Genomic DNA, 115343 nt, shown 5'->3' with positions numbered 1-115343 from the left:
GTGAACTGCGTCTGGTGCAGCAGCTCGGAGCCGGGGTCCAGGAGGACGTCCCGCAGCGGCCGGTCGAGGTGCTTGCCGAACTCGGCGCACAGCTCGTCGAAGGCCTGCGCGAAGACGGGGAACGCCGCGTGCAGCTCGCGGCCCATGCCGGGGCGCTGGGAGCCCTGGCCGGAGAAGAGGACGGCGAGGCGTCCCGGCCCGGCCGCCGTCACCGGCTGCTCCCGGCCGTCGGCCAGCGCGCGCAGGCCCTCCAGCAGTTCCTCGCGGTCGCGGCCGGTGACGGCCGCCCGGTGGGTGAACAGGGAGCGGGTCGTGGCCAGGGAGAAGCCCGTGTCGAAGGGGTCGTTGCCGCCCCCGGCGCCGGCCCCGGCCCCGGCCTCGGCCTCCAGCAGCCGGCCTGCCTGGGCGCGGACCGCGTCGGCCGAGCGGGCGGAGAGCACCCAGGGCACGACGGGCAGGGCGGCGCGCGGCCGGTCCTCCGGCTCGTCGGCGGCCGGGGCCTGTTCGAGGATGGTGTGGGCGTTGGTGCCGCTGATCCCGAACGAGGACACCCCGGCGCGGCGCGGCGCGCCCTCGGTCCGCCACTCCCGGGACCGCGTCAGCAGCTCGACGTCGCCGGCCGACCAGTCGACGGCGGTGGTGGGGTTCTCGGCGTGCAGGGTCGGCGGCAGGACGCCGTGGCGCATCGCCATGACCATCTTGATGATCGCCGCGACGCCGGCGGCGGCCTGGGGGTGGCCCATGTTGGACTTGATGGAGCCGAGCCACATGGGCCGGCCCTCCGGCCGGTCCTGCCCGTAGGCGGCGATGACGGCCTGCGCCTCGATGGGGTCGCCGAGCGTGGTGCCGGTGCCGTGCGCCTCGACGACGTCGACCTGCTGGGGGGCGAGCCGGGCGTCGGCGAGCGCCTGCTCGATCACGCGGATCTGGGCGGGGCCGCTGGGCGCGGTCATGCCGTTGGACGCGCCGTCCTGGTTGATGGCGCTGCCGCGCACCACGGCGAGGACCTCGTGCCCGTTGCGCAGCGCGTCCGACAGCCGCTCGACGAGCAGGACGCCCGCGCCCTCGGCCCAGGCGGCACCGGCGGCGTCCTCGGAGAAGGACCGGCAGCGGCCGTCGGGCGACAGGGCGCGCCGCTCGCTGAACTCGATGAACATCTCGGGGCTCGCCATCACGGCGGCGCCGCCGGCGAGGGCGAGCGAGCACTCGCCCTTGCGCAGCGCCTGGATGGCCATGTGCAGGGCGACCAGCGACGAGGAGCACGCGGTGTCCATGGTGACCGCGGGCCCTTCGAGGCCGAGGGTGTAGGCGATCCGCCCGGAGACGATGCTGCCGGATATGGTGCCGCCCACGTAGTCGTGGTGCATCAGGCCGACGAAGACGCCGGTGGGCGTGCCCTTGACGGAGGCCGGGTCGATCCCGGCCCGCTCGAAGGCCTCCCAGGAGGTCTCGAGCAGCATCCGCTGCTGGGGGTCGGTGCCCGCCGCGTCCTTCGGGCTGATGCCGAAGAAGGCGGGGTCGGACTCGGCCGCGTCGTGCAGGAACCCGCCGTGCCGCACGTAGCTCTTGCCGGGGCGGCCGGGCTCGGGGTCGTAGAGGCTGTCGATGTCCCAGCCGCGGTCCACGGGGAAGCCGGACACCACGTCGACGCCGTCGGCGACGATCCGCCACAGGTCCTCGGGCGTCCGGACGCCCCCGGGGTAGCGGCAGCCCATACCGATGATCGCGATCGGTTCGCGCTCCCGCTCCTCCAGCTCGCGCACGCGGCGTCGGGTCCGCTCCAGCTCTGTCGTCGCCCGCTTGAGGTAGTCGCGGAGCTTGTCGGCGGTGCCCGGCTCTTCCATCACTGGACTCCCAGTTCGTTGTCGATCCTCGCGAAAAGCTCTTCGTCGCTGGCGCCGCCGATGTCCTCGGGCGCCGCGGTGCCGGCCGGCCCGCCGTGCGTGTCGTGCCAGGTCCGCAGGAGGGCTTCGAGCCGCGCGGTGATGCGCGCGTGCGAGCCGTCCGCGTCGGGCAGGGCGGCCAGTGCGGCCTCCAGCCGGTCCACTTCGGCGACCATCGCCCGGGCCGCGTCGGCGGGCCCGGGGACGAGTCCGGCCTTGAGGTACGCGGCCAGGGCCTGCGGTGTCGGCTGGTCGAACGCCAGCGTGGCCGGCAGGGCCAGGCCGGTGGCGGCGCCCAGCAGGTTGCGCAGCTCGACGGCGGCGAGCGAGTCGAAGCCCATCTCCTGGAAGGCCCGCCCGGGGGCCAGCGCATCGGCCGACGCGTGTCCGAGCACGGCGGCGACGTGGGTCAGCACCAGCTCCGTCAGCAGCCGGTCCCGCTCCGGGTCCGGCAGGGGCGCAAGCCGTTCCCGCCAGGACGTCGCGCCCGCTCCGGCGCCCGCCGCGGCGGCCCGCCGGGGCGCGCCCCGGACGAGGCCGCGCAGCAGCGCGGGCACCCCGTCGGCGCGGGCCCGCACGGCGGCGGGGTCCAGCCTCGTCGGCACCACGAGCGCGTCCCCGGTGTCCAGGGCCGCGTCGAAGAGTTCCAGGCCCTGGGCGGCGGACAGGGGCGGCAGGCCGGCCCGGTGCATGCGCTCCAGGTCGGACGCCTCCATCCGCTCGGCGAGCCCGCCGGTTTCGGACCACAGGCCCCAGGCCATCGACACGGCGGGCAGCCCGGCGGCCCGGCGGTGGGCGGCGAGCGCGTCCAGGAAGGTGTTGGCGGCGGCGTAGTTGGCCTGGCCGCCGCCGACCAGGAGCCCGGCGGTGGAGGAGAACAGCACGAAGGCCGTGAGCTCCCGGTCCGCGGTGAGCTCGTGCAGGTTCCAGGCCGCGTCGACCTTGGGGCGCAGCACCCGCTCCACCTGCCCGGGGCTCAGTGCGGCGAGCATGCCGTTGTCGACGACGCCGGCCGCGTGCACGACCCCGTGGATCTCGTGCCGGGCGAGGAGGGCGGCGAGCTGTTCGCGGTCGGCCGCGTCGCAGCGGGCCACGGTCACCTCGGCGCCCAGCTCCTCCAGTCCGGCGCGCAGCCCGGCCGTGCCGGGGGCGTCCTCGCCGCGCCGACTCGTCAGCAGCAGCCGGCGGACGCCGTGGGCGGTGACGAGGTGGCGGGCCAGGAGGCCGCCGAGGCCGCCCGTGCCGCCGGTGATCAGCACGGTGGACCCGGGCTGCCACTGCGGCCGGCCGCCCGGCTCGGCCCGGGTGAGCCGGGGCGCCCGCAGCGCGCCGTCCCGTACGGCCACTTCGGGCTCCCCGCACGTCAGGGCCGCGGCCAGGCCGTCGCTCCCGTCGGTGTCGACCAGCAGGAACCGGCCGGGGTTCTCCGCCTCGGCGGCGCGCACCAGTCCGGCGAGCGGCGCGTGCGCGAGATCGCCGGCCCGGGTCACCACGGCGAGCCGCGACCGGTCGAAGCGGCTGTCGGCGAGCCAGTCCTGCAAGGCGGCCAGTACGGGGGTGAGCGTCCCGCGGACGGCCGAGGGCACGTCATCGTTTGCAGCAGAGGGAGCCACGGGCAGCACGACCACGTCCGGCACCGGTCCCTCGAGCGACGCGAGGCCGGGGTGGCAGGGCGCCGCCAGTCCGAGGCCGTCCGTGCCGAGCACGGCCAGGTCCACGGCGGGCGGCCCTGCGGGGGCCGGTACGGGGACGTGGTCGACGCGGAACAGCGACTCCCCCGGCCCGCCCGCCAGTTGCCCGGGCGAGACCGGGCGGGCGACGAGCGTCCGCACGGAGGCGACCGGTGCGCCGGTGCCGTCCGCGATCTCCAGCGACACGGCGTCCTCACCGGCCTTGCCGATGCGGATGCGCAGCTCGGGCGCCCCGGAGGCGTGCAGAGTGACGCCGCTCCAGCTGAAGGGGAGGACGGCCTGGCCAGGGCCGAGGCCGAGGAGGTTGGCGTGGAGGGCGGCGTCGAGCAACGCGGGGTGCATGCCGTACGAGCCGGCCGTCGCCCGTGCGCTCTCCGGCAGGGCGGCCTCGGCGAACAGGTCGTCGCCGCGCCGCCACACCGCTCGCAGTCCCTGGAAGACCTCGCCGTAGCCGTAGCCGGCCGCGGCCAGCGCCGGGTAGAGCTCGCCCGGTTCGACCTCTTCGGCACCCTCCGGCGGCCATGCCGCCATGTCCGCGGGCGGGGCGTCGCCGGCGGTGCCCAGCACTCCGGTGGCGTTGCCGGTCCACGGCGCGTCGGGGGCGTCCGCGGGCCGGGAGTACACGGCCAGCGAGCGCCGGCCGCCGTCGTCCGGGCCGACGGCGACCTGCACCGCCACGGCGCCCCGCTCGGGCAGGACGAGCGGCGCCTGGAGGGTGAGCTCCTCCACCACGCCGCAGCCGGCCCTGTCGCCCGCCTGGACGGCGAGTTCGACGAGGGCGGTGCCGGGCAGCAGGACGGTTCCGTGCACGGCGTGGTGCGCGAGCCAGGGCTGCGCGGACAGCGAGAGGCGGCCGGTGAGGACGACGCCGCCCGAGTCGGGCAGTTCCGTGACCGCACCCAGCAGGGGGTGGTCGGCGGCCAGCTGACCGAGCCCGCTCGCGTCCCCGCCGTTGCCGGCCGATTCCAGCCAGAAGCGGCTGCGGTCGAACGCGTAGGTGGGGAGGTCGACGCGGCGTGCGCCGCGGCCCGCGAACAGTGCGGCCCAGTCGACCGGGACGCCGGCGGTGTGCAACCGGCCGAGGGCGGCGACGAGTTCGCGCTCCTCCGCGCAGTCGCGCCGCATCGTCGCGACGGTCACCGGCTCGCCGTCGGCCACGCAGTCCTGCGCCATCGCCGTCAGCACCGCGTCGGGGCCCAGCTCCAGGTACGTCCCCACGCCCAGGTCGTGCAGCGTGAGCATCGCCGAGGCGAACCGCACGGGGCGGCGGACGTGGTCCACCCAGTAGTCCGGGGAGCACAGTTCCCCGGCCGTGGCCGGGGCGCCGGTCAGCGTCGAGACGATCGGGATCCGCGGCGCTTCGTAGTCCTGCGCCTTGGCGACTTGGGCGAAGGCGGCCAGCATGGGTTCCATCAGCGGCGAGTGGAACGCGTGCGACACCTTGAGCCTGCTGCTCCTGGCGAACCGCGCGGCGATCTCCGCCACGTCGTCCTCGGCACCGGAGATCACCACGGACTCCGGGCCGTTGACGGCTGCGAGGCCGACCGTGCCGGAGAGCAGCGGCTGTACGTCGGCCTCGGCGGCCGCGATCGCCGCCATGGCGCCGCCGGGCGGCAGTTGCCGCATCAGGCCGCCGCGGGCGAGGACCATCGCGACGGCGCCCTCCAGGGAGAGCACGCCGGACACGTGCGCGGCGGCCAGTTCGCCGACGGAGTGCCCCACGAGGAAGTCGGGGCGGACGCCCAGGGACTCCAGGAGCCGGTACAGCGCCACCTCGACGGCGAAGATCGCGGCCTGCGCGTAGTCGGTGCGGCGCAGGGTCCCGGCATCCGTCTCGATCGCCTCGGCCAGCGGCACCTCCAGCTCCGCGTCCATGAGCGCGGCCACCTCGTCGAAGGCGGCGGCGAACACGGGGAAGGCCCGGTACAGCTCGCGGCCCATGCCGAGGCGCTGGGAGCCCTGCCCGGTGAAGAGGAACGCCACCTTTCCGCCGGTGCGGGAACCGTCCCTGCGGGGGCCGGCGGTGACCCGGGCCAGGCCGGCGAGCAACTCCTCGCCGTCCCCGCCGACGACGACCGCGCGGTGTTCCCACCGGGAGCGGGTGGTGGCCAGTGAGTAGCCGATGTCGGCGGGGTCGGCGCCGGGCCGGGCGGAGACCCACTCGTGCAGCCTGCGGCTCTGCCCGGCGAGGGCCTCCGGCGTCCGCGCCGAGAGGATCCAGGGGACGGCCGTGAGCCGCGGAGCGTCCGGGGGCGTCCCGTCCGGGGTTTCGGAGGGCGCCGCTCCGTCCGGGGCGGGCGCGGAGGTGTCCATGGGAGCCTCTTCGAGCACCACGTGCGCGTTGGTCCCGCTGATGCCGAACGACGAGACGGCCGACCGGCGGGGCCGCCCGGTCTCCGGCCAGGCGCGGTGCTCGGTGAGCAGCTCCACCGCCCCGGAGTCCCAGTCGACCTGCGGCGAGGGCTCGTCGACGTGCAGGGTCTTCGGCAGCGCGCCGTGGCGCATCGCCATGACCATCTTGATCACGCCGGCGACGCCCGCGGCGGCCTGGGTGTGGCCGAGGTTCGACTTGACCGATCCGAGCCACAACGGCCGTCCGCCGGCCCGCTCCCGGCCGTACGTCGCCAGCAGGGCCTGGGCCTCGATGGGGTCGCCCAGCGTGGTGCCGGTGCCGTGGGCCTCGACCGTGTCGACGTCCGCCGGGGACAGGCCCGCGTTCGCCAGCGCCTGGCGGATCACGCGTTGCTGGGAGGGGCCGTTCGGCGCCGTGAGGCGGCTGCTGGCGCCGTCGGAGTTGATCGCGCTGCCCTTGACGACGGCGAGGACGCGGTGGCCGTTGCGGCGGGCGTCGGAGAGCCGCTCCAGGAGCAGCATGCCGGCGCCCTCGCCCCAGCCGGTGCCGTCGGCGCCCGCGGCGAACGCCTTGCAGCGGCCGTCGGGGGACAGGCCCCGCTGCTTGCTGAAGTCGATGAACGTCTCGGGCGTCGACATCACCGTGACGCCCCCGGCCAGGGCCAGGGTGCACTCGCCGGACTGCAGCGCCCGGACCGCCCAGTGCAGGGCGACCAGCGAGGACGAGCAGGCGGTGTCGACGGTGACGGCCGGCCCTTCGAGGCCGAAGGCGTAGGCCACCCGGCCCGAGGCGATGCTGGCGGCGCTGCCGTTGGCGAGGTAGCCGTCGAGGTCCTCGGGAACGGACCGGATCCGGGTCGCGTAGTCGTTGTACATGACGCCGGCGAAGACTCCGGTGCGGCTGCCGCGCAGGGCCGACGGCACGATGCCGGCGTCCTCGAACGCCTCGTGGCAGGTCTCCAGCAGCAGCCGCTGCTGGGGGTCGGTGGCCAGCGCCTCGCGCGGGCTGATCCCGAAGAAGTCGTGGTCGAACTCCGCGGCGTCGTGCAGGAATCCGCCCGTGCGGGCGTAGGTCCGGCCGGGGCGCCCGGGTTCGGGGTCGTACAGGGAGTCGGTGTCCCAGCCGCGGTCGGCGGGGAAGCCGGACACGGCGTCGGTGCCCGCGGCCACCAGGTCCCACAGTTCCCCGGGGGTGGTGACGCCGCCGGGGTAGCGGCACGCCATGCCCACGATCGCGACGGGTTCGTGCGCCCGTTGCTCGGACTCGCGCAGCCTGCGCCGCGTCTCGCGCAGATCCGACGTCGTCCGTCGGAGGTAGTCGAGCAGTCGGTCCTCGTTGTTCACCAGCGCAGCCGTCCGATCGGAATCGAAAGAAGCCTTCGGAAAACGCGGGGCTCCCGGGCTCCTCGGTCCGCGCCCCCGCCCATCGGAGGCTAAGGAGCCCCGGACGGCCCGGCCAACCCCTATCCCCCCCAGCCCGGGCAGGGGGTGAGGGGCGCTCAGGGGGCGCTCAGGGGGTACGGCGCGCGCCGGGCGGACTTTGCCTTCAGTGAGGCAACCGAGGGCGGTGGGACGACCTTCCATACTGTTGGAGGGCCGGAACTTGGAGGACCGGCCTACCGTTGACACCCATGTGACACGCTACGTAAGTTTCGTGTCCATATTTTGCTGATGTCCTAGAACGATAGGGTTCGCTGGGCGCGTGATCCGTTTTGGTGACGAAACGTTTACGCGGGATCTATCGGATTCGGCTAGACCATGCGGTGGACTGCATGGGGGCCGGCATCTCGTACACGGGGGCCGGCAAGGGGTTGAAGTTCCGCAGTGCTGTTCGGTGAACCCGGATTCTCGGAATACTGACCGCGGGGGCGATGTATGAATCTGTTCGACCGCCATAAAGAACTGGAAGCCTTGAGAGAGGCGTTCGCCGACTGTGTCGGCGGATCGGGACAGCTCGTGATCATCAGTGGAGGCCCGGGCTCGGGCAAGACGGAACTCCTGCACGAGTTCGCCAATACGGTGGCTGCGGCGGGTGCCCGGCTCCTGATCGCCACCGCTTCCGCCACCGGGCGGAACCAGCAGCTGGGCACCGTGGGGGACCTGCTGCTCAGCGGCGAGGTCGCCGCGGACGTGCTGGACCGGATCAACCGCTGCCGCACGTCCGGCGAGGCCACTCCCCCGCCGTCCGGGCCGGAGAAGGAGAAGTGCGTCGCGCGTGCCGTCCAGGACGTCCCGCGGGCCGTGGTGGAACTCGCCGGCGACCGGCCCGTGGTGATCGGCATCGACGACTGCCACTACATGGACGGCGCTTCGCTCCAGGCCGTCCTGTCGCTGCTGCAGCGCATCCGCGCCAAGCGGGTCCTGGTGGTGTGCACCGGCTGGGAGCAGTACGGGCCGGCCCACCCGCTGGTCCGCGCCGAGCTCCTCCGCCGGCCGCACCGCAGGGTCCGCCTCGCGCCGCTCTCCGAGGAGGGCGTGGGCCGCATGCTCGCCGCCCAGTCGGAGCGGCCGTTACCGCCCGGCGCCCGCTCCCGCTACCACCGCATGACCGCCGGCAACCCCATGCTGGTGCGCGCCCTCCTGGACGACACGACGCGCTTCGGCGCCGACGTCGGCGAGCCGGTCGCGAGCGTCGCCTACCGGCAGGCGGTGCTCGCCTGCCTGGCGCGCACCGAGCCCGGCCACGCGCGGACCGCCGCGGCGCTGGCCGCTCTCGGCGACGCCGCCTCGGCCCGGAGCGCGGCGGCCGTGACGGGCCTGTCCCCGGACGAGGTGCAGCAAGTGGCCGAGCTGCTCTCCCAGACGGGGCTGCTCGACGGATACCGCTTCCGGCACGCGGTCGCGGCGAGCGCGGTGCTCAGCAGCCTCGCCGCGAGCGAGCGCTCGCGCCTGCACGGCGACGTGGCGCAGCTGCGCTACGAGGCGGGCGACCCCCTCGCCGACGTGGCGCGCCACCTCCTGGCCGCCGGCCGGGCCCCCGAGCCCTGGGGGCCCGCGGTGCTGCGGCGCGCGGCCGAACAGGCCCTGGCCGCGGACGACGTCGAGGAGGCCGCGAGCTTCCTCGGGCTCGCCCTGCGGGAGTGCAAGGACCCGCGGGAACGCCAGGCGCTCTCCGCGACCCTGGCCCGGGCCGTGTGGCGGGTCAACCCCGCGGCCGCGGGCCCGCACCTCGCCCCGCTGTACGCGGCGGCGCGCAGCGGCACCCTGGACACCCGCGACACGGCCACCGTCCTGCGCCACATGCTGTGGCAGGGCGACACCGATCTCGCGGCGGAGACGATCAACGCGTTAGGTGGCCTGCGCACGCGGACCGACGCCCGGCTCCTGGCCGAGATGGAGTTCGTCAGGCAGTGGTTCTACGGCATGCCGCGAGCCCTGCAGCGCGGTGACGCCGGCCGGACGAGTCCCCTCGAACCCACCATGGCGGACCACACCAGCAGCCTCTGGGCCAGCGTCGCCCTCATGGCCGGCGGCACCGTCACCGACGAATCCGTGACGCACGTGGCCGAGGCCCTGCAGGCCCACCAGCTCAGCGACCTGCGGCTCGAACTCACCACGATCTCCCTGATGGTCATCGCGCACGCGGACCGGCCCGCGACCGCGGCGGAGGTGTGCGAGTCCCTCCTGGCCGACGCCGGGCGGCGCGAGTCGACCACCTGGCAGGCCGTCCTCGGTGCCGTGCGGGCCGAAATCGCCCTGCTGCAGGGGGACGTGGAGACCGCCTCGGAGAAGGCCGTCGAGTCCCTCGGCCTGCTGCACCCGCAGGGCTGGGGCGTGCTGGCCGGCCTGCCGCTGTCGACGGCCCTGTTCGCGTACACGGCCCGCGGCCGCCACGAGGCCGCGGCGGACCTGCTCCAGCGCAAGGTGCCGGACAGCATGTTCCAGACGCTCTTCGGCGTGCAGTACCTGCGCGCCAGGGGCCATCACTATCTGGCCACCGGGCGGGCCTTCGCCGCGCTCAACGACTTCGAGACCTGCGGCCAGCTCATGCAGGACCGCAGCCCGGAGCTGCAGGCGGGGATCCCCTGGCGGACCGACCTCGCCCAGGCAAACCTGCGCATCGGCAAGCAGCGCGCCGCCAAGGACTGGGCGCAGAAGCAGCTCAGGCTGCGCGGGAACTTCGGCTCCCGGACGCGCGCGATCACCCTGCGCGTCCTGGCCGGGGCGAGCCAGCTGCGCCACCGCACCGCCCTCCTGCGCGAATCGGTCGACCTGCTCCAGGCCTGCGGCGACCGGCTGGAACTCGCCTTCGCCTACGGCGAACTGTCCGCCGCCCACTACGAGCTGGGCGAGTTCGCCCGCGCCCGGCTCCTGGCGCAGCAGGCCGCCCAGGAGGCCGCGGTGTGCCGGATCGCTTCGCCGGTCGGCAACCGCCTGGAGCGGGCCGAGCCGGAGGGCCCCGGCGCCGCACCGGCCCTCAGCGACGCGGAGTGCCGGGTCGCGGCGCTGGCCGCGCTCGGCTACACCAACCGCGAGATCAGCAGCCGCATCCACGTCACCATCAGCACGGTCGAGCAGCACCTGACGCGCGTATACCGCAAGCTGAACGTCGCCAGCCGCACCGAGCTGCCGTCCAAGGTGATCGAGTACCGGATACCGACGCCGTCGGACCCGGCCCGCGCGGGCCGGTCGGCCGCGGTGCGCGGCACCGCCTGAGCAGGGACGGCGCACCTCGCCGAGGCGGGCGGGCCGGGAGTCCCTGGGGACTTCCGGCCCGCCCGCCGTGCTCACTTGTACGTCTCCAGCTCGTCGTCCAGGATGCCGAACAGCTCGTCCGCGGTCGCCGTCTCCAGTCCCGGACCGCTCTCCCGCTCCTCCTCCCGGGGGCCGGCGTCGGTCCACTTCGCCGTGAGGGCCCGCAGCCGGACCGCGACCCTGGCCCGCTGCTCCCCGTCCACGACCGCGGCGTCCAGCAGGGCTTCGAGGCGCATCACTTCGGCCTCGGCGTCCGGCACGGCCCCGTCCGCGTCCCCGACCAGTTCGCCGAAGAGGTGTCCGGCGATGGCGGCGGGGGTCGGGTAGTCGAAGGTCAGGGTCGCCGACAGCCGCAGCCCGGTGTCCGCGCCGATGCGGTTGCGGAGCTCCAGGGCGGACAGCGAGTCCACGCCCAGTTCGCCGAAGCCCCGCTCCGGGTCGACGGCGTCGGCGCGTTCGTGCCCGAGCACGTCGGCGACGTGCCCGCACACCGTCTCCAGCAGCAGCTTCCTGCTCTCCGCGGGCGACAGTTCCGCGAGCCGCTGCGGGAGGGCCACGGTCCGGTGCTGCCCGCCGGCGGCGACGGCGACGGAGGGCGCGGCCTGCGCGGTCCGCCGGGCGGGTGCGCCGGCGAGGGCCCGCACCATCGGCGGCGCGTCCTCGGTGGGCCGCACCCGCATCGGCAGGAGCACGGCGCGGTCCGCGGTCAGGGCCCGGTCGAAGAGGGCCAGCGCCCGGTCGGCCGGCAGCGGCTCGACGCCGTCGCGGGCCAGCCGCCGCAGCTCGGCCTCGCCGAGCGAGCCGGCCATGCCCGAGGCGGTGTCCCACAGGCCCCAGCCCAGGGACAGGGCGGGCAGCCCGGCCGCGCGCCGCCGGGCCGCGAGGGCGTCCAGGAAGGCGTTGGCGGCCGCGTAGTTGGCCTGGCCCGCGGCCCCGAGGGCGGCAGCGGCGGAGGAGAACAGCACGAAGGAGGCGAGACCGAGGTCCCGGGTGAGCTCGTGCAGGTTCCAGGCCGCGTCGGCCTTGGGCCGCAGGACCGCGTCGAGGCGGTCCGGGGTCAGCGACGGCAGGAGGCCGTCGTCCAGCACGCCGGCGGCGTGCACCACGGCCGTGAGCGGGTGCGCCTCCGGTATCGCGGCGAGCAGCGCGGCCAGGGCCTCGCGGTCGGCCGCGTCGCACGCGGCGACGGTCACCGTCGCGCCGAGCTCGCGGAGGTCGCCGAGGTCCCCCGGGTCGCCGCCGCGGCTGCTCAGCACCAGGTGCCGCACGCCGTGTTCCGTGATCAGGTGCCGGGCGAGCAGCCGGCCGAGGCTGCCGGTGCCGCCCGTGACGAGCACGGTGCCGTCCGGGTCCGGCCCGGTGAGGGCGGGCGCGGCGCCGGGCGCCGGGACGGCCGGGGTCAGCGCGGGGACGTACGCCTTGCCCGCGCGCACGGCGAGCTCCGGTTCTCCTGCGGCCACCGCCGCGGGGAGGGCGGCCCGGGAGGCCGGGTCGTCGTCGAGGTCGACGAGCGCGAGCCGGCCGGGGTGTTCGACGGCCACGGACCGCACGAGGCCCCGGACCCCGGCCTGGGCGAGGCCGGGTGCGCCCTCCAGGTCGACCGCTCCCCGGGTGACGACCACCAGCCGCGCGTCGCCGGCCGACTCGTCGGCGAGGCGCTCCTGGAGCGTGGCCAGCATCGTGTGCAGGGTTTCCCGGGCGGCGGCCGGACCGTCTTCGGCCGTGTGCTCCGGAGCGAAGAGCACGGTCCCGGGAAGGGGGCCGGACGCAGCGGGCAGCGGTACCGGCTTCCACGACAGTTCGTACAGGTCTCCCGGCGCCGGGGCGGCCGCGTTCAGCTGTTCCGCGGTCACCGGCCGGATGCGCAGCGAGGACACCGCGGCGACGGGCGAGCCCGCGCCGTCGTACAGGTGCAGGCCCATCTGCTCGGTGCCGTACGGAGTGAGCCGCAGCCGCACCGCCGAGGCGCCCGCCGCGTGGAGCGTCACGCCCTCCCACGCGAACGGCAGGGTCATGACCGTCGGGTCCTGGCCGTCGACCAGGTCGATGGCGTGCAGCGCCGAGTCGAGCAGCGCCGGGTGCAGCCCGAAGCCGGCCGTCTCCGCACCCTCGGGCAGGGCGAGTTCCGCATAGACCTCCTCGCCGAGCCGCCAGGCGGTGCGCAGGCACCGGAACAGGGGGCCGTAGCCGTAGCCCTGCTCGGCGAGGTGGTCGTAGGTGCCCGTCAGGTCGACGGGCACGGCGCCCGCGGGCGGCCAGGCGCCGAGCGCCTCGGGCTCCGCCGCGGGGGCGGGGGCGAGGACGCCGGTGACGTGCCGGGTCCAGGCCTCCCCGGCGCCCTCGGTGCGCGCGTGGACGGTGACCGTCCTGCGCCCGGTCGCGTCGGGGGCCCCGGCGACCATCTGGAGCTGCACCGCGCCCTGCGCGGGCAGCACCAGCGGCCGTTCGACGGTGAGTTCCTCGACCAGGCCGCAGCCCGTCCGGTCCCCGGCCCGGACGGCCAGTTCGACGAAGGCGCTGCCCGGCAGGAGGACCACTCCGGCGACGGCGTGGTCGGCCAGCCAGGGGTGCGTGTCCAGCGACACCCGGCCGGTCAGCGCGACGGCGTCGGCGTCCGCCAGCCGGATCTCCGCACCCAGCAGTGGGTGGTCCGCGGGCGTCTGCCCGACCCCGCCTGCCCCGGCGGGTGCGGCCGGCTCGTCGTCGAGCCACAGCCGCTGCCGCTGGAAGGCGTACGTGGGCAGGTCGATCCGGCGGGCGCCGGGCGCGGCGAAGACCCGCTCCCGGTCGAGGGGCACGCCGCGGACCTGCAGCGTGGCCAGGGCGGTGGCCAGGGCGACCGGCTCCTCCCGGTCGCGGCGCAGCACGGGGACGAACAGCGAACGCTCGGCGTCGTCCACGCACTGGGCGCCCATGGTGGAGAGCACCGCGTCGGGCCCGACCTCGAGGAAGGTCCGGACGCCCGCGGCCTCCAGGGTGCGGATGCCGTCGGCGAACCGGACGGCCTCGCGGGCGTGGCGCACCCAGTACCCGGGCGAGGTCAGCTCCTCGTCCGTGGCCTGCACGCCGGTCAGGTTGGAGACGACGGGCACGGACGGCGGCGCGAACCGCAGGCTCCGCGCCACCTCCTCGAACTCCTCGAGCATCGGCTCCATGCGCGGCGAGTGGAAGGCGTGGCTGACCCGCAGCCGCTTCGTCCTGCGGTCGCCGAAGGCGGCGCCGACGGCGGCCACCGCGTCCTCGTCGCCGGACACCACCACGGCGCGGGGCCCGTTGACGGCGGCGATGCCGACGCCCGTGCCGAGGTGCGCCCGCACCTCCTCCTCCGTCGCGTCGACGGCCAGCATCGCGCCGCCGGCGGGCAGCGCCTCCATGAGCCGTCCCCTGGCCGTGACCAGGCGGGCGGCGTCCTCCAGGGTGAGCACGCCCGCGGCGTGGGCCGCGGTCAGCTCACCGACGGAGTGCCCGGCGAGGAGGTCCGGACGGATCCCCCAGGACTCCAGGAGCCGGAACAGGGCGGTCTCGACGGCGAACAGGGCGCTCTGGGTGTACACCGTCCGGTCGAGCAGGCCGGCTCCGGCACTGTCCGGCCCGGCGAGGACCACGTCGCGCAGCGGGCGGTCGAGGTGGGCGTCGCAGTGGCGGCACGCCTCGTCGAACGCGGCCCGGAACACGGGGTGCTGCGCGTACAGCTCCCGTCCCATCCCGGGGCGCTGGGCGCCCTGCCCGGTGAACAGGAAGGCGACCTTGCCGGCGACGGGCCTGCCGCGCACCACTCCCGGCGCCGTGGTGCCCGCCGCCAGCGCGGCGAGGCCCGTGGCGAGTTCGTCCCGGTCGCGGGCGACCACGGCGGCCCGGTGACCGAGGGCGGCCCGGCCGGTGGCCAGGGAGAAGGCGAGGTCGGGAAGGGGCGCGTCCTGGACGGCCGCCAGGCGCCCGGCCTGGGCCGCGAGGGCTTCCGGGGTGTTCCCGGACAGCAGGACGGGCAGCAGGGGTGCCCCGGCCGCGGGCGCGGCGGCCTCCGCGGAACCGTCACCGTGCTCTGCGGAACCGTCACCGGGCTCCGCGGCCGGGGCCGGCGCCTCGATGATGGTGTGGGCGTTGGTGCCGCTGATGCCGAACGAGGAGACGCCCGCCCGGCGCGGACGGCCGTCGGCCTCCGGCCAGTCCCGCGCCTCCGTCAGCAGTTCGACGCCGCCCGCCGTCCAGTCGACCTGCCGCGAGGGCTCGTCCACGTGGAGCGTGGCGGGCAGGACGCCGTGGCGCATGGCCAGCACCATCTTGATCACCCCGGCCACACCGGCGGCGGCCTGCGTGTGGCCGATGTTCGACTTGACGGAGCCGAGCCACAGCGGCCGGTCCCCGGGGCGGTCCTGGCCGTACGTGGCCAGCAGCGCCTGGGCCTCGATCGGGTCGCCGAGGGTGGTGCCCGTGCCGTGCGCCTCCACCGCGTCGACATCGGCCGCCGACAGACCGGCGTTCGCCAGCGCCTGCCGGATCACCCGCTGCTGCGACGGGCCGTTCGGGGCCGTCAGCCCGTTGGACGCGCCGTCCTGGTTCACCGCCGAGCCCCGTACGACGGCCAGCACCACGTGCCCGTTGCGCCGCGCGTCCGACAGCCGCTCCAGGAGCAGCATGCCGGCGCCCTCGGACAGGGCGGTGCCGTCGGCGCCGTCCGCGAAGGACTTGGCCCGGCCGTCCCCGGCGAGGTTGCGCTGCCTGCTGAAGTCCACGAACGTGTCCACGGTGGACATCACGGACACGCCGCCGGCCAGGGCCAGGGTGCACTCCCCCTGCCGCAGGGCCTGCACCGCCAGGTGCAGGGCGACCAGCGACGAGGAGCACGCAGTGTCCACGGTGAGGGTCGGGCCCTCCAGGCCCAGGGTGTAGGCGACCCGGCCGGAGGCGATGCTGCCGAGGCTGCCGTTGCCGAGGTAGTCGCGTACGGACTCGGGCGCGTTGGTGAGCCTGCTGCCGTAGTCGTGGTACATCACGCCGGTGAAGACGCCGGTGCGGCTGCCCCGTACCGCGTGCGGGTCGATGCCCGCGCGCTCCAATGCCTCCCAGGAGGTCTCCAGCAGCAGCCGCTGCTGCGGGTCGGTCGCGAGGGCCTCGCGCGGCGAGATGCCGAAGAAGTCCGGGTCGAAGCCGGCGGCATCGTGCAGGAATCCGCCCTCGCGGGTGCTGCACCGGCCGGCCTTGCCCGGCTCGGGGTCGTAGAGGCCGTCGAGGTCCCAGCCGCGGTCGGCGGGGAAGGGCGACATGCCGTCCCCGCCGTCGGCCAGCAGGCGCCACAGCTCCTCGGGGGTGGTCACGCCGCCGGGGTAGCGGCAGCTCATGGCCACGATCGCGATCGGCTCGTCGGTCCCGGCGGCCGCCGCGGCGGGCAGGGCCCCGGCCGCGTCCGGGTCGTCGGGGCCGATCAGTTCGGCCTTGAGGTGGCCCACCAGCGCGCCGGAGTCGGGGTAGTCGAAGACGAGGGTCGCGGGCAGCCGGAGGCCGAGCGCGCCGGAGAGGCGGTTGCGCAGTTCGACCGCGGTCAGCGAGTCGAAGCCGATCTCGCGGAAGGCGCGGCGCGGGTCGAGGACCATGTCCGCGTCGTGGCCGAGGACGGCGGCGACGTGGGTGCGGACGAGTTCGAGGAGCAGCGCGTCGCGCTCGGCGGGCGCCGCGGCGGTCAGCCTGTCCTGCAGACCGCCGCCCGCCGTGCTCGCCGCCGCGGTGCGCCGGGCGGGGGCGCGGACCAGTCCGCGGAGCACGGGCGGGAGGGAGTCCGCGCGCCGGAGGGCGGGCAGGTCGAGGCCGACCGGCAGCAGCAGCGGTTCGCCCGCGGTCAGCGCGGTGTCGAAGAGCCCGAGCCCGTCCTCGGTGGCCAGCGGGCGGACCCCGGAGCGCGCCATGCGCTCGACGTCGGCGTCCGTGAGGTGCGCGGTCATGCCGGTGCGCTGCTCCCAGAAGCCCCAGGCCAGGGAGACGGCGGGCAGGCCCCGGGCGGCGCGGTGGTGCGCCAGGCCGTCGAGGAAGGCGTTGGCGGCGGCGTAGCCGGACTGGCCCGCGCCGTCGACGGTGCCGGCCGCCGAGGAGAACAGCACGAAGGCGGCGAGGTCGAGTCCCTGGGTGAGTTCGTGCAGGTGCCAGGCGGCGTCGGCCTTGGGCCGCAGGACGGCGTCGAGCCGTTCGGGGGTGAGCCCGGTGACGAGGCCGTCGTCCAGGGCGCCCGCCAGGTGGACGACCGCGGTCAGCGGGTGTTCGGCGGGGACCGCGGCGAGCAGGCCGGCGAGCCGGTCCCGGTCGGAGGCGTCGCACCGGGCCACGGTCACGTCCGCGTCCAGGCCGGCGAGGTCGTCCGACAGGACGCCGCTGCGGCCGGCGATCAGCAGGTGGCGCACGCCGTGCGCGGTCACCAGGTGACGGGCGATCAGGCCGCCGAGCACGCCGGTGCCCCCGGTGATCAGGACGGTGCCCCCGGGGTCGAGCGCGAGGTCCCCGGCGCCGCGGCCCGCCCGGGCCATCCTGGGCACGTGGGCCCTGCCCTCGCGGAGGGCGAGCTGGGGTTCGCCGGACGTCTCGGCCGCGGCTGCCGCGTCGCCGGGCGTGGCCGCGGCGTCCGCGTCGACCAGGACGAGGCGGCCGGGGTTCTCGGCCTGGGCCGCGCGGACCAGGCCCCAGACGGCGGCCGCGGCCAGGTCTGTGACGTCCTCGGCGCCGACGGCCACGGCACCGCGGGTGAGCACGATCAGCCGGGTGGAGGCGGCGCGTTCGTCGGTGAGCCACCGGCGTACGGTCTCCAGCACCCGGCCGGCCTCCTCGCGCGTGGCGGCGAGGGGGTCGCCGGATCCGCTCACGGGGAGGACGGCGTACGCGGGCACCTCCTCCAGCTCGTCGAGGCCGCCTTCGCCGAGCACGGCGTGGCCGGCGGTGACGGGTCCGGCGGCGGGCAGGGCGGGCCAGTCCAGGCGGTAGAGGTCGTCGGAGCGGCCGGGCGCGGCGAGCGCGCCGGGGTCGACGGTGCGGGCGACCAGGCCGTCGACCGCGGCCACGGGCGCCCCGGTGGCGTCGGCCAGCTGGAGCGTCGTGACGTCGGTGCCGGTGATCCGTACGCGCAGGGCGGTGGCCCCGGCCGCGTACAACGAGACGCCGGTCCAGGAGAAGGGCAGCCGGGCCGCCCCTTCCTCCGGTTCGCCGAGCCCCGCGGCGTGCAGGGCCGCGTCGAACAGGGCGGGGTGGAGGCCGAAGCGCTCCGCCTCCACGGGCAGTTCGATCTCGGCGAAGGTCTCGTCGCCGCGCCGCCAGGCCGCGCGGAGCCCCTGGAAGGCGGGGCCGTAGTGGTAGCCCTGTCCGGCCAGCCGGTCGTAGACGTCGTCGACGGCGACCGGCCGCGCGCCGGCGGGCGGCCAGGCGGCGAGGTCGAACCCGGCGTCCGCGGCGTCGGGTTCGAGCAGGCCGGAGGCGTGCCGGGTCCAGCCGGCGTCGCCGTCCTCCGGGCGGGAGTGCACGGACAGGGGCCGCTGTCCCGCTCCATCGGCGTCGCCGACGCGGACCTGCACCTGGACGGCTCCCCGCGCGGGCAGCAGCAGCGGCGCCTCCAGCGTCAGTTCGCCCACGCGGCCGCAGCCGAGCTCGTCGCCCGCCGCGATCGCGAGCTCCACGAACGCCGTGCCGGGCAGCAGGACCGTCTCCCCGACGGCGTGGTCGGCGAGCCAGGGCGCGGTGGCGGTGGAGAGCCGGCCGGTGAAGAGCATGCCTCCGCCGTCGGCGACGGTGACCGCGGCGCCGAGCAGCGGGTGCCCGGTGGCCGCGAGCCCGGCCGCGGCCACGTCGCCGGCGGCGGTCGAGCGGCCGAGCCAGAACCGCTCGCGCTGGAAGGCGTACGTCGGAACGTCGGCCGGGCGGACGGGCATGCCGTCGAAGGCGGGCCGCCAGTCCACGGGGACGCCGTGCACGAACGCTTCGGCGAGCGACGCCAGCCACCGGGCCGGGCCGCCCTCGTCGCGGCGCAGCGAGCCGAGGCCGGTGATGTCCGCGCCGGCGGCGTCGGCGGTCTCCTCGATGCTGTGCAGGAGCACGGGGTGCGGGCTGCACTCGGCGAAGACGCCGTAGCCGCCGGCGAGCAGCACCCGGGTCGTGGGCTCGAAGAGCACGGTCCGGCGCAGGTTCGTGTACCAGTACCCGGCGTCGAGCCCGGCGGTGTCGAACAGGGCTCCGGTGACGGTGGAGTAGAAGGGCACGTCCGCGGAGCGCGGGCTGACGGGGGCCAGTTCGGTCAGCAGCCGCTCGCGGATCGTCTCGACCTGCGCGGAGTGCGAGGCGTAGTCGACGGGCAGCCGCTTGACGCGGACGTCGTCGGCCTTGAGCAGCTCTTCCAACGCGTCGAGGGCGTCGGTGTCGCCGGAGAGGACCACGGAGGCGGCCCCGTTGACGGCGGCCACCGAGATCCTGCCGTCGTAGGCGGCGAGCCGCTCCCCGATCCGCTCCTCGGGCAGCGCGACCGACAGCATCCCGCCGCGGGCGGAGAGCTCGTCGGCGATGGCCCGGCTGCGCAGGGCCACGACGCGGGCGCCGTCGGCGAGGGAGAGCGCCCCGGCGACGCACGCGGCGGCGATCTCGCCCTGGGAGTGCCCGATGACGGCGGCGGGGCGGATGCCGTACGAGCGCCACAGCTCGGCGAGCGACACCATGACCGCCCACAGGGCGGGCTGGACGACGTCCACGCGCTCCAGCGGCGCCGCGTCGCGCACGGTGTCGAGCAGGTCCCAGTCGGTGAAGGGGGCGAGGGCCTCGGCGCACTCGGCCATCCTGGCGGCGAACACCGGGGAGGCGTCGAGGAGTTCGGCGGCCATGCCGGCCCACTGGGAGCCCTGTCCGGGGAAGACGAAGGCGATCCGGGACTCGCTCGCCCGCCGGCCCTGGACGACGTGGGGCGCGGTGGTGCCGTCGGCGAGGGCGGCGAGCCCCGCGAGCAGGGTCCCGCGGTCGTCGCCGATCACCACGGCGCGGTGGTCCAGGGCCGCCCGCGAGGTCGCCAGCGTGTGGGCGACGTCGGGGAGCGGGGCCGCGGCCGGGCCTTCCCCGGTGCCGCCGGTGAGGTGGGCGAGCAGCTGCCGGGCCTGGGCGGCCGGCCCCTGCTCGCCCTGGCCGGAGAGGACCAGCGGGACGGGCCCGGTGAGCCCGGCCGCCGCTTCGGGCCGTTCGGGCTCGGGGACGCCTTCCAGGATCACGTGGGCGTTGGTGCCGCTGATGCCGAACGAGGAGACGCCCGCCCGGCGGGGGCCGTCGGTGCCGGGCCACTCGCGGGCCTCGGCGAGCAGTTCGACGGCGCCGGAGTCCCAGTCGACCTGGGGCGTGGGCTCGTCGGCGTGCAGCGTCTTCGGCAGCCTGCCGTGGCGCATGGCCATGACCATCTTGATGACGCCGGCGACGCCGGCCGCGGCCTGGGTGTGCCCGATGTTCGACTTGACCGAGCCCAGCCACAGGGGCTGTTCGCGGTCCTGTCCGTACGTGGCGAGCAGGGCCTGCGCCTCGATGGGGTCGCCCAGGGGCGTGCCGGTCCCGTGGGCCTCGACGGCCTGCACCTCGTCGGTGCGCAGCTCGGCGTCGGCCAGGGCCTGGCGGATGACGCGCTGCTGGGACGGGCCGTTGGGCGCGGTGAGCCCGTTGGAGGCGCCGTCCTGGTTGATGGCGCTGCCCTTGACGACGGCGAGGACCGGGTGCCCGTTGCGCCGGGCGTCGGAGAGCCGCTCCAGGAGGAGCATGCCGGCGCCCTCGCCCCAGCCCGTGCCGTCGGCCCCGGCCGCGAAGGACTTGCAGCGGCCGTCCAGGGACAGCCCGCGCTGGCGGCTGAAGTCCACGAACGTGTCGGGGGTCGACATCACCGTCACCCCGCCCGCCAGCGCCAGGGAGCACTCCCCCGTGCGCAGCGCCTGGACCGCGAGGTGCAGGGCGACCAGCGACGACGAGCAGGCCGTGTCCACGGTGATCGCGGGGCCCTCCAGGCCGAGGGTGTACGAGACCCGGCCGGAGGCGACGCTGCCCAGGTTGCCGTTGCCGAGGTACCCCTCGACGCCCTCGGGCACGTCCGTCAGCCAGCTGCCGTAGTCGTGGTACATGACGCCGGCGAAGATGCCGGTCCGGCTGCCCCGGACGGAGTGCGGGTCGATGCCCGCGCGCTCGAAGGCCTCCCAGGAGGTCTCCAGGAGCAGCCGCTGCTGCGGGTCCATCGCGATGGCCTCGCGCGGCGATATCCCGAAGAACGCCGCGTCGAACCCGGCCGCCCCGTGGAGGAATCCGCCCTCGCGCACGTGGGTCTTGCCGGGTGTGTCGGGGTCCGGGTCGTAGAGCCCTTCGACGTCCCAGCCCCGGTCGGCCGGGAAGTCGCCGATGGCGTCGGTGCCCTCGTCGACGAGGCGCCACAGCTGTTCGGGCGAGCCCACGCCGCCGGGGTAGCGGCAGCTCATCGCCACGATCGCCACGGGCTCCGAGGCCGCTGCCGTGATCTCGGCGTTCTGCCGGCGCAGCCGCTCGTTCTCCAGCAGTGACTCGCGCAGCGCCTCGACGATCTGCTCGACGGATGTGTCCACGGTAGGTGTCGCTCCCTGATTACTTGGCGTCGCTGCGGTCGAGTGCGGTCCGCACGAGATCGGCGATGTTCATGCTCTTGATGTCCGCCACGTTCCGGGCGGCCGCGGCGTCGTCCGGGCCCGGGCCGGGGTCCGGGGCGGGGCCGGCGGAGGCGTCCGGTCCGGACAGCTCCAGCAGGGAATCCAGCAGGCCCGCCTCCCGGATCCGGGCCAGCGGGATGCCCGCCAGCAGGTCGCGCAGGCGCGCGTCCCCGGCGTCCCCGGACGGTGCCGCGGTGGGCTCCGGCCGGTCCGGTACGAGCCGGGTGAGCAGGTGGCCCGCCAGCGCCGCCGGGGTGGCGTAGTCGAAGATCATCGTGGAGGGGAGCCGCAGCCCGCTCACCGCGTTGAGCTTGTTGCGCAGTTCCACGGCGGCGAGCGAGTCGAAGCCCAGCTCGGTGAAGGCGCGCCTGGGTTCGACCGATGCCGCGCCGTCGTGGCCGAGCACGGCGGCGACTTCGGCGCGCACCGCCTCCAGGACCGCGTGGTCGTGGTCGGCGGCCGGCAGGGTCTCCAGCCGGCGGGCGAGCGGCGCCCCGCCGGCGTCCGCCGCGCCGCTCTCGCCGCTCGCCTCGCGCCGGGGCGGGGCGGCGACGAGGCCGCGCAGGACGGCGGGTACGTCATCGGGCCGCCGGCGCAGGGCCGCGAGGTCCAGCTTTACGGGCACGAGCGTCGCGGCGCCGGCCAGGAGGGCGGCGTCGAGGAGCGCGAGCCCGTCGGCGGGTTCGAGGGCGCCGATGCCGGCCCGGGCGATGCGCTGCCGGTCCGCCTCGTCGAGCTGCCCGCCCATGCCCCCGGGCTGGTCCCACAGGCCCCAGGCCAGGGAGACGGCGGGCAGGCCGGCGGCCCTGCGGTGGGCGGCGAGCGCGTCGAGGAAGACGTTGGCGGCCGCGTAGTTGCCCTGGCCGGTGGCGTCGAGCGTGCCCGCCGCCGAGGAGAACAGCACGAAGTTCGCCAGGTCCTGCCCCTCGGTCAGCTCGTGCAGGTGCCACGCGGCGTCGGCCTTGGGGGCGAGCACCGTGTCGATCCGCGCGGGCGTCAGCGAGCCGATCAGGCCGTCGTCCAGGACGCCCGCGGTGTGCACGACGCTGCGGACGGGGTGCTCGGCGAGCAGGGCGGCGAGGGCGGCCCGGTCCGCGACGTCGCAGGCGACCACGTGGGCCTCCGCGCCGAGTCCGGCCAGCTCCTCCTGCAGCTCCCGTGCGCCCGGGGCTTCGGGGCCGCGGCGCCCGGCCAGGACCAGGCTGCGGACCCCGTGGCGCCGGACGAGGTGCCGGGCGACCAGCGCGCCGAGGCCTCCGGTGCCGCCGGTGATCAGCGTGGTGCCCCAGTCCGGGGCGGGGGCGTCCCGGTCGCCGGGAGCGCCGTCCGGAGCACCGGCCACGGCCAGTCGCGGCACCAGCACCTCGCCGTCGCGCAGCACGACTTCGGGCTCGCCCGAGTCGAGGGCGGCGGCCAGGGCGGTCAGGGACGGCGGTTCGTCGCCGGTGCCGGCGAGGACGATCCGGCCCGGGTCCTCGGCCTGCGCCGCGCGGACCAGGCCGCGTACGGGGGCCCCGGCGAGTCCGGTCCCGCTCAGCACGACGAGCTTCGCCGCGGCGAACCGCTCGTCCGCCGACCACTCCTGGAGGACGCCGAGCACGCCGTGCAGGGCCGACCGTACGGCCGCGGGCACGTCGCCGGAGTCCGGCCGTACGGGCAGCAGGACCGCGTCGGGCGCGGTGGCGCCGAGCGAGGCGAGGTCCGGGGACGCGGGCAGGCCGAGCCCGAGGTCGTCGGTGCCCAGCACCGCGAACCGGCGGTCGCGGCCGCTCCCGGCGGGCGCCTGCGGCAGCGGCACCTGCTCCACGGCGAACAGCGCGTCGTGGCCCGCGGTCAGACGGCCGGCCGCGACGGGCCGGGTGGCGTAGGACCCGATGGTCGCGAGCGGCCGGCCGGAGGGGTCCGCCAGCTCGATCCGTACGCTCCCGGCCGCCCCGCCGCCCTCGCCGCCGGTGCGGGAGAGCCGGACGCGGGCCGCCGAGGCGCCGGTGGCGTGCAGGGCGACGTCCTCCCAGGCGAAGGGGAGCCGCACCCGGCCGTCGTCCTCCGCGGTCCCGTCGTCGAAGAGCGAGGTGACGTGGAGGGCCGCGTCGAGGAGTGCGGGGTGCAGGCCGTAGGCGGCCGCCTCGGTCCGGGCCGGGGCGGGGAGCGCGAGTTCGGCGAAGAGCTCCTCGCCGCGGCGCCAGACGGCCCGGACGCCGCGGAAGACGGGCCCGTAGGCGAAGCCGCCGGCCTGCAGGCGGTCGTAGAGCCCTGCGGTGTCGACCGGGGCGGCGCCCGGCGGCGGCCACTCGGCGAGGGACTGCGGCTGCGGTCCGCCCCGGTCGGTGAGGAGCGCGGTCGCGTTCCTGGTCCAGCCCGCGCCGGGCGCGGCGCCCTCGGGCCGCGAGAAGATCTCCGCGGTGCCGTCCCGGGCCACCACCTGGAGCTGTACGGCTCCGCGCTGCGGGATGACCAGGGGCGCTTCGAGCGTGAGCTCTTCCAGGACGGGACGCCCCGTCAGGTCGCCGGCGCGGATCGCGAGGTCGACCAGCGCGGCCCCGGGCAGCAGCACGGTGCCGAGCACGGCGTGTTCGGCGAGCACGAGGTGGGTGGCGAGGGAGAGCCGCCCGGTCAGCATGACGCCGTCGGAGGCTGCCATCCGGATCTCCGCGCCGACCAGCGGGTGGTCGAGCGGGGTCTGGCCGAGCCCGCCCGCGTCGCCCTTGCGCGCGGGGGCGTCGAGCCAGAAGCGCCGGTGCTGGAAGGCGTACGTCGGCAGGTCGACCGGCCGCCCGGCGCGGCCGCCGTGGAGCACGGACCAGTCGACGCCGGCGCCGCGCGTGTGGACCCGGGCCAGCGCGCCGAGCAGTTCGCGCACCTCGGGCCGGTCCTTGCGGGAGACCGCCACGAACTCGGCGCCGTCGGTGCAGTCCCGGCCCATCGCGGCGAGCACCGCGTCGGGGCCCAGCTCCAGGAAGGTGGTGACGCCCTGCGCCTCCAGGGCGGCGACGGCGTCCGCGAAGCGCACCGTCTCCCGCACGTGCCGGACCCAGTACTCCGGGGAGCGCAGCTCCTCCCCGGTGGCCGGGCGGCCGGTCAGCGTCGAGACGAGCGGGATGGCCGGGTCGGCGGCCGAGAGCCCGCCCATGACCTCTCCGAACTCCGCCAGCATGGCGTCCATGTGGTGGGAGTGGAAGGCGTGGGAGACCCGCAGCCGCTTGGACCTGTCGAAGCCCTCCGCGAGGGCGAGGACCGCGTCGGCGTCACCGGAGACCACGACCGAGCGCGGCCCGTTGACGGCGGCGATGCTCATCCGCTCGTCCAGCAGGGGCGCCACCTCGTCCTCCGCCGCCCGCACCGCGACCATCGCGCCGCCCTCGGGCAGCGCCTGCATCAGCCGGCCGCGCGCCGAGACGGCAGCCACCGCGTCCTCCAGCGACCAGACACCCGCGACGTGCGCGGCCGCGAACTCGCCGACGGAGTGGCCCGCCAGCCAGTCCGGGCGCAGCCCGAAGGACTCCAGCAGGCGGAACAGCGCCACCTCCGTGGCGAACAGGGCTGCCTGGGTGCAGGCCGTCCGCTCCAGCAGCCCGGCGCGGTCGAAACCCTCGTCGGGGCTGCCGAACAGGACCTCGGCCAGCGGCCGTTCCAGCGACTTGTCCAGCAGGGCGGCGGCCCGGTCGAAGTGCTCGGCGAAGACGGGGAAGGCCTCGTACAGCTCGCGTCCCATGCCGAGCCGCTGCGAGCCCTGGCCGGAGAACAGGAACGCGAGCCCGCCCTCGGTGACCGAGCCGGTGACCAGGCCCGGCGCGGACGTCCCCTGCGCGAGCGCGGCGAGGCCGGCCTCGGCCTCGGCGCGGTCGGCCGCCAGGATCACCGCGCGGTCCCGGTGCGCGGTGCGGGCCGTCGCCAGCGCGAGGGCCAGGTCGGCCACTTCGGCGCCGGTCAGGGGCAGCAGCCGCGCGGCCTGGTCGCGCAGGGCGGCGGTGCCGCGGGCCGAGACGGGCAGCGCCACGAGCGCGGGGGCCGGGGCCTCGCCGGGCCCGTCCGGCCCGGGTGCGGCCTCCTCGGGCTCGGCCTCCTCCGCTGCGGCCTCCTCCAGGATCACGTGGGCGTTGGTGCCGCTGATGCCGAACGAGGACACCCCGGCCCGGCGCGGGCGGCCGTCCTGCTCCCACGGCCGGGCCTCGGTGAGCAGGTCCACCGCGCCGGCCGACCAGTCCACCTGGTCCGAGGGGGCGTCCACATGCAGCGTCCGGGGCAGCACCCCGTGGCGCATCGCCATCACCATCTTGATGACACCGGCGACGCCGGCCGCCGCCTGGGTGTGGCCGATGTTCGACTTGATCGAGCCGAGCCACAGCGGCCGGCCCGCCGGCCGGTCCTGGCCGTACGTGGCGAGCAGGGCCTGGGCCTCGATCGGGTCGCCGAGGGTGGTGCCGGTGCCGTGCGCCTCGACCGCGTCGACGTCGGCGGCGGTCAGCCCCGCGCCGGACAGGGCGGCGCGGATCACCCGCTGCTGGGACGGGCCGTTGGGGGCGGTCAGGCCGTTGGAGGCGCCGTCGGAGTTGATCGCGCTGCCCTTGAGGACGGCCAGGACGCGGTGGCCGTTGCGCCGGGCGTCGGAGAGCCGCTCCACCACCAGGACGCCGACGCCCTCGCCCCAGCCGGTGCCGTCGGCCGCGGCGGCGAAGGACTTGCAGCGGCCGTCGGCGGCCTGGCCGCGCTGCCTGCTGAAGTCCACGAACGTGTCGGGGGTCGACATCACGGTCACCCCGCCGGCCAGCGCCAGGGAGCACTCGCCCTGCCGCAGGGCCTGCGCCGCGAGGTGCAGGGTGACCAGCGAGGACGAGCAGGCCGTGTCGACGGTGACGGCCGGTCCCTCCAGGCCGAGCGCGTAGGCGACCCGGCCGGAGACGACGCTGCCGAGGTTGCCGTTGCCGAAGTACGCGGCGACGTCCTCGGGCACGTCCGTCAGCCGGCTGCCGTAGTCGTGGTACATGACGCCGGCGAACACGCCGGTGCGGGAGCCGCGGACGGCCGCGGGGTCGATGCCGGCCCGTTCCAGCGCCTCCCAGGAGACCTCCAGCAGCAGGCGCTGCTGGGGGTCCATGGCGACGGCCTCGCGCGGGCCGATGCCGAAGAAGTCGGCGTCGAACTCGGCGGCGTCGTAGAGGAATCCGCCCTCGCGGGCGTACGTCTTCCCGGGCGTGCCCGGCTCGGGGTCGTAGAGGGCGTCGGTGTCCCAGCCGCGGTCCTCGGGGAAGGCCGCGATGCCGTCGACGCCGTCGGCGACCAGCTGCCACAGCTCCTCGGGCGAGCGCACGCCGCCGGGGTAGCGGCAGCTCATGCCGACGATGGCGATGGGCTCGTCCGCGGCGGCGGGGAGCTCGGTGGGCTGCGGCGGGGTGTCCGGTGCGGTGCCGAAGAGGGTGTCGCGGATGTGGTCGGCCAGGATCCCCGGGGTGGGGTAGTCGAAGACGAGGGTGGCGGGCAGGCGCAGTCCGGTCGCCGTGTTCAGCCGGTTGCGGAGCTCGACGGCCGACAGCGAGTCGAAGCCGGTCTCGGTGAAGGCCCTGGCCGGGTCGACGGCGGCGGCGCCGTCGTGCCGCAGGACGGCCGCGACCTCGGTGCGGACGAGCTCCAGCAGCGTGCGGTCCCGCTCGGCGGCCGGCAGTGCGGCCAGTGCGCCGCCCGCGGCGGGCAGGGCGGGTGCCTGCGCCGCTGCGGCCCGCCGTGCCAGGGGGCGTATCAGCCCGCTGAGCAGCGGGGGGATGCCGCCGGGCCGGGCCCGTACGGCGGCGGCGTCGACCTCGGCGGGTACGAGCCGGGGTTCGCCGGAGCGGACGGCGGCGTCGAACAGGCGCAGGGACCGCTCGGCGCTCAGCCCGGGCAGCCCGTACTGCGCGATGCGGGCCAGTGCCGTCGCGTCGAGGTGGGCGCCCATCCCGGCGTCGGTCGCCCACAGGCCCCACGACAGTGCGGTGACGGGCAGTCCGAGGGAGGCGCGGTGGTCGGCGAGGGCGTCGAGGAAGGCGTTGGCCGCCGCGTAGTTGCCCTGTCCGGCGCCGTCGAGCACTGCGGCCAGGGAGGAGAAGAGGACGAACGCCTTCAGCTCCCGGCCGCGGGTGAGCTCGTGCAGGTGCCAGGCTCCCTCCGCCTTGGCCCGGAACACCTCGGCGAGCAGCTCGTCGTTGAGCGAGCCGATCACGCCGTCGTGCACGCTGCCCGCGGCGTGGACGATGGAGTCGACGGGGTGGGCGGCGAGGAGCCGCTCGACGGCGGCGCGGTCGCCCGTGTCGCAGGCCACGACGCTCACGTCGGCGCCCAGCGCGGTGAGTTCCGCCTCAAGCGCGGGTGCGGAGCCCCTCCTGCCGGCCAGCACCAGGCTGCGGACGCCATGGGTGCTCACCAGGTGCCGGGCCAGGATGCCGCCGAGGCCGCCCGTGCCGCCGGTGATCAGTACGGTGCCCCAGTCCGGTGCCGCGCCCCGCGCGGGCTGCACGGCGGCCAGCCTGGGGACGCGCAGTTCCCCGCCGGAGAGGGTGAGTTCGGGCTCCCCGGTGGCGAGGGCGGCGCTCAGGTCGGCGTCGGAGGGTGCGGAGTGCGAGCCGTCGTGCTCCACCAGGACGAAGCGGCCCGGGTTCTCCGCCTGGGCCGAGCGCACCAGGCCGCGGACCGGCGCGTGGGCCGGTCCCGCGGAGGTGACGACGACCAGGCGCGCGTCGGCGGAGCGGTCGTCGGACAGCCAGGACTGCAGGGCGCGCAGGGCGTCTCCTGCGGCGGCCCGCCCTGCGGTCGCGCAGTCGCCGTCGTGCTCCCCGGCCCGGTACACGACCGCGTCCGGCACCGGCCCGGACCGTGCCCCGTCCAGCACGTCGCCGAGCGCGGCCGTGCTCAGCGGCGGGGCCTGCGCGGGCCGGGCCGCGGGCACCGTCCGTACCGCGTAGAGCAGTTCGGCGTCCGGCACCGGGCGTGAGGTGAGGCCGCCGATGGTGGCGACGGGGGAGCCGGTCGCGTCGGCGAGCCGGAGGGAGAGCGTGTCCTTGCCGTCGCGGGAGATCCGGGCCCGTACCGCGGCGGCGCCGACCGCGTGCAGGCGGACCTCGCTCCAGGCGAACGGGACGAGCACCTCCGGGCGGGCCTGCTCCCCGAGGTCGGCAGCGTGCAGGGCCGCGTCGAGCAGGGCGGGGTGCAGTCCGAAGCCGGCCGCGTCCGCCGCCGTGGCCGGGTCCAGGGCGACCTCGGCGCAGATGTCGTCGCCGTGCCGCCAGGCCGCGCGCAGGCCCTGGAAGGCCGGGCCGTATCCATAGCCCTGGGCGGCCAGGTCCGTGTACACGCCGTCGAGGCCGATGGGCTCGGCGCCCTCCGGCGGCCAGACGTCCAGGGGAGCCTCGGGCGGCGCGGCGGCGGCGACGAGGACGCCGGTGGCGTGCCGGGTCCACGCGCCGGGCTCCGCTCCGTCGGGCCGGGAGTGGACGGTCAGCGGGTGGCGCCCGGATGCGTCGGGCTCGCCGACGGCGACCTGCACCGCCACTCCCCCGTCGGCGGGCAGCTCCAGCGGGGCGCCGAGGGTCAGCTCCTCCAGGGTGCCCGCGCCGACGTGGTCGCCCGCGCGCAGGGCCAGTTCCACGAACGCCGTGCCGGGGAAGAGCACGCGGCCGGAGATGACGTGGTCGGCCAGCCAGGGGTGCGTACGGAGCGAGAGGCGGCCGGTCAGCACCACCTCGTCGGCACCGACGGCGACGACGGCGCCCAGCAGCGGGTGGCCGGCCGGGAGCTGTCCGAGGCCGGTGGCGTCCGCACCGGACGAGCCCGGCTCCAGCCAGAACCGCTTGCGCTGGAAGCGGTACGTGGGCAGGTCGATCCGCCGGCCGCCGCGGCCGGCGTGGAAGCGCGCCCAGTCGACGTGCACGCCGCGCCCGTGGGCCAGGGCGAGGGCCGATACGGCCTCGTGCTCCTCGGGCCGGTCGCGGCGCAGCAGCGGGGCGAAGGCGAGGCCGGTGCCCTCGGCGCACTCCTCGGCCATCGCGCTGAGCACGCCGTCGGGGCCGAGCTCCAGGAAGGTGCGGACTCCGGCTTCCTCCAGGCCGCGCACGGCGTCGTGGAAGCGCACCTGGGCGCGGGCGTGCTCGACCCAGTGGTCGGAGCTGCACAGTTCGCCGGCGGTGAGGGCGCCGGTGACCGTCGAGACGACGGGGATCCGCGGCTTCGCGTAGGTCAGCACCTGGGCGACGCGGCGGAACTCCGCCAGCATCGGCTCCATCAGCGGCGAGTGGAAGGCGTGGCTGACCTGCAGGCGCTTCGTGCGGTGGCCCCGCTCGGCGAGGGCTTCGGCGATGCGGGCGACCTCGTCACCGTCGCCGGATATCACGACGGACGTGGGGCCGTTGACGGCGGCGATGCCGGTGCGCGGGGTGAGCAGGGGCGTCACGTCGGCTTCGGCGGCCTGCACCGCGACCATGGCGCCGCCGGCAGGGAGTTCCTGCATGAGGCGGCCGCGCGCGGCCACGAGGATCGCCGCGTCCTCCAGCGTCAGCACGCCGGCCACGTGGGCGGCGGCGAGCTCGCCGATCGAGTGCCCGGCGAGGTAGTCGGGCCGCACGCCCCAGCTCTCCAGGAGCCGGAACAGCGCGACCTCGACGGCGAAGAGGGCGGGCTGGGCGTATTCCGTGTCGTGCAGCCGCGCGGCCTCCGGCGTGTCCGCCTCCGCGAACAGCACGTCGCTCAGGGGTGGTTGGAGCTGCATGTCGAGGTAGGCGCAGACCTCGTCGAGCGCGTCGGCGTAGGCCGGGAAGGCCTCGGCAAGGCCGCGTCCCATCGCGAGGCGCTGGCTGCCCTGGCCGGTGAAGAGGAACGCGAGCCCGCCGGGCCCGGCCACGCCGGTGGGGGCGGTGCCGGAGGCGAGGGCCGTGAGGGCCTCCTGCAGTTCGCCGCGGTCGCCGGTGACGATCGCGGCGCGGTGCGGAAGGGCGGCACGCGTGGTGGCCAGGGAGAGGGCGAGGTCGGCCAGGGGCGCCTCGGCGGCGAGGGGCAGCAGCGCGGACGCCTGGGCGCGCAGGGCCTGTTCGCCGCGGGCCGACAGGACGAAGGGCAGCACACCGGGGGCGCTCTCGTCCGCGGGCGCGGGGCCGGCCGGCTCGGCGTCCGCCGCGTCCTTCTCGGGATGCTCGACGATGAGGTGCGCGTTGGTGCCGCTGACGCCGAAGGAGGAGATGCCGGCGCGGCGGGGGCGGCCCGTCCCGGGCCAGGGCCGGCCCTCGGTGAGCAGCTCCACGGCCCCCGACGACCAGTCGATGTGCGGGCTGGGCGCGTCGACGTGCAGGGTGCGCGGCAGGTGGCCGTGGCGCATGGCGAGGACCATCTTGATCACCCCGGCGACGCCGGCGGCGCCCTGGGTGTGGCCCAGGTTCGACTTCACCGAGCCGAGCAGCAGCGGTTCGCCGCCGTTCCGCTCCTGCCCGTAGGTCGCGAGGAGCGCGTGGGCCTCGATGGGGTCGCCGAGCGTGGTGCCGGTGCCGTGCGCGTCGACGGCGTCGACGTCGGCCGCGGTCAGCCCGGAGTTGGCCAGGGCCTGGCGGATGAGGCGCTGCTGGGCGGCGCCGCTGGGCGCGGTGAGGCCGTTGCTGGCGCCGTCCTGGTTGACGGCCGAGCCGCGGACGACGGCGAGCACGCGGTGGCCGTTGCGCCGGGCGTCGGAGAGCCGTTCGAGGACGAGGACGCCGGCGCCCTCGGCGAATCCGGTGCCGTCCGCCGCGGCCGCGAAGGCCTTGCACCGGCCGTCGCGCGCCAGGCCGCGCTGGCGGCTGAACGCGGTGAAGACGCCGGGTCCGCCCATCACGGCGACGCCGCCGGCGAGCGCCAGCGAGGACTCGCCCTGCCGCAGGGACTGGCAGGCCAGGTGGATGGCCACGAGGGAGGCCGAGCAGGCGGTGTCGACGGTGACGGCCGGCCCCTCCGTGCCGAGGACGTAGGCGACGCGGCCGGAGATGACGCTCGGCGCGTTGCCGGTCAGCAGATAGGCGTCGAGGCCGTCGGGCGCGTCGTGCAGGCGCGGGCCGTACTCCTGCACCTCGGCGCCGAAGAACATGCCCGCCGCGCTGCCGCGCAGGCCCGTCGGGTCGATGCCGGCGCGCTCCAGCGCCTCCCACGCGGTCTCCAGCACCAGCCGCTGCTGGGGGTCCATCGCCGGGGCCTCGCGCGGGCTGATCCCGAAGAAGTCGGCGTCGAACCCGGTGGCGGTGTCCAGGAATCCGCCGGTGCGCACATAGCTGCGCCCCGGTGCCTCGGGGTCGTCGTCGAAGAGGTTCTCCAGGTCCCAGCCACGGTCCTCGGGGAAGCCGGACAGCACCTCGCCGCCGTCGGCCAGCAGCCGCCACAGCTCCTCCGGCGAGTCGATCCCGCCCGGGAAGCGGCAGCCGATCCCCACGACGGCGACGGGCTCGTCGGCGGGCCCGGCCGCGGTGACCGCGGCGACCGGCGCGGGCCGGGCCGCGGCGTCGCCCAGGGCCCCGGCCAGCAGCCGCTCGGCGAGGGCGAGAGGGGTCGGGTGCTCGTAGGCGAGCGTGACCGGCAGGTCGAGGCCGGTCTCCGCGCTCAGCCTGCGGTGCAGGTCGACCGCCGCCAGCGAGTCGAAGCCCAGCTCGACGAAGGGGAGCGTGAGGTCCAGGGTTCCGGGGGCGTCGGGCCGGGCCGCCCGCAGTGCCGCCGACGCGTGGGCGTGCACGAGGTCGAGGACCACCCTGCGGTGTTCCGACGGCGCGGTGGTGGCCAGCAGCCGGGCCAGTGCTGAATCGGAACTGGACTCGTTCATCCGCGCATCTCCACTTTCGGCCGAAACCGTTTTCCCGTTGACAGTAGTGAGACCCCGGCAAGGGCCACACCCTTACGCACCCCTAGGACGTGTGCGCCCCGGGGCCGATCGCTCCCCTGCCCGGTGTGCCGGACACCTGCTCGTGGTCGAACTTCCGGCGCACGTAGGACAGGGAATCCAGCAGATCGCCGGAGGTGACGGTGCGGGACCCGCGCGTTTCCACCACGCCGGTCAGCGGCAGCCTGCCGATGTCCGCCCAGCGGAGCCGTCCTTTTCCGTCGATGTAACTCCTGCTGCGCCCCATGTTGTCGGGGTGCAGGCAATAGGGGATGTCGAGATATCCCCTGCGGAATGCCAGCAGCATGGCCTCGCCGAGATCGGACGCCATATTGAGTACGGCGGTCACGAGGGCGGCGGCTTCCGCATACGTCTGCGAATCGGCACCCGCACCGGCGGCGGTGACGGGCCGCCGGGTCCCGGCCGCGGTGGCGGCCGCGAATTCGAGCGCGCCGACGTTCTCCTCGACCGTCGGAATCCGTACGGATTCGGCGACGGTCTTCACGATCAGGCGTTCGGAGCCGGTCGCGGCGGCGAGCTCCGCCGCCTCGCCCAGCAGCCGGTAGGCGCCGTCCGGCGAGGCCGGGTAGACGCCCATGTAGGCGTAGATGACGACGTGCCAGTCGGTGTCGGGCAGCAGTTCCGCGCACAGCCGGCGCAGCGCCGCGACGGCTTCGGCGTCCTGCACCGGGCTCGTCTGCTGGGCGTAGCTGACGGAGATGCTGCGCAGGCCGTGCCGGTGGAAGAACAGGGCTTCCAGCACGCTGATCGCCACCAGCTGGCTCGGCGGGCAGAGCTGTCCGAGCATGCACCCGCCGAACGTCTCCAGGTGCGGCTCCAGGCCGGTCTCGCGCAGCCGGACGAACAGCTCGCAGGAGCGCGACCAGTTGTCCACGGACTCCTGCAGCGGAATGCGCCCGTAGGGCAGGCAGTACGAGACGGGGCCGCCCTCGGAGGCGTCGAGTCCGACGGTCATCAGCGCCCGGAAGATGTCGATGGGGTCCGCCGAGCCGTGCCGGACCTGGACGGGGAAGTCCGGTCCGTGGGAGCCGTCCAGGACCCACCGCGTGGTGGCCGGGTCGTGGTTGACGATCGGGTAGCCGTTGAGCGACTCGCCCTCCAGGAGGGCGAGTCCGGCGGACTCCAGGTCCCGGACGCGGGTGTAGCTGTCCAGGGTGATCGTGCCGACCGTCCGCCCGTTCGCCGCTCTGGTCGCCCGCAGTCCGGCGCGCATCCGCTCGGGTTCGCTCATGCCCATCCTGGGCTGGACGACGAGTTCGCCGCCGGCGCGTGCCCGGCGGACGAACGCGCCGAACCCGGTCACGCCAGCGCCCGCTGCGGGAGCGCGTCGAGCAGCCGCCGGAAGGAGGCGATCCCCTCGGTGCCGTCGTCGAAGACGGCGTCGTACCCGGCGGTGACCAGGGCGCCGAGCTGCTCGGTGCTCTGGGCCCCGGCGATGCCCAGCTTGCCGCCGATGACCGCCGGCACGGAGCTCAGCCCGGGCTGCCGGCGCAGCCGGCTGATCAGCCGCATCCCGTCCCGGTAGCCGTGGCCGTTGACGCTGCTCACCACGAGCAGCGCGGGCCGGCGGGCGAGGCACTCGGAGACGACCAGCTCCTCGGGCACGCAGGGGCCGAGGTTGACGACGCCGAAGCCGAGCTCCTCCAGCAGCAGTTGCAGGAAGACCAGGTTCCAGGTGTGCGAGTCGGAGGTCACGCCCGTGACGACGACGGTGGCGTCCCGCCGGGCGGGGGCCCGGTCCCCGGCGGGATCCGCAGCCCCCGCCCCCCTCGTGGCCGGGGAGCTCACAGCTCCCCCCGGCCGTGCGCGTACGCGCGGGTGTGCTCGATCCGGGAGGCCGACACGACGTCGTCGCCGCGCACGACGATCTCGACCGGGGCCGGCCTGCCCAGGAACATCAGCAGGCTCGCGGTGGGGCCGTAGGCGCCCGCGTTGGGCACGGCGACGACGTCCCCGGGCGCGAGCGCCGGCAGCGGGATGTCACGGCCGAGGATGTCCCCGGGGGTGCACAGCGGGCCGACGAGGCTGGCGACCTGCTCGGCCGGCGCCTGCGGCCCGTGGAGCTCCACGGACACCGGCAGGATCCGCCCGAGACCGGACATCCCGCCGAAGGTGTTGATGCCGCCGTCCAGGATCGCGAAGCGCCGGCCGCGGCTCTCCTTGAGGTTGACCACCCCGGCGAGCAGCGTGCCGCTGTCGCCCACGAGGTACCGCCCGGACTCGAAGGCGATGCGCGGGGCGCCCTCGCGCCACCCGGGGAAGTGCGCGTCCAGCGTCTCGGTCAGGGCGGCGCGCAGCTCGCCGTACACCGGCCGCTCGCCGGTCACGGCGTACGGGGCCGCGAAGCCGCCGCCGATGTCCACGAACCGGAACCGCACGCCCAGCTCTTCCTGCAGCCCGGCGGCCACCCCGATGGTGTGGCGGAACTCGGCGATCAGGCTCGCCTCGTCCTTGGCGTTGCTGAGCGGGAAGAAGTGGGCGCCCGCGACCCGGGTCCCGGGCACGGCCGTGAGCTCGTCCCGGAGGCCGGGCAGCGTCTCGCTGTCGAAGCCGAACTGGGAGGGGACGCCGGTCATCCGGATGCTGGTCGAGGCGCTCGCGGAGGCGCTGTTGACCCGCAGCAGGCAGTCGGCGACGACGCCGAGCCGGCCGGCGGCCTCCCCGATGCGCCGCAGGTCGCCGAGGGACTCGACGGAGAACAGCCGCACGCCTTCCTTGAGCGCCTCGGTCAGTTCACCCTCGGTCTTGCCGGGCCCGGTGTAGAGGACGTCCGCCGTGGAGGCCCCCGCGGCGAGCACGGCGGCGAGCTCGCCGACGGAGCTGATCTCCGCCCGGCAGCCGCGCCCGGTGCCGGCGCACATCTCGCGGACGAGCTCCGGGTGCGGGTTCGCCTTCACGGCGTAGAAGAGGTGGGCCTCCTCGGGCAGGGCGGCGAAGAGGTCGCGCTTCGCCGCGGCGATGCGGTCGAGGTCGTAGACGTAGGCGGGGGTGCCGAAGCGCTCGGCGAGCTCGGTGTAACCGGTCACCGGTCGTTCCCTTCAAACAGCAGTGCGAGCTGCTTGCGCTCGTGCTTTCCGTGCAGGGTCAGGGGCAGGTCCTCGACGACCTTGCAGAGGCCGGGGACCTTGGCGGGCTCCAGCCGGCGGGCCAGCTCGCGCAGGACGGTGTGCGAGGCCACGTCGCCCTCGACGCACACCGCGAGGTCGCGGTCCCCGCTGGGCGGCAGGACGGCGGCGGCGCGGACGCCGGGGACGTCCATCGCGGCGGCCTCGATCTCGGTGGTGCTCATGCGCACGCCCTTGCGCTTGAACACGTCGTCGCGGCGGCCCTCGTAGTAGAGGAAGCCGTCCTCGTCCACGTGCCCGTAGTCGCCGGTGTGCAGCCGCCGGGCACCGGTGACCGGGTTCTCCCGGAACGTGCGGGCGGTGAGCTCCGGCGCCCGCCAGTAGCCGGGCATCACGTGCGGGCCCTCGACCACGATCTCGCCCGTCTCTCCCGTGGGGAGCTCGGCCCCGTCCTCGTCGAGGACGAACACCCTCGTGCCCGGCAGGGGCCGGCCGACCGACTCGCGCTTGCTGTCCTCGAACGCCGGCGGCAGGACGGAGATGCGCTTGCACTCGGTCTGGCCGAACTGGCGTACCACCTCGGCGCCGGGGAACGCCGCGCGCAGGGCGTCGGCCGTCGGCCTCGGCAGCGCGGCCCCGGTGTTGGTGAACATCCGCACCCGGGAGGTCCCCTCCGGCGCGGGCTCGCGCTCGGCCAGCGTCAGGATCATGGTGGCGAGGGACGGCACGATGGGCACCACCGTCGCCCCCGACTCCCGGATGCGCTTGAGCAGCACCAGGTCCGACTCACCGTCGGCGAGCACCAGCTCGGACCGGCCGAGGGCGGCCAGGAGGATCTTGTACAGCCCGTAGTCCCAGGAGATCGGGAAGCGGCAGAACACCACGTCGTCGGGGCGGTAGCCGAGTTCGAGGTGGATCGCGTGCGAGGCGAAGAGCATGGGCCCGTGCGGGCAGACGACCGCCTTCGGCGCGGCGGTGCTGCCGGAGGTGTACACCAGCGCCGCGACGTCCTCGGCGGACACCTCGACCGGGCCCGAGGCCCGCGCTCCCCGCTCGTGCAGGGCGGCGACCCCGCTCCAGAACTCCTCCGTCCCGACGACCGGGGCCGGGGAGAACTCCGCGATCCGCTCCGCGGCCGCGTCGGCCGCGATCACCAGCCGGGGTTCGGCGTTGGCGAGCACCGAGCGGAGGTGGAAGTCCTTCATCCCCGGGTTCAGCGACACGAACACCGCGCCGCGCCGCGAGGTCCCGTAGAACAGGGCGACCAGTTCGCGGGTGCTGGGCACCTGCACGAGCACCCGGTCGCCGTGGCCGATGCCGCGGGCTTCCAGCCAGGCGTCTACCGCGTGGCTGTACGCGGTGAGCTCCCGGTACGTCCAGCGCCCGGCTCCGTCCCCGACCGCCGTGGCGTCGGGGGCGGTGTCCGCCGTGGCCTCGTCCAGCAGCGCGTGGACCAGCGCGGGCGGACGGGTATCCGATGTCGAATTACGGTTCACTGCGCCCCGTATGACCTTTCATGAGAGCCCTCCTGCACGGCCCGGGCGGCCGGCTCAGCCGGCTGCGGGCGCGGCCCGGAGGGCGAGCTTCTTGCGGTCGATCTTCCGGTTCGGGTTCAGCGGGAATTCCGCCAGGTGCACGTACTTCTTCGGGACGATCGCCAGGGGCAGCACGCTCCGCAGCTCGCGGGCCAGCTGCACCTGCGGCACGGCCGATCCGGTGTAGAAGACCACCAGTTCGGAGGTGTGGCCCGCCGCGACCGCCACGGTGACGGCGTCCTCCACGCCGGTGCAGGAGCGCACGGCGGCGTCCACCTCGGCCAGCTCCACGCGCACGCCGTGCACCTGGACCTGGGCGTCCTGCCGCCCCAGGTAGAGCAGTCCGCCGTCGTCCGCCCGGCGGACGCGGTCGCCGGTGCGGTACCAGCGCCGGCCGTCCCGGTGGAAGAAGCGGCCGGTGTCGTCGGAGGGGTCGAGATAGCCGGGCGTCAGCTGGGGCCCGGCGATACAGAGCTCCCCTTCGTCCGTGCGCTCCGCGCCGTCCGGGCCCAGCAGCAGCACGCCGTGCCCGGCGTGCACCGCGCCGATCGGCACGACGCCGTGCAGCCCCCGCCCGGCGGACCACCGGTGGGCGGAGACCGTGATGGTCAGCTCGGTCGGGCCGTAGAGGTTCTCCAGGAACGCGCCCGGCGCCGCCGCCTGCCAGTCCTCGGCGTCCTGGCAGTTCAGCGCCTCCCCCGCGAAGAAGCTCCACCGCAGGGACGGCATCGCCCCCGGCCGCAGCCCGCCCATGCGCCGGATCAGGGCGATGGCGCTGGGCGTGGAGAACCAGACGGTCAGCCCTTCCGCGGCGGCGAACGCCGGCATGTCCCGGAACGCCTGCGGCGGCGGGACGGTCAGGGTCGCGCCGGCCCCCCAGGCACAGAACAGGTCGAACATCCCGCAGTCGAAGTTGAGGTCGAAGTTCTGCGAGAAGACGTCGCCGGGCCCGAAGTCGTAGCGCTCGTCGAGCAGGCCGAAGTAGTGCGCGGTGTTGGCGTGCGTGACCGGCACGCCCTTCGGCCTGCCGGTCGAGCCGGAGGTGAACAGGACGTACGCGACGTCCGACGCCCGCACCGGCTGCGGCGACACCAACGCGGCGGCCGGGTCGTACGGCACGGCCGGCATCGGCTGCCCCCCGGGAGGGAACAGCACCGGCAGCTCGGTGCCGGCCTCCCGCAGCGCCGTGAGCGCGGGCAGCGCGTCGTCGTCCGCGATCAGTGCGCCGACGCCGCTCGCCTCGGTCATCTGCCGGGTGCGCAGCGCGGGGAAGGCGGGCTGCAGCGGGACCGTGGTGATCCCCGTGTACAGGCCGGCGAGGACCGCCGGGTACGCGGAGAGGCCCTTGCCCGCCAGCACGCCGATCGCCCGCGGCCGCTCCGGCAGCCCGGACAGCAGCGAGCCCGCCAGCGCCAGCGCGCGCTCGTGCAGCTCCCGGTAGGTCAGCGCGGCTCCGCCGGCCCGGACCGCGGGGCGGTCCGGCGACAGGGCCAGGCCTCGCAGGAAGCGGCCGGTCAGCGCGGCGTCCGTGGTGTCGTTCATCGTGGTCTCCCCCGGCCCCCGCTACGCGGCGGTGCCGGCCAGCATGCTCTCCACGGTCTTCCAGAGGATGCCGGGGTTCTCGAAGTTCTCCATGGCCAGCGCGCCGTCGAGGAACCGCACGTCATAGGTGCTCTCCAGGTTCCCGAGCAGCTCGACCACGCCCAGGGAGTCCAGCCCCAGGTCGCGCAGGGCGGTGCCGCTCTCCAGGGGCTCGTCCGGTGCCAGGAACGGCAGGAACTTGCGCAGCAGCTGTTCGAACTGGTCGTCCCACATGATGGATCCCATCGTCGGAGGGTGCTCAGGCGGCGCCGGCACGGCGCCGTGGTGTCATCGCCAGCCGCGGATTGGCCGGGATGACCTCGAAGTTGTCCGTCGTGCGGCCGACCCGGCCGAAGAGGCTGTCCGGGCCCGCGACGCAGACCCGCCCGACACCGGCCTCCTTGAGGGCGGTCACGACCGCCGGCCAGTTCAGCGGGCGGGTGAAGCTGTCCAGCAGCATCGTGCGGATGCCGTCGGCCGAGTGCAGGAGAGTGCCGTCCTGGTCGGCGACGACCGGCAGCTCCGGGTCGGCGAAGTCCAGGGTGGACACCACCTCCCGCTCGGCCTTGGCGCGCAGCCCCGCGAAGGCGGCCGAGTGCATGGGCGGCCGCATCGTGTACAGCGACATCCCGCCGACGGCGCGCAGCCGCTCCTGCAACCAGGCGACCCGGCCCTCGGCCAGCGAGAGCATGAAGAAGTCGTCGTCGATGAAGCAGGAGATGTCGTGCCACTCGCCCTGCTCGTCCAGGTCGGCGAGGATCTCGTCGAGCCGCTCGCGCGGGGTGCGCACGAAGGAGAGCGTGACGATGTCGCGGTGCTCGTGCCGGAAGTACTCGTCCATGCAGCGGGCCAGCTCGGCGGTCATCCGTATCGCCTCGGCCACCGGCAGCGCCCCGGAGAAGGCGATCGCCGCCTTCTCGCCGAAGCTCGGCCCGGCGCAGAGGGCGGGCTCGATCCCCAGGTTCTGCCGCGCCCATTCGGCGGAGGCGAGACAGTTCACGAGGAAGGCGACCTGCGCCGCCTCGGAATAGTCCCCGTCGGCCTCGCGGAATTCGTCGACCAGGGAATAGCCGAGCACGTCGTCGGCGACGGCGACGAGTTCGCGGGCGAACGGGTTCACCACCATGAACCGGCCGACGTCGGTGAACGCGGACGGGCCCATGCCGGGAAAGACGACGGCGGTGTTGTGTGTCTGGTCGGCCATGAATGCCACGTCCTCTCTACAGGCTCTTCAGGAATCCGGTCAGCACCTCGGTGAACCGTTCCGGCTCCTCCAGGTGCGGCACGTGACTCGAATTCTCGAAGACCTCCCAGCGCACGTCCGGAATGCGGTCGTGGAACGGCTGCATCGTCACCGCCGTCGCCTCGTCGTAACGGCCGTTGACGAGCAGGGTCGGCGCTTCGATCGCGTCCAGGCCGTCGATGACCGACCAGTCCTTCAGGGTGCCGATCACATGGAATTCGTTCGGCCCGTTCATCGTGTAGTACACGGTCGGGTCGTTGTAGATCTCCATGAAGGAGGAGAGGAAGTCCCGCGGCCACGGCAGGGCCCGGCACACGTGCCGGTCGTAGAAGACGCGCATCGCGGTGAAGTACTCGTCCGAGTCGGTCGTGCCGGCCGCCTCGTGGCGCCGCAGCGTCTCGTCCACGCCCGGCGGGAGTTGCGACCGCAGCACCTCCATCTCGCCGAGCCACAGGGGATACGAGGCGGGCGAGTTGGCGATGACGAGACCGCGCAGGCCGGAGGGGCGGGCCGAGGCGTGCCGGGCGGAGAGCAACCCGCCCCACGACTGGCCGAACAGCACGTAGTCGCCGGCGATACCGAGGCGCTCCAGCAGGTTGTCCAGCTCGGCGAGGAAGAGCTCGGGGGTCCAGAAGTCCGCGCCGCGGTCGGGCAGGTGCGTCGATCCGCCGTTGCCGAGCTGGTCGTAGTGGACGACCGGCCAGCCGGCGTCGGCGAGGGCCGTGAGGCCCAGCAGGTAGTCGTGCGTACTGCCCGGGCCGCCGTGCACGGCGACGACGGCCGGCCGGCCCGCACGGAGTTCACCGGTGATCCGGTACCAGGTCCGGTACTCCCCGAAAGGGACCGTTCCCTTTGCGCTGGGGTCCGAGGACACGGCAAGCACCTCACTCGACGTCGTGCAGGGGGTCGTGACCGACGCTAACCCGCTGCGGCGGCGCGCCAGGACCCCTAACGGCCCCTAGCGCAGGAGGGGTTGCCGCCGCGCCCGCGCCGGTGCCGTCGAACTGGGGCCGGTAGGGGGTGCTCCCGCGCACCGGGGGTGTTTAGCGTGCGAACGGCGGCAGCCCGTTTCCCACGTGCCCGCCCGTACGACGTACCGAGTGCGAGAGGGCACCATGAACCCATCTGCCGAGCAGCACCCCGCATTCCCCATGGCCCGCCGGTGCCCCTTCGGTCCGCCGGAGGAGTACGCCAAGCTCCGCGCGACGGAACCGGTCTCCCGGGCCACCCTCAAGGTCAACGGCAAGCCCGCCTGGCTGATCACCAGGCACGAGCACATCAAGAAGGTGCTCGGCGACTCCCGGGTGAGCGCCAACCTGAAGCTGCCGGGCTATCCGCTGCAGGTCCCCGTGCCGGAGGAGATGCTGCAGGCCGTCCCGCTGACGTTCCTGTCGATGGACCCGCCGGACCACACCGTCCAGCGCCGCATGCTGGCGCCCGAGTTCAGCGTCCGCCGGATGCGGGAGCTGCGGCCCCGGGTCCAGCAGATCGTGGACGAGCGCATCGACGCGATGCTCGCCGCGGGCGGCCCGGTGGACCTGGTGACCGCACTCGCGCTGCCCGTGCCCTCCCTCGTGATCTGCGAGCTGCTCGGCGTCCCCTACGAGGACCACCCCCGGTTCGAGACCTGGGCCGGGCAGATCATGAGCCGCGACATCGGCGAGGAGGAGCGCGGGCGGGCGCACTACGAGCTCGACCGGTACGTCGACGGCCTGGTCACCGCCAAGGAGAGCGAGCCGGGCGACGACATGATCAGCCGGCTGATCGAGAAGAACCGCGCGGAACCGGCGGTCGAGCACGCGGACATCGTCAGCATGGCGCGGCTGATGCTCGTCACGGGCCACGAGACGACCGCGAACATGATCGCCCTCGGCACCCTGGCCCTGCTGGAGCACCCCGAGCAGCTCGCCGCGGTGACGGCGGACTCCGCCCTGCTGCCCCGGGCCGTCGAGGAACTCCTGCGCTACTTCAGCATCTCCGACTCCGGCACCGCGCGCGTGGCCCTGGAGGACATCGAGATCGGCGGCACCGTCATCCGCGCCGGCGAGGGCATCCTGCCGCTCAACAACGCGGCCAACCACGACGAGGCCGTCTTCGCCGACCCCGACACGCTCGACGTCCACCGCGAGGAGGCCCGCAGCCACCTCGCCTTCGGCTACGGCGTCCACCAGTGCATCGGGCAGAACCTCGCGCGCCTCGAACTCGACGTCGTATACGGCACGCTCTTCCGGCGCATCCCCGGCCTCCGCCTCGCCGCCTCCCCGGAGGACCTGCAGTTCAAGGACGACGCCATCGTGTTCGGCGTCTACGAGCTGCCGGTCACCTGGTAACCATCCGCACGACGCACCGAGTTCGAGAGGGCACCATGACGCACTCCGCCGACCGGGCGCGCCACCCGGCGTTCCCGATGAAGCGCACCTGTCCCTTCAGCCCGCCGGAGGAGTACGCCAAGCTCCGCGCGACGGAACCGGTCTCCCGGGCCACCCTCAAGGTCAACGGCAAGCCCGCCTGGCTGGTCACCACCTACGAGCACGTCAAGCAGGTGCTCGGCGACTCCCGAGTGAGCTCGAACCTCAAGCTGCCCGGATACCCGCACCAGTTCCACATCCCCGAGGAGATGCTCCAGTCGGTGCGGCTGATGCTGCTGTCGATGGACCCCCCGGACCACACCGCCCAGCGCCGCATGCTGATCCCCGAGTTCACCGCGCGGCGGATCAAGGCCATGCGCCCGCGGATCCAGGAGATCGTGGACGAGCGCATCGACGCCATGCTCGCCGCGGGCGGCCCGGTGGACCTGGTGACCGCGCTCGCGCTGTCCGTGCCCTCCCTCGTGATCTGCGAGCTGCTCGGCGTCCCCTACGAGGACCACGCGCAGTTCGAGGAGTGGTCGGCGGTGATGATGAACCACGACGCCGCCCCCGAGGAGTACGGAGCGGCGGTCCAGGCGCTGGACGGCTACCTGGACGCGCTGGTCACCAGCAAGGAGGAGCGGCCGGGCGACGACCTGATCAGCCGGTTCATCGAGAAGAACCGGGTGGAGCAGGTCGCCGACCACACCGACGTCGTGACGATGGCGCGGCTGATGCTCGTCGGCGGCCACGAGACCACCGCCAACATGATCGCCCTCGGTGTGCTGGCGCTGCTGGAGCACCCCGGGCAGCTGGACGCGGTCAAGGCCGACCCGGACCTGCTGCCCCGCGCCGTCGAGGAACTCCTGCGCTTCTTCAGCATCTCGGACTCGGGCGCCGCGCGCGTGGCCCTGGAGGACATCGAGGTCGGCGGCACCGTCATCCGCGCCGGCGAGGGCATCCTCCCCCTCAACAACTCCGCGGACCACGACGAATCCGTCTTCCCCGACCCGGACACGCTGAACGTCCACCGCGAGGAGGCCCGCAGCCACCTCGCCTTCGGCTACGGCATCCACCAGTGCATCGGCGCGAACCTCGCCCGCGTGGAGCTGGAGGTCGTCTACGGCACCCTCTTCCGGCGCATCCCCGGCCTGCGCCTGGCCGCGCCCCTGGAAGAGCTCGGGTTCAAGGACGACGCCATGGTCTACGGCGTCTACGAACTGCCCGTCACCTGGTGACCGGCTCCGGAGAGAGGTTCCCCGCCATGCGCGTCAGCGTGGAGACCCCGCGGTGCGTGGGGTCGGGTCAGTGCGTGATGCTCACCCCGGACGTCTTCGACCAGGACGACGACGGGATCGTCGTCCTCCTCCAGGAGGCTCCGCCGGAAGAGGTGCACGAGGACGTCCGCCAGGCCGCCATGACGTGCCCGACCCAGGTCATCAGCGTCGACGAATAGCATGGGGCGCATGCATGCGCGTCTGATCCAGTTCCCGGAGCAAGGCCTTCCAGGCACCCTCGTCCGCTACACGGAGGGCGGGGGCGAGCCCGTGGAGGTGGAGCCGCGCGGCCCGGTGGCGCTGTCCTCCGGCTCCCGGCTCGTCTACGTGATCGACGCGGCCGATGCCGGGGCGGACGACAAGGAGGCCCTCGCGGACGGCCTCGCCGGGCTGCCGTCCGACGCGTTCGTCGTCGCCGACCTGGGCGGCGCGACGGACGGCATGCTCCGGGCCGTCGCGGGGCAGCGGGCGGTCAAGACGCTCGTGCTGTCGGGCGACTTCACCGACGAGGGCGTCGCGGCGCTGGGCACCATGCCGGAGCTGACCGACCTGGTGCTGGAGTCGCCCCGGTTCACCGGGGCGGGGCTGGCCGCACTCGCCGGGTCCGAGACGGCCGGCTCCCTCGACACCCTCGTCCTCAGCGGCACCACGGCGTTCGAGCCCCGGTCGCTGGCCGTCCTGGCGGAGGTGCCGCACCTGGCCTCCCTCGCCTTCGAGGGCGTCCGCGTCGACCACACCCTCGCCGACGCCCTGATCGCGCTCACGCCGCACCTCGCCGAGGTGTCGGTGGCCGAGCGCCCCGGTCACGACCTCGCCCTCGACGTGCTGGAGCGGCTGCTGGCCGCCGGGCTCAGCGTCAACGGCATCTCCGCGCCGCCGGAGAACGCGGTCCTCTTCGCCCGCGCCGCCGCCGAGGCCGCGGACACCGGCGGCTTCGAGGACGAGGAGGAGGGCGAGGAGGACTTCGAGGACGACGAAGGCGAGGAGGACGAGGAGGACGAGGAGCCGCAGGAGCGCGGCGTGCTGCGCGAGATCACCGACGAGGCCGAGCTGGACCGGCTGCTCGCCGGGCCCGTGCCCGTCCTGGTCGACCTCACCGCCCCGTGGTGCGGCCCGTGCTCCCTGCTCACCCCCGTCCTGGAGGACGTGGTCGAGGCCTGCGGCGACGCCCTGACCGGAGTGAAGATCGATGTGGACCGGGCCGACTGGGCGCAGGAGCGGTTCGACGCGATGGGCGTGCCCACCGTGATCCTGCTGCGCAAGGGTAAGGAGAGCTTCCGCTTCAGCGGTATCGCCCCCGCGGCCCGGATCAGCGGTTGGCTGGCCGCGGTGGGGGTCGTCGCCGGCTGAGCGGGCCCGACGCAGTCCGGTGCGGTTCGGCCGCGCTCCGAAGGGGCGCGGGGAGCTGCGCGACCGGCCGCGGTGCGCCTGCAGGTGATGCACCCGGCTGCCGGTGAAGCGCTCGGCTCCCCGGCGGCCGGTCCACCCGCGGTCTGGGCGCGGGCCCCGAAGGCGCTGTAGCGTCCGTCCATGCCTGCCCGATCCGGTGTCGTCGCACCGCCGGGGTGGAGCCGCTGGCTGGTCCCGCCCGCTGCGCTGTCCATCCACCTGGCCATCGGCCAGGCCTACGCCTGGAGCGTGTTCAAACCGCCGCTGGAGTCCTCGCTGGGCCTGTCCGGCACGGCCTCGGCGCTGCCCTTCCAGGTGGCGATCGTGATGCTCGGCCTGTCGGCCGCCTTCGGCGGCACCCTCGTGGAGCGCAACGGCCCCCGCTGGGCGATGTCCGTGTCGGCCGTGTGCTTCTCGTCCGGCTTCCTGGTGGCCGCCCTGGGGGCGGCCACGCGCCAGTACTGGCTCGTCGTGGTGGGCTACGGCCTCATCGGCGGGACCGGGCTGGGCATCGGCTACATCTCGCCGGTCTCCACGCTCATCAAGTGGTTCCCCGACCGCCCGGGCATGGCCACCGGCATCGCCATCATGGGCTTCGGCGGCGGCGCCCTCATCGCCTCGCCGTGGTCGTCCGCGCTGCTGTCGCACTTCGGCACGGACTCCTCCGGCATCGCGCGGACGTTCCTGGTGATGGGGGTGGCGTACGCCGTGTTCATGACGCCCGGCGTGCTGCTCGTACGGGTGCCTCCCGATGCCCGGCGGCCGCCGGGAGGAGCGGCGGACCGCGCGCCGTCCCGGGAGCTCGTCACGAGCGCTCAGGTATCGGCCCGCAACGCCCTGCGCACGCCGCAGTTCTGGTGCCTGTGGGTCGTTCTCTGCGCGAATGTCACGGCGGGCATCGGCATTCTGGAAAAGGCCGCCCCGATGATCACGGACTTCTTCGCGGACTCCTCCTCCCCCGTGGGTGCGGCCGCGGCCGCGGGATTCGTCGGCGTGCTCTCGCTCGCCAATATGCTCGGCCGGATCGTCTGGTCCTCCGCCTCGGACATCACCGGCCGCAAGAACGTCTACCGGCTCTATCTCGGCGCGGGCGCGCTCATGTATCTCGTCATCGCCCTGGCCGGCAGTTCGTCCAAGCCGTTGTTCATCGCCTGCGCCGGTGTGGTGCTGTCCTTCTACGGCGGCGGGTTCGCTACCGTGCCCGCCTACCTCAGGGACCTCTTCGGGACCTACCAGGTCGGTGCGATCCACGGCCGGCTGCTGACGGCGTGGTCCACGGCCGGGATCCTCGGTCCGCTCATCGTCAACTCCGTCGCCGACGCCGGGAAGTCCGCGGGCCGGACGGGGCCCGGCCTCTACACCACGTCCTTCCTCGTCATGATCGGGCTGCTGGCCGTGGGCTTCGCGGCCAACGAGCTCGTCCGGCCCGTGCACCCGCGCCACCACGAGCCGGCCGGCGGCGGGGGCCGGCCGCCGGCGGCCGTACCGGAGAAGGGGGCGGGGCTGTGACACCCGTGCGCAAGGCGGTGCTCGTGCTCAGCTGGCTGTGGGTGGGGGCGCCCTTCGCCTACGGGGTGTACGAACTCGCCTCGAGGCTTCGGCAATTGTTCACCGGGTGAGCCGCCCGGAAAGCAGGAAATCCCCCGGCCGTATTGACGGACGGGGGATTTCTCTGCGTATATTGAATATTTCCCTGCCTTGCGTGAACCAGGGCAGGGGAAGCCTTATGAAGTCATCGTATCCCGGTGGGAGCTGAATTGTCAATCGCGGACATGCGCAACGAGCAAGAATTCATCGATCTGCTCCACGAACGCCTGGCCGAGCTGCGCGCCGGAGCCGAGACGGCGGTGGAGCAGGCCCTCGCGCAGGGCGGCAGCACCTTCCAGGCCCGGCTGGAGCGCGATGTCATGGTGGCCGAGCAGTCCGGGCTCCTCTCCGCCTTCAACGCCGGCGAGCGGGGCCTGTGCTTCGGCCGGCTCGCCTTCCGGGACGGCCGCGACCACCACATCGGCCGCATCGGCATCCGGCGCGACGACGCCGAGCGCACCCCGCTCGTCATCGACTGGCGCGCCGAGGTCGCCCGCCCGTTCTACCTCGCCACCGGGCACACCCCCATGGGGCTGCGCCGCCGGCGGCACATCACCACCGAGGGCCGCCGCGTCACCGCCCTGCACGACGAGATCCTCGACCTCGCCGACACCGAGCGCACCGGGCACGAGGGCTCCGACGCCGACGCCGTGCTGCTCTCCGCCCTCGACGCGGCGCGCACCGGCCGGATGCACGACATCGTGCAGACCATCCAGGCCGAGCAGGACCGCATCATCCGCGCCCCGCACCGCGGCGTCCTCGTCGTCGAGGGCGGGCCCGGCACCGGCAAGACGGTCGTCGCCCTGCACCGCGCCGCCTTCCTGCTCTACGCCCACCGCGAGCAGCTGGCCCGGCGCGCCGTGCTCATCGTCGGCCCCAACCCCGCCTTCCTCGGCTACATCGGGGAGGTGCTGCCCTCGCTCGGCGAGACGGGCGTGCTGCTCGCCACCCCCGGCGAGCTCTTCCCCGGCGTGACCGCGACCGGCACCGACACGCCGCGGGCCGCCGAGGTCAAGGGCGGCGCGGCGATGGCCGGCGCCCTGGCCGCCTACGTCCGCGACCGGCAGACCCTCCCCGGCCCCGTGACCGTCATCGACCACGAGGACGGCGAACTGCACCTGGACGCGGACATCGCCTCCGACGCGCGGCACCACGCGCGCGCCACGAACCTGCCGCACAACCTCGCCCGCCCCTACTTCGCCTTCCACGTCATCGACGCACTCACCCGGCAGCTCGCCGACCGCATAGGCGCGGACCCCTTCGGCGGGCCGAACTTCCTGGGCCCCGACGACATCGCCCAGCTCGGGAAGGCCATCGCCGCCAGCCCTGCGGTGCACGCGGCCATCGAGGAGCTGTGGCCCGCCCTCACGCCCCAGGAGCTGATCGCGGACTACCTCGCCGACCCCGTCCACCTCCCCGAGGCCGATGCCGCGGCCGTCCGGCGCGAGGGCGGCGCCTGGACGCCCGCCGACGTCCCGCTGCTGGACGAGGCCGCCGAGCTGCTCGGCGAGGACGACTCGGCCGCCCGCGCCGCCGCCGAGGCCGAGCGGCAGCGGCAGGTCGCCTACGCCCAGGGGGTGCTCGACATGTCCTACGGCTCCCGCACCCAGGAGTTCGAGGACCGGGAGGACGAGGACTCCGAGGTGCTGGCCGCGCACGACCTCGTCGACGCGGAGCGGCTCGCCGAGCGGCACGAGGAGGAGGACCACCGCAGCGCCGCCGAGCGCGCCGCCGCCGACCGCACGTGGGCCTTCGGCCACATCATCGTGGACGAGGCGCAGGAGCTGTCCCCGATGGCCTGGCGGCTGCTGATGCGGCGGTGCCCCACCCGCTCGATGACCCTGGTCGGCGACCCCGCGCAGACGTCCGAGCCGGGCGGCTGCGGCGCGTGGCGGACGGTCCTCGAACCGTACGTCGGGGACCGCTGGGAGCACGTGCGGCTCGGCGTCAACTACCGGACGCCGGCCGAGGTCATGGAGGTCGCGGCGGGCGTCCTGCGGTCGGCCGACCCGTCCTTCGAACCCCCGCGCTCGATCCGCTCCACGGACGTGCGCCCCTGGGCGCTGCACACCGGCGACCTGCCGCGCGCGGTCGCCGAGGCCGTCGCCGAGGAGCTCCCGCACGAGGGCCGCCTGGCGGTCATCGCACCGCGCCCGCACCACGCGGCGCTCGCCACGGCCCTCCCGGACGCCGCCCACGGTCCGTCCCCGGACCTGACGCGGCCGGTGGTCCTCCTGGATCCGCGGCAGGCAAAGGGCCTGGAGTTCGACGCGGTCATCGTGGCGGAACCGGCGGAATTCGGCCTGAGCGACCTGTACGTGGCCCTTACCCGGGCGACGCAGCACCTGGGGATCGTGCACACGGGCACGCTTCCGGAGGGCTTGGAGGGCGCCCTGCTCGCCCGCTGACGCGACGGGGACGACGCGCCGTTGCGGCGGACCCGGGTGCCCCGCGCCCTGAACCCCGCCGCGACGGCGAGCAACGCCCACGCGGCGGACCGGCGGTGCCGAGCGGCGATCAGCCCTGCCCGCCTGCGCCCCCGTCACTCCGCCCACGACGGATCGCACTCAGCGACTCGGACGCGTGGGACTGACCTGCAGCACCACAGAGCCCCCACGCTCGTCACCCGACAGGGCGGCGCGCGTGGGGCCTTCGCTGGTTCCAGGCACCTTCGACCTGCGCTTACCGAGAGACGGGTGACTCTTCGCTGCTCGACCTCCCCGCGTCGGGCGTACCGTGGCGGCAAGGCATCAACCACGGCTCCAGGCAGGGGAGTATGTCGAAGGAACTCGGGGAGAACGTCAAGAAGCACCGGCGCACAGCGGGACTCACTCAGGAGGCCTTGGCCCTTGCCGCTGGAGTCGCGCCGTCCACAGTGGCCAAACTGGAGCAGGGCGGAAACGTCCGCATCGAGACTCTGCATCTGCTCGCCCGCGCCTTGCATGTGAAGACGTCACAGTTGATGGCGTCCGACACTCCCGCTCCCGTCCGAGAAGAGGACCCGACAAAGGTCGGCCTCGTTGAACTGCGAAATGCTCTCACCCCCGCTATCGGCTTCGCAGCCCCAGTGATGGACACTCCCGAGCAAGAGCCGGGTCTACCGGCCCTCCTTGATGTGGTACGACGAGGGTCTGCAGCCTACGACTCGGACAAGTTTGGATCTGTGGCAACCACACTGCCTCAGATCATCAGTGATTCTAATTCGGCCGTGTCCTACTATGATCACGGTAGCGAACACGATAAGGCGCTTTCAGTGCGCGCCGAAGCCTACTTGCTAGGTGGCCGATACCTGACGCAGGTTCGGCAATACGACCTTGCCTACCACGCCCTGTCCGGATCCATCCGTGACGCACAAGAGGTAAACGATACGAACACGGCAGCGTACGCAATCGTCATCATGTCGTGGCTGCTGCTACGACAAGGTCGCTTCGATGACGCGGAAAACTTGGCCGTCGAAACAGCAGACCATATCGAGCCCCGCATTTCGAAGGCTACTCCCGAACATCTGGCAGTCTGGGGCTGGTTGGCACTCCAAGCCGCAGCCGCAGCCGTGCGGAACAACCGAGAAGATCACGCGACAGACGCCCGACGCATTGCCGCCTCTGCCGCATCTGCGCTCGGAACAAAGTCCGCTGATGCGCGACACCGGTACGGCCGATTCGACCTCAAGGTTGCCACGATGAAGGGGCTTGAAGACGAGCTGATCAAAGAAGGTGGTGACCCGTACCGCGTGATCGAGGAATCGACAGGACAGGCGCCGCTGTCTGACAGGTCGATGAAGGCCACCGGAGTCCCTGAAACCGACAAAGAATGGAACCGGCACCGCCTGACCGTAGCAACCGCTTATTCGAAAATCGGAGATCATGAGAACGCGATGGAGCGGTTGACGGCCATTGAGTACGTGAACGGCGAATGGCTTCGGCATCAGCGGACCGCCACGGATGTAATGGAACGCATCGCCAGGAAGCGCAAGAGGACCCTCACCGGCGAAATGCGTCGGATGATGTCACTGCTGGGGGTCACGGCCTGACTGCCGCGTTCCGCAGTAGTTGGGCTCCTGCCGAGCGGGCCTCTGCTGCCCTGCGTATGGGTCGCCAACACCGGGGTGGCAAGCTGCTACGAAACGCTCGTGACGCTCAACATCCCTGAGTCCTACCGTCGTTCAGACCTACTCAACGGACTCAGGGAGTCAGCGTGGTCATCAACCCGCAGACCGGAGCAGGGTGCCCCATGCAGCGCAACGTGAGGCGTACTGACGCTGACAGGGCGCGCCGGAGGACGGCCGTGAGTGCATCGCCCTGGCTGCTGACCTGAGGGAAGCCCCGCCGTACCGGCACAGGGGCAGGCACCAGCCCCCGTCCGGTCATTCAAGTGACGGACACCGCCCGATGCGGTGAGGCGACCGGGCGGCTGTACCAACGCACGGCGGTACGGGGATGGTCTCCGTACCGGCACACTGCGTCTATGGAGTCAGCGTCATGGCTTGGTGGTTGACGATGCTTGACGAAGGTAACCCGCAGGACGACAGCAACAGCGGCAACAAGCACGGCGGGGGCGGTTCCGACGAGGGCGGCAACACGAACGATGGCAAGGACCCGGCGGACGGTAAGTAGCTTGAACGCGCACAGCATGGAGGAGGCGGGTCCACAGGGGCTCGCCTCCGCGCTCATGGAAGCCGGAGCGCTCAAAAGCGATTGGTTGCCTGCCTTCGAGGCAGTGCCCCGTCACCTGTTTGTGCCTGATGTGATCTGGCCCGGTCGTGCTGGGATGAATCGGCAGAGTGACCGCGTGATCCGCCGCGAGGAACCTGAAGCATGGTGGCAGGCCGTTTACCGTGACGCGCCGATCACGACTCAATGGGACGACGGAACGTACACCGGCCCCGGCAGGGGCAAGACCCCGTCGAGCTCCAATTCCATGCCCACCATGGTCTTTTCGATGCTGGATGCACTGAGCGTCGAGCAGGGCCAGAGGGTGTTGGAGATCGGCACCGGTACCGGCTGGAACGCCGCGCTGCTGTCTCACCGGATCGGCGCGGAGAACGTCGTCACCGTGGAGGTGGACGCGGACAGCGCATTCAAGGCGCGCAGCCGTCTTGAGGCGAACGGATACAAGCCGGTGTCGGTCATCGGGGACGGAGCGCAGGGCTACGCCAGTGAGGCCCCGTACGACCGCGTCATTGCCACATGCTCCATCGGCAGTGTCCCCCACCAATGGATCACGCAGACGAAACCAGGCGGTCTCATCGTCGCGCCGTGGGGGCCGACGTACGGCGGAGAGGCAGTGGTTCGCCTCGAAGTCGCCGACGACGGTTCGGCTTCGGGGCGGTTCGTCGGCTCGTCTGCGTTCATGCGTCTGCGTGATCAGCGCACGCGGCGGGAGCACGTCCGCGAATACCTCAAGGGTCGGCAGTGGCCGGCGGATGGCGTTCGCAGCACGACCGCTCTTTCCCCGGAAGACGTTGGAGACTGGGCCGTCATGTTCGCCATCGGGGTGCAGGTCCCCGGCGCGTTCCCGTGGATGGAGTCCTACCCGGACGGGTCGTACACGCTGTGGCTCCGGGACACGGCGGTCACGTCGTGGGCCACGGCCGACTACGAGCAGGGTCGGGGAGAGTTCGAGGTCTACCAGTCAGGACCCCGGCGACTCTGGGACGAGGTGGAGGCCGCGTACCGCTGGTGGGCCGACCAGGGACGGCCGGGGTTCAACCGCTTCGGACTGACCGTGGACGGCGACGGCGAACGGGTCTGGCTGGACTCGCCGGGCAACGTCGTACCCGTCAGCGTGACCTCATAGCGAACCAGCAGGAACAGCCCCGCCCGTGCGCCTCCCGACGCGCCGGCGGGGCCTCCGCATGCGTCCGCGCCCTGCAGCGCATTCTCGCGCTCACCGCCGCGATCCGGCACAACGACCACACCGGCCGGCCGATCATGCGCGCCCTGACCGCCTACGACCACCAAACCCCCTGGGATCGTCATCCAGCCGGCAGGTGCGCGCTGACGGTGGGATTACGGACCGCGGGGCGTGATCGAGTTCCGCCGCCGCGAGTGGCGAGGCGGCGGCTCCGGTACTGCCGGTGCCGAGACGGACGAGGCACCGGGCGCCGAGCCTCCGCCCCGCCGAACCTCAGGCGCCCTCGGCCGGAGCCTCGTTCCAAGCCCCCGTGACCGCCGCGACGACCACCGAGCCGATGACGATCAGACGGTGGGTCAGTGCGTCGAGCTGCTGTCGCTGGGCGGGCGGGAGGTGCCATTCCTCCCACCATGCGACCTGCTCCTGCGTGCGCGGCGCGGGCGACTCCGACGCCCACGCCTCGCGCAGGTGCGCGGCGAGCGGTGCCACGGCGCGGGCGTGCTCGGCGTAGGCGGAGATCAGCGCCGTCATGTGACTGGTCGGCAGGTGGGCGTACCACTGGTTGCGGACGTTCTCGGCGAGGGCCGCGACGTCCTCGAGCCACAGCACGTGCTGGGTGATCCACCCCTGCGGGTCGGTGCTGCGGGGCATGTCCGGCAGCAGGCGCGGCTCGACCGCGTCGCGGTGGGCGAGGAAGGCCCGGCCGAGGGCCAGCTCCTCGTCGTGGGGGATCCAGACGCGCTCGCCCAGGGCGACCGCGGCGGCATCGACAGCATCAACAGGATGGGTCATTTGATCACTTTACGGGTCTGAACGGAGCACTCCGCACCAGCCCGCCCGGGCGTACACGGCCTTCGGGTGGACGGGAGCGGCTGCTGGGCGACGGGCGCAAGCGAGTGTATGCGCCGGGCGCGCGCCCGGCCGACGGGGCATCATGGCCGCATGACGAGCCTCGGCCTTCCCGAGTCCATCCGTGCCTGTCTGTTCGACCTGGACGGGGTGCTCACCCGGACGGCGACCGTGCACGCGGCCGCCTGGAAGGAGATGTTCGACGCGTTCCTCGAAGCGCGGGACGGGGAGGGCTTCCGCCCGTTCGACGCGGTGGAGGACTACGACCGGTACGTGGACGGCATGCCCCGGGCCGACGGCGTGCGTTCCTTCCTCGCGTCGCGGGGTATCCGCCTGCCCGAAGGAGGTCCGGACGACCCGCCGGAGCGGGACACCGTCCAGGGCCTCGGGACCAGGAAGAACGCGATCGTCCTCGAGAAGATCAAGGAGATGGGCGTGGAGGCCTTCGAGGGCTCGGTGCGCTACGTGCACGCCGCCCGCGCGGCCGGCCTGCGGCGGGCCGTCGTCTCCTCCAGCGCCAATTGCCACGACGTGCTCGTGGCGGCGGGCATCGACGACCTGTTCGAGGTGCGGATCGACGGGGTGGTCGCCGCCGAGCGGAAGCTGCCCGGCAAGCCCCGCCCGGACACGTTCCTGGAGGCGGCGCGGGAGCTCGGGGTGTCCCCGGCCCAGGCGGCCGTCTACGAGGACGCGCTGGCGGGCATGGAGGCGGGCCGGGCGGGCGACTTCGGCTACGTCGTCGGCGTCGACCGCGTGGGCCAGGCCGAGGCCCTGCGCAGCCACGGCGCGGACGTGGTCGTCCAGGACCTGGAGCAGCTGCTGGGAGAGGCGGGCGAGCACACGTGATCACCCATCCGGCCTATGCCGTCGAGCCGTGGTGCCTGCGCGAGACCGAGCTGAACCTGGAGGTGCTGCCGCAGAGCGAGTCCGTCTTCGCCCTGGCCAACGGCCACATCGGCTGGCGCGGCAATCTGGACGAGGGCGAGCCGCACGGCCTGCCGGGCTCGTATCTGAACGGCGTGTACGAGCTGCGCCCGCTGCCGTACGCGGAGGCCGGTTACGGCTATCCGGAGTCGGGGCAGACGGTCATCGACGTCACCAACGGCAAGGTGGTCCGGCTGCTCGTCGACGACGAGCCCTTCGACCTGCGCTACGGCCGGCTCCTGCACCACGAGCGGGTGCTGGACTTCCGCACCGGTCTGCTGCACCGCACCGTGGAATGGACGTCGCCCTCCGGCCGGACGGTGCGGGTGCGCTCGACGCGGCTGGTGTCCTTCACCCAGCGGGCGGTCGCGGCCGTCGCCTACGAGGTCGAGCCGGTCGACGGCGAGGCGCGGATCGTCCTGCAGTCGGAGCTGGTGGCCAACGAGCAGCTGCCCCGCGTCGGCGGGGACCCCCGGGTGGCGGCGGTGCTGGAGTCGCCGCTCGTCCCGGAGGAGCACTCGGCCGAGGAGGGCGTGCTGCGCCTGGTGCACCGGACCCAGCGCAGCGGGCTGCGGGTCGCGACGGCCGCCGTGCACGCCGTGGACGGCCCCGAGGAGACGAAGTCGTACTCCAAGAGCAGCGCCGACCTCAGCCGGTACACCGTCACCACGGTGCTGCGGCCGGGGCAGCGGCTGCGGCTGGAGAAGACCGTCGCCTACGGCTGGTCGAGCACCCGCTCGCTGCCGGCGATGCGCGACCAGGTGGACGCGGCCCTGGCGGGCGCCACGAGCACCGGCTGGCGGGGGCTGTGCGCCGAGCAGGAGCAGTACCTGCAGGAGTTCTGGGAGCGGGCGGACGTCGAGGTCGACGGCGACGCCGAGATCCAGCAGGCCGTGCGGTTCGCCCTGTTCCACGTGCTGCAGGCGGGGGCGCGCGCGGAGTGCCGGGCCATCGCCGCGAAGGGGCTGACGGGCCCGGGCTACGACGGCCACAGCTTCTGGGACACCGAGACCTTCGTCCTGCCGGTGCTCACGTGCACCGCGCCCCTGGCGGCGGCGCAGCCGCTGCGGTGGCGCCACGCCACCCTGCCGGCCGCGCTCAACCGGGCCCAGCAGCTGGGGCTGAACGGCGCGGCGTTCCCCTGGCGGACCCTCAACGGCGACGAGTGCTCGGCCTACTGGCCGGCGGGCACGGCGGCGTTCCACGTCAACGCCGACATCGCGGACGCCGTGGTGCGCTACCAGCTGGCCACGGGCGACACCACCTTCGAGCGGGAGGTCGGCCTGGAGCTGCTGGTCCACACGGCGCGGCTGTGGCGCTCCCTGGGCCACCACGACCACCAGGGGCAGTTCCACATCGACGGGGTGACGGGCCCGGACGAGTACAGCGCCGTCGCCGACGACAACGTCTACACGAACCTGATGGCACAGCAGAACCTGCGGGCCGCGGCGGACGCGGCCGAGCGCCACCCGGACCTCGCAGCGGGCTTCGGCGTGGACGACGAGGAGACGGCGGCCTGGCGGGACGCGGCGGCGCGGATGAACCTGCCGTACAACGAGGTGCTCGGCGTCCACGAGCAGTCCAACGGCTTCACGGGCCACCAGACGTGGGACTTCGCCGGGACCGCTCCCGACCAGTACCCGCTGATGCTGCACTTCCCCTACTTCGACATCTACCGCAAGCAGGTGATCAAGCAGGCGGACCTGGTCATGGCCATGTACCTGCGCGGGGACGCCTTCACCGACGAGCAGAAGGCCAACAACTTCGCCTACTACGAGCCGCTCACGGTGCGCGACTCCTCGCTGTCCGCGTGCGTCCAGGCCGTCATGGCGGCCGAGGTGGGGCAGCTGCGGCTGGCGTACGACTACCTCGGCGAGGCCGCGATGATGGACCTGTCCGACCTGGAGAGCAACACGCGCGACGGCCTGCACATCGCCTCGCTGGCGGGCACGTGGATCGCCCTGGTCGCGGGCTTCGGCGGGCTGCGCCACTGTGACGGGTCGGTCGGCTTCGCCCCGCGGCTCCCCGAGCAGCTGGGCCAGCTGGCGTTCACGGTGCAGGTGCTGCAGCGCCGGCTGCACGTCGAGATCACCGGGCAGACCGCGACGTACGAGCTGGTGGACGGCGACGCCCTGGAAGTCACGCACTACGGGGAGCCGATGACGCTGAAGCAGGGCGCGATCGTGAGCCGGAAGGTGCCGCACGTCCCGGACACGCCCCCTCCGGCGCAGCCCGCGGGGCGGCAGCCGGCGCACCGTGGCTGGGCGGCGGGGCGGCAGGAGAGCGGGGCGGCGGAGGTGTGAGCGCCCGGCTCGAATGCCCCACTACCGGCCCCGCCCCCGCGTTCGGACAATGATCTGCATGTCCGATGACTGCGTGTCCGAAGCCCGCGCGTCCGATGTCCCCGCATCCGGTGCCCCGGCATCCGGTGCCCCCGCGCCCGGCGAGGAGGGCAACCCCCTGCGCCGGCTCTCCCTCGGTGAACTGCGGCGCCGTACGAGCGCGAAGTGGCGCACCTATCCGCCGGACGTCCTGCCGCTGTGGGTGGCCGAGATGGATGCGATGCCGGCCGGCGCGGTGACGCGGGCCCTGACCGGTGCGCTCGCCCTGGGCGACACGGGATACCCCTCCGGTTCGGGGTACGCCGAGGCCCTGGACTCCTTCGCCAGGAAGCGCTGGGGCTGGGACGGCGTGGTGCCGGAGCGGACGGCGACCGTCGCGGACGTGATGCGCGGCTCGGTCGAGATGCTGAAGCTGGTGACCGGGCCGGGCGACGCGGTCGTCGTCAGCCCTCCCGTGTACCCGCCGTTCTTCGGGTTCGTGGAGCACGAGGACCGGCGCGTGGTCGAGGCGCCGCTGGGCGCGGACGGGCGGCTGCGCACGAGCGCCCTGGAGGCCGCGTTCCGGCGGGCGACGGCGGGCGGGCGGCGTGCCGCGTACCTGCTGTGCAACCCGCACAACCCGACCGGCACGGTGCACACCCGCGCCGAGCTGACGGCGGTGGCGGAGCTCGCGAACGCCTACGGGATACGCGTCGTCGCCGACGAGATCCACGCCCCGCTGGTGCTGCCCGGCGCGGAGTACGTGCCGTATCTGTCGGTGCCCGGTGCGGAGGACGCCTTCTGCCTGCTGTCCGCCTCCAAGGCCTGGAACCTGGCGGGCCTCAAGGCGGCCGTGGCCGTCGCGGGCCCGGCCGCGGCGGACGACCTGGCCCGGCTGCCCCAGATCGTCGGCCACGGCCCCAGCCACTTCGGGGTCGTGGCGCACACCGCGGTGCTGCGGGACGGCGGCGACTGGCTCGACGCCGTCCTGACGGCGCTGGACGGGAACCGGCGGCTGCTGGGCGAACTGCTGGAGCAGTACCTGCCGGACGTCCGGTACCTGCGCCCGGAGGGCACGTACCTGGCGTGGCTGGACTGCCGGGCGCTCGGGCTGGGCGACGACCCTGCGGCCGTCTTCCTGGAGCGCGGCCGGGTCGCGCTGAGCAGCGGCCTCCCCTTCGGCACCGGCGGGGCGGGCCACGTGCGGCTGAACTTCGCCGCCTCGCCCGAGGTGCTCACCGACGCGGTGCGCCGGATGGCGGTGGCCGCGGGGCGGTGAGGCGCGGGCTCCGGGGCGGGCGCGCAGCCGGGGCCGGCGGAAGAAGATCTTGACAACCCCAGTGTCGTAACTGAAATAGTTACACCGCCGCCCGGAGAACCGCCCGACGAACCGAGGAGGATGCGATGGCCGCGAACAGCAGGCTCACCGTGGCCGTCCACGTGCTGACCTGGATGGCACTCGTGAAGGGCCGCGGCCGGGACGTGGTGACGTCGGATCAGATCGCCGACAGCGTCAACACCAACCCGGTGGTCATCCGGCGGAGCCTGGGCGAGCTGCGCAGGGCCGGCCTGGTGGAGGCCCTGCACGGGGCCGGCGCGGGCTGGCGGCTGCTGCACGAGGCGGACGCCATCACCCTGCTGGACGTCTACCGGGCGGTGGAGACCGAGCCCTTGTTCGCCCTCCACCGGGCGGAGCCCAACCAGAAGTGCCCGATCGGCGCGGGCATCCGGCCGGCCCTGGAAGAGGTCTACGACGGGGCCGAGGCGGCCGTGCGCGGCGCCCTCGGCGGCACCTCGATCGCCGACGTCCTGCGGGGCACGCTGGCCGGCCGGGCCGGCTGAGGGCCGGAGCACCGGCCGCACACGAACGGACCAGGGAGACCCATGCGCGCGATCCAGTACGGCAACCACGGCGGCTACGACGAACTCCGGCTGGTCGACCTGCCGGTGCCCGAGCCGGAGCCGGGGCAGGCCCTGGTCCGCATCACCTACGGCACGGTCAGCCCGCTGGACGACACCGTCCGCGCGGGGCGGATGTCGCCGGACCTGCACAAGCCGCTGCCGATCGTCCCCGGCGGAGCGGCCGTCGGCGTGGTGGCCGACCCGGGCACGTCGGGGCTGGCCGCGGGCGCCCGGGTGGCCGTCACCGGGCAGGGCCGCGGCCTGAGCGTGGACGGCACATGGCGCGAGTACGTCGCGGAGCACCCCGGCGCCCTGTCGCCCGTGCCCGACGGGGTGACGGACCGGCAGATGGCCGCGCTGCAGGCGGGCGCCGGGCACGTCACCGCCTACCTCGCCCTGACCGAGCTGGCCCGGATCCGGCCGGGGCAGAGCGTGCTCGCCCCGGGCATCGGCGGGGCGGTGGGCATGGGCACCGCCCAGGTGGCCGCCGAGCTGGGGGCGTCCCTGGTGATCTCCACGGCCGGCAGCACAGCCAAGGCCGAGCAGGCCCGCGCGGCCGGCTTCGACCACGTCGTGGACCTCTCCCGCGAGACCCTGCGCGCGGGCGTCGCGCGCCTGACCGGCGGCAAGGGCGTGGACGTGGTCGTCGACGGCGTCGCCGGGCCCCTGCTGGGCGACGCCCTCGCCTGCCTGTCCCGGGGCGGGAACTACGTCTCCGTGGGCTACGCCGGAGGCACGCGCGGCACCGTCGACGTGACGGACCTGATCTGGCGGACCACGCGGGTCCACGGCTACATGTTCGACATGTTCCCGCCCGCGACGGCGGCCGCGGCACGTCGCACGGTGACCGGCTGGCTGGCCGAGGGCCGCTTCGACCCCGTCGTCGCCCGGGAGTTCCCCCTGGAGGAGGCCGCCCGGGCGCAGCGTCACCTCATCGAGGACCGCCCGTTCGGACGCGTCCTGCTGAAGGTCGCCGGAGACGGCCGGTAGGGCCGGGGCGCGGCCCCTCACTCACGGACGACGTTCTCCGCCTGGGGCCCCTTGGGGCCCTGGGTGACGTCGTAGGAGACGCGGTCATCCTCGTGCAGTTCCTTGAAGCCCTGCGTCTGGATGGCCGAGAAGTGGACGAACACGTCGGGGCCGCCGTCGTCCTGCTGGATGAAGCCGAAGCCCTTGTCCGCGTTGAACCACTTCACCTTGCCTGTTGCCATGTGATTCCAGTCCTTCGTCCTTCTCGCACGGCGCGGCGGGCTCCACCCGCCGGCCGCGGCCGGTCACGGCCGGCCCGGTCCCTCACCTTTCCCCTCCCGACGGGCGGAGATGCCCTCCGTTTCCCTCTCTTCACCCCTTCGGAGGGAAAGCCGCCGCTTCCCGTCTCCCGTCCGCGTTTGCCCCATTTGGCGGCGCAGTCCCGCTATATTCGACGACCGGGAGCGACGGGCGGCGACGGCCGGCGCTCCGGGTGTCCGTGACCGCAGCGGCGGAAAGGACCAAGTGATCGGCTCGTACGCGTACGCATCACTGCCGGAAGCGACCGCGCGCCATCCCCTGGCCCCGGCGCGCGGCCTGTACAGCAGCGACTCCTGGCTGGAGCTGCTGCACGGGCACGGCCACCGTTACCGCTGGCTGCTGATGTGCGCGCGGGAGCGCGCGGCGGCCCTGACCCCGCTCACCGACGGCCCGTCGGTGCAGACCGCGCGCTACCACCCGGGCTTCCTCCTCCACGGGCGGCTCCCGGCCGAGCGCTGCGTCGTCGCCGGGCCCCGCACGGGCTACCTCAACGAACTGCGCTACGGGCCGGAGCGGCTGCCGGCCGACGAGGTCGCCGAGGGCCTGCTGGCCCCCGGGGAGCGGGAGCCGGCGCCCGGGGCCGCCCTCCTGCCGTACCTGCCGAGCGGGCCGGCGGCGGCCTTCGAGACGGCGGGCCACCCGGCCGGCCTGATCGCCTGGGACGCCTGGCTCGACGTTCCCGGCACCGGCTTCGACGGCTACCTCGCCGGGCTGGAGAAGACCCACCGCAATCAGGTGAAGGACGACCTGCGGCGGTACACCATGGCGGGCGTCGCCTTCTCCACCCGCCCGCTGACCGGCCCCGACGACGACACGGGCGACCTGCTGGCGCTGCACGAGCGCATGTACGGCTCCGTCTACGACCGGCCCGGCTCGCGCTTCTCCCGCTATCTGGCCCGCTGCGCCGAGCTCCCCGGCGCCTACGTCGTGCGGGCCCGGCTCGCGGGCCGCACGGTCGGCTGCCACCTGGTCTTCCACTACCGCGACGTGCTGTGGGTGCGGCTGATCGGCGTCGACGAGTCCCGCCCCGGCACGCGCGGCTGCTATTTCGGCCTGATGTTCTACGAACCGCTCCGGCTCGCCCACGAGCTGGGAGCCCGTGCCGTGCACCTCGGCATCGGCACCTCCCGGGCCAAGTCGCGGCGCGGCGCGCGGCTGGAGCCCCTGTGGACGGTGGCCGTCACCACCGGCGGCCGGGTTCGCGACCGGGCGCGTGAGGGGCTCGCCGCGCGGGCCCTGGACCTGCCGGACCCCGCGCCCGAGGGGGACGGCCCCGCGCCGGACTCGCCGTCCGCGTGGGTCCGGCCGTCGTGGGCGGGGTGACGGGGGGCCGTGCACTGCGGATGCGGCGGTATTCGGTGGCGCAGGCGAGGGCCCCCGGCGTAACGTCGCGGGATGGCCGAACTCGTTGATCTGTCGGAGCTCAGCGTCCGGTACGGCGGGGCCCCCGGGCTTCATGGCCACCTCGCGCGGCCCCCGGGGGAGGAACCCCGGCCGGGCGTGGTCGTCCTCTTCGAAGCGGCGGGCGCCGATGCGGTCAACCGCCGGCTCAACGAGCGGATGGCCGAGGCGGGTTACCTGGCGCTGATGCCCGATCTCTACCGCGGCCGGTCCCCCTACCGCTGCCTGGTGCCGGCGATGCGGTCGCTGATGTCCGGCCGCGGCCCGGTGTACGGGGACATCGAGGCCGCCCGGCAGCGGCTGCTGGCCGACCCCGGCTGTACGGGCAAGGTCGGCGTCATCGGGTTCTGCATGGGCGGCGGCTTCGCGCTCGTCCTGGCGGGCCGGGGCGGGTACGACGCGGCCTCGGCCAACTACGGGCGGCCGCCGGACGACCTGGAGACGGCGATGCGGGGCGCGTGCCCGGTGATCGCCAGTTACGGTGCGAAGGACCGGGCTTTCCGGGGCTACGCGGACCCGCTCCGGAATGCGCTGGAGCGTGCGGGCGTCCCCCACGACGTCGAGGTCTACCCGGATGCCGGGCACTCGTTCTTCAACCACGCCGACAACGTGCCGCTCCTGATGCGGCCGGTGATGCGCGCGGTCATGGGCATCGGCCCGGAGCCGGCGTCGGCCGCGGACGCGTGGCGGCGCATCGAGGCGTTCTTCGCGGAGCACCTGGCCGCGGACTGACGCGGACCGGCCGGCGGCGGAGGGCCGGCGGGCGACCGGATGCCGGCGCCCCGCCCGGGCCCGGCCAGGGCGCGCTCCTGGCCGGGCCGGACCTACGGCTTCGTGCAGCGAGGGTCCAGCGTGGCTCAGTGCCCGGCGCCGGCTGCCTTCCCGAGGGTCCCCGACGTGTTGCAGGCGATGTCGGTGCCGACCGAGTTGACGCCGTCCTTCTTGGCCTGGCCGCCCTGGTACTCGTAGTACAGGTAGGTGTAGAACTCGATGCGGCGGCTCGGGCCGCAGGCCGAGTCCGCGGCGACGTTGTAGGTCAGGGTCACGGTGCGGCTGGCGCCGGGGAGGATCGGCACGGCGTAGTTCATCGAGCCGCTCTGCTTGCCCGTGACGTTGCAGCTGGTCACGTCGCCGGTGCAGGAGGCGAACGCGTACTTCAGCGCGGGGTCCTGCGACGTGCTCCACGTCGGCTGTATGGACTGGTACACGAACTGGGTGTTCGTGGACTGGTCGTTGGTGAACTTGAGGGTGATGCTCACCGTGGAGCCGGGCGTCGCGGACGCCTTGTCGACGGTGACGGTCATCGGAGGGGTGTCGGCGGCGGAGGCCGGCTGGGCCAGGCCCAGCAGGGCGACGACGGAGGCGAGAGTGGCGGACAGCCCGAGGCGTCCGAACAGTGATCTGCGCATGGCCCGGGAGAGTAGACAGGCACTTCGCGTCCTGACTGCACCGCAGGTAGAGGACCGGCCACGCGCGAGAAGGCCGCTGAGGCCTCCGGAGCAGGTGTGGGCTGGGAGGCACTGGTTCCGCAGGTGCAGGAGTTGGCCGGGAAGTACTGTCGGGGCGGGTGTGACGGGGCGTTCGAATGGCCGAGGTGCCGCATCGGAGAACCCTCTATCGGCCAGAGCGGCCTTGCCGGAGGCACGCGCCGGGGGCACGGCCTGCAAGGGCCCCGCGGGGAGGCCGTGATCCAGCACTTACGATGCTGAATCATGGAACTCAGACACCTCGAACACTTCGTCGCCGTCGCGGAGGAGCAGCACTTCACGCACGCGGCGGAACGGCTGCGGGTGGCGCAGTCGGGGGTGTCGGCCTCGGTGCGGGCCCTGGAACGGGAGCTGGGCGCCGAGCTGTTCCTGCGCACGACGCGGCGCGTGGGACTGACGGACGCCGGGCGGGCGCTGCTGGTGGAAGCGCGGCGGACGCTGGCGTGCGCGGCGGCGGCCCGGGAGGCCGTCGCGGCGGTGCAGGGGCTGATGGGCGGCACGCTCTCGGTGGGGACCGAGCAGTGCATGGGCACCGTGGACGCCGCCGCGCTGCTGGCCTCCTTCCACGCGCTGCACCCGCAGGTGGAGGTGCACATGGAGCAGGCGGGCTCGGGCCGGCTGCTGGAGCAGGTGCGGCGCGGCGAGCTCGACGTGGCGTTCGTCGTGCACGACGGCTTCCACGAGGGGGTGCGGCTGCGGCCGGTCGCGGAGGAGCCGCTGATGCTGCTGTGCCGGGCGGACCACCCGCTGGCCGGCCTCAGCGGGCCGGTCCCCCTGGCGCGGCTGGCCGGGGAGGTGTTCGTGGACCTCCACCCGGACTGGGGCGCCCGCCGGGCCGCCGACCTCGCGTTCGCCGACGCGGGCGTGGCCCGGAAGGTCGCGCTGCAGGTCAACGACGTCTATACGCTGCTCGACCTCGTCTCGCGCGGCCTGGGCGCGGCGGTCGTGCCGCGCCCGGTGACGGTCAAGGAGCAGGCGCGCGGGCTCAGTGCGGTGCCGCTGGAGGGGCCGACGCTGTGGAAGGTGGCCGTGGCCGTGCCGGCGGCGGGCAAGCCGACCGCGGCCGCCCGTGCGCTGCTGGCCATGACTGATCAGGAGAACTGTTGACTGATCAGGAGAACTGCTGAATGTGATCGGTCAGGGATGTTGGACACGGTCCGGTTTCCCGCGCAGAGTGGGGGACGGTCCGACCACAAGATCCGACCACCGAGAAAGGCAGCACCCCCATGGCGCAAGAAGTACGCGGTGTCATCGCACGAGGCAAGGGCGATCCCGTGCGGGTCGAGACGATCCTCGTCCCGGACCCGGGCCCGGGCGAGGCCGTCGTGAAGATCCAGGCGTGCGGGGTGTGCCACACCGACCTGCACTACCGGGAAGGCGGGATCAACGACGAATTCCCGTTCCTCCTCGGCCACGAGGCCGCCGGTGTGGTCGAGTCGGTCGGTGCCGGAGTGACCGAAGTGGCTCCGGGCGACTTCGTGATCCTCAACTGGCGCGCGGTCTGCGGCCAGTGCCGGGCGTGTCTGCGCGGCCGCCCCTGGTACTGCTTCAACACGCACAACGCCAAGCAGAGGATGACGCTGACGGACGGCACGGAGCTCTCGCCCGCGCTGGGCATCGGGGCGTTCGCGGAGAAGACGCTGGTGGCCGCCGGGCAGTGCACCAAGGTCGACCCCGCCGCGGCGCCCGCGGCCGCCGGCCTGCTGGGCTGCGGCGTGATGGCCGGCCTGGGCGCGGCCATCAACACCGGCCAGGTGGGCCGGGGCGACTCGGTCGCGGTCATCGGCTGCGGCGGCGTGGGCAACGCGGCGGTCGCCGGGGCCCGGCTGGCCGGCGCCGCGAAGATCATCGCGGTGGACCTCTCCGACGCCAAGCTGGAGCAGGCCAAGGCCCTGGGCGCCACGCACACCGTCAACTCCACCTCCGTGGACGCCGTCGAGGCGATCCGGTCGCTGACCGGGGGCTTCGGCGCCGACGTCGTCATCGACGCGGTCGGCCGCCCGGAGACGTACCGCCAGGCCTTCTACGCGCGTGACCTGGCCGGCACCGTGGTGCTGGTGGGCGTGCCCACGCCGGAGATGAAGCTGGAGCTGCCGCTGCTGGACGTCTTCGGGCGCGGCGGCGCCCTGAAGTCCTCGTGGTACGGCGACTGCCTGCCCTCCCGCGACTTCCCCATGCTGATCGACCTCTACCTGCAGGGCCGCCTCGACCTCGACGCGTTCGTCAGCGAGACGATCGCGCTGGACGGGGTGGAGGAGGCGTTCCACCGGATGGAGAAGGGCGAGGTGCTGCGCTCGGTGGTGCTGATGCCGACGGCGGAGGCCTCGTCCCACGCGACGCCGACGGCCGCGCCGGGGACCGTGTGATGGCCCGCATCGAACACCTCGTCACGTCCGGCATGTTCGCCCTGGACGGCGGCGTCTGGGAGGTCGACAACAACGTCTGGATCGTGGGCGACGACCGGGAGGCCGTCGTCATCGACGCGGCCCACGACGCCGAGGCGATCGCAGGGGCGGTCGGCGACCGCCGGCTCGTCGCGATCCTGTGCACCCACGCGCACAACGACCACATCGACGCGGCGCCGGAGCTCGCGGCGCGCACGGGCGCTCCGGTCCTGCTCCACCCGGACGACCGGATGCTGTGGGACCAGACCCACCCGGACACCGCGCCCGACGGGGACCTGACGGACGGCCAGGTGCTGTCCGTGGCGGGCGTCGAGCTGAAGGTGCTGCACACCCCCGGCCACAGCCCCGGCGGCGTCTGCCTGTACGCGCCGGCGCTGGGCACGGTCTTCACCGGCGACACCCTCTTCCACGGCGGGCCGGGCGCGACGGGCCGGTCCTTCTCGGACTTCCCCACCATCATCGACTCGATCCGCAAGCGCCTGCTGTCGCTGCCGCCGGACACGGTGGTGCGCACGGGCCACGGGGAGAGCACGACGGTCGACGGCGAGGCCCCGGCCCTGCCGGAGTGGATCGCGCGCGGGCACTGACACGGGACGCCCGACCGGTCTGCGGGCGGGTCTCCCGGAGTAGGTCCAAAGCCCGATGACATCGCACGGGTCGGCCGATTACGGTCTATCCCGGGCATCGGGGCGCCTTCACCATCCGGGTGGAACGCGGCCGGTGTCCGGGAGATGCCTGTGGAGGCATTGCATCGTGTCAGTCGAGTTGAATCACACCATCGTTCACTCCCGGGACAAGCGCGAGTCCGCCGCGTTCCTCGCGAACATCCTGGGCCTTGAGGTCGCGCCCGACATGGGGCCCTTCGCCCCCGTGGTCACGGGCAACGGCGTCACGCTGGACTTCGCCACCAGCGACCAGCCGGAGATCGTCCCACAGCACTACGCGTTCCTGGTCCCGGAGGAGTCCTTCGACGGCATCTTCGCCCGGATCAAGGAAGCAGGCGTGCCGTACTGGGCCGACCCGTACCGCACCCGGCCCAACGAGATCAATCACCACGACGGCGGACGGGGCGTCTACTTCCCCGACCCGTCCGGTCACTACCTCGAGGTGCTCACCCGCCCGTACGGCAGCGGCGCGTAGCACCGGGTGGAACGAAGGGGCCCCGGGCCGGGGAACGGCCCGGGGCCCCTTCGCGTCAGCGCAGGGCGTACCCGCCGTCCGGGTAGAGCACCGAGCCCGTCATGAAGGTGTTCGTGAAGAGGAAGAGCACCGCCTCGGCGATCTCGCGCTCCGTCCCGGGCCTGTGCAGCAGGCTGTCCCTGCCGTACTGCGCGAAGCTCGCCTCGCGCACCTCCGCCGGGCGCTGCGCCCACAGGTTGCCGTCGACCGTTCCGGGCGAGACGACGTTGACGCGCACGGGCGCGAGCTCCACGGCGAGCCCGCGTCCGAGCCCCTCGATCGCCGCGTTGCAGGCCACGTAGGCGGGTGCCGCGGCCGGGGGGCGTACGCTCGCGGCGCCGGACATCAGTACGACGGAGGCGTTCTCCGTCAGCCTGGGCGCCGCGTACTTGACGGCGTGGTACTGACCCCAGAACTTCGACACGAACGGGCTCTCGGCGTCGCCGTCGCTCAACTCGAGCATGGGGCCCACCCGGTAGGAGGCGGCCGGGGTGAAGAGGTGGTCGATCCGCTCGATGCCGTCGAAGAAGCGGGCCAGGGACTCCTTGTCGGTGGTGTCCACCGCTCCCCAGCCCGCCCGGTCCCCGAGCGACTGCGCGGCCGCGGCGAGCTTGTCCTCGTTCCGCCCGCCGAGCACGACGCGCGCGCCGGCCGCGACCGCGCGCCGCGCGACCTCCAGGCCGATGCCCGACCCGCCGCCGACGATGACGACGTCACGGCCGGCCAGCGGAGCGGCGGCGGGAGGCGTTGTTGCAGGGTCGCAGGCGGGGTCGGAGGCAGGAACGGGGGAATGCGAGCTGGTCATGCGGGCGCCTTCCGGTGGTCGCGGACTCTCCTGTCCCGAACCGCCAACCATGATCGTTTCATTCCCTTGCCGGGGATCCTCGGCTGCACCGAACGGGTGCAGTGCCGGCCCCGCGCGTTTGCACGGAGACGGAGCGGGGACCTCGTGACGGTGCCGGAGGGAACCAGTGAAGGCGAGGCACCGTGGCCGCACCGCAGACCACCTCCCCCGTGACCCTGCACGTCAACGGCGTCGCGCACCAAGTGGAACTCGACCACCGGACGACCGTGCTCGACGCCCTGCGCGAGCACCTGGGGCTCACCGGGGCCAAGAAGGGGTGCGACCACGCGCAGTGCGGGGCGTGCACGGTGCTCGTCGACGGACGGCGGGCCAACAGCTGTCTGCTGCTGGCCGTCGCCCACGACGGCGCGGAGATCACCACGGTGGAGGGGCTGGCCGGAGGGGACGCGCTGCACCCGCTCCAGGAGGCGTTCCTCGAACGCGACGGCTTCCAGTGCGGCTACTGCACGCCGGGCCAGCTCTGCTCCGCGGTGGGAATGATCGCCGAGGCGGGCGAGGGCGCGCCCTCCCACGTGACGCCCCTCGCGGCGGCGCGGCCCGGAACTCCCGTCCCCCTCTCCCCCGACGAGATCCGCGAGCGGATGAGCGGCAATCTGTGCCGCTGCGGCGCGTACGTGAACATCGTCGCCGCGATCGGGGACGTGGCGCAGTGAAAGCCTTCGCCTATACGCGCGCCGACGACGTGGACGGGGCGATCGCCGCCCTCGCGGCCTCCCCCGGCGCCGTGTTCCTCGGAGGCGGCACCAACCTGGTCGACCTGATGAAGCTGGGCGTCGCCTCCCCCGCGCTGCTGGTGGACGTCAGCCGCCTGCCGCTCACCGAGATCGAGGGGACGCCGGACGGAGGGCTGCGCATCGGGGCCAACGTCCGCAACAGCGACCTCGCCGCCCACCCGGCCGTGCGGACGCGCTACCCCGCTCTGTCCCAGGCGGTGCTGGCAGGCGCTTCCGGGCAGATCCGCAACACGGCCACCACGGGCGGCAACCTCCTCCAGCGCACCCGCTGCCTGTACTTCCAGGACGTGGGCAAGCCGTGCAACAAGCGGGTGCCGGGGAGCGGCTGCCCGGCCCGCGAAGGGGTGCACCGCGATCTCGCGGTGCTGGGCCACTCGCCGCAGTGCGTCGCCACGCACCCCTCCGACATGGCCGTGGCCCTGGCGGCGCTCGACGCGGTCGTCCACCTGCGCGGGCCCGGCGGCGAACGCACGGTCCCGCTCTGCGACTTCCACCGGCTGCCCGGGGACGATCCCGCGCGTGACACGGTCATCGGCCCGGCCGAACTCGTCGTCGCGGTGGAGCTGCCGGCGCCGCCGCCCGGCCGGTCCGCCTACCGCAAGGCACGCGACCGGGCCTCGTACGCCTTCGCGCTCGCCTCCGTCGCGGCGTCCCTCGACGTCCGCGCGGGCCGGGTGGAAGACGTGCGCCTGGCCTTCGGTGGCCTGGCCCACAAGCCCTGGCGGGCGCGCGTAGCGGAGGACGCGCTGCGCGGCGCCCCCGCCACCGAGGAGTCCTTCGCGGAGGCCGCCGGGGCCGAGCTGGCGGCCGCCGAGCCGCTGCGCGACAACGCCTTCAAGGTGCGACTGGCCCGCAACCTGGCCGTCCGGGTGCTCGCCGGGCTCGCCGCGCCGGGCGAGGAGGGGACCGTCTCATGAGCAGCACCCCCGGCCCCGTCCGCCTCGAAGGCCGCGAGAAGGTCACCGGGTCCGCCCGTTACGCCGCCGAGCACACCCCGCCCGGCACCGCGTACGGCTGGCCCGTGCCCGCGACGGTCCCCCTCGGCCGGGTCCTGTCGGTCGACACCTCGGAGGCCATGGCCGAGCCCGGCGCCCTGGCCGTGCTGACGCACGAGAACGCGCCGCGCCTGAAGGACGCGGAGGACCGCACCCTGCTCCTGCTCCAGGACGACCGGGTGCCGCACCGCGGCTGGTACGTGGCACTGGCCGTGGCCGAGACACTGGAGGCGGCGCGGGCCATGGCCGCCGCGGTGCGGGTCGCGTACGCGCCCGAGGAGCACGACGCCGTGCTGACCCCGGACCATCCGCGCCTGTTCGTCCCCGAGGTGGTCAATGCAGGCCTCCCGGCCTGCCGCGAGCGCGGTGACTTCGACGGCGCCTACGAGCGCGCGCCCGTCCGCATCGACGCCACGTACACACTGCCCGGCTTGCACAACCACCCGATGGAGCCGCACGCCTCGACCGCACGCTGGGAGGACGGCCGGCTCTTCGCCCACGACTCCTGCCAGGGCACGACGGCCGTCCGGGAGACCCTGGCCGCCCTGTTCGGCATGGACGAGGAGCGGATCACGGTCGTCGCCGAGCACGTGGGCGGCGGCTTCGGCTGCAAGGGCACGCCACGCCCGCAGATCGTCCTCGCCGCGATGGCCGCCCGGCACACCGGCAGGCCGGTGAAGACCGTGCTGCCGCGCGCGCAGCTCGCGGCCGTGGTCGGCCACCGGCCGCCGCTCGTCCAGCGTCTGCGGCTCGGCGCGGGCGAGGACGGGGTGATCACGGCGCTCGCGCACGAGGTCACGACCCAAACGTCCACCGTCCGCGAGTTCGTGGAGCAGGCGGCGGCCCCTTCGCGCGCGATGTACGTGTCCCCCAACAGCCGCACCACGCACCAGGTCGCCGCGCTGGACGTCCCGAGCCCGTCGTGGATGCGGGCGCCGGGCGAAGCCTCGGGGATGTTCGCGCTGGAGTGCGCGATGGACGAACTCGCCGGCGCCGCCGGGGTGGACCCGGTCGAACTGAGGGTCCGCAACGACACCGCGACCGAACCGGACAGCGGAAAGCCGTACAGCAGCCGGCACCTGGTGGAGTGCCTGCGCGAGGGGGCCCGCCGCTTCGGGTGGGACGCCCGCGACCCGCGGCCCCGCTCGCGCACCGAGGGCCGCCTGCTGATCGGCTCCGGGGTGGCGTCGTCCCTCTACCCCGTCTACGTCATGCCCTCCACGGCGCAGGCGCAGGTCACCGGGGCGGGCCGCTACCTGGTGCGGGTCAACGCCACCGACATCGGCACGGGAGCGCGGACCGTCCTCGCACAGATCGCGGCCGAGGCGCTGGGCGTCGCGCCGGACCTGGTCGCCGTCGAGATCGGCAGCACGGCGCTGCCGGCGGCCTCGCTCGCCGGGGGCTCCGCCGGCACCGCCTCGTGGGGATGGGCCGTGCACAAGGCCTGCCGCACGCTCAACGGGATGATCGACGAGCGCGGGGGCACGCTGCCGCCGGACGGCCTGACCGCCACGGCCGACACCAAGGACGACATCGCGTCCGACCCGCCGCACGCGAAGGCCGCCTTCGGCGCGCAGTTCGCGGAGGTGGCGGTCGACACCGACACCGGGGAGGTGCGCGTCCGCCGGCTGCTGGGCGTCTTCGCCGCCGGACGCATCCTCAACGCCCGCACCGGGCGCAGCCAGTTCATCGGGGCCATGACCATGGGCATGGGCATGGCCCTCATGGAGGGCAGCACGATGGACGCCCGCTTCGGCGACTTCGCCGAGCGGGACTTCGCGTCGTACCACGTGCCGACGTGCGCGGACGCCCGCGGCATCGAGGCCCACTGGATCGACGAGCACGACCCGTCGCTCAACCCCATGGGGAGCAAGGGCATCGGGGAGATCGGCATCGTCGGCACCGCCGCGGCGATCGCGAACGCGGTGCACCACGCGACGGGGGTACGGGTCCGCGACCTGCCCGTACTGCCGGAGAAGCTCCTGGCCGGCCTGGAACGGGCCCGCTAGGGGCGGCTAGCCGGCGGCCGCCCGGGCCGGGAAGTGCCGTGCGAGTGCGTCGACGACGGCCTGTGCGGCCGGGGAGACCCAGCGCCTGCGGTGCCGCGCCACCTGGACGGGCACGTCCGGGAACGGGGGCCCGGCCACCACGGCCAGGCGGCCTTCGCGCAGGGCGTCCGCGGCGGTGGCCCGCGGCAGGAGCGTCAGTCCGAGCCCCGCCGCCACGCAGGACCGGGGCGGCTTCGATGCTCCCGAAGCGGGTCAGCCGCATGCGCGCGCCGGGGACGGAGAGGAGGCGGTCGGCCAGGCGGTCGCTGTAGGAGCAGCCCTGCTCGTGGAGGGAGAAGGTCTCGCGCGCCAGGTCCTCCCAGGTGACCGGCGCGGCCCGGCGGGCGAGGGGGTGCCCGGGAGCGCAGAGCAGCACCAGCGGCTCGTGGGCGACCCGGCCACCGGGGCGGCCGCGGCCGCGCTCGGCGGTTACCTGCGGGCGATCGGCGAGGTCACCGAGGCCACCACGATCCGCGTCCGCCAGGGCGAGGACATGGGACGCCCCAGCGATCTGCTCGTCGCGGTCGACCCGGCGGACGCGCGGGTGCGGGTGACGGGGCAGGCGGTGCCGGTGGTCGGCTGAGGACGGGGGCGGGGGCGCCCGTCACTTGTCGGCGTGGCCGCCGAGGTAGAACAGCAGCCAGATGAAACCGGCGAAGAGGTGGGTGACGAAGACGTAGATGAGGACCCGGAAGGCGACTTGCCGCTCCGCCCGCTTCTCGCTCATGGCGGGCCTCCTCCTGGTGTCACCGACCGCCGCCGTACCGGCGAGAGTCTACTCCTCGGACGCGGCCATCGTTTCACGGAGGGTGATCGGGGTGTCCGGCACGTGGTGGCGCGGAGCGCCTCAGGGGGCGAGGTCGCGGCGGGCGACGAGGCCGAACGCCAGGAGGATGCCCGCGGCGCCGACGCCGGCGAGGACGCCGAACTGTCCCCAGGGCACGGTGCCGTGGGCCAGGGCGTCGCCCGGCGTGTAGTAGTGGAAGGGGCTGACGAAGCGCAGCGGCGCGGCCTTCGACCAGGCCATGGCCACGAAGTTGACCGCGAACCCGACCGCGCCGACGGCGATCGTCACCCCCATGACACGCGTCCTGCTCCGGCCCGCCGCCGAGACGGCCAGGGCGGGGCCCGCCAGGCACAGCGCGAAGCCGAATCCCAGCAGCCCGGCCGCGTAGACCCCGCTCTGGGGGACGGCGTCGCCCAGGTCGGGCAGGAGCGCCACGCCGGCGGACACGGCGAGGGTCGCGGCCGCGTTGAGCAGCAGGGAGACGAGGACGAGCGCGGCGGTCCGCTCGGCCAGCAGCCGCGCCCGCGAGACGGGGCGGACCATCAGCAGCTCGATGGTGCCCGCCTCCACGTCCGCGGCGACCGCGGCGGCGGCCAGCGAGCCGACGGCCGTCAGCTGCATGGCGATCCAGAAGGGGTGGGTGAGCCCGGCGCCCAGCAGGCCGGGGTAGCTCGCGATCGACACGTCGCCGTTCGATCCGCTGAACGCCTTGAAGGCGTCCGGGAGCTTCCGCCCGCTCGCGCCGAAGATCTGGTCCGGCGTCACGGTCGTCGTGATCACCACGATGAGGGCCTCGAAGGCGGCGATGCCCACGGCCAGGGCGGTGATCATCCGGCGGCGGCGGTGCAGGGCCAGCCGCAGCAGGGGGAAGCCGCCGGTCACGGGAGCGTCCCCTCGTCCGGATCGCTCCGGCTGCCCCGGCCGTCCCGCCCGTCCCGGCCGCTTCGTTCGTCCCTGTCGCTCCGTTCGCTCCTGCCACCCCGGTCGTTCCGGTAGAGGTCGAGGAACGCCTCGTCCAGCCCGGCCTCCTCGACCGTGAGGTCGCGCACCGGCAGCGCCAGCAGCTCCCGCAGGACGGCGACCGTCCGGTCCGGCGGGATCATCAGCACGGCCTGGTCGCCGTGCCAGTCGGGCGACCAGCGGTCGGCGCCGCCGAGCGGCCGCCGGCCGAGGCCGTCGGCGAAGGTCAGGCGCACCTTGCGGGCCCGGGCCTCGCGCAGGGCGGCGACCGCCCCGACGGTCACCAGCCGGCCGGCCCGGACGATCGCCACCCGCTCGCACGTGCGCTGGACCTCCGGGAGCACGTGGCTGGAGAGCAGGACGGTGCGCCCGGCCGCGCGGACCTCCGCCAGCAGGGCGTAGAAGGCCTCCTGGACGAGGGGGTCGAGCCCTTCGGTGGGCTCGTCGAGGATCACCAGCTCGGGTTCGTGCTGCAGGGCCTGGACCAGGCCCAGCTTCTGCTTCATGCCGCGCGAGTAGGCGCGGACGGGGCGGTCCAGGTCCGGGCCGGAGAGGTCCAGGCGCGCGCAGAGCTCGTCCTGGAGGCGGGCGGGGGCGCCCTGCAGCGCCGCCAGCAGCCGCAGCGTCTCGCGGCCGGTGAGCTCGGGGTAGAGCCGCAGCTCCCCGGGGAGGTAGCCGAGGAACGGGGCGAGCCTCAGGTGCTCGGTGAAGGGGTCGCGGCCGAGCACCCGGACCCGGCCCTCGGTGGGGCGCAGCAGCCCCACGAGGCAGCGCATCGTGGTGGTCTTGCCCGCCCCGTTGGGCCCCAGGAAGCCGAAGACCTCGCCCTCGCCGACGCCGATGTCGAGTCCCTCGACGCCGGTCGTGCGGCCGTAGCGCTTGGTCAGCGAGACGATGTCGATGACGTTCCGCGTGCGCTCACCCAAGGCCGCCTCCCGGACGGTCGCCGGCGGGTCTCCCTCCCTCCCAGCTTCGGTCAGCCCGTGCCGGGCCGCCACGGCTCGCGGAAGCGCCGGCGGGCCGTGACGGGGGCCGGGCCGCCGGGAGCGGTCCCGGCCCCGTGCCGGACGGCGTCGCATGGGCGAAGCTGGAAGGAGACCGGAGGGAGAGGCGGGCGGAGGGGCCGAGCACAGAGGAGCCGACGATGCCGCACACAGCCGAATGGAACGTCCACCTCGACCTGGTCGAGGAGGACGGCAGGACGAGGGCCCGCGCCACGCTCGACACCGGGGCGACGACCGTCACGGGCAGCGGGACCGCCACGTGCGCGCCGGGCGACAAGGACATCCCGGCGATCGGGGACGAGTTCGCGGCCGGCCGGGCCCTGCGCGACCTGGGCGAACAGCTCCTGCACGCCGCGGAGCACGACGTCGCCGCGGTGGGCGCGGCCCCCGAGCCCAGGCGGTCGCCGATGTACGGGTGGCCGCTGTGAGGCCGTGAGGCGGGCGCCCGCCGGGGTCAGACCCCGACCGTCTCCTCCATCTCCTCCTCGGCCGCGGGCCCGGTCCGGGCGGCCGGGCGGGCCCTGCGCGCCTCGACGGCCCACGCGACGGCGGTCACGGCGGCGCCCAGGACCAGCCACAGCGCCAGCGTCGCGACGTGGCGGCCGAGTCCGGTGCTGTCGAAGTAGACGAGGCTGCGCGTGCCCTCGACGAAGCCGGCACCGTTCCAGAAGGAGTGCAGCGCGGCGAAGAAGCCGTTCTGCAGCTCGGGCCGGTACACGCCGCCCGCGCTGGTGAAGTTGAGCATCACGAACAGCACCATCATGCCCAGCGTCGTCCAGCGCTTGAGGAAGGTGTGCAGGCCGACGCCGACGAGCAGGATGCCCGCCGAGTAGGCCCAGGCCATCCCCCACAGCCCCCACAGGCCGTGGTCGACGAGGTGGAAGACGGGCCCGGCCAGCGCGGCGCCGATCACGCCGACCACGAACGACGTCGCCACCGCCAGCGCGGCGCGCAGCCTCATGGGCAGCGCGCCGCCCGCGGCGCCCAGCACGGCGACGGAGGCGTACGAGCCGATGCTGACCGCGACCAGCAGGAAGAAGATGCCCTGGCCGGTCGGGTCGCCCTCGGCGGGCGGCGCTACGTCCGTGACCTTCAGGGGGGCGCCGGTGCGGGCGGCGACGGGCGCGAAGACCTTCTGCACGGCCATGGCGGTGGTGTCGGACCCGGCGGAGGCGACGAGCAGTTCGGGCGCGTGCCGGTCCGGTATGTACGCGCCGGAGACGTCGCGGTGGCGGAGCGCGCGGACGGCCTCGTCGCGGTCGGCGACGGTGCGGACGGCGAGCCGGTCCCCCGCCTTGTCGGCGATGCCCCGCGCCAGGGTCCCCGCGCCCGGGCCGGACTCCACGACGGCGACGGGCAGTTCGTGGGGCGTGGGCTGGGCGAACGCGCCCAGGTAGGCGAGGCCCATCCCGATGCACATCAGCAAGGGGGTGAGCAGGTGGCTCAGTACGTGGCGCAGCGCGCCACGGGTGGCGGGTCCCATCGTGTCCTTCCCCTGCCGGACCGACCGGCAAAGTAGTTGGCTTTTACAACTTTCCCTTTAAGTTGTACTATACAACCAGACCTCGAAAGGAAGCCGCCGTGCCCGACCGTGACGCCTCCGTGGAGACCATCCAGCGCGAGCTGACCGCCTTCGCCCGCCGCGCCCGGTCCGCGGCGGCCCGCATGCACCCCGAGCTCTCCCTGGTCTCCTTCACCCTCCTCGCCCACCTGGAGGACCGCGGCGGGTGCCGCGCCACGGACCTGGCCGCGCACTACCTGCTGGACAAGTCCACCGTCAGCCGGCAGATCGCGGCCCTGGAGCGGCTCGGCCTCGTCGAGCGGCGGCCCGCCCCCGAGGACCAGCGCGCCCAGGTGCTGCACCTGACCGCCCGCGGCGCCGCGACCCTCGCGCAGGTCACCGCCAACCGCCGGGCGGCCTTCCGGGAGCGCCTCGCCGACTGGGACGAGGCCGACCTGGACCGCTTCGCCGGCTATCTGCTGCGCTACAACGCCTCCGCGAGACCGCTCGACTGAGACACCGCACCCGGCCGGAGCGCCACACCCACTCCCCGAATCCGGGGTGGTTGGTCACTCGATGGGCTGTTTTGCCGCCATTGCGGGTGAGTCGCCCTCCCCGGAGCCGTTATGCAGGCCTGACGGATACGACCGGCCTGCAGGCCCGGACGGAAGGGTGTGGGGACCGTGCAGCCACGCGGAGACGACCGTGACCGGGGCGGCCCCCCGCCGTCCGTGGCCGCGTCGCCGGGAGAGGAGCTGCGCCGGCTGCGGCAGGAGCGGGGCATGTCCCTGGCCGGGCTGTCGCGCGTCGTCCACTACACCAAGGGCTATCTGAGCCGGGTCGAGACCGGCGAGAAGCCGATGACGCCCGAGGTGGCCCGGCGGTGCGAAGAGGCCCTCGGCGCCGGCGGGGTGCTGTCGGGCCTGGTGCCGGAGCCGGCCGAGGGGCGGCGCTCCGCGCGCAACGGGCTCCTGGAGGTGTGCCCGTACCGGGGCCTGGCCGCGTTCGACGCCGCGGACGCGAGCTGGTTCTTCGGCCGGGACCGGGCGACGGCCGCCCTCGTCCGTCAGCTGACCGAGCGTCTGGACGGCTCCGGGCCGACCGCCGTGGTCGCCGCGTCGGGCACCGGCAAGACGTCCTTGCTGCACGCCGGGCTGGTGCCCGAGCTGCGCCGGGGCGTCCTGCCCGTGCCCGGGTCGAACCGCTGGCCCGTGGTCACGATGCGCCCCGGGGAACGCCCCCTCGACGAGCTGCTGGGCCGGGTGGCGGACGCCGCCGCGGCGGATCCCGACCACCTGACCAGGGCGCTGGCCCGCGGCGGGGCGGGGGCGCTGGCCCGCGCCGTCCACGCCGCGCTGAACCGCCGTCCGCGGGGCGCCGGGAGAGCGGGAGCAGCGGGCGCGGAGGGGACGGAGCCGGCCCGGGTGGTGCTAGTCGTCGACCAGTTCGAGGAGGTCTTCACGCTGTGCCCGGACGCCCGGCAGCGCGCGGATTTCGTCCGCGCGCTGCACGCCCTGGCCACGGGCCCCGCTCCCGCCGACGGCCGGGAGGGTTCCGCGGCGCTGGTGGTGCTGGGCATGCGGGCCGACTTCTACGGCAGGTGCCTGGCGTTCCCGGAGCTGGCGGCGGCGCTGCGCTCGGGCCAGCTCCCCCTGGAGCCCCTGCGGGCGCAGGAGCTGCGCGACGCCGTGGTGCGGCCGGCCCACGCGGTGGGCCTGGAGCTGGAGCCGGGCCTGGCCGAGCTGATCCTGCGCGACCTGGGCGCCGGGGACGAGGGCGGGGAGCGGGAGGGCGGCGGGTACGAGCCCGGTGCGCTGCCGCTGCTCTCCCACGCCCTGCTGGCGACCTGGCAGCGGCGCAGCGGCAGGCTCCTGACCGTGGCGGGCTACCAGCAGGCGGGCGGGATCGCGGGGGCGGTCGCGGCGACGGCGGAGCGGGCGTACGGGCGTCTGTCGCCCGGCTGCCGGGAGGCCGCCCGGGCGGTCCTGCTGCAGCTGGTGCGGGTGGACCAGGACGGGCGGTCGGCGCGCCGGCGGGTGTCGCGCGAGCGGCTGTCGCAGGACCTCGGGGCGCAGGCCGGGGCGGCGCCGGAGGTGGTGGAGGCCTTCACGCGGGCGCGCCTGCTCACCGTCGACGCCGACCAGGTCACGCTGGCCCACGAGGCCGTGCTGCGGGCGTGGCCGCGGCTGCAGACGTGGATCGAGGCGGACGCGGCGGCCCTGCACGGCTGGCAGCAGCTGAGCGCCGCGGCCGGGCAGTGGGAGGCCGAGGGGCGCGACCCCGCGCTGCTGCCGCGGGGCAGCAGGCTGGCCGCCGCGCACGAGATCGCGAGCCATCCCCTGGCGGCGGTGGGCGGGGTCGAGCGGGCGTTCCTGGATGCGGCGACGGCGCTGGCCGCCGCCGAGCAGGAGACGGAGCGGCGCCGGGCCCGGCGGCTGTACCGGCTGCTGGTGTCCATGGCCGTCCTCCTCGTCCTGGCGCTGGCCGGCGGGGTGGCGGCGGTGCACCAGGGCCTGCGGGCGGAGGCCGAGCGGCACGCGGCACGCTCGGAGGAGCTGGCCTTCCGCGCCGTCTCGGGCAGTGCGCCCCGGCCCGAGGTGGCCATGCTGCTGGCCACCGGAGCCTGGCGCGACGCCCACACCCCGGCCGCCGCCAGCGCCGTGCTGAGCACGCAGGCGCAGCCGTACGCCGGGCGGCTGGCCGGGCACCGCAAGCGCGCCCACGCCGTGGCCTGGCTGCCGGGCGGGAAGCGGCTGCTGTCTGCGGGCGCGGACGCCACCGTCCGGGAGTGGGACGTGCGGACGCGCCGGCAGGTGGGGGCGGCGCGGAGCGGGGCGGCGGTGCGCGCCCTGGCCGCGGCTCGGCAGCGGAACCTGGCCGCCTGGGGGGACGAGGCGGGCGTCGTCACCCTGCGGGAGGGCACGGTCGGGCGGACCGTGACGCTGCCTCCGCAGAGCAGGCACCGCGGGCCCGTCCGGGGAGCGGCCCTGTCGGACCGCGGGGACCTGCTGGTGACGGCGGGCGAGGACGGCACGGTGCGCCTGACGCGCCTGGGCGGCGGCCCGGCCCGCACCGAGGTGCGGGACGCCGGGCTGGGATGGCTGTACGCGGCCGCGGTCAGCGCGGACGGCGAACAGGTCGCAGCGGCCGGCTTCGACGGGCGGGTGTGGGTGCTCGACGTGGACAGCGGGCGGTCAAAGGTGGTCGGCAGCCGGGACTTCGGCCGCGTACGGGCCCTCGCCTTCTCGCCGGACGGCCGCCGCCTGGCCACCGGGGAGTGGCTCAACCGCATCGGCCTGTGGGACACCCGCACCGGCAAGCGCGAGGCCGCCCTCGAAGGGCCCTCCGACTCCGTCTTCGGCGTGGCCTTCTCCCCCGACGGCACCCGGCTCGCCGCGGCCAGCCAGGACGACACCGCCGGCATCTGGGACCTCTCCGAGCACCGCCGCATCGCGCAACTCGCCAGCCACATCGGCCCCGTCTACGCCATCGCCTACTCCTCCGACGGCCGCACCCTCGCGACGTCCGGGGAGGACGGCTCGGTGCGCCTGTGGACCCCGCAGGCCGCCGTCACCACCCCGCTGCCGGGATCGGCCTGGCAGGACGGGGCCCTCAGTCCCGACCGCTCCCTCCTCGCCGTCGCGGGTCAGGACGGCACGCTGCGCCTGCTGCGCACCGCCGACCGCAGCCTGCGCACGGTGCGGGCAGGGAAGGACCCGGTGCGCGCGGTGGCGTTCAGCCACGACGGGTCGCTGGTCGCCACGGGCGACGAACACGGCACCGCCACCGTGTGGCGCACCGCCGATCTCCGCCGACCGCTCCACCGCTGGCGGGCGCACGGCCGGGCCCTCACCTCGCTCGCCTTCCGCCCCGGCGACGCCGGAGCGCTCGCCACCGCCTCCGAGGACCACAGCGCGAAGCTGTGGCGGTTCGCGGGGGACGCCGCCCTGCCGGAGCGGACGCTGCTCGGCCACGACGACGGCGTCTACCGCGTGCTCTTCCTCGGCCGGGACACCCTCGCCACCGGCAGCCTCGACAACACCGTCCGCATCTGGCGCTACTCCGACGGCCGTGCGCTGCGCAGCCTGACGGAACACGAGGACACCGTCTTCGGCCTGGCCCGCAGCCGCGACGGCGTCCTCGCCACGGCGAGCCGCGACCACACCGTCAAACTCTGGGACCCCGAGGGCCGCACGAGCCTGCGCACCCTGGCCGGGCACACCGGGCCCGTCACGTCCGCGGCCTTCAACCCCGCCGGCACCCGGCTGGTGACCACCGGCCGCGACAACACCGTACGGATCTGGGACCCGCGCGACGGCCGCCTGCTGCTGACCCTGACCGGCCACACCGGCCGGGTCCGGGCCGCGGCCTTCCTCGGCGACGACGGCCCGGTGGTGTCGGTGGCGGAGGACGGGACGGTGCGCTGGTGGAACCTGGACGTGCCGGAGGTCCTCGCCCGCACCTGCAAGGCCCTGGGCAGCGCCACGGACCGGCCGCTGTGGCAGCGCCTGCTGCCGGACGTGCCCTACGCGCCGGGCTGCCCCTGATCGCCGGCCGTTCCTGATCCCGGCCGTTCCTGATCCCCGGCTGCTCTTGATCCCCGGCCGCTCCTGAGCGCCCGCTTTCCCTTCCACCGGCGGCACTTCACCCACATGCGCATCACGGCCGGTGGGGCGCGGGTTGCCCGCCGCCTTGTCCGCCGAGGCAACAGGAAACCCCTGTTCCGCACCACTGCCCCGCTCCGAGACTCGAAGTACCGGGACAACAAGGGTGAAACCACCCCCGGTGACACAGCCTCAGCCGAGACAAGGAGCCCCCGTGAACAACCGTCGCCTCCGCAACCGCACCCTCGTCCTTCCCACCGCCGTCGTACTCCTCGCCCTCACCCTCACCGGTGCCACGGCCGCCCTCGCCGAGGGCGCACCCACCGCCGTCACCATGGCCCCGGCCGCATGGGCCACACCGGAACCGGACGGCGCCGGGACGGCCGAGCGGCAGAAGATCGTCGACCGCGCCCTCGACGCCCTGACCACCCCGAAGCGCTTCCGCCTCGAGCGCGGCGGGCCCGTGCACCTGAGCCGGCCGGGGCACCCGGACCGGGACACCAACTACCTCGGCAAGGGCAACAGCAACGCCAACATGAACGAGTACAACGGCTACGCCAGGAACCCGAACCACCGCCAGTGGTGCGGCTTCTTCGCCGCCAGGATGTGGGCGAACCGCGGGGTGCCCGCCGACCCCGGCAGCAGCCGGGGCTGGCGCAGCGGCACCGGCGACCGGTGGCACCCGTACGCGGCCGACCGGCTGCCGCAGCCCGGCGACGTCCTCATGTGGGCCGGCCGGAACCACGCGGGGCACGTCGCCGTCGTGGTCGGCGTCTCCGGCACCCGGGTCACGACCGTCGAGGGCAACACCGGCTACCACAACGACAGCATCGCCCGGCAGCGCTACGAGTGGACGGGCGCCGGCCCGGTGCTGAGGGACCGGACCAAGGTCATCCAGGGCTTCGCCTCCCGGTTCTGACCCCGCCGCCCCACCACCCCCGTCTCCCCACCCCGTCACCCCTCACTGCCCCCGGAAGGACACTCCCATGGACACCCGCTCCTCCCCCCTCGCCCGTCTCCGCAACGCCGGTGGGCTGCTCCTGGCCGCACTCACCCTCGCCGGAGGCGCCGTCGCCACCACGACCACGACGACCGTCACCGTCACGGCCACCACGACCGCCACCGGCGGCACGGACGGAGCCGACCCGTGCCGGGCCTTCCAGGCCGGCGCCTGCCCCCACCGGAACTGACACGCCGGTCACCCTCCCCCGGCTGCGCACAGCAGGGCCGTCGCCCCACGGGCGGCCCTGCCTCCGCACGCCGGCCGGAAGCCCGGTGCGCCGCGACGGCCCCGGCTCGCGCCGTTGCCGCCCGTCCCCCGGATGGGTGATCATGCACGTCATGCACAGTGACCTGTTCGCCCAGCAGAACATGGCCAAGCCGGCCGCCGCGCCCGGCATGGCCGTCCACAACGCCAAGTCCATCGTCTACGCCGTCGACGGCGAGTGCTTCGCGCGCCAGGGGTCCATGGTCGCCTTCCGCGGCGACCTGCAGTTCGAGAAGCTCGGCCAGGGCGTGGGCAAGTTCCTCAAGCGCGCCGTCACCGGCGAGGGCCTGTCGCTCATGGCCGTGCGGGGCCGCGGCGAGGTGTGGTTCGCGCACGAGGCCGCCAACTGCTTCATCGTCGACATCGCCCCCGGCGAGAGCCTCACCGTCAACGGCCGCAACGTCCTGTGCTTCGACCCGACCCTCTCCTACGAGATCCAGACCGTGAAGGGCGCGGGCATGACGGGCGGCGGGCTCTTCAACTCCGTCTTCAGCGGCCACGGGAAGCTCGGCGTCATATGCGAGGGCAACCCCATCGTCATCCCCGTCTCCGCGCAGGCCCCGGTCCACGTGGACACCGACGCGGTCGTCGGCTGGTCCGCCTCCCTGCGCACCTCGCTGCACCGCTCCCAGAGCCTCGGCTCCATGCTGCGCGGCGGCTCCGGCGAGGCCGTCCAGCTCAAGCTGGAGGGAGAGGGCTTCGTGATCGTCCGGCCGAGCGAGGCCAAGCCGCAGCAGCAGAACGGCTGACCCCGGTGCTCGGTCGCATGGCCTCCGTCGTACTGCCCGCGGCCGGGCGGCTGACGGTGACGACCGACGACGCCGCCGGTGCCGGGCCCGCGCCCGGCAGCATCGTCGCGGCGAACCACACCTCGCTCGCCGACCCGGCGGTCGTGCTCGCCGCCCTCCACCGGCTCGGGGTCGCCCCCGTCGCCCTGGCCGCCGCCGGCCTGTGGCGGATCCCGGTGCTCGGGCGCCTGCTCACCCGGGAGGGGTACGTCCCTGTCCACCGCGGCGACCCGCGGGCGGTACGGGCCCTCGACGGGGCCGGAGCCGCGCTCGCGAGCGGCCGCACCGTGCTCATCTACGGCGAGGGCGCCATACCCCGCCGCAGGGACTCCGGCGAGGCGGCACCCCGCCCCTTCCGCGGCGGGCTCGCCCACCTCGCCCTCGCCACCGGGGCCCCCGTCGTGCCGCTGGGGCAGGCGGGAGCGCGCCGCATCTGCTCCGGCAGCCGGACCCGGCAGCTCGCGGGTGTGCTCACCGCGCCCGTGCGCCGGCCGCCGCTGCACGTCCACATCGGCGCCCCACTCCGGCTGACCGGCGACCGGGCGGCGGCCACGGCGCGCGCCCACGAAGCGGTGACCGGCGCCTGGCGCACGGCTGTCGCACGCCTGGGAGAACCGGCGGGCCCGGCGGCCTGAAGCCACCGGGCCCGCCGTTCGCGCCTTACCGTCTGGCCTGGGGATCGTCGCAGGCCCGGCCGTTGCCGCCCTTCCCTTCCGGAACGATCTCCGAGGCCCAGCCCTCGGGAGGTTCCTGGTACGGGCTGCAGGTCCCGCACGAGGCACACGTCCACCTGCCGTGTACCCCCAGGACGACGGATCCGCAGCCGCTACAGGTGTTGGTGGTGTAGTAGGGCTCGCCGGGTGCGGCGTGTGAGCGCCATGCCTGCTCTTCCATGTCACCCAGACTGCCATGAACACTGTGAGCACGAGGACTTCCCGTCAGGACCGTTGATGGTCGACGCGCCACATTCGGGACAGTTCATGACCCCCCTTCCTGCCTGCGGCGCATGCCGGGCAGCATCAAATGCCGGTGGACCAGCCGTAGTTGCCTTCACCATCGGTCAGCCGGGCCGAAGGCACCAGACACCGTGCCCGAAGTGTGATAAGCGCGATGAGCGGGGGCGCGGCCTCCGGTGGCGCGGGCCCCCGGGGCGCCGCGCGCCGGGTGGTGCGAGGCTTGCCGCATGCAGCAGACACCGCAGCCCTCCCGCGTCCTCGTCGTGGACGACGACCCGACCGTCGCCGAAGTCGTCGCCGGCTACCTCGACCGCGCCGGCTTCACCGTCGACCGGGCCGCCGACGGCCCCCGCGCGCTGGAGCTGGCCGCGGCGGTCCGGCCCGACCTCGTCGTCCTCGACCTGATGCTCCCGGGCATGGACGGGCTGGAGGTGTGCCGCCGGCTCCGCGCGGACGGCCCGGTCCCGGTGATCATGCTCACCGCGCGCGGCGACGAGGAGGACCGGATCCTCGGCCTGGAGGTGGGCGCGGACGACTACGTCACCAAGCCGTTCAGCCCCCGGGAGCTGGTGCTGCGCGTCGCGTCCGTCCTGCGCCGCGCGGACGCGCGCTCCGCGGGCCCCCGCCCGGCGCCCCTGCTGCGGGCGGGCGGCCTCGTGCTCGATCAGGCCGCCCGGCGCGCCACCAAGGACGGCGCCGAGCTCGCCCTCACCCTGCGCGAGTTCGACCTGTTGTCCTTCCTGCTGCGCCACCCGGGGCGGGCGTGCTCCCGGGAGGAGCTGATGCAGGAGGTGTGGGGCTGGGAGTTCGGCGACCTGTCGACGGTGACCGTGCACGTGCGCCGGCTGCGCGGCAAGGTCGAGGACGACCCGGCGCGGCCGAGGCTGATCCGGACGGTCTGGGGCGTCGGCTACCGCTTCGAGGCGGACGGCGTGCGGCCTCCGGAGGGGCCGGACGCCCGCAGCGAAGGGGCCGGCCGTGCGTGACGTCCTCCTGATCGCCCTCTACTCGTTCCTCGGCGCGGCGGCCGCCGGGCTGCTGGGCGCGCTCGCCCTGCGGGCCCTGCGCCACCGCTCGGTGGCGGTCTCGCTGACGGTGGTGGCCGTCGTCTCCGTCGTCGCGATGCTGGCCGGGACGCTCGCCGTGGCCCGGGCGATGTTCCTCTCCTCGCACGACCTGACCGTGGTCACGACGGTCTGCGCGACGGCCGCCGTGGTCTCCCTCGCCACCGCCCTGCTGCTGGGCCGCTGGGTGGTGGCGCACAGCAACGCCCTGACGCGCGCCGCACGCTCCTTCGGCGACGAGGGCAGCTTCGCGGCCCCGGGCGGCGGCGCCACGGCCGAGCTCGCCGCGCTGGGGCGCGAGCTCGCCGCGACGAGCGAGAAGCTCGCGCGCTCGCGGGAGCGGGAGCAGGCGCTGGAGACCTCGCGGCGCGAGCTGGTGGCCTGGATCTCGCACGACCTGCGGACTCCGCTGGCCGGGCTGCGGGCGATGTCCGAGGCCCTGGAGGACGGCGTGGCGGAGGACCCGCCGCGCTACCTGCGCCGGATGCGCACGGAGGTGGAGCGCCTCGACGCCATGGTCGGCGACCTCTTCGAGCTCTCCCGCATCCACGCGGGCGCGCTGCCGCTGCACCCGAGCCGGATGTCGGTGTACGACCTGGTGGACGATGCCCTCGCCGGGGTGGGGCCCCTGGCCCGCGAGCACGGTGTCCGGCTGACCGGCGACGGCGTCGAGGCGGTGCCGGTCGAGGTCGACGGCAAGGAGATGACCCGCGTCCTGGGCAACCTCCTCGTCAACGCCATCCGCCGCACTCCCGCCGACGGCACGGTCGCGGTCGCCGCGCACCGGGAGGCGGACACGGTCGTGCTGTCCGTGACGGACGGCTGCGGCGGCATCCCGGAGGAGGACCTCCCCCGGGTCTTCGACACGGGCTGGCGCGGCACCGAGGCCCGTACGCCGCCGGGCGGCGCGGGGCTGGGCCTGGCCATCGTCCGCGGCATCGTGGAGGCGCACGCGGGCCGCGCGGCCGTGCACAACGTGCCCGGCGGCTGCCGCTTCGAGGTGGTCCTGCCGGCGGCCCGCTAGCCCGGGCCCCGGCCGCCCCACCGGCGCGCGTCCGCAAGGCGGTTGACGAAGATCAACTTGTGTAGTGGACTCGCACGCGTGCCCTCGCCTCGAATGACCCGGCTCGCGCAGCGCATACGCTCCGCAGCACCCGCCGACGCGGTCACGGCGGGCTTCCTCGCCGTGCTCATCGGCATCACCAGCTCCGTGGCCATCGTCGTCACCGCGGCGGAAGCGGCCGGGGCCACCCCGGCGCAGCTCACGTCCTGGATGTTCGCCCTGGGCATCGGCATGGGGGTCACCTGCGCGGGGCTCTCGCTGCGCCACCGGGCGCCGGTGGTCACGGCCTGGTCCACGCCCGGTGCTGCCCTGCTGGCGACCGGCCTGCACGGGGTGTCGATGGCCGAGGCCGTCGGCGCGTTCCTCCTCTCGGCGGTCCTGGTGATCGTCAGCGGTGCGACCGGCTGGTTCGAGCGCGTCATGGACAGGATCCCGGTGCCCTTGGCGTCGGCCCTCCTGGCGGGCGTGCTCGTGCAGTTCGGCACGGGCCTGTTCACGAAGATGCAGCAGGACTTCGCCGTGGTGTTCCCGATGTTCGCGGTCTACCTGGCCTGCAAGCGGTGGCTGCCCCGGTACGCGGTCATCGGCGCGCTGGCCGTCGGGGTCGTGGCGAGCGCGTTCCGGGGCTCGTGGCACCTGCAGGGCCTGCACGTGGCGCTCGCCGAACCGGTCTTCGTGCGCCCGGAGTTCTCCTGGCAGGTGCTGATCGGCGTCGGCCTGCCGCTGTTCGTGGTGACGATGGCGTCGCAGAACCTGCCGGGCGTGGCGGTGCTGCGCGGCGCGGGCTACCGTACGCCGGTCTCGCCGCTGCTCACCTGGACCGGGATCGTCAACGCGGTGCTGGCCCCGTTCGGCTGCTTCGGGCTGAACCTGGCCGCGATCACCGCGGCGATCTGCACCGGCGAGGAGGCCCACCGCGACCCCCGCAGGCGCTACCTGGCCTCGGTGTGGGCCGGCCTGTTCTACATCACGGTCGGTCTCTTCGGAGGCGTCGTGGGCTGGCTGCTGACCGCCATGCCCGCCTCCCTCGTCATGGGCATCGCCGGGCTCGGTCTCCTCGGCACGATCGGCGGCTCCCTCACGGCCGCGCTCGCGGACGCGCGCATGCGCGAGGCGGCCGTCGTCACCTTCCTGGCCACCGCGTCGGGGATGACCCTGGCCGGCATCGGCTCGACGTTCTGGGGCCTGCTGGCCGGCGTGCTGGCGACCGTGGTGCTGAACGGGCGCCGCCGCGAGCCCGCGGCGGCGCGGGAGCGGGAGACGGCGGACGAGCCCGCCGTGCCGGTGAACGCCGCGAAGGAGACGGCGGCGCGCTGAGGAGCCGCCGCGGCCGCCCCCGTCAGGCGGTGGGGGCTCCGGCCACGCGGCGCTCGCCGCCGTTGCGCTCCTGCCAGAACCGGTAGACGGCGGTGGCCTCGTCGCGGGGCTCGTGGCGCATCGGGAGCCGCCGCTCGCTCCAGTCCTTGCCGAACTCCGCGTAGAAGGTGTTCAGCTCGAAGTACTTGCGGTCGTCGACGTAGTGGGGCTCGTAGTCGTCGCGCTGCGTGAGGAAGACGACCTCGTCGGGGCTGCAGTAGTAGAGCGAGCCCAGGCACATCGGGCAGGGGTGGGCGAGCACGTAGATCGTGGTCCCGGTCAGGTGCTCGGTGCCGAGCCTGGTGCAGGCCTCGCGGATGGCGAGGATCTCGGCGTGCGCGGTCGGGTCGGAGGTCTGGGCGACGAGGTTGGGGCTCTCGGCGAGGATCTCGCCGTCCTTGACGATGACGGTCGCGAAGGGGCGGCCGCCCTCCTCGACGTTCTTGCGGGCGATGTCGATGGTGCGCCGGATGAAGTCCATGGTGCGGGTGCTCCTGGGGAGGGGTGCGGGCCCCGCGCCCGGCGGACGGCCGGGCGCGGGGCATCCTGTCGGATGCGATGCGGTACGGGCGGCGGTGCGTCAGAAGGGCTTCGTCGGCAGGTACTTGCCGTCGAGGGTGATCACGGCGCGCTCGCCGCCCTCGGGGTCGGCGACCTTCTTCACGTCCAGCTTGAAGTTGATCGCGCTGATGATGCCGTCGCCGAACTCCTCGTGGACCAGGGCCTTGAGGGTGGTGCCGTAGACCTGGAGCATCTCGTAGAAGCGGTAGATGGTCGGGTCGGTCGGGATGCCGCCGGGGATGGAGCCGCGGGTCGGTACGGTCTGCAGCAGCATCGCGGCGTCGTCGTCGAGGCCGAGCAGCCCGGCGACGGCCTTGGCCGCACCGGCCGGGAGGGCGTGCTGGCCGAGGACGGCGGCGGTGACGAAGGCGACGGACAGGCCGGCGGCGTCGGCCAGCTCCTGCCAGGTGAGGTCCTTGCGGGTCTTGGCCTCGACCGCGGCGATCGCGATCTGCTGACGGGCCTGGGGGTCGAACTGGGCGTGGACGGTCATGGGACTTCCTTCACTGGTGATGTGGCTGGTGATGTGACTGCTGATGTGTGGGACTGGTGATGTGGCCGCGATACGGCTTGTGCGGCCGTGATGCGGCGCGGTGATGCGGCTGACGGCCGAACCGGCGGCGGAACGGTCAGGCGGCCTGGAGGGCTGCGAAACGGCCGTTCGCCGCGTCGAGTTCCTCGACGGTGCCGGTGCCGATGTCGAAGACCCAGCCGTGCAGGCGCACCGCGCCGCGGTCGAGGGCCCGGGCGACGGAGGGGTACGTCGCCAGGTTCGCCAGCTGGGCCAGGACGTTGGCGCGCACCATCGCGGCGACCTTGTCCTCCGCGGAGGTGGTGCGGCACCTGGCGCGGGCGGCGTCGGCGTGCCGCAGCCAGTCGGCCAGGGCCGGCAGGGCCGAGAGGTCCCGGCCCTCGGCGAGTGCGGTCATCGCGCCGCAGGCGGAGTGCCCGCAGACGATGACGTCGGCCACGCCGAGGACGTCCACGGCGTACTCGACGCCGGCCGCCACGGCGTCGGCGCCGGGTGCGTGGGCGGGCACGAGGTTGCCCGCGGTGCGGATGACGAACAGCTCGCCCGGCTCGCGCTGGGTGATCAGTTCGGGGACGACGCGGGCGTCGGAGCAGCCGATGAACAGCGCACCGGGCCGGTGCGTGGTGGCGAGCCGCTCGAAGAGCTCCGCGCGGGCGGGGAAGACGTTCTGCCGGAAGCGCTGGACTCCTTGGGCAAGGTGGTGCATGGGTCACTCCCTTGGTGGATGCCGGTGGGGGCCGACGTCATCCACTGTGCATGACCTGCACCTATAACGTCCAAGAGATGTAAACCATGACTTCCATAGGGCTCATCTATACCTATGGCAGCAGCTGCTCCGTCCAGACCGTCTTGCCCTCGCGTCCGTACCGCGTGCCCCAGCGCTCGGTGAGCTGGGCGACGAGGAAGAGGCCGCGGCCGCCTTCGTCGGTCGTCCGGGCCCGGCGCAGGTGGGGGGCGGTGTTGCTGGTGTCGGAGACCTCGCAGATGAGGCGGGGCCCGCGGATGAGCCGCAGGGTGACGGGCCCGCCGGCGTAGCGGTAGGCGTTGGTCACGAGCTCGCTGACGATGAGCTCGGTGGTGAACACCAGCTCGTCCAGCTCCCAGGCGCCGAGCTGCTCGGCCATCAGCGCGCGGGCCTGCCCGGCGGCGCGGGCGTCCGACGGCAGCGTCCAGGTGGCCACGCAGTGCTCCGGGAGCACGCGGGTGCGGGCGAGGAGGAGGGCGACGTCGTCCCCGGGCTCGGCCGGCAGGAGGGCGTCCACGACGGCCTCCGCCGTCTCCTCCACCGAGCGGTCCGGGCGCGCGAGTTCGCGCGAGAGGCGGTCGAGCGCCGCGTCGATGTCGAGGTCGTGGCTGTGGATGAGGCCGTTGGTGAAGAGGGCCAGGAGGCTGCCCGCGGGCAGTTCGATCTCGGTCGCCTCGAAGGGCAGCCCGCCGAGGCCGAGCGGCGGCCCGCCGGGCAGGTCCGGGATGCTCGCCTCCCCGCCGGGGGCCACCAGGACGGGCGGCGGGTGGCCGGCGCGCGCCAGGGAGCAGATGCGGGAGACCGGGTCGTAGACGGCGTAGAGGCAGCTCGCGCCGGTCACCTGGTCCAGGGGGAAGTCCCGGTTGTTGCTCTCCTGTTCGGCGGCGAGGCGGTACACGAGGTCGTCGAGGTGGGAGAGGACCTCGTCGGGGTCGAGGTCGAGTTCGGCCAGGGTGTGGACGGCGGTGCGCAGGCGCCCCATCGTGGCCGCGGCGTCGATGCCGTGGCCGATCACGTCGCCGACCACGAGGGCGACGCGCGCCCCGGACAGGGGGATGACGTCGAACCAGTCCCCGCCGACGCCTTCCACGGCGCCCGCCGGGATGTACTGGTGCGCCACCTCGGCGGCCGGCAGCTCGGGCAGGTCGCCGGGCAGCAGGCGGCGCTGCAGGGCCAGGGCGGCCTGGTGCTGGCGGGTGTAGCGGCGGGCGTTGTCGATGCACACGGCGGCGCGGGCGGCGAACTCGCCCACGAGGGTGAGGTCGTCCTCCTCGAACGGGTCGGGGGAGCGGGAGCGCCACAGGCTGACGAGGCCGAGGACGAGGCCGCGGGCGGCGAGCGGCAGCATCATGACGGAGTGGGCGCCCAGGGCCCGGGCGTGGGGGGCGCGTTCCTGCGCCACGACGGCGAGGTCCTCGGGGGTGCGGAGCTCCGGCACGAGGACCGGGCTCTTGTCGGCCAGGCACCTGCCCTGGGGGGTCTCCGGGCCGAAGCGGATGAGGCCGCCGAGCGGGTTGAGGGCCTCCTCGGCGCCCGGGGTGTCGGACCTGACGGCCGTCCGGCGCACGGGCCCGAAGCCGTCCTGCGAGGGCTCCTCGCCGCGGCTGACGGGTTCGAGGAGGTCGACGGTGACGGCGTCGGCGAGCTCGGGGACGAGGACGTCGGCCAGCTCGCGGGCGGTGGCGGCCACGTCCAGCGTGGTGCCGATGCGGGCGCCCGCTTCGTTGAGCAGGGCCAGCCGGAGCCTGGCCCGGTGCCGTTCGGTGACGTCTTCGACCAACTGGGTGACGCCGAGGATGTCCCCGGCCGAATCCTCCATGCGGAACGCGGAGACGGAGACGTACCGGACCTTGGAGGGGTCGGTGAGCAGCCTGCACGGCTGCTCCGTGAAGATCATCGGCCGCCCGGTCTCCAGCACCTCGCGCAGGCGGCGCTCCACCGTCTCGGTGTCCGCCGCGACCAGGAAGTCGCCCGTGCGGCGGCCCCGCGCCTGCTCGGTGGTGATGCCCCCGATCCCGGCCACGGCCCGGTTGATCCGCAGGATGCTCAGGTCCGGGGCGTGGACGGCCAGCCCCACGGGGGCGGTCCGGAACAGCCCGTCCAGCACGGAGCGGTCCGTCTCCCACTGGATCACGTCCCCGGCGGGGGCGCCGACCAGGAACCACTCGGGGGTGACCCCTTCACGGACGATGCAGCGGGCGCGGACGCCCACGAGGATGCGGCGGCCGTCGCGGTGCACGACGGGGACGATGCCGAACCAGCCGGAGTCCTGCAGGCAGGCGGCGGCCGCCGCCACGACCCCGTCCCGGTCGCCCGGCTCCACCAGCGCCTCCAGCCCGGGCCGCCCGATCACGTCGGCCGCCGGGTGGCCCAGCAGGGCCTCGGCACGGTCCCCCCAGCCCACCACGGTCCCCCGGTGGTCCAGCACGACCGACGCCGAGTTGCCGACCGAGAAGGGGTCCTCGGGGCTCTCGTGGAAGGGCGTCATCGGTTCGTCCGTCACACCGTCCTCCTTCCGCCGGACGTGCCGTGGCTGCCGCCTTCTGCTTCCACAGTGATGGGTGAGGGGCGTCGGCGCTTGCCGACCCTGCGGGCCCGTGGCCGCCTCAGACGATGCGCCGGCGCCTGCGCCTGCCACGGTGCCTGCCCGGCGTGCGGCGCGGCGTGGCGGGGCCGGTCAGTATGCGTTCCTCGTAGCGGCCCAGGGCGAGGATTCCGCACAGCAGCAGAGGGGGGAGGGCGAGAGCGAAGACGACCACGGGAGGCTCCTGCCGGGAGGAGGGACTCATAGGTCGCGTTGCCGCACAGGGGCGGCGCAAACCTGGCCAAGTGGCGCACATGGGTGGCCCGCACTCCCCCATGTGGAGCAGGAGCATCCGTGGGGCGTACGGGGCCGGACGGGCCGACCCTGCACCCCGGCGACGTCCCTGCCCTTACATGCCCGGACCTCTAGGCGTCCGCAGCCTCCGCGCCGTCCGGGCCCCTACGCTTCCGGGGCCTTCGCCCCGCCCACGGCCCCCGGCGGCAGCGACTCGGTGATCCGCTGCCGCATCGGGCGCCGGCGCAGGGCGTCGAGCGCCTCGGTGACGAGCCTGCTGAGCGGATACGAGAGCTCCGCCTCGAATTCCGCGGCCGCGGCGGCCGTGGCCGCCCACTCGGCGTCCAGCACCGGCAGCAGCGACTCGGCCCGGGTGGTCAGGCGCACGACGCGCTGCCGTGCGTCCTGCCCCGGCGCGAGGACGACGAGCCCCTCCTCGGCCATCCGGGCCACCGTCTGGCTCGCGGCCGAGTGGGTCACGCCGACGGCTCGCGCGAGGTCGCGGATGGTGCCCGGCCCCGAGGCCGCCAGCGCGCGGACGACAGGGGTGAAGCGCGGGCGGAACCCTTCCAGGCCGAGGTCCGCGTAGACGGCGCCGACGTCGCCGTCGAGCAGCTCCAGGAGGTGGCGCAGCCGGGTGCCGAGCAGCTCGGGGCCGGGCACGCCCCCGGCGTCCGGGGTCTCGGGGGTCTCGGGGGTCTCCGGGGCATCCGGAGTATCCGGGGAAGACGTCACATGGCGTAATGTAACAGCGCTGTTGTATTTACCGAGAGGGCGGGAGGGCGACGCACATGGGCGCGGACGCGGACGGGCTGTACCCGCCGGTCGAGCCGTACGAGAGCGGCCTGCTCGACGTCGGCGACGGCAACCTCGTGTACTGGGAGGCCTGCGGCAACCCGGAGGGCAAGCCCGCACTCGTGGTCCACGGCGGCCCCGGGTCGGGCTGCGGCACCGGTGTGCGCCGGTACTTCGACCCGGACCGCTACCGGGTCGTCCTGTTCGACCAGCGCGGCTGCGGCCGCAGCACCCCGCACGCGAGCGACCCCGCGACGGACATGCGGCACAACACCACCGCGCACCTGATCGCCGACATGGAGCTGCTGCGCACGCGCCTCGGCATCGACCGCTGGCTGCTGTACGGCGGCTCGTGGGGGTCGACGCTGCTCCTGGCCTACGCGGAGACGTACCCGGAGCGGGTCTCGGAGGTCGTCGTCTCCGGCGTCACGACGACCCGCCGCTCGGAGATCGACTGGCTCTACCGCGGCGCGGGCCGGTTCTTCCCCGAGCAGTGGGAACGCTTCCTGGCCGGGGCCGCCGGCACACCGCGCGACGGCGACGTCGTGGCCGCCTACGCACGTCTGACGGAGCATCCCGAGGCCGCCGTGCGGGAGAAGGCCACGGCCGACTGGTGCGCCTGGGAGGACGCGGTCCTCTCCGGCGAGACGGACGGGGCCACGGCGCCCTACACCGGCCGGGCGGCCGCCGACCGGCTGGCCCTGGTGCGCATCTGCGCGCACTACTTCTCCCACGGCGCCTGGCTGGAGGAGGGTGCGCTGCTGCGCGACGCGGGCCGCCTGGCCGGGATCCCGGGCGTTCTCGTCCACGGCCGCCTGGACCTGGCCGGCCCGCTCGGCACCGCGTGGGAACTCGCCCGCGCCTGGCCCGGATCACGGCTGGTCGCCGTCGACGGGGCGGGGCACCTGGGGACCGCCGCGACGCGCCGTCACGTGCTCGGCGCCCTGGACGCGTTCGCCCGGCGCGGCGGGCCCGCGCCCGCACGGGGCCGGGCGCGCTAGGCCGCCCCGAAGAGCCGCTCCAGGACGGCGGCGACCCCGTCCTCCTCGTTGGTCCCCGTGTGCCGCCGCACCGAGGCGAGCACCGCCGGGTGGGCGTTGCCCATGGCGTAGCCGGTGCCCGCCCAGGTCAGGATGGTGAGGTCGTTGGGCATGTCCCCGAAGGCGACGACCTCCGCGGCGGGGATGCCCCGCCCGGCACACAGCTCCGCCAGCGTGCCGGCCTTGGTGACGCCCGGCGCGCTGATCTCCAGCAGCCCGCGGCCGCCCGAGTGCGTGAACTGCGCCTCGGTGCCCGCCGCTTGCTCCGCGGCGGCGAGCAGCAGGTCCGCGTCGAGCCGCGCCGACCAGGCCAGCAGCTTGGCGATGGGGACGTCCGCCGTCCACAGGTCCGCGAGGGACGCCACGGGCGACTCCGCCCCGGCGTCCTCGGGCAGGCGCAGCCCGTACGCCGGCTCGTACAGCACGTTCCGGCCGGTCTCGACGGCGAACCCCACGTCCGGCACGACGGCCGACAGCGCGGCGACGACCTTGCGGGCGACGTCGACGGGCAGGGCGCGGGAGGCGGTGACGGTACGTGCCGCGAGGTCGTACACGAGCGCGCCGTTGCTGCACACGGCCGTGCCGGCGAGGCCCGTCACGGCGGAGAGCCGGTCGACGAAGCGGGGCGGGCGGGCGGTGACGAAGACGACTTCGGCGCCTGACCCGGTCGCCGTGCGCAGGGCGCGGAGGGTGCGCGGGGAGAGGGTCTTGTCGTTGCGCAGGAGGGTGCCGTCGAGGTCCGTGGCGATCATGCGAGGGCGCGTCATCGCCCCACGCTACCCGAGGGATCCGGCGCCGCAAGAGACAAGGCGGGCGTGAACCCGCAGATCAGCGGCCCGCGTTCGGAGGCCCTGCCTCCGCCCCCGCTCCCGCGCCGGGGCGGCGTCCGGCGGGCAGGGCGCAGGCCGCCGTGCCGCCGGGCATGCGGTGCCGGTTGTTCGCGACCGTCCGGTACAGGCCGTGCGCGGCCCAGCGCACGGGCGGCAGGGTGAGCACCGCCCCGGGGACGGCCCATCCGCCGCGCGCACTGAGCAGGAGCTTGGCGACGGCCTGGGCGCCGCCGTGGACCGTGCCGCCGGGAGCGATCCACAGCAGCTCGTGCTCGGCCCGCTCCTGCGTGACACCCAGCGCGCCCAGGTCCGCGAACTGCCATGCGACGACGTCGCAGCGCGGCCGTACGTACTTCTCGGCCCATCGCACCGAGGTCGTGCAGAAGCCGCAGTCGCCGTCGTAGACGAGCACAGGTCGGGTTCCCATGGGGCCATCATGCCGCGCCGGGCGCCGGGCCCCGTGGCGGGGTCCGGCGAGGGCTCCTGCCCGGCGGTTCAGCCGTCGAGCGCGATGCCGTGCTTCGCCTTCTCCATCGACTCCTCCGACGCGTTCCCGCTCGCGTTCTCCTGCGCGAGCGCCTGGTTGAGGGCGACGAACGGCCGCATGCGCGACTCGTAGCGGGCGAAGGCGGCGTCGTGACCGCCGTCCCCCTGCCGGCCGAGTTCGGAGGCCAGGACGTAGGCGCCCACGAGCGCCAGGCTCGTGCCCTGGCCGGAGAGGGGCGATGCGCAGTAACCGGCGTCGCCCGCCAGGGCCACGCGGCCGGTGGTCCAGCGGTCCATGTGGATCTGGGCCATCTCGTCGAAGTAGAAGTCCGGGGCCTCGCGCATGGCCTGCAGGAGCCGCGGCGTCTCCCAGCCCACGTGCGCCAGCCGCTCGGCCATGAGCTCCTTCTGCTGCCCGGTGTCGCGGTAGTCGTACGCGACGGGGTCCGACTTGAAGCCGAGCGTGGCCCTGATCTCGCTGTTGTCCCGCACCGGGTAGACGCAGTAGGTCGCGCCGCCCGCCGCGGACTCCTCGTTGAGCCATATCTCCCAGTTGTCGAGGCCGAGGAAGTTGGGGGCGCTGAAGACCGTGATGTAGGCGCCCAGGCGCTGGATGAACCGCTCCTCCGGGCCGAAGGCCAGCTGCCGCACGCGCGAGTGCAGGCCGTCCGCGCCCACGACGAGGTCGAAGGTCCTCTCCGGCCCCTGCTCGAAGGCGACCCGCACACCGTCCGGCCCCTCGTCGAGAGCGGCCACGGAGTCCCCGTGGAGGAACTCCACGCCCTCGCCGAGCGCCTGCCGGTGCAGCAGCCCGGTGAGATCCTCGCGCAGCAGCTCGATGTCCGCGCTGTCGAGGCGGCCGCCGCTCAGGGTCATCTCCTCGGAGCGCCACACCTCCTCGCCCCCGCCGTCGAGCATCGCCATGCCGCGCAGCCGGGTGCGGACGCCGCGCGCCTCCTCCAGGATCCCGGTCCGGTCGAGGACGTCGAGGGCGACGCCGCGGACGTCGATGGCCTGACCGCCCGGGCGGACGGCGGGGGCCCGCTCGACGACGGTCGCGGCGAGGCCGTTGCGGCGGAGCCAGTAGGCGAGGGTGAGCCCGGCGACACTGGCACCGGAGATGAGGACGGTCTTCATGGCTGGGCACCTTCTCGAATGCGCTGCTTACGCTGTACGCGACTGAATGTACGCCGTAAGCGCAGCACTGACAAGCACCTTCCGGGCCCCTGCACTAGTACAGAGACCCTTTCGCGACCACGCTCCCTGCTAGGCTCTGTACTAGTACAGCAAGAAGGAGAAGGAGGCCGTCTTGGCCGGCACATCGGTTCCCCCCTACCTCCGCATCGCCGCCGAACTGCGGCGGCGCATCGCGGACGGCGAGCTCGCCCCCGGCGACCGCGTCCCGTCCACGCGGCAGATCGCCGAGGACTTCGGCGTCGCCCTCGCCACGGCCACGAAGGTGCTGACCACCCTGCGCCAGGAGGGGCTCGTACGGGCCTTGCCCCGCGTGGGCACCGTGGTCGCGGGCCCGGATCGGCCCCGTACCGAGCGGCCCCGTACCGAGCGGCCCGGGCGGACCCCGCGGGCGGCAGCCGCCGCACCCGCCGCGCAGGGCGCCCCCGCACCGGCACCGGCACCGGCACCGGCCGGCACCGAACACGAGCTGACCCGGGCCCGCATCGTGCGGGCGGCCGTCGCCATCGCCGACGCCGAAGGGCTGGCCTCGCTCTCCATGCGCGGCGTCGCCGGCCGCCTGGGGGTCGCCGCCATGTCGCCCTACCGCTACATCACCAGCAAGGACGACCTGGTGCTCCTCATGGCCGACGCGGTGCTCGCGGAGCTCTCCTACCCCGACGACGCACCCGCCGGCTGGCGGCAGCGCCTGGAGCTGGGGGCCCGCGCACTGTGGGCGGTGCACCGCAGACACCCCTGGCTCGCACACATCGGGCCCCTCACCCGCCCCCTCGCCGTGCCCAGGCTCATCGGCTACTCCGAGTGGATGCTCGGCGCGCTCGACGGCCACGGCCTGGATCCGGCGACGATGCTCGACCTGAACGTCCTGCTCTACAGCTACGTCCAGGGCACCGCCGTCCACCTGGAGCGGGAGGCCCAGGCCGCAAGCGAGTCCGGGCTGTCCGGGGAGGAGTGGATGGACTCCCAGGCCGCGGCCTACGACGCCCTGACCTCCTCCGGCCGGTATCCCGTCTTCGCCAAGGTGATCGGGGCGTTCGCCGAGGGCGACGGCTACGACCTGCGCCTCGACGAGGTCTTCGAGCTCGGCCTCACCTCGATGCTGGACGGCCTGACCACGCTGGTCGAGGGCCCGGGGGCGAGGCCGGGGCGGGAGGCCTGAACGGCCCACGGACAGCGCAATCGGCACCCGGACCGGCGGCCCCGCCGACAGTTGTACGCGTGAAGCTGCAGCCCGGTGCCGCCCTCCCGACGGCCATGGTGGCGCTGACCGTGACGACGGGGATGGTCGAGGCGGTCAGCTTCCTCGCGCTCGGCCCCGTCTTCACGGCCGTCCAGACGGGCAACACGCTCTTCCTCGGCTTCGCGGTCGTCGGATCCGGCGAGTTCTCCGCCGCCGCGTCGGGGGCGTCGCTCCTCGGGTTCGCCGTCGGCGCCGCCCTGGGGGCGCGGCTGAGCTCCCACGCGGACGCCCGCGGGCGCCGGTGGTTCGCGCCGGCCCTGGTCGCGGAGTCCGTACTGCTGGCCGTCGCGGGACTGACGGGCTGGAGCATCGAACGGTTCGGCCATCCCCTGACGTTCCGTCAGTACCTGGTGACGGCCCTGGTCGCCCTGGCGATGGGGATGCGCAACGTCACGACCCTGCGGGCGAGCGTGCCGGACATGCCGACCACCGTCATCACCCGCACCATGACCGCCCTCATCGGCACCTCCCCCTTCGGCCTCGACTCCAGGATCCCCTCCGGCACCGGCTACGAGCTCCGCCGCACGGCGTCGGTCGCCGCGATGTTCGCCGGCGGCCTGCTGGGCGCGTGGATGCTCCACGAGTCCGTACGCCCGCCCGCCGTCCTCCTGGTGACGTCCGCCTGCGTCCTGACCGTCGCCCTCGCCCTCACCTGCACCCCGCGCCACCGCATCCCGGACCCGTAGTACTGCAGAGCTACCCCGCGGGTGTACTCCCGCGGGGGACGCCGGCCACGGGCCGTGGCCCATAGCTTCCGTGCCGGAAGCACCACCCAGATCCGGCACGGAAGGAACCGTCCTTCATGGCGTCCCCCACGCAAGCTCCCCGGCACTGCGGCAGTCCCCCGTGGTCCGCCCTGCGCGGCGCGCCGCCGCACGCGCGCGACCGGGCCGTCGACGGCCTGCGGGCCTTCGCCGTCCTCGGTGTCGTGGGCGGTCACTGGCTGGTGACGGCCCTGGTCGCCGACGGAGGGTCTGTGCACGGCGCGAGCCCGCTCACCCATCTGCCCGGACTCGCCCCCGCCTCCTGGCTGTTCCAGACCCTGGCCGTGTTCTTCCTGGTGAGCGGGCAGGTGGGCGTCATGAGTCACGCGTCGGCCCGCGCGCGGGGCATGACGTACGGGCAGTGGCTGCGCGGCCGGCTCGTCCGCCTGTTCCGTCCGGTCGTCGCCGTCCTGGCGGTGTGGGCCGTCGTGACGGGCGTGCTGCTGGCGTCGGGCACCGGAACCGGGACCGTGCTGACCCTCCTCAAGCTGGTGTGGTCGCCGCTGTGGTTCCTGCTGGTCCTCGCGGCGCTGACGGCGGCGACTCCGCTGGTCGCGAAGGTGTCCCCGTGGTGGCCGTTCGCCGTCGTCCTGTGCACCGACGTGATCCGGTTCGGCCTGGACGGGCCCGCGTGGCCGGGATGGGTGAACGTGGCGGCGGGCTGGCTCGTCCCGTACTGCCTGGGCGCCGCATGGGCCCGGGGACGCCTCCGGAGCCGCGCGACCGGCCTGGCGCTGCTGGCCGGGGGCGTGCTCGCCACCGCGCTGCTCGTGACGTGCGCCGGCTATCCGGCGGCCATGGTCGGGGTGCCCGGCGCGCAGGTCTCCAACCTCAGCCCGCCGACGCTGGCCGCCGTCACGTTCGGCCTCGCCCAGTGCGGCGCCGCCCTCCTGCTCCTCGGCCCGCTGCGCCGGGTGCTGCAGCGCCCGGCGGCCTGGACGGCGGTGGCGCTGGTCAACCTCTTCGCGATGACGGTCTTCCTCTGGCACCAGACCTCGATGATGGCGGTCACCGGGGCCGGGCTGCTCGTGGGCGCGCCCCTGCCCGGTCTGCACACCGTCCCCGACGGGCCCGGCTGGGTGCTGGCCCGGCTCGCGTGGCTGCCGGTGTTCGGGGTGGCGCTGCTGGGGTGCTGGGCGCTGTTCCGCCGCTTCGAGCACGGGCGTCCCCGGAGCCGCGGGTACACGCGGGTCGTGCGCGAGCACCGGCCCGGTCCGGCCGCGACGCTGCGGCGTCCGTAGGCGTTCGCAGGAAATCCCTAGAATGGATCACGTGAGCGCCGGTGGCGCGGGGGGCACGGGGGACCGAATGCGCGTGGAAAAGCGGCTGTCGAGGGCACTGACGGCAGGGCCGCGCGCCGTGTACGAGGACCTGTGGACGGTGGCGCGCGACCCGCTGCCGCGCGGGAGGCACCTGGGCCGGCTGCCGCACATCCACACGATCGTGCTCGTGATCCTCCTGGGCATGCTCAACGCCAACGAGGCCGAGCACGGCAGGTACGGGCCGGACTCGGAGATCGGCTTCCTGATCGTCGCGCTCCAGTCGGCGGCCGTCGCCGTCGCCATGGTGCGCCCGGTGCCCGCCTGGTGGTTCTCGACGGGCCTGCTCTTCGCATCCGCACTGGTCGGGGAGGGCTCGTTCGACCACAACAGGCTGTGGCCCTGGAACGTGGCCGGAATCGCCCTGCACTCCCTCGTCCTGCTCCTCCTCGCGCTGCGGATCCGCCCGCAGAGCGCGGCCGTGGCACTGGCGGTCACCGTGCTGACGGGAATGGCCGACACGGCCCTGGCGACGCAGGACCACAACCTGGCCGTCACCCGGGGCTCCATGGTCTTCGTCGCGGCGGTGGTGACCGGGGCGGCGCGGCGCTCCGGCCGGCTGGCCAAGGACCGGCTGGCCGAGCAGGAGGTGCTCACCGCCGAGGAGCGGGCCCGGCGCACCCTGCTGGAGGAGCGCAACCGCATAGCCCGCGAGCTGCACGACGTCGTCGCCCACCACATGTCGGTGATCTCCATCCAGGCGCAGGTCGCCCCGCACCTGGTCACGGACCCGCCGCAGGAGCTCAGGGAGAACCTCGCGGGCATCCGCCAGAACGCCGTCGAGGCGCTGGCCGAACTGCGGCGCGTCCTGGGCGTGCTGCGCTCGGAGGACGCCCTGGCCGACGGGGTGCGGCACGCTCCCCAGCCCACCCTCGACCGGCTGGACGAGCTGCTCGGCAACGTCCGCAGCGCCGGCCTCGCCGTCACCTCCTCGGTCACCGGCGAGCCGCGCCCGCTGCCACCGGGGGTGGAGCTGTCGGCGTTCCGCATCGTCCAGGAGGCCCTCAGCAACGCGATGCGGCACGCGCCCGGGGCGTCGGTGCGGGTGGAGACCGCGTACGGGGCGCGCCGGATCACCGTACGGGTCGTCAACTCCGCACCGGACGGGCCCGCTCCGCGCTCGCCGGGTGCCGGGCACGGGGTGCTGGGGATGCGCGAGCGGGCCGCCATGCTGGGCGGCGACCTGGTCGTGGGCCCCACCCCCGACGGCGGCTACGAAGTGACCGCCGTCCTCCCCTGCGACCTCTCCGGCCTTCCCGAATTCCCCGCCCCTTCCGACCTTGCCGAGGACGCCCGGTGACGACCATTCGCGTACTGATAGCCGACGACCAGATGATGGTCCGCCAGGGCTTCACAGTGCTGCTGAACGCCGAACCCGGCATCGAGGTGGTCGGCCAGGCCGTGGACGGCCTCGACGCCGTCGCAAAGACCGCCGAACTCGCCCCCGACGTCGTCCTGATGGACATCCGGATGCCGGAGCTCGGCGGCATCGAGGCGACCCGCCGCATCACCGCCCCGGCGGAGGCCACCACCAAGGTGCTCGTCCTGACCACGTTCGATCTCGACGAGTACGTGTACGAGGCGCTGCGCGCGGGCGCGTCCGGATTCCTGCTGAAGGACGCCTCGGCCGAGGACCTCGCCCGGGCCGTCCGGGTGGTCGCGGCCGGGGACGCACTGCTCTCCCCCAACATCACCAAGCGGCTGATCTCCGAGTTCTCCCGGATGACCGGGGCTCCCCGCGCGCCGCTGAAGGAGCGCGTGGGGAGCCTGACGGAACGTGAGACGGAGGTGCTGTCCCTGGTGGCCCAGGGCCTGTCGAACGCGGAGATCGCCGCGCGGCTGGTCGTGGCCGAGCAGACCGTCAAGACGCACGTGAGCAGGATCCTGGTCAAGCTGGGGCTGCGGGACCGGACCCAGGCCGCGGTCTTCGCGTACGAGACGGGTCTGGTCAGACCGGCCGGCTACTGACGCGGGCCGGCGGACCGGGGGACGGTGGGCCGGGCGCGTGGGTCAGGGGGCGGCGGTCCGGCGGGGGCACTGCTTCCAGGCGAAGTGGTAGAGCGTGCTGATGCTGCCGTCGGTCGAGTCCATCGCCAGGAGGCTCGTGGTGCGCGTGGGGTCCGAGGTGCCGGCGTCCACCCGGAGTTCGGTGTTGATGTTCAGGTAGCGGATGGCCCCGCAGGGCGCGTAGACCAGCGACTCGATCTCCGTGAGGTCGGACGTCTGCCAGTTGTCGTGGAGCGGGCCCGTGAAGTGGTGGTTCACGTACGTGGTCTGCGACATGCCCTGGAAGTAGTAGTTGGCCCGTTCCAGGCCGGTCGCGCCCTTCTCCAGGTGGGCGAAGCCCCGGTAGTCCGCCTCGGCGACCGCGTACGTGAAGCCCGAGGGGACGCGGACGTTCAGGCTGAGCTGGCAGTTCTTGCGGAAGTCGGTCGGCTTGGCGCCGACGCCCACCTGAGCCTGGTAGTTGCTGTATGTCACAGTAAAGGCGGTATTGTCGGGGCTGACGGTCACGTTGGCCGTGCCGGCCGGACAGCCCGAGCCGTTGACGCCCACCACATCGATCACGATCTTGTCAGGCGGAGGGTCCCCGTCCGCAGCGGCCGACGACGGCACCATCGAAGCGGCGAGCAGGGCGACTGCCGCGCTGCCGATCACCACAGGTCTCAACATGGAGATACCTCCCCCTGGTCCAGGAATCACGGACGAACACCTCTGCCCGAAGACGGCCGGTCAGGGGCACTCCTTCCACGTGAAGTGGTAGAGCGTGCTCACGCTGCCGTCGGTGGAGTCCATCTCCATGAAGCTGGTGCTGTTCGACGGGTCCGAGCTGCCCGCGCTCACCCGGAGCTCGGTGTTCACGTTGAGCAGCCGCTGTGCGCCGCAGGGGGCGTAGACGACTTCCGACGCGGCCGTCACGTCCGTCGTCTGCCAGTTGTCACTGAGCGGACCGGCGAAGCGGTGGGAGACAGAGGTCGTGTGGGACATGCCCTGGAAGTAGTAGCTGGCCCGCTCCAGGCCCACGGCGCCGCTCTCCAGGTGCGCGAAGCCGCGGTAGTCCGCCTTGGCGATCGCGTACGTGAAGCCCTGCGGAACGTGGATGTTCAGGCCGAGCTGGCAGTTCTTGCGGAAGTCGGTCGGCTTGGCGCCGACGCCCACCTGGGCGAGGTACTTGCTGTAGGTCACCGTGAAGGCCGTGTTGTCCGACGCGACCGCCACGGCGGCCGTCCCCGCCGGGCAGCCGGAGCCGTTGACCGCCATGACGTCGATGACGACCCTGTCCGGCGGCGGCACCCCGTCCGCGGCGGCCGACGAGGGTGCGAACGATGCGGCGGCCACCAGCGCCACGGCCGCTCCGGCGGTCATCACCGGTCTGAACATGGGATTCCCCTTTCCTTCCCCCGTGCGGACTCGCTGTGCGCGCGGCCCATGCCACCACCGGGGAGGGGTCGTGCATAGGCCAGGTTGAGCCGACCCTGAGGACCGGTCGGCCGCCTCCTGGGCACCGGTGGCACCAGTGGCACCGGTGGCCCTGACGGCACCACCGGCAGCATCAGCAGAAGGGAACGGGGGCGTCCTAGGGACGTTCGAAGGAGTGCATGCGGCCGACGGCCGTGAAGCCCCGGCGCGCGTACCAGTGGCGCGGCCAGTCCTCGGCTTCGGCGATCAGGAAGCGCGTGCCGCAGCCCGCGGCGACCGACATGCGCAGGGCGGCCGTGAGGACGGCGTCTCCGTGGCCGCGCCCGAGGTGGTCCTCCGACGTGACCAGGTCCTCGATCTGGGCCGTGCCCGAGGCGCGGTCCATGTACAGGTCGGCCCAGGACGCGACCTCGCCGTTCTCCGCGCGCGAGCCGATGAAGTGCACGGCGTCGGCTCCGCGCCGCCGGGACTCGCGGCGCTCGACGAGGTGGCGCACGACCTCCTCGCCGGCGTCCGGGAGGAAGTCGTGCCAGCTCCGGGTCAGTGGCCCCCGGAGGTCGTCCAGGCCCACGACGCCCGCCTCGCGACCGGCGCCCGGAGCGGGCGCGGGGCCGGAGTGCAGCATGATCAGGCAGACCGAGTGCTGGTAGCCGGCCCGCACCAGGGGCTCCGCGCAGGCCGCCCCGGTCGCGTCGTCGAGGACCGAGATCAGGCGGTACGGAAGGTCCCCCAGCGCTTCGTCCGCGAGGGCGGGCAGCGCGGCGGGGTCCACCGCGCCGTCGACGACGACCTGGTTGTTCCCCCGGGAGTGGGCGAAGGTGTCGTCGCGCACGGCGAAGCCGCCCGGGAGGGGGAGGGTGCGCCCGGCCTGGCGGCGGGCGAATTCCGAGACGAAGGCGTGGATGCGCCGCAGTTCGAAGTCCGGCATGGGCCGAGCGTAGGCGGCGGCCCGTGCGGGGCGCGCGGCATTTACGGGGCGGCGGCCGTCACGTGGCCGCGGCGCACGACGGGTGGCCCCATCCGCGCTCGCCCTTGGAGATCTTCTCGCCGACCGCGTACGGCTGGCCGCACGGGCAGCGGCCCGCGAACTTCGCCTTGATCGTCGCCGTTCCTGAGGAGCGCGGCTTGCGGCTCTTCGGCGGGCCCGAGCGCCGGGGCGCCGAGGCCTCGCGCGGCGCCGGCACGGGCATGCCCTCGGCTCCCTGCGCGGTGCCGGCCGGCTGCTGGAGGGACGCCGCGTCGCTCGCCGCCTGGTCGGCGATCGCGTTCAGGGGGTCGCCGTTCTCCTGGTGGGCCGGTACGTACCGGAATTCGACGGAGCGGCCCGCAAGGAGGGCGTCGATGCGCACGACGAGGTCGCGGTTGGCCACCGGCGAGCCGGACGAGGTCTTCCAGCCGTTGCGCTTCCAGCCGGGCAGCCACTTGGTGACGGCGTTCATCGCGTACTGCGAGTCCATCCGCACCTGCATCGGCACGGCCGGGTCCGTGGCCTCCAGGAGCCGTTCGAGGGCGGTCAGCTCCGCGATGTTGTTGGTCGCCTTGCCGAGGGGGCCGGCCTCCCAGCGCTCGGGGGTGCCCGTCGCATCGGCGACGACCCAGGCCCAGCCCGCGGGGCCGGGGTTGCCCTTCGATGCCCCGTCACAGGCGGCGATGATCTGTTCAGACATCCCTCGATCATGCCAGGGTTCCCGGCCCCGCCGTACGCGTCCGGCGGAAGGGCCCCGACCCGACCCGCGGCGCGGCCCCGCCCCGTCCGGCGACCCGTTCGGCGGCACGGCCCCGAGCCGTCCGGCCGCCGGCCCCGGCGGACGCTCTGCGGTACTCGGACACCGATTACCGGACATTCCCCTGGCGCGCCCCGCCCGGTGGTCCCCTGCTCCCACCCGCAGCGGACCACCGCAGGTCACTCCGGGTGCCGTTCAGATGCCGGGCACCTTCGGTTCACCAAGCGGTCCATAGGAGTTGTCCATATTGGGAGCGTTAATGACCGAAAATATCCATCATTTTTGACTGAGCGCATGGTCATGCCCAAATGTCTGCCAAATGTTGTCAATGAAGCCTCACAGCGGTGGCCTCTTACGGAATAGTGATTTCCGTTTGTTGCTCGCCGGTGCCGCGGTGAGCCAGATCGGCGCTCAGGTGACCTTGGTGGCCCTGCCCCTGGTCGCCGTGGTCGTGCTCGACGCCTCCCCCATGGAGGCCGGCCTGCTGACCGCCGCCGAGACCGCGGCGTTCCTGCTGGTCGGCCTGCCGGCCGGAGCGTGGGTGGACCGGATGCGCCGGCTGCCGGTCCTCATCCGCGCCGACGTCGTCCGCGCGGCGGCGATGGCGAGCCTGCCGCTCGCCGCCTGGGCCGGGGCCCTGACCATGGCGCACCTCTACGTGGTCGCCCTCGTCACCGGCGTGGCCACCGTCTTCTTCGACATCGCGCACCAGAGCTACCTCCCGTCCCTCCTGCCGCGTGAACAGCTGGTCGCGGGCAACGGCGCCCTGGAAACGGCGCGTTCGTCCGCCCAGGTCGCGGGCCCCGGGCTGGGCGGCGCCCTGGTACAGCTCCTCGGGGCGCCCTTCGCCCTGCTGGCCGACGCGATCGGCTACGTGTTGTCCGCCGCCTTCCTGCGCGGCATCCGGGCCCCCGAAGCGCAGCCCGCACCCGCGCCGGGCGTCCCGCTGCGCGCCCAGATCGCGGAGGGCCTCGCCTTCGTCCTCCGGCATCCGGTCCTGCGCATGATCGCCTGTGCGACGGCGCTCGCGAACTTCTTCACCGCGATGCTCATGGCGGTCCAGACGGTGTTCCTGGTGCGGGTGCTGGACCTGCCGCCGGGCGTCCTGGGGCTGATGATGTCCGCCTCGGCCGTCGGCGGCCTCGCCGGTGCCCTGTGCGCCGGGGTGCTCGCCCGCGCGGTCGGCCAGGCGAGAATCATCTGGCTGTCGACCGTCGTCACCGGCCCGTTCGCCCTGCTCTGGCCGCTGGCCGGGCGGGGCGCCTCCGCCGCGTGGTTCGCCGTCGCCTCCGCGGCCGTCTTCTTCGGCGCCGTCGTCTACAACGTCGCACAGGTCAGCTTCCGGCAACTGCTGTGCCCCGACGCGCTGCTCGGCCGGATGAACGCCACGCTGCGCTTCATGGTGTGGGGCACCATGCCCCTCGGCGCGCTCGTCGGCGGAGCCGTCGCCGAGGCGGCCGGAGCGCGCGCCGCCGTGTGGGTGTGCGCCGCCGGGATCCTGCTGGTGCCCGTGCCGCTCCTGGCGTCGCCGCTGCGCCGCCTGCGCGACCTGCCGACGGCGCCCGCGGTCACCGGCTGACACGGCACGCGCCCCGCCCCGCGGCGGGCGAACGACCGCGGAACCCGGTCCCGGCCTCCGACGGTACGAGCCGCACCGGCGCACCGGCCGCTCGGACCGCGCCCGACAGCCGCCCTGACCGGCGGCACCGTCCGGGCCGCCCCGAACAGGGCCCGGCCGAGCGGACCCGACCGTACGAACCGGCCTGACCGGCCGGGCCACCACGATCACCGGCCCGTCCCGACACCCGACCCGACCCGACCCGATCCGACTCGCGACCCGCGCCGACCGGCCGGGCCACCCCGATCACGGACCCGTCCCGACCGTACGAGCCACCCGGCCGGCCGGGCCACCCCGATCGCCGATCCGTCCCGACATCCGCACCACCGGCCCGGGCCGACTTCGACACCGGTGCCGACACCGGCACCGGCACCGGCCGTACGAACCGGCCCGATCGCCCGCGCCACCCCGATCACCGACCCGCCCCGACCAACCGACCCGTCCCGACTCCCCGGCCGCCGCGGCCGTACGAAGCGTCCCGACTGCCCTACCGGCCGCGGCCGTTCGGACCGTCCGAGCCGCCCGTCCGTCCCGGCCGACCGCGCCACCCCGGCCGTACCCGCCACAACCGCAGCTCGCTCGCAGTTCGCAGCTCGGTGCATGTCATCGCTCCTCTCGTCCCACGAGCCGTTGCGCCCCTCGGCGCACGGGAGGTCATCGTGCAACCCGGCAACATCACCTCGTCCTATCTCGCCCGCTACCGGCGCCTCACCGAGGGTGCCGCCGAGCCCGGCGGCGCACCGCTGCCCGTGACCGGCGCGCAGCGGCGGTTCCTGCTCGCCCGGCAGCTCGACCCTGCCGGGCGGCCGGTGCTGGTCCCGTTGTTCTTCGCCTTCCCCGCGGGGGCCGTCGACACCGAGCGGTTGCGGGCGGCCGCGGGGCACCTGGCCGCCCTGCACCCGGCGCTGCGCACCCGCCCGCTGGTGCGGCGCGGGGTGCCGCTCCAGGTGCCCGGCGACCCCGTCGGACAGGTGGACCGGGTCCGGCCGCGGGCCGGGGAGAGCGCTCACGACGCCCTGCTGCGCACGCTGGCCGAATGGCCCGTGGACGGCCCGCCGTTGCGGTTCGTCCTGGCGGACGACGGCGGTCCGCAGGAGATCCTCGCCGTGGTCATCGACCACACGGCCTGCGACGAGCAGTCCCTGGGGCTGATCACGGCGGGCCTCTCCGAGGCCTACCGCGACGGGCTCGGGCCGCAGGACGTGCCCTCGGGCGTGGCGGCCGACGGCACGGCCGCCTACGCGGACGCCGTGCACCGTCAACTCGCCGCCGAGGAGAGGGCGTCGCAGCCGGAGGCCCTCGCCTACTGGGCCGAGCGCCTGGCGAACCTCCGCGGCGGCGCGAGCGCCCCGGTGCACGCGCCGGCCCGCCCCGCCCCGGGTGCGAACCCCGGCACCGGCACCGCCCTGCGCCGGATCCCGGTCCCCGGCGACGGCGCGCGTTCCACGGCCTTCCCCGTCCTCCTCGACGCCTGTTCCGGGGCGGCCCGCACGCTCCACGGCCCGGACTCCGTACCGGTCCTGGGCTACCCGTGGGGCGGCAGGCCCCCCGGCGCGGCGCCGGTCCTCGGGTGCTTCCTCAACACCGTCGCGCACCCGGCGGACGACACCGGCCTCGCGGACCGGGCCTCGTCCTGGTGGGACGACCTCGACCGCGCCGACACCCCCTTCGACGAGGTGGTCCACGCGGCCCGCCGGGCCGGGGCACCGTGGTCCGGCCGGCTGGACGGCCTCCTCACCTTCGAGGATCTCGGCCGACGGCCACCGCTGCGGCTCGGCGACGCCACGGGGCGGGAGACGCACATCGACGGCCGCCCCGTACAGGCCCCCTTCGCCGTCTCCGTCTCCTACGGCTCCGACCTGCTGGTCCGCATGGCCTGGGACCGGTCGGCCGTTCCGGACCACCGTGCGGAAGAGGCCTTCGACCACTTGACCGACGCGCTCGCTGCGCTCGCCACGCGCACCGCGCATCCCGCTCCTGTGGGCTGAGCCCGCCGCAGGCCGTCCTGCCCCGCGCCGCACCGCCCGACCGGCACGCGGCGCCCGGGGCGGCCCTCCACCGGCCGCACGGGCCCACCCGGCCCCCGGCCCGCATACCTCCCGAACCGGAAAGGTTGACCATGTTCGGACTCTCCACATCCCAGGAGATCGTCTGGCTGCACGAGCAGATGCTGCCCGGCAGTCGCGCCTACAACTTCACCGCCACCGTGGACCTGCGCGGCACCCTCGACGAGGCCGCGCTCCGGGAGGGACTGGCGGCCGCGCTGGACCGGCACCCCGGTCTGCGCCTGGAGCTCGTCGACTCCCCCGGCGGCCTGCCCGGCCAGCGCGTGCGCGAGAACTGCGCACTCCGGCTGCGGACGGTCGACCTCAGCGGCGAGGCCGACCCCGAGGAGACGTTCGCGACGCTGCTGCGCACCGAGGCCGAGACGCCCCTCGACGTGCACGAGGCGCCGCTGCTGCGCTGGTGCCTCGTCCGGCTCGGTGCGGACCACCACCGTCTCGTCCACGTCGAGCACCATCTCGTCCACGACGGGCACTCGTTCGCGATCCTGCTGCACGACGTGTTCACCGTCTACCGGGCCCGCGTGCTGGGCGAGCAGGCGGTCCTGCCGCCGGCCGCCTCCTACACCGACCACGTCGAGGCCGCCGACAGCCCCGAGCGGGCGGCCCGGCGCGAGGCGGGCCTGGCGTACTGGCGGCGCGAGCTGGGCGACGCGTCGTTCGACCTGCCGCTGCCCGGTCTCGCCCGGCCCGGGGTCCGGCGCCGGCACGCGGGCGGCCAGCTACGGCAGGCCGTCGACGCCGCGCTCGCCGAGCGCCTGCGCGCCCACAGCCGCACCCAGGGCCACACCCCCTTCTCCACGCTCCTCGCGCTCTTCGCCGAACTCCTGCGCCGCCACAGCGGCCGCGCCGACCTCGTCGTCGGCACCGCGGTCGGCAACCGCCCCGAGGGCTTCGAGTCGGCCACCGGCATGTTCGTGAACACGATCCCGCTGCGGCTGCGCCTGGACCCGGCGGCCGGGGCGGACGAGGCGGTGGACGAGGTCACGGACAGCCTCATCCGGGCCCTGCCGTACCAGGACGTCCCGGTGCAGGTGCTCACCCGAGACCTCGGCCTGCACACGTCCGGCGCGGACAACCCGCTCTTCAGCGTCATGTTCAGCGCCCACGACGCGGCGCTGCCGGAGGTCGAGGTGCCGGGCCTGGAGGTGTCGCTGTTCGAGGGCTTCAACACCGGCACCACCCGCTTCGACCTCGACCTGGTGCTGCTGCCCGACGACCGGCGCACGGTCGGGCCGCGGCAGGGCGCGGCCGGCATGACGCTGGTCTGGGACTACGACCGGGACCTGTTCGACGAGGACGCCGCGCAGCTGCTGGCGGACCGTTTCCTCGATCTCGTACGGGCCTATCTGGAGGCTCCGGAGGCGCCTCTCGCGGCGCTCGGCGCCCGGCCGGCCCCCGTACCGGCGCAGGCTCACGAGTCCGGGGCCGCGGACGGCCCCGACGCCGTCCTCGACCCCGTCACCCGTCACGACCCCGGCCTCCCCGCCCTCGTCAGCGGCGCCCGGAAGATCACCTACGGCGAACTCGACCGGCTCGTCGACGAGCTGGCCGCGCGCCTGCGCGCGGCGGGCGTCACCGCCGGTCAGCCGGTCGCGGCCGTCCTGCCGCGCGGCGTGGACACCGTCGTGACCCTGCTCGCGTGCCTGCGCATCCGCGCGGTCTACTGCCCGCTGTCCCCCAACGACCCGGCGAGCCGCCTGGAGACGCTGCTGCAGCGCCTGTCCCCGGCCCTGGTCCTGGCCGACCGCGAGAGCGCCCTCGCGCTGCCCGCGGCGGGCCTGCCGGTCCCGGTCGCGCTGCTCGACGCCGACGGGGCCTTCCCCGCCGCCGCGCCGGCCGCGCGCGTCGAGGGGGCCGCGTACGTCATCCACACGTCCGGTTCCACGGGCCTGCCCAAGGCCGTGGCCGTCGGCCGGGCCGCGCTCGCCCACCACGCGACGGCGGTGGCCGGGCGCTTCGGGCTGCGCAGCGACGACAAGGTGCTGCTCTTCGCCCAGCCCTCGTTCGACGTGGCGCTGGAGGAGGTGCTGCCGTCCCTGCTGGCCGGTGCGTCCCTGGTCGTGCCGCAGCGGGAGGTCCCGACGGCGGCCGAGCTGATCGCCGTCCTGGCGGCCCGCCGGGTCACGGTTGCCAACCTGCCGACGAGTTACCTCCTGGCCGTACGGGAGGAGCTGTGCGAGGCGCTCCGCGACGGGATGTGGGAGCCGCGGCTGCTGGTCGTCGGCGGCGAGCGGCTGCCGGCCGCGGCGCTGCGGGACGTCCTCGCCGCGACGGACGCGACGGTCCTCAACGCCTACGGGGTGACCGAGGCGACCATCACCTCCACGGTCCACGAGGTGACCCGCGAGGGGGCCGAAGGGACCGGCGAGGTGCCGCTGGGGACCGCTCTGCCGGGCGTCGGGGTGCACGTCCTGGACGCGGGTCTGCAGCCGCTGCCCGTGGGCGCGGTCGGCGAACTCGCCGTCTCCGGCGCCGGTCTCGCCGAGGGCTACCTCGGCGGTGGCGAGGCCGCGGCGGCGACCACTGCCCGGTTCGTCGCCGTGCCCGCGCTCGGCGGGGCGCGCGCCTACCTGACCGGCGACCTCGGCTACCGGGACCGCGACGGCCTGCTGTGGTTCCTCGGCCGCCGCGACAACCAGGTCAAGCTGCGCGGCTACCGCATCGAGCTGGAGGAGATCGAGGCGGTGGCCTCCGAGGTGTTCGGCGGGCGCTCGTGCGCGGTCGTCCTCGGCCGGGACGCGTCCGGCGGCCCCTGCCTGACCGGCTTCGTCGACGGCGGCGAGGAGCCCGACCAGGCCCTGCTGCACAAGGCGCTGTCCGAGCGACTGCCCGCCGCGCTCGTCCCCGCGCGCTGGATCCGGCCGGCGGCGGCCATGCCGGCGCTGCCCGGCGGCAAGCCGGACCGCGCGGCGCTGGCCCGGCTCGCCGCCGAGGCGGGAACGGCCGCCGACCCGGCGGCTCCGCAGGAGGAGGACGGCACCGACCCGGCCGTCGCCCTGCTGGCCGAGGGGTGGCGGGAGGTGCTGGGGCACGACCGGTTCTCGCCGTCGTCCCACTTCTTCCAGGTCGGCGGGCATTCCCTGCTGGCCGCCCACCTCGCCGCCTGGCTGGAGACCCGGCTCGGCACGCGCCCGCCGCTGCGCGTCCTCTTCCAGCACCCCGTCCTCGCCGACCAGGCCCGAGCCCTGACGGAGACCTCCCGATGAGTGCCACCACCCCCTCCTCCGTCCTGGAGACGGAGCACCGCGAGATCGCCGACGCGTTCACCGCGTTCGTCCGCCGTGAGCTGGTCCCGCTGGCGGCCGAGCTGCCGGAGAACGGGGACATGCCGCCGGCCGACCTGCGCACGTACGTCCGCCGCCGCTCCGCGAAGCTGGGCTTCTACGCCGGCGACCACCCCGAGGAACTGGGCGGCTCCGGCATGCCGTTCAGCGCCGTGGTGCTGCTGCACCACGCGGCCGGCCGCAGCGGCTGCCCGCTGGCCCCGTACGCGCTCGCAGGCTCGGACGGGCCGAGCCCGCTGCTGCGCCAGGGCACCGAGAAGCAGATCGAGCAGTACCTGAAGCCGCTGGTGCGCGGCGAGGCGACGCGCTGCCTCGCGCTGACCGAGCCGAACGCCGGGTCCGACGCCTTCCACCTCACCACCACCGCCGCGCGGGACGCGGACGGCGGCTGGGTGCTGTCGGGGCGCAAGACGTTCGTCAGCAACGCCGGTCACGCGGACTTCGTCATCGTCGTGGCCCGGGCCGTGGACGCCGACGGCGGCGAGGGCGGTCCCACGGCGTTCGTCATGGGCATGGACCAGCCGCGCCTGCGCATCGGCCAGCGCTACCAGGGCATGTCCGGCGAGGAGCTGTACGAGCTGGTGCTGGACGAGGTGCGGCTGCCCGCCGACGCCGTCATCGGCGGCGAGGCGGGCGTCGGCGCGGCACTCGGCAACGGCATCGACAGCCTCTCCCGCGGCCGGCTCGTGGTGGCGGCCATGTGCAACGGCATCGCCGAGCACGCGCTGGACCTCGGGGTCGAGTATGCCCGCGAGCGGCGGGCCTTCGGGGAGCGCATCGGCGCGTACCAGCACGTCCAGGAGCACCTCGTGAGCAGCCGGGCGGAGGTGGAGGCGGCCAAGCTGCTGACGCTGGCGTGCGCGCGGCTTGTGGACGAGGGCGTGGAGGCCCCGGAGAACGCGGCGCTCGCCAAGCTGACGTCCTCCGAGACCGCGGTCCGGGTCGTGGACCGGTCCCTGCAGGTGCACGGGGCGACGGGCTGGGTGCGGGGCCACCCGCTGGAGTTCCTGTACCGGTACGTCCGGATGATGACGATCATCGAGGGGACCTCCGAGATCCAGAAGGTGATCGTCGCCCGGGCCATGGGGCTGGGCTGACCGCTTCCGTCCCCCTTCTCCCTTCCGACGTCATCCACGGAGGAATCATGACTTCTTCACCTGTCACCGCCCCGGCCGCCGACCCTGCCACCACCCTGTCCGTCGCCCACGGAGGCACCGCCACCGCGCACGGCTGGGACGACGTCCTGGCCCGGTACGCCGGCCGGGTCTCCCGGGACCCGGACGCCCCCGCCGTCGAGGACGGCGAACTGACCTGGACCTACGCCGAACTCGACGCGCTCGCCGAGCTGACGGCCGACGCGCTGCGCGACCGCGTGCGCCCCGGCGACCTCGTGGGCGTCTGCCTCGACCGCTCCGTCGCCCTGGTCGCCACGGCCGTCGCCCTCGCCCGGCTCGGGGCCGTCTACCTCCCGCTCGGGCCGCGCCCCGGCGAACGGCGGCTGGCCGCCGTGGCGGACGGACTCCGCGTCACCTGCCTCATCGGCGCGCCCGGCGCGCTGCCCGAGGCGTACGACGGCGCCGAGCGGCTGGCCCTGCCGCTGCCCGCGGCGGGCGCGAACGCGCACGGGGAGCCGGTCGCGGCGTTCCCCGCCGCACGCGCCGGCTCCGGCCGCCCCGCCGTTCCCGGCGGCACCTTCTACGCGGTGCTCACCTCGGGGTCGACCGGGACGCCCAAGGCCGTGGCGGTGGACTCCGCCGCACTGGCCGCCCGCCTGCGCTGGTACGCCGCGCGCACCGGCGCCCGCCCGGGCGACCGGCACAGCCTGCTGGTCGGCGTCTCCTTCGACCCGCACGTCCTGGAGCTGTGGGCCGCCCTGACCTCCGGCGCGGTGCTCGCCGTCCCCCCGGACGACGTCCGCTGGGACCCGGACGTCCTCACCGCCTGGTGGCGGCGCGCGGGCGTGACCGTGGCCATCCTGCCCACCCCCCTGGCGGAGATCGTCCTCGAACGCCCCTGGCCGGACCTGCCCGCGCTGCGCCACCTGAGCATCGGCGGCGACCGGCTGCGCCGCCGGCCCGGACCGGACGTCACCGCGCGCGTGGACAACGCCTACGGTCCGGCCGAGGCCACGGTCGTGGCGACCGCGCACGCCCTGGAAGCGGACGGGGAATCCCCCGGCACGCCCCCGCCGATCGGCACGCCCCTCGACGGCACCGTCGTGTGCGTCACGGACCCCGCCGGGCACGTCGTGCCGCGCGGCGAGGCGGGCGAGCTGCGGATCGGCGGCGCGGGCCTCGCGACCGGCTACCTGGACGAGGCCCTGACCGCGCGCCGCTTCGTCGCCCCGCCGCCGGAGGTGACCGGGGCCGACCGCGTCTACCGCACCGGCGACCGGGTGCTGATGCGGCCCGACGGCGTGCTGGAGTTCCTCGGCCGCCTGGACGACCAGGTCAAGGTCCGCGGCGCGCGGATCGAACCGGCCGAGACCGAGGCCGCCTTCGAGGACGACCCGCGCGTCCTGCGGGCCGTCGTCGCGGCCGAGCCCTCCCCCGCGGGCGACGTCCGGCTGATCGCGTTCGTCCGGCTCGCACCCGGCGCCGAGGCCCCTCCGGCGGCGGAGCTGCTGGAGACGGCCCGCGGACGCCTGCCCGAGCAGGCGGTGCCGTCGGCGCTGCGCTACGTGGAGACGTTCCCGCTCGACGCCAACGGCAAGGTGGACCGGGCGGCGCTGCTGGCCGGCGCGGCTCCTGCGGCGGCACCGGATGCGGCTGCGGCGGGAGGCTCGGGCACCGGTACGGAGACGGAGCGGATCGTCGTCGAGCTGTGCCGCGGCGTCCTCAACCGCCCCGAGACCGGGCCGGACGACAACTTCCTGGAGTCCGGCGGCGATTCGCTGACGGCGGCCCGGCTGCTGACCGGCCTGGAGGAACGATTCGGCGTCCGGCTGCGGGCGCCCCAGCTGCTGCGCCGGCCCGACCTGCGCAGCCTGGCGGCACTGGTGGACTCCCGCCGGGAGAAGGTGCCCGCCCAGCACAGTGCCGTTACCGCAACCCCGGACGGCGAACCGGGCCGCGGCACGGAGAACCCTGGCGGGCTCGCAGGCTCCCAGCAGGAGCACCCGCCTGCGACGGCGAACCCCGGCCCGGACAACCCCGTTCCCGCGGCGCCGGGCACCATCCCCGGCCACGGCACGGACGCCCCGGCCGTACCCGCGAGCCCCTCGCCGGGCAGCCCCCTGCCCGCCGCCCCCGGTGGCGTCCTGGGCCGCGTTCTCGCGCACGCCGCCGCGGACCCGGCCGCCCTCGCCGTGACGGACGGCGAACTCACCCTCACCTACGGGGAGCTGACCGCGGCCGCCGGCCGGCTGGCCGGCGCCCTGCGGGCCCGCGGCGTCGGGCAGGGCACTCCGGTCGGCCTGCTGCTGCCGCACTCGGTGGGCGTCGTCGTCGCGGAGCTCGCGGTCTGGTGGGCGGGCGGCCACTACGTACCGCTGGACGCCGCGTACCCGCGCCCCCGTACCGAGGCGATGCTCGCCGACGCCGGCGTCTCCCTGGTCGTCGGCGAGAAGGACCTGCTCGAAGCGGCCGGCGTACCGGCCGTCCGGGCGCTGGTCCTGACCGCGGGCGGGCTCGCCGGGAGCTGTGCCGCGGAGCACTCCGAGGACGACCTGCCGGAGCCGGCCGCGTACGACCCCGGCGCGACCGCATACGTGATGTACACCTCGGGCTCGACGGGCCGTCCGAAGGGCGTCGCGATCACCCACCGGGGCGTGGCGGAACTGACCGCCGACCCGGACTACCTGACGGTGGGCCGGCGGGACCGGGTCCTCCTCCACGCGGCGCTGACCTTCGACGGCTCGCCGTTCGAGACGTGGGTGGCCCTCGCCAACGGCGCGGCCGTGGCCGTCTCCACGGCGGGCCGGCAGTCGCTGGAGAGCCTGGTGCGGGACGTGGAGCGGCTGGGCGTCACCGTGGCGTTCCTGACCACCGCGCTCTTCCACCACCTGGCCGCGCGCCGCTCGCCGGTCTTCGCCGTGCTGCGCTCGGTGATCGTGGGCGGCGAGGCGCTGTCGGCGCGGCACGCGCGCTCGGTCCTGCGGGCGCACCCCTGGCTGGAGCTGGTCAACGGCTACGGGCCGACCGAGACGACCAGCTTCGCCACCGCCCACCGCGTGCGGGACGCCGACTGCGACGCCCCGCCGCCGATCGGCCGCCCGCTGGCCGGGGCGACGGTCCACGTCCTGGACGAGCGCGGCGACGCGGTGCCCGCTGGCACCCGCGGCGAGCTGTGGGTCGGCGGGCCGCGCCTGGCCGCGGGCTACCTCGGGCAGCCCGCGCTGACCGCGGAGCGCTTCGTGGAGCACCCATCGGCGGGGCGGGTCTACCGCACGGGCGACGTCGTGTCGGCCCGGCCCGACGGGACGCTGGACTTCCACGGCCGGGTCGACGACCAGGTCAAGGTCCGGGGCTTCCGGATCGAGCCCGGCGAGATCGAGCACGCCCTGCGCGACCACCCGCGCGTGGCGGACGCCGCCGTCACCGTCGTGCGCCCCGGCGCCGACGACGCCCGGCTCGTGGCGTTCGTCGTGCCGGACGGCGAGGGGCAGCCCTCCGTCGCGGCGCTGCGCGACCACGTGACCGGGCGGCTGCCCGCGCACCTGCTGCCCAACGCGTGGTCCGTGGTCGACGCGCTGCCGCTGACGGGCAACGGCAAGGTGGACCGCCGGGCCCTCGCCGGGCGGCCGCTGCCCGGCCTCCCGTCGGCCGCCGGGGAGCAGGGGCCCGCGCCCGTACGGCCGGAGCTGACGCCCGTGCAGCGGGCGGTGGCCGACGCCTGGGCCCGCGCGCTGGAGTGCGAAGTCGGCACGCCGGACGCCGACTTCCTCGCCCTGGGCGGGCATTCGCTGCTCGCGCTGGGCGTCGTCGACGACCTGCGCGAGGACCTGGGCGTGGAGCTGACGCTCGCCGCGTTCTTCTCGGCGCCCACCGTGGCCGGGCAGGCCGGACTCATCGAGGAGGCACTGGTGGAGATGTACGGCACGGAGCCGGCGACCGGCGAGAACGGGGCGTCCCGGTGAGCGGCACGGCTTCGGAGACCTCCCGGCAGGAGGCGCTGCTGCGGCTGGCC

General features: G+C 74.5%; 80 protein-coding genes and 3 pseudogenes (2 of these 83 only partly in view). 48 read left to right on the top strand and 35 right to left on the bottom strand.

Features of this window, described 5'->3' with window-relative positions; genetic code table 11:
- Positions 1 to 1847, bottom strand: partial view of a type I polyketide synthase gene (locus AS857_RS03945; protein ID WP_476718229.1) — the start only. The gene continues 2905 nt to the left of window position 1, outside the view; only the first 1847 of its 4752 coding nucleotides appear in the window; its start codon is at positions 1845 to 1847; its stop codon lies beyond the left edge, outside the window.
- Positions 1844 to 7270: a type I polyketide synthase gene (locus AS857_RS03940; RefSeq protein ID WP_058041684.1), complete on the bottom strand. Its 5427-nt coding sequence runs from the start codon at positions 7268 to 7270 to the stop codon at positions 1844 to 1846. Before AS857_RS03940 ends, AS857_RS03945 begins: the two co-directional genes overlap by 4 nt.
- A gap of 531 nt (positions 7271 to 7801) precedes the next feature.
- Between AS857_RS03940 and AS857_RS03935 the strand changes: the two genes are divergently transcribed.
- Positions 7802 to 10582 (top strand): helix-turn-helix transcriptional regulator, encoded by a 2781-nt coding sequence (locus AS857_RS03935; RefSeq protein ID WP_058041683.1) that lies wholly within the window; start codon positions 7802 to 7804, stop codon positions 10580 to 10582.
- A gap of 71 nt (positions 10583 to 10653) precedes the next feature.
- Here AS857_RS03935 and AS857_RS03930 read toward each other — a convergent pair whose 3' ends face one another.
- From AS857_RS03930 to AS857_RS03885, 10 genes are all read right to left on the bottom strand, one after another.
- Entirely contained in the window at positions 10654 to 21198 is a 10545-nt protein-coding gene (locus tag AS857_RS03930; RefSeq protein ID WP_058041682.1) for a type I polyketide synthase, read from the bottom strand.
- A 19-nt stretch (positions 21199 to 21217) separates the two neighbouring features.
- Positions 21218 to 32074: a type I polyketide synthase gene (locus tag AS857_RS03925; RefSeq protein ID WP_058041681.1), complete on the bottom strand. Its 10857-nt coding sequence runs from the start codon at positions 32072 to 32074 to the stop codon at positions 21218 to 21220.
- 82 nt (positions 32075 to 32156) lie between these two features.
- Positions 32157 to 33455, bottom strand: a complete 1299-nt coding sequence (locus AS857_RS03920; protein WP_058041680.1) for a methylaspartate mutase — start codon at positions 33453 to 33455, stop codon at positions 32157 to 32159.
- Positions 33452 to 33940: a cobalamin B12-binding domain-containing protein gene (locus tag AS857_RS03915; protein WP_058041679.1), complete on the bottom strand. Its 489-nt coding sequence runs from the start codon at positions 33938 to 33940 to the stop codon at positions 33452 to 33454. The genes AS857_RS03920 and AS857_RS03915 overlap by 4 nt, the downstream gene beginning before the upstream one ends.
- Positions 33937 to 35178 (bottom strand): type III PLP-dependent enzyme domain-containing protein, encoded by a 1242-nt coding sequence (locus AS857_RS03910; protein ID WP_058041678.1) that lies wholly within the window; start codon positions 35176 to 35178, stop codon positions 33937 to 33939. Before AS857_RS03910 ends, AS857_RS03915 begins: the two co-directional genes overlap by 4 nt.
- Positions 35175 to 36713, bottom strand: a complete 1539-nt coding sequence (locus AS857_RS03905; RefSeq protein WP_058041677.1) for an AMP-binding protein — start codon at positions 36711 to 36713, stop codon at positions 35175 to 35177. The genes AS857_RS03910 and AS857_RS03905 overlap by 4 nt, the downstream gene beginning before the upstream one ends.
- Positions 36714 to 36767: 54 nt before the next feature.
- Entirely contained in the window at positions 36768 to 38294 is a 1527-nt protein-coding gene (locus tag AS857_RS03900; protein ID WP_058041676.1) for an AMP-binding protein, read from the bottom strand.
- A gap of 21 nt (positions 38295 to 38315) precedes the next feature.
- The gene (locus AS857_RS03895) at positions 38316 to 38567 is read right to left on the bottom strand and encodes an acyl carrier protein (protein WP_058042090.1); all 252 of its coding nucleotides are present in this window, start codon (positions 38565 to 38567) and stop codon (positions 38316 to 38318) included.
- Between the two features lie 25 nt (positions 38568 to 38592).
- Entirely contained in the window at positions 38593 to 39537 is a 945-nt protein-coding gene (locus tag AS857_RS03890; protein WP_058041675.1) for an ACP S-malonyltransferase, read from the bottom strand.
- Between the two features lie 16 nt (positions 39538 to 39553).
- Complete coding sequence (locus AS857_RS03885) at positions 39554 to 40450, bottom strand: proline iminopeptidase-family hydrolase (protein WP_058041674.1); 897 nt, start codon at positions 40448 to 40450, stop codon at positions 39554 to 39556.
- Positions 40451 to 40691: 241 nt separating this feature from the next.
- On the opposite strand from AS857_RS03885, the gene AS857_RS03880 reads away from it, so the two are divergent.
- The 10 genes and pseudogenes from AS857_RS03880 to AS857_RS40965 form a co-directional block, all read left to right on the top strand.
- Positions 40692 to 41906, top strand: a complete 1215-nt coding sequence (locus tag AS857_RS03880) for a cytochrome P450 (RefSeq protein ID WP_058041673.1) — start codon at positions 40692 to 40694, stop codon at positions 41904 to 41906.
- A 35-nt stretch (positions 41907 to 41941) separates the two neighbouring features.
- Positions 41942 to 43162, top strand: a complete 1221-nt coding sequence (locus AS857_RS03875) for a cytochrome P450 (protein ID WP_058041672.1) — start codon at positions 41942 to 41944, stop codon at positions 43160 to 43162.
- A 26-nt stretch (positions 43163 to 43188) separates the two neighbouring features.
- Complete coding sequence (locus AS857_RS03870) at positions 43189 to 43380, top strand: ferredoxin (RefSeq protein ID WP_058041671.1); 192 nt, start codon at positions 43189 to 43191, stop codon at positions 43378 to 43380.
- A 10-nt stretch (positions 43381 to 43390) separates the two neighbouring features.
- Positions 43391 to 44551 (top strand): thioredoxin family protein, encoded by a 1161-nt coding sequence (locus tag AS857_RS39790; protein WP_160330176.1) that lies wholly within the window; start codon positions 43391 to 43393, stop codon positions 44549 to 44551.
- Between the two features lie 180 nt (positions 44552 to 44731).
- Positions 44732 to 46099 (top strand): L-lactate MFS transporter, encoded by a 1368-nt coding sequence (locus AS857_RS03860; RefSeq protein WP_058041669.1) that lies wholly within the window; start codon positions 44732 to 44734, stop codon positions 46097 to 46099.
- Complete coding sequence (locus AS857_RS42250; protein WP_420823907.1) at positions 46096 to 46209, top strand: MFS transporter small subunit; 114 nt, start codon at positions 46096 to 46098, stop codon at positions 46207 to 46209. Before AS857_RS03860 ends, AS857_RS42250 begins: the two co-directional genes overlap by 4 nt.
- A gap of 153 nt (positions 46210 to 46362) precedes the next feature.
- Positions 46363 to 48585 carry a HelD family protein gene (locus AS857_RS03855; RefSeq protein WP_058041668.1) on the top strand — a complete coding sequence of 741 codons (2223 nt, stop codon included), beginning with the start codon at positions 46363 to 46365 and terminating at the stop codon, positions 48583 to 48585.
- A 368-nt stretch (positions 48586 to 48953) separates the two neighbouring features.
- On the top strand, positions 48954 to 50207 hold the full coding sequence (locus AS857_RS03850) for a helix-turn-helix domain-containing protein (protein ID WP_058041667.1): 1254 nt from the start codon (positions 48954 to 48956) through the stop codon (positions 50205 to 50207).
- A gap of 599 nt (positions 50208 to 50806) precedes the next feature.
- Entirely contained in the window at positions 50807 to 51973 is a 1167-nt protein-coding gene (locus AS857_RS03845; RefSeq protein WP_173864723.1) for a methyltransferase domain-containing protein, read from the top strand.
- Positions 51974 to 52035: 62 nt separating this feature from the next.
- Positions 52036 to 52134, top strand: a pseudogene (locus AS857_RS40965) (IS982 family transposase); the annotation flags it as partial.
- A gap of 169 nt (positions 52135 to 52303) precedes the next feature.
- Here AS857_RS40965 and AS857_RS03840 read toward each other — a convergent pair.
- The gene (locus AS857_RS03840; RefSeq protein WP_058041666.1) at positions 52304 to 52822 is read right to left on the bottom strand and encodes a hypothetical protein; all 519 of its coding nucleotides are present in this window, start codon (positions 52820 to 52822) and stop codon (positions 52304 to 52306) included.
- 150 nt (positions 52823 to 52972) lie between these two features.
- Between AS857_RS03840 and AS857_RS03835 the strand changes: the two genes are divergently transcribed.
- The 5 genes from AS857_RS03835 (at position 52973) to AS857_RS03815 (ending at position 59016) form a co-directional block, all read left to right on the top strand.
- Positions 52973 to 53725 (top strand): HAD family hydrolase, encoded by a 753-nt coding sequence (locus AS857_RS03835; protein WP_058041665.1) that lies wholly within the window; start codon positions 52973 to 52975, stop codon positions 53723 to 53725.
- Positions 53722 to 56106: a glycoside hydrolase family 65 protein gene (locus tag AS857_RS03830; RefSeq protein ID WP_058041664.1), complete on the top strand. Its 2385-nt coding sequence runs from the start codon at positions 53722 to 53724 to the stop codon at positions 56104 to 56106. Before AS857_RS03835 ends, AS857_RS03830 begins: the two co-directional genes overlap by 4 nt.
- A gap of 58 nt (positions 56107 to 56164) precedes the next feature.
- Complete coding sequence (locus AS857_RS03825; protein WP_079110043.1) at positions 56165 to 57403, top strand: MalY/PatB family protein; 1239 nt, start codon at positions 56165 to 56167, stop codon at positions 57401 to 57403.
- Between the two features lie 125 nt (positions 57404 to 57528).
- Entirely contained in the window at positions 57529 to 57966 is a 438-nt protein-coding gene (locus AS857_RS03820) for an Rrf2 family transcriptional regulator (protein ID WP_058041663.1), read from the top strand.
- Positions 57967 to 58008: 42 nt separating this feature from the next.
- Positions 58009 to 59016: a quinone oxidoreductase family protein gene (locus tag AS857_RS03815; RefSeq protein ID WP_058041662.1), complete on the top strand. Its 1008-nt coding sequence runs from the start codon at positions 58009 to 58011 to the stop codon at positions 59014 to 59016.
- A 17-nt stretch (positions 59017 to 59033) separates the two neighbouring features.
- Here AS857_RS03815 and AS857_RS03810 read toward each other — a convergent pair whose 3' ends face one another.
- On the bottom strand, positions 59034 to 59237 hold the full coding sequence (locus AS857_RS03810; RefSeq protein ID WP_058041661.1) for a cold-shock protein: 204 nt from the start codon (positions 59235 to 59237) through the stop codon (positions 59034 to 59036).
- 283 nt (positions 59238 to 59520) lie between these two features.
- Here AS857_RS03810 and AS857_RS03805 point away from each other — a divergent pair, with 283 nt between their 5' ends.
- Positions 59521 to 60639, top strand: a complete 1119-nt coding sequence (locus AS857_RS03805) for a GNAT family N-acetyltransferase (RefSeq protein ID WP_058041660.1) — start codon at positions 59521 to 59523, stop codon at positions 60637 to 60639.
- Positions 60640 to 60711: 72 nt separating this feature from the next.
- Complete coding sequence (locus AS857_RS03800; RefSeq protein WP_058041659.1) at positions 60712 to 61449, top strand: dienelactone hydrolase family protein; 738 nt, start codon at positions 60712 to 60714, stop codon at positions 61447 to 61449.
- A gap of 125 nt (positions 61450 to 61574) precedes the next feature.
- Here AS857_RS03800 and AS857_RS03795 read toward each other — a convergent pair whose 3' ends face one another.
- Positions 61575 to 62126 (bottom strand): cupredoxin domain-containing protein, encoded by a 552-nt coding sequence (locus AS857_RS03795; RefSeq protein ID WP_058041658.1) that lies wholly within the window; start codon positions 62124 to 62126, stop codon positions 61575 to 61577.
- A 303-nt stretch (positions 62127 to 62429) separates the two neighbouring features.
- On the opposite strand from AS857_RS03795, the gene AS857_RS03790 reads away from it, so the two are divergent.
- From AS857_RS03790 to AS857_RS03775, 4 genes are all read left to right on the top strand, one after another.
- The gene (locus AS857_RS03790) at positions 62430 to 63311 is read left to right on the top strand and encodes a LysR family transcriptional regulator (RefSeq protein ID WP_058041657.1); all 882 of its coding nucleotides are present in this window, start codon (positions 62430 to 62432) and stop codon (positions 63309 to 63311) included.
- A 119-nt stretch (positions 63312 to 63430) separates the two neighbouring features.
- Complete coding sequence (locus AS857_RS03785; RefSeq protein WP_058041656.1) at positions 63431 to 64570, top strand: S-(hydroxymethyl)mycothiol dehydrogenase; 1140 nt, start codon at positions 63431 to 63433, stop codon at positions 64568 to 64570.
- Positions 64567 to 65196: an MBL fold metallo-hydrolase gene (locus tag AS857_RS03780; RefSeq protein ID WP_058041655.1), complete on the top strand. Its 630-nt coding sequence runs from the start codon at positions 64567 to 64569 to the stop codon at positions 65194 to 65196. The genes AS857_RS03785 and AS857_RS03780 overlap by 4 nt, the downstream gene beginning before the upstream one ends.
- A 166-nt stretch (positions 65197 to 65362) precedes the next feature.
- On the top strand, positions 65363 to 65749 hold the full coding sequence (locus tag AS857_RS03775) for a VOC family protein (protein WP_058041654.1): 387 nt from the start codon (positions 65363 to 65365) through the stop codon (positions 65747 to 65749).
- Positions 65750 to 65804: 55 nt separating this feature from the next.
- Here the strand turns inward: AS857_RS03775 and AS857_RS03770 are convergent, their stop codons facing one another.
- Positions 65805 to 66593, bottom strand: a complete 789-nt coding sequence (locus AS857_RS03770; protein ID WP_079110041.1) for an SDR family oxidoreductase — start codon at positions 66591 to 66593, stop codon at positions 65805 to 65807.
- Between the two features lie 182 nt (positions 66594 to 66775).
- On the opposite strand from AS857_RS03770, the gene AS857_RS03765 reads away from it, so the two are divergent.
- From AS857_RS03765 to AS857_RS03755, 3 genes are read left to right on the top strand one after another with little or no spacing between them, the layout of a single operon-like run.
- A complete protein-coding gene (locus tag AS857_RS03765) occupies positions 66776 to 67306 on the top strand; it encodes a 2Fe-2S iron-sulfur cluster-binding protein (protein ID WP_058041653.1) in 531 nt (176 codons plus the stop codon).
- Positions 67303 to 68304 carry an FAD binding domain-containing protein gene (locus tag AS857_RS03760; RefSeq protein WP_058041652.1) on the top strand — a complete coding sequence of 334 codons (1002 nt, stop codon included), beginning with the start codon at positions 67303 to 67305 and terminating at the stop codon, positions 68302 to 68304. Before AS857_RS03765 ends, AS857_RS03760 begins: the two co-directional genes overlap by 4 nt.
- Positions 68301 to 70391 carry a xanthine dehydrogenase family protein molybdopterin-binding subunit gene (locus AS857_RS03755; RefSeq protein ID WP_058041651.1) on the top strand — a complete coding sequence of 697 codons (2091 nt, stop codon included), beginning with the start codon at positions 68301 to 68303 and terminating at the stop codon, positions 70389 to 70391. Before AS857_RS03760 ends, AS857_RS03755 begins: the two co-directional genes overlap by 4 nt.
- 6 nt (positions 70392 to 70397) lie before the next feature.
- Here the strand turns inward: AS857_RS03755 and AS857_RS42245 are convergent, their stop codons facing one another.
- Positions 70398 to 70607, bottom strand: a complete 210-nt coding sequence (locus AS857_RS42245; RefSeq protein WP_058041650.1) for a LysR substrate-binding domain-containing protein — start codon at positions 70605 to 70607, stop codon at positions 70398 to 70400.
- Between the two features lie 73 nt (positions 70608 to 70680).
- Positions 70681 to 70806, bottom strand: a pseudogene (locus AS857_RS42240) (LysR substrate-binding domain-containing protein); the annotation flags it as partial.
- Positions 70807 to 70812: 6 nt separating this feature from the next.
- Between AS857_RS42240 and AS857_RS40955 the strand changes: the two are divergent.
- Positions 70813 to 71013 (top strand): annotated as a pseudogene (locus AS857_RS40955) (PhzF family phenazine biosynthesis protein); the annotation flags it as partial.
- Positions 71014 to 71034: 21 nt separating this feature from the next.
- Here the strand turns inward: AS857_RS40955 and AS857_RS40950 are convergent.
- The 3 genes from AS857_RS40950 to AS857_RS03735 all read right to left on the bottom strand — a co-directional run bounded on the left by AS857_RS40950 (position 71035) and on the right by AS857_RS03735 (position 73103).
- Positions 71035 to 71157: a DUF6126 family protein gene (locus AS857_RS40950; RefSeq protein WP_240976559.1), complete on the bottom strand. Its 123-nt coding sequence runs from the start codon at positions 71155 to 71157 to the stop codon at positions 71035 to 71037.
- Between the two features lie 120 nt (positions 71158 to 71277).
- Positions 71278 to 72099, bottom strand: a complete 822-nt coding sequence (locus AS857_RS03740; RefSeq protein ID WP_058041648.1) for an ABC transporter permease subunit — start codon at positions 72097 to 72099, stop codon at positions 71278 to 71280.
- Positions 72096 to 73103: an ABC transporter ATP-binding protein gene (locus AS857_RS03735; RefSeq protein ID WP_058041647.1), complete on the bottom strand. Its 1008-nt coding sequence runs from the start codon at positions 73101 to 73103 to the stop codon at positions 72096 to 72098. Before AS857_RS03735 ends, AS857_RS03740 begins: the two co-directional genes overlap by 4 nt.
- 218 nt (positions 73104 to 73321) lie before the next feature.
- Here AS857_RS03735 and AS857_RS03730 point away from each other — a divergent pair, with 218 nt between their 5' ends.
- A complete protein-coding gene (locus AS857_RS03730) occupies positions 73322 to 73609 on the top strand; it encodes a DUF1876 domain-containing protein (protein WP_058041646.1) in 288 nt (95 codons plus the stop codon).
- A gap of 26 nt (positions 73610 to 73635) precedes the next feature.
- On the opposite strand, the gene AS857_RS03725 is transcribed toward AS857_RS03730, so the two are convergent.
- Positions 73636 to 74664, bottom strand: a complete 1029-nt coding sequence (locus AS857_RS03725) for an ABC-2 transporter permease (protein ID WP_058041645.1) — start codon at positions 74662 to 74664, stop codon at positions 73636 to 73638.
- A gap of 98 nt (positions 74665 to 74762) precedes the next feature.
- On the opposite strand from AS857_RS03725, the gene AS857_RS03720 reads away from it, so the two are divergent.
- The 9 genes from AS857_RS03720 to AS857_RS03680 all read left to right on the top strand — a co-directional run bounded on the left by AS857_RS03720 (position 74763) and on the right by AS857_RS03680 (position 85741).
- A complete protein-coding gene (locus AS857_RS03720; RefSeq protein ID WP_058041644.1) occupies positions 74763 to 75197 on the top strand; it encodes a MarR family winged helix-turn-helix transcriptional regulator in 435 nt (144 codons plus the stop codon).
- 168 nt (positions 75198 to 75365) lie between these two features.
- On the top strand, positions 75366 to 79229 hold the full coding sequence (locus AS857_RS03715; RefSeq protein ID WP_144440708.1) for an nSTAND1 domain-containing NTPase: 3864 nt from the start codon (positions 75366 to 75368) through the stop codon (positions 79227 to 79229).
- Positions 79230 to 79500: 271 nt separating this feature from the next.
- Complete coding sequence (locus tag AS857_RS03710; RefSeq protein ID WP_058041642.1) at positions 79501 to 80205, top strand: CHAP domain-containing protein; 705 nt, start codon at positions 79501 to 79503, stop codon at positions 80203 to 80205.
- Positions 80206 to 80272: 67 nt separating this feature from the next.
- Complete coding sequence (locus AS857_RS03705; protein WP_058041641.1) at positions 80273 to 80476, top strand: hypothetical protein; 204 nt, start codon at positions 80273 to 80275, stop codon at positions 80474 to 80476.
- A gap of 151 nt (positions 80477 to 80627) precedes the next feature.
- On the top strand, positions 80628 to 81302 hold the full coding sequence (locus AS857_RS03700; protein ID WP_058042086.1) for an AIM24 family protein: 675 nt from the start codon (positions 80628 to 80630) through the stop codon (positions 81300 to 81302).
- A gap of 5 nt (positions 81303 to 81307) precedes the next feature.
- Entirely contained in the window at positions 81308 to 81976 is a 669-nt protein-coding gene (locus AS857_RS03695) for a lysophospholipid acyltransferase family protein (protein ID WP_058041640.1), read from the top strand.
- Between the two features lie 548 nt (positions 81977 to 82524).
- A complete protein-coding gene (locus AS857_RS03690) occupies positions 82525 to 83283 on the top strand; it encodes a response regulator transcription factor (RefSeq protein ID WP_058041639.1) in 759 nt (252 codons plus the stop codon).
- On the top strand, positions 83276 to 84385 hold the full coding sequence (locus tag AS857_RS03685; protein WP_058041638.1) for a sensor histidine kinase: 1110 nt from the start codon (positions 83276 to 83278) through the stop codon (positions 84383 to 84385). Before AS857_RS03690 ends, AS857_RS03685 begins: the two co-directional genes overlap by 8 nt.
- Before the next feature lie 78 nt (positions 84386 to 84463).
- Complete coding sequence (locus tag AS857_RS03680) at positions 84464 to 85741, top strand: benzoate/H(+) symporter BenE family transporter (protein WP_275477344.1); 1278 nt, start codon at positions 84464 to 84466, stop codon at positions 85739 to 85741.
- A gap of 22 nt (positions 85742 to 85763) precedes the next feature.
- On the opposite strand, the gene AS857_RS03675 is transcribed toward AS857_RS03680, so the two are convergent.
- From AS857_RS03675 to AS857_RS03655, 6 genes are all read right to left on the bottom strand, one after another.
- Positions 85764 to 86261, bottom strand: a complete 498-nt coding sequence (locus AS857_RS03675) for a nucleoside deaminase (RefSeq protein WP_058041637.1) — start codon at positions 86259 to 86261, stop codon at positions 85764 to 85766.
- 99 nt (positions 86262 to 86360) lie between these two features.
- Positions 86361 to 86834, bottom strand: a complete 474-nt coding sequence (cynS, locus tag AS857_RS03670; protein ID WP_058041636.1) for a cyanase — start codon at positions 86832 to 86834, stop codon at positions 86361 to 86363.
- Between the two features lie 136 nt (positions 86835 to 86970).
- Positions 86971 to 87579 carry a carbonic anhydrase gene (locus AS857_RS03665; RefSeq protein WP_058041635.1) on the bottom strand — a complete coding sequence of 203 codons (609 nt, stop codon included), beginning with the start codon at positions 87577 to 87579 and terminating at the stop codon, positions 86971 to 86973.
- Positions 87580 to 87691: 112 nt separating this feature from the next.
- Complete coding sequence (locus AS857_RS03660; protein WP_058042084.1) at positions 87692 to 90106, bottom strand: SpoIIE family protein phosphatase; 2415 nt, start codon at positions 90104 to 90106, stop codon at positions 87692 to 87694.
- Between the two features lie 118 nt (positions 90107 to 90224).
- Entirely contained in the window at positions 90225 to 90377 is a 153-nt protein-coding gene (locus tag AS857_RS39785) for a hypothetical protein (RefSeq protein ID WP_160330175.1), read from the bottom strand.
- Positions 90378 to 90601: 224 nt separating this feature from the next.
- Entirely contained in the window at positions 90602 to 91171 is a 570-nt protein-coding gene (locus AS857_RS03655; RefSeq protein WP_245699572.1) for a MarR family winged helix-turn-helix transcriptional regulator, read from the bottom strand.
- Between the two features lie 56 nt (positions 91172 to 91227).
- Between AS857_RS03655 and pip the strand changes: the two genes are divergently transcribed.
- Positions 91228 to 92232, top strand: a complete 1005-nt coding sequence (gene pip / locus AS857_RS03650; protein ID WP_058041633.1) for a prolyl aminopeptidase — start codon at positions 91228 to 91230, stop codon at positions 92230 to 92232.
- Here the strand turns inward: pip and AS857_RS03645 are convergent.
- The 3 genes from AS857_RS03645 to AS857_RS03635 form a co-directional block, all read right to left on the bottom strand.
- Entirely contained in the window at positions 92229 to 93023 is a 795-nt protein-coding gene (locus AS857_RS03645) for an HAD family hydrolase (RefSeq protein ID WP_058041632.1), read from the bottom strand. The genes pip and AS857_RS03645 overlap by 4 nt on opposite strands.
- A 76-nt stretch (positions 93024 to 93099) precedes the next feature.
- Positions 93100 to 93528 (bottom strand): thiol-disulfide oxidoreductase DCC family protein, encoded by a 429-nt coding sequence (locus tag AS857_RS03640; RefSeq protein ID WP_058041631.1) that lies wholly within the window; start codon positions 93526 to 93528, stop codon positions 93100 to 93102.
- Positions 93529 to 93596: 68 nt separating this feature from the next.
- A complete protein-coding gene (locus AS857_RS03635; protein ID WP_058041630.1) occupies positions 93597 to 94724 on the bottom strand; it encodes an FAD-dependent monooxygenase in 1128 nt (375 codons plus the stop codon).
- Between the two features lie 172 nt (positions 94725 to 94896).
- On the opposite strand from AS857_RS03635, the gene AS857_RS03630 reads away from it, so the two are divergent.
- From AS857_RS03630 to AS857_RS03610, 5 genes are all read left to right on the top strand, one after another.
- Positions 94897 to 95940: a GntR family transcriptional regulator gene (locus tag AS857_RS03630; RefSeq protein WP_058041629.1), complete on the top strand. Its 1044-nt coding sequence runs from the start codon at positions 94897 to 94899 to the stop codon at positions 95938 to 95940.
- Positions 95941 to 95999: 59 nt separating this feature from the next.
- Positions 96000 to 96707, top strand: a complete 708-nt coding sequence (locus tag AS857_RS03625; protein ID WP_245699571.1) for a YoaK family protein — start codon at positions 96000 to 96002, stop codon at positions 96705 to 96707.
- Positions 96708 to 96823: 116 nt separating this feature from the next.
- Positions 96824 to 98026, top strand: a complete 1203-nt coding sequence (locus AS857_RS03620; protein WP_079110036.1) for an acyltransferase family protein — start codon at positions 96824 to 96826, stop codon at positions 98024 to 98026.
- Positions 98027 to 98093: 67 nt separating this feature from the next.
- The gene (locus tag AS857_RS03615) at positions 98094 to 99404 is read left to right on the top strand and encodes a sensor histidine kinase (protein ID WP_079110115.1); all 1311 of its coding nucleotides are present in this window, start codon (positions 98094 to 98096) and stop codon (positions 99402 to 99404) included.
- Entirely contained in the window at positions 99401 to 100072 is a 672-nt protein-coding gene (locus AS857_RS03610) for a response regulator (protein WP_058041628.1), read from the top strand. The genes AS857_RS03615 and AS857_RS03610 overlap by 4 nt, the downstream gene beginning before the upstream one ends.
- Before the next feature lie 42 nt (positions 100073 to 100114).
- On the opposite strand, the gene AS857_RS03605 is transcribed toward AS857_RS03610, so the two are convergent.
- From AS857_RS03605 to AS857_RS03590, 4 genes are all read right to left on the bottom strand, one after another.
- On the bottom strand, positions 100115 to 100777 hold the full coding sequence (locus tag AS857_RS03605) for a DUF4360 domain-containing protein (RefSeq protein WP_058041627.1): 663 nt from the start codon (positions 100775 to 100777) through the stop codon (positions 100115 to 100117).
- A gap of 60 nt (positions 100778 to 100837) precedes the next feature.
- Positions 100838 to 101485 carry a DUF4360 domain-containing protein gene (locus tag AS857_RS03600; RefSeq protein WP_058041626.1) on the bottom strand — a complete coding sequence of 216 codons (648 nt, stop codon included), beginning with the start codon at positions 101483 to 101485 and terminating at the stop codon, positions 100838 to 100840.
- Positions 101486 to 101681: 196 nt separating this feature from the next.
- Complete coding sequence (locus AS857_RS03595) at positions 101682 to 102452, bottom strand: GNAT family N-acetyltransferase (protein WP_058041625.1); 771 nt, start codon at positions 102450 to 102452, stop codon at positions 101682 to 101684.
- A 58-nt stretch (positions 102453 to 102510) separates the two neighbouring features.
- Positions 102511 to 103191, bottom strand: a complete 681-nt coding sequence (locus tag AS857_RS03590) for a ribonuclease H family protein (protein ID WP_058041624.1) — start codon at positions 103189 to 103191, stop codon at positions 102511 to 102513.
- Between the two features lie 451 nt (positions 103192 to 103642).
- Between AS857_RS03590 and AS857_RS03585 the strand changes: the two genes are divergently transcribed.
- The 6 genes from AS857_RS03585 to AS857_RS03555 form a co-directional block, all read left to right on the top strand.
- Entirely contained in the window at positions 103643 to 104827 is a 1185-nt protein-coding gene (locus tag AS857_RS03585; protein WP_420823906.1) for an MFS transporter, read from the top strand.
- A gap of 698 nt (positions 104828 to 105525) precedes the next feature.
- The gene (locus tag AS857_RS03580) at positions 105526 to 106854 is read left to right on the top strand and encodes a condensation domain-containing protein (protein ID WP_058041622.1); all 1329 of its coding nucleotides are present in this window, start codon (positions 105526 to 105528) and stop codon (positions 106852 to 106854) included.
- A 131-nt stretch (positions 106855 to 106985) separates the two neighbouring features.
- The gene (locus tag AS857_RS03575; protein WP_058041621.1) at positions 106986 to 110138 is read left to right on the top strand and encodes a non-ribosomal peptide synthetase; all 3153 of its coding nucleotides are present in this window, start codon (positions 106986 to 106988) and stop codon (positions 110136 to 110138) included.
- Positions 110135 to 111313 carry an acyl-CoA dehydrogenase family protein gene (locus AS857_RS03570; protein ID WP_058041620.1) on the top strand — a complete coding sequence of 393 codons (1179 nt, stop codon included), beginning with the start codon at positions 110135 to 110137 and terminating at the stop codon, positions 111311 to 111313. Before AS857_RS03575 ends, AS857_RS03570 begins: the two co-directional genes overlap by 4 nt.
- Before the next feature lie 47 nt (positions 111314 to 111360).
- Positions 111361 to 115293: an amino acid adenylation domain-containing protein gene (locus AS857_RS40945; protein ID WP_245699570.1), complete on the top strand. Its 3933-nt coding sequence runs from the start codon at positions 111361 to 111363 to the stop codon at positions 115291 to 115293.
- Positions 115290 to 115343 carry the start of a condensation domain-containing protein gene (locus AS857_RS03555; RefSeq protein WP_058041619.1) on the top strand. Its footprint extends 2616 nt past the window's final position, so only the first 54 of its 2670 coding nucleotides appear in the window; its start codon is at positions 115290 to 115292; its stop codon lies off the right edge, out of view. Before AS857_RS40945 ends, AS857_RS03555 begins: the two co-directional genes overlap by 4 nt.

Origin of the sequence: Streptomyces roseifaciens (assembly GCF_001445655.1) — a bacterium.
Classification (GTDB): Bacteria; Actinomycetota; Actinomycetes; order Streptomycetales; family Streptomycetaceae; genus Streptomyces; species Streptomyces aureoversilis.
This window is presented reverse-complemented; position numbering and strand designations above follow the sequence as displayed.

Bases quoted from the DNA above. Each gene is read 5' to 3' on its own strand.
- AS857_RS03935 (WP_058041683.1), top strand. From the start codon at position 7,802: ATGAATCTGTTCGACCGCCATAAAGAACTGGAAGCCTTGAGAGAGGCG.
- AS857_RS03925 (WP_058041681.1), bottom strand. From the start codon at position 32,074: ATGAACGAGTCCAGTTCCGATTCAGCACTGGCCCGGCTGCTGGCCACC.
- AS857_RS03900 (WP_058041676.1), bottom strand. From the start codon at position 38,294: ATGAACGACACCACGGACGCCGCGCTGACCGGCCGCTTCCTGCGAGGC.
- AS857_RS03895 (WP_058042090.1), bottom strand. From the start codon at position 38,567: ATGTGGGACGACCAGTTCGAACAGCTGCTGCGCAAGTTCCTGCCGTTC.
- AS857_RS03890 (WP_058041675.1), bottom strand. From the start codon at position 39,537: ATGGCCGACCAGACACACAACACCGCCGTCGTCTTTCCCGGCATGGGC.
- AS857_RS03880 (WP_058041673.1), top strand. From the start codon at position 40,692: ATGAACCCATCTGCCGAGCAGCACCCCGCATTCCCCATGGCCCGCCGG.
- AS857_RS03875 (WP_058041672.1), top strand. From the start codon at position 41,942: ATGACGCACTCCGCCGACCGGGCGCGCCACCCGGCGTTCCCGATGAAG.
- AS857_RS03870 (WP_058041671.1), top strand. From the start codon at position 43,189: ATGCGCGTCAGCGTGGAGACCCCGCGGTGCGTGGGGTCGGGTCAGTGC.
- AS857_RS39790 (WP_160330176.1), top strand. From the start codon at position 43,391: ATGCATGCGCGTCTGATCCAGTTCCCGGAGCAAGGCCTTCCAGGCACC.
- AS857_RS03860 (WP_058041669.1), top strand. From the start codon at position 44,732: ATGCCTGCCCGATCCGGTGTCGTCGCACCGCCGGGGTGGAGCCGCTGG.
- AS857_RS03855 (WP_058041668.1), top strand. From the start codon at position 46,363: ATGCGCAACGAGCAAGAATTCATCGATCTGCTCCACGAACGCCTGGCC.
- AS857_RS03850 (WP_058041667.1), top strand. From the start codon at position 48,954: ATGTCGAAGGAACTCGGGGAGAACGTCAAGAAGCACCGGCGCACAGCG.
- AS857_RS03845 (WP_173864723.1), top strand. From the start codon at position 50,807: ATGGAGGAGGCGGGTCCACAGGGGCTCGCCTCCGCGCTCATGGAAGCC.
- AS857_RS03840 (WP_058041666.1), bottom strand. From the start codon at position 52,822: ATGACCCATCCTGTTGATGCTGTCGATGCCGCCGCGGTCGCCCTGGGC.
- AS857_RS03835 (WP_058041665.1), top strand. From the start codon at position 52,973: ATGACGAGCCTCGGCCTTCCCGAGTCCATCCGTGCCTGTCTGTTCGAC.
- AS857_RS03825 (WP_079110043.1), top strand. From the start codon at position 56,165: ATGTCCGATGACTGCGTGTCCGAAGCCCGCGCGTCCGATGTCCCCGCA.
- AS857_RS03820 (WP_058041663.1), top strand. From the start codon at position 57,529: ATGGCCGCGAACAGCAGGCTCACCGTGGCCGTCCACGTGCTGACCTGG.
- AS857_RS03815 (WP_058041662.1), top strand. From the start codon at position 58,009: ATGCGCGCGATCCAGTACGGCAACCACGGCGGCTACGACGAACTCCGG.
- AS857_RS03810 (WP_058041661.1), bottom strand. From the start codon at position 59,237: ATGGCAACAGGCAAGGTGAAGTGGTTCAACGCGGACAAGGGCTTCGGC.
- AS857_RS03800 (WP_058041659.1), top strand. From the start codon at position 60,712: ATGGCCGAACTCGTTGATCTGTCGGAGCTCAGCGTCCGGTACGGCGGG.
- AS857_RS03795 (WP_058041658.1), bottom strand. From the start codon at position 62,126: ATGCGCAGATCACTGTTCGGACGCCTCGGGCTGTCCGCCACTCTCGCC.
- AS857_RS03790 (WP_058041657.1), top strand. From the start codon at position 62,430: ATGGAACTCAGACACCTCGAACACTTCGTCGCCGTCGCGGAGGAGCAG.
- AS857_RS03785 (WP_058041656.1), top strand. From the start codon at position 63,431: ATGGCGCAAGAAGTACGCGGTGTCATCGCACGAGGCAAGGGCGATCCC.
- AS857_RS03770 (WP_079110041.1), bottom strand. From the start codon at position 66,593: ATGACCAGCTCGCATTCCCCCGTTCCTGCCTCCGACCCCGCCTGCGAC.
- AS857_RS03755 (WP_058041651.1), top strand. From the start codon at position 68,301: ATGAGCAGCACCCCCGGCCCCGTCCGCCTCGAAGGCCGCGAGAAGGTC.
- AS857_RS40950 (WP_240976559.1), bottom strand. From the start codon at position 71,157: ATGAGCGAGAAGCGGGCGGAGCGGCAAGTCGCCTTCCGGGTCCTCATC.
- AS857_RS03730 (WP_058041646.1), top strand. From the start codon at position 73,322: ATGCCGCACACAGCCGAATGGAACGTCCACCTCGACCTGGTCGAGGAG.
- AS857_RS03725 (WP_058041645.1), bottom strand. From the start codon at position 74,664: ATGGGACCCGCCACCCGTGGCGCGCTGCGCCACGTACTGAGCCACCTG.
- AS857_RS03705 (WP_058041641.1), top strand. From the start codon at position 80,273: ATGGACACCCGCTCCTCCCCCCTCGCCCGTCTCCGCAACGCCGGTGGG.
- AS857_RS03700 (WP_058042086.1), top strand. From the start codon at position 80,628: ATGCACAGTGACCTGTTCGCCCAGCAGAACATGGCCAAGCCGGCCGCC.
- AS857_RS03690 (WP_058041639.1), top strand. From the start codon at position 82,525: ATGCAGCAGACACCGCAGCCCTCCCGCGTCCTCGTCGTGGACGACGAC.
- AS857_RS03675 (WP_058041637.1), bottom strand. From the start codon at position 86,261: ATGGACTTCATCCGGCGCACCATCGACATCGCCCGCAAGAACGTCGAG.
- cynS (WP_058041636.1), bottom strand. From the start codon at position 86,834: ATGACCGTCCACGCCCAGTTCGACCCCCAGGCCCGTCAGCAGATCGCG.
- AS857_RS03665 (WP_058041635.1), bottom strand. From the start codon at position 87,579: ATGCACCACCTTGCCCAAGGAGTCCAGCGCTTCCGGCAGAACGTCTTC.
- AS857_RS03660 (WP_058042084.1), bottom strand. From the start codon at position 90,106: ATGACGCCCTTCCACGAGAGCCCCGAGGACCCCTTCTCGGTCGGCAAC.
- pip (WP_058041633.1), top strand. From the start codon at position 91,228: ATGGGCGCGGACGCGGACGGGCTGTACCCGCCGGTCGAGCCGTACGAG.
- AS857_RS03645 (WP_058041632.1), bottom strand. From the start codon at position 93,023: ATGATCGCCACGGACCTCGACGGCACCCTCCTGCGCAACGACAAGACC.
- AS857_RS03640 (WP_058041631.1), bottom strand. From the start codon at position 93,528: ATGGGAACCCGACCTGTGCTCGTCTACGACGGCGACTGCGGCTTCTGC.
- AS857_RS03635 (WP_058041630.1), bottom strand. From the start codon at position 94,724: ATGAAGACCGTCCTCATCTCCGGTGCCAGTGTCGCCGGGCTCACCCTC.
- AS857_RS03620 (WP_079110036.1), top strand. From the start codon at position 96,824: ATGGCGTCCCCCACGCAAGCTCCCCGGCACTGCGGCAGTCCCCCGTGG.
- AS857_RS03615 (WP_079110115.1), top strand. From the start codon at position 98,094: ATGCGCGTGGAAAAGCGGCTGTCGAGGGCACTGACGGCAGGGCCGCGC.
- AS857_RS03605 (WP_058041627.1), bottom strand. From the start codon at position 100,777: ATGTTGAGACCTGTGGTGATCGGCAGCGCGGCAGTCGCCCTGCTCGCC.
- AS857_RS03600 (WP_058041626.1), bottom strand. From the start codon at position 101,485: ATGTTCAGACCGGTGATGACCGCCGGAGCGGCCGTGGCGCTGGTGGCC.
- AS857_RS03595 (WP_058041625.1), bottom strand. From the start codon at position 102,452: ATGCCGGACTTCGAACTGCGGCGCATCCACGCCTTCGTCTCGGAATTC.
- AS857_RS03590 (WP_058041624.1), bottom strand. From the start codon at position 103,191: ATGTCTGAACAGATCATCGCCGCCTGTGACGGGGCATCGAAGGGCAAC.
- AS857_RS03575 (WP_058041621.1), top strand. From the start codon at position 106,986: ATGTTCGGACTCTCCACATCCCAGGAGATCGTCTGGCTGCACGAGCAG.
- AS857_RS03570 (WP_058041620.1), top strand. From the start codon at position 110,135: ATGAGTGCCACCACCCCCTCCTCCGTCCTGGAGACGGAGCACCGCGAG.
- AS857_RS40945 (WP_245699570.1), top strand. From the start codon at position 111,361: ATGACTTCTTCACCTGTCACCGCCCCGGCCGCCGACCCTGCCACCACC.